118 protein-coding genes, 1 tRNA gene, 1 pseudogene and 1 riboswitch (1 of these 121 running past the window's edge) are annotated in these 115,343 nt (G+C 40.0%); of the genes and pseudogenes, 74 read left to right on the forward strand and 46 right to left on the reverse strand.

The genetic code is table 11. From position 1 onward, the window contains the following. Positions 1-64 precede the first annotated feature (64 nt). The 7 genes from ACPEH5_RS13405 to ACPEH5_RS13435 all read right to left on the reverse strand — a co-directional run bounded on the left by ACPEH5_RS13405 (position 65) and on the right by ACPEH5_RS13435 (position 5,321). A complete protein-coding gene (locus ACPEH5_RS13405; protein ID WP_423727044.1) occupies positions 65-250 on the reverse strand; it encodes a hypothetical protein in 186 nt (61 codons plus the stop codon). 60 nt (positions 251-310) lie between these two features. Beyond that, positions 311-1,105 carry a DNA adenine methylase gene (locus tag ACPEH5_RS13410; protein WP_272578683.1) on the reverse strand — a complete coding sequence of 265 codons (795 nt, stop codon included), beginning with the start codon at positions 1,103-1,105 and terminating at the stop codon, positions 311-313. Then, the gene (locus ACPEH5_RS13415; protein ID WP_061063961.1) at positions 1,102-1,371 is read right to left on the reverse strand and encodes a hypothetical protein; all 270 of its coding nucleotides are present in this window, start codon (positions 1,369-1,371) and stop codon (positions 1,102-1,104) included. Before ACPEH5_RS13415 ends, ACPEH5_RS13410 begins: the two co-directional genes overlap by 4 nt. 39 nt (positions 1,372-1,410) lie before the next feature. Further along, complete coding sequence (locus ACPEH5_RS13420) at positions 1,411-2,472, reverse strand: RecT family recombinase (protein ID WP_272578684.1); 1,062 nt, start codon at positions 2,470-2,472, stop codon at positions 1,411-1,413. A 55-nt stretch (positions 2,473-2,527) separates the two neighbouring features. Further along, positions 2,528-4,255 (reverse strand): PD-(D/E)XK nuclease-like domain-containing protein, encoded by a 1,728-nt coding sequence (locus tag ACPEH5_RS13425; protein WP_281111134.1) that lies wholly within the window; start codon positions 4,253-4,255, stop codon positions 2,528-2,530. Continuing rightward, complete coding sequence (locus ACPEH5_RS13430) at positions 4,227-4,391, reverse strand: hypothetical protein (RefSeq protein WP_172767124.1); 165 nt, start codon at positions 4,389-4,391, stop codon at positions 4,227-4,229. Before ACPEH5_RS13430 ends, ACPEH5_RS13425 begins: the two co-directional genes overlap by 29 nt. A 330-nt stretch (positions 4,392-4,721) precedes the next feature. Next, positions 4,722-5,321, reverse strand: a complete 600-nt coding sequence (locus ACPEH5_RS13435) for a helix-turn-helix domain-containing protein (protein ID WP_061063964.1) — start codon at positions 5,319-5,321, stop codon at positions 4,722-4,724. A gap of 144 nt (positions 5,322-5,465) precedes the next feature. On the opposite strand from ACPEH5_RS13435, the gene ACPEH5_RS13440 reads away from it, so the two are divergent. The 13 genes from ACPEH5_RS13440 (at position 5,466) to ACPEH5_RS13500 (ending at position 11,081) form a co-directional block, all read left to right on the forward strand. Next, positions 5,466-5,687 (forward strand): hypothetical protein, encoded by a 222-nt coding sequence (locus ACPEH5_RS13440; protein WP_281111135.1) that lies wholly within the window; start codon positions 5,466-5,468, stop codon positions 5,685-5,687. Between the two features lie 125 nt (positions 5,688-5,812). Continuing rightward, a complete protein-coding gene (locus ACPEH5_RS13445) occupies positions 5,813-6,016 on the forward strand; it encodes a hypothetical protein (RefSeq protein ID WP_061063966.1) in 204 nt (67 codons plus the stop codon). After that, positions 6,013-6,780 carry an HNH endonuclease gene (locus ACPEH5_RS13450; RefSeq protein ID WP_210786840.1) on the forward strand — a complete coding sequence of 256 codons (768 nt, stop codon included), beginning with the start codon at positions 6,013-6,015 and terminating at the stop codon, positions 6,778-6,780. The genes ACPEH5_RS13445 and ACPEH5_RS13450 overlap by 4 nt, the downstream gene beginning before the upstream one ends. Before the next feature lies 1 nt (position 6,781). Beyond that, positions 6,782-7,717, forward strand: a complete 936-nt coding sequence (locus ACPEH5_RS13455) for a DnaT-like ssDNA-binding domain-containing protein (protein ID WP_281111136.1) — start codon at positions 6,782-6,784, stop codon at positions 7,715-7,717. After that, positions 7,686-8,159, forward strand: a complete 474-nt coding sequence (locus ACPEH5_RS13460; RefSeq protein WP_281111137.1) for a replication protein P — start codon at positions 7,686-7,688, stop codon at positions 8,157-8,159. Before ACPEH5_RS13455 ends, ACPEH5_RS13460 begins: the two co-directional genes overlap by 32 nt. A 221-nt stretch (positions 8,160-8,380) precedes the next feature. Continuing rightward, entirely contained in the window at positions 8,381-8,809 is a 429-nt protein-coding gene (locus ACPEH5_RS13465) for a hypothetical protein (protein WP_423727045.1), read from the forward strand. After that, positions 8,806-9,165 carry a RusA family crossover junction endodeoxyribonuclease gene (locus ACPEH5_RS13470; RefSeq protein WP_281111139.1) on the forward strand — a complete coding sequence of 120 codons (360 nt, stop codon included), beginning with the start codon at positions 8,806-8,808 and terminating at the stop codon, positions 9,163-9,165. Before ACPEH5_RS13465 ends, ACPEH5_RS13470 begins: the two co-directional genes overlap by 4 nt. 83 nt (positions 9,166-9,248) lie before the next feature. Then, complete coding sequence (locus ACPEH5_RS13475; protein WP_281111140.1) at positions 9,249-9,506, forward strand: hypothetical protein; 258 nt, start codon at positions 9,249-9,251, stop codon at positions 9,504-9,506. 10 nt (positions 9,507-9,516) lie between these two features. Beyond that, positions 9,517-9,924: a DUF7446 family protein gene (locus tag ACPEH5_RS13480; RefSeq protein ID WP_281111141.1), complete on the forward strand. Its 408-nt coding sequence runs from the start codon at positions 9,517-9,519 to the stop codon at positions 9,922-9,924. A 3-nt stretch (positions 9,925-9,927) separates the two neighbouring features. After that, on the forward strand, positions 9,928-10,167 hold the full coding sequence (locus ACPEH5_RS13485; protein WP_281111142.1) for a hypothetical protein: 240 nt from the start codon (positions 9,928-9,930) through the stop codon (positions 10,165-10,167). 2 nt (positions 10,168-10,169) lie between these two features. Then, a complete protein-coding gene (locus ACPEH5_RS13490; protein WP_281111143.1) occupies positions 10,170-10,436 on the forward strand; it encodes a hypothetical protein in 267 nt (88 codons plus the stop codon). A gap of 25 nt (positions 10,437-10,461) precedes the next feature. Next, positions 10,462-10,686: a hypothetical protein gene (locus ACPEH5_RS13495; protein ID WP_281111144.1), complete on the forward strand. Its 225-nt coding sequence runs from the start codon at positions 10,462-10,464 to the stop codon at positions 10,684-10,686. Positions 10,687-10,748: 62 nt separating this feature from the next. After that, positions 10,749-11,081, forward strand: coding sequence for a hypothetical protein (locus ACPEH5_RS13500; RefSeq protein WP_281111145.1), 333 nt, complete (start codon positions 10,749-10,751; stop codon positions 11,079-11,081). 50 nt (positions 11,082-11,131) lie between these two features. Here the strand turns inward: ACPEH5_RS13500 and ACPEH5_RS13505 are convergent, their stop codons facing one another. Further along, positions 11,132-12,124: a GTP pyrophosphokinase gene (locus tag ACPEH5_RS13505; protein WP_281111146.1), complete on the reverse strand. Its 993-nt coding sequence runs from the start codon at positions 12,122-12,124 to the stop codon at positions 11,132-11,134. Between the two features lie 140 nt (positions 12,125-12,264). On the opposite strand from ACPEH5_RS13505, the gene ACPEH5_RS13510 reads away from it, so the two are divergent. The 16 genes from ACPEH5_RS13510 to ACPEH5_RS13585 all read left to right on the forward strand — a co-directional run bounded on the left by ACPEH5_RS13510 (position 12,265) and on the right by ACPEH5_RS13585 (position 30,564). Beyond that, positions 12,265-12,831, forward strand: coding sequence for a terminase small subunit (locus ACPEH5_RS13510; protein ID WP_281111147.1), 567 nt, complete (start codon positions 12,265-12,267; stop codon positions 12,829-12,831). Then, complete coding sequence (locus ACPEH5_RS13515) at positions 12,828-14,309, forward strand: terminase (RefSeq protein ID WP_281111148.1); 1,482 nt, start codon at positions 12,828-12,830, stop codon at positions 14,307-14,309. The genes ACPEH5_RS13510 and ACPEH5_RS13515 overlap by 4 nt, the downstream gene beginning before the upstream one ends. A gap of 186 nt (positions 14,310-14,495) precedes the next feature. Then, positions 14,496-14,711: a hypothetical protein gene (locus ACPEH5_RS13520; RefSeq protein WP_004253720.1), complete on the forward strand. Its 216-nt coding sequence runs from the start codon at positions 14,496-14,498 to the stop codon at positions 14,709-14,711. 15 nt (positions 14,712-14,726) lie between these two features. Further along, on the forward strand, positions 14,727-16,379 hold the full coding sequence (locus tag ACPEH5_RS13525; RefSeq protein WP_281111149.1) for a portal protein: 1,653 nt from the start codon (positions 14,727-14,729) through the stop codon (positions 16,377-16,379). Then, positions 16,376-16,699, forward strand: coding sequence for a hypothetical protein (locus tag ACPEH5_RS13530; protein ID WP_117162258.1), 324 nt, complete (start codon positions 16,376-16,378; stop codon positions 16,697-16,699). Before ACPEH5_RS13525 ends, ACPEH5_RS13530 begins: the two co-directional genes overlap by 4 nt. Beyond that, positions 16,696-17,367: a peptidase gene (locus ACPEH5_RS13535; RefSeq protein WP_117162257.1), complete on the forward strand. Its 672-nt coding sequence runs from the start codon at positions 16,696-16,698 to the stop codon at positions 17,365-17,367. The genes ACPEH5_RS13530 and ACPEH5_RS13535 overlap by 4 nt, the downstream gene beginning before the upstream one ends. Positions 17,368-17,383: 16 nt before the next feature. Next, positions 17,384-18,373 (forward strand): major capsid protein, encoded by a 990-nt coding sequence (locus tag ACPEH5_RS13540; protein WP_004253737.1) that lies wholly within the window; start codon positions 17,384-17,386, stop codon positions 18,371-18,373. Positions 18,374-18,437: 64 nt separating this feature from the next. Further along, complete coding sequence (locus ACPEH5_RS13545) at positions 18,438-18,869, forward strand: Bbp16 family capsid cement protein (RefSeq protein ID WP_210786806.1); 432 nt, start codon at positions 18,438-18,440, stop codon at positions 18,867-18,869. A gap of 8 nt (positions 18,870-18,877) precedes the next feature. After that, complete coding sequence (locus ACPEH5_RS13550) at positions 18,878-19,219, forward strand: hypothetical protein (RefSeq protein ID WP_281111150.1); 342 nt, start codon at positions 18,878-18,880, stop codon at positions 19,217-19,219. Positions 19,220-19,269: 50 nt separating this feature from the next. Then, positions 19,270-19,875 carry a hypothetical protein gene (locus ACPEH5_RS13555; RefSeq protein ID WP_281111151.1) on the forward strand — a complete coding sequence of 202 codons (606 nt, stop codon included), beginning with the start codon at positions 19,270-19,272 and terminating at the stop codon, positions 19,873-19,875. Then, the gene (locus ACPEH5_RS13560) at positions 19,875-22,331 is read left to right on the forward strand and encodes a hypothetical protein (RefSeq protein WP_281111152.1); all 2,457 of its coding nucleotides are present in this window, start codon (positions 19,875-19,877) and stop codon (positions 22,329-22,331) included. The genes ACPEH5_RS13555 and ACPEH5_RS13560 overlap by 1 nt, the downstream gene beginning before the upstream one ends. Next, a complete protein-coding gene (locus tag ACPEH5_RS13565) occupies positions 22,315-22,809 on the forward strand; it encodes a hypothetical protein (protein ID WP_281111153.1) in 495 nt (164 codons plus the stop codon). Before ACPEH5_RS13560 ends, ACPEH5_RS13565 begins: the two co-directional genes overlap by 17 nt. Then, positions 22,809-23,378 carry a hypothetical protein gene (locus ACPEH5_RS13570; protein WP_281111154.1) on the forward strand — a complete coding sequence of 190 codons (570 nt, stop codon included), beginning with the start codon at positions 22,809-22,811 and terminating at the stop codon, positions 23,376-23,378. The genes ACPEH5_RS13565 and ACPEH5_RS13570 overlap by 1 nt, the downstream gene beginning before the upstream one ends. Positions 23,379-23,389: 11 nt before the next feature. Next, complete coding sequence (locus ACPEH5_RS13575) at positions 23,390-26,314, forward strand: hypothetical protein (RefSeq protein ID WP_281111155.1); 2,925 nt, start codon at positions 23,390-23,392, stop codon at positions 26,312-26,314. An 8-nt stretch (positions 26,315-26,322) separates the two neighbouring features. Beyond that, a complete protein-coding gene (locus ACPEH5_RS13580) occupies positions 26,323-29,724 on the forward strand; it encodes a hypothetical protein (RefSeq protein WP_281111156.1) in 3,402 nt (1,133 codons plus the stop codon). Between the two features lie 24 nt (positions 29,725-29,748). Then, the gene (locus ACPEH5_RS13585) at positions 29,749-30,564 is read left to right on the forward strand and encodes a hypothetical protein (RefSeq protein WP_115113517.1); all 816 of its coding nucleotides are present in this window, start codon (positions 29,749-29,751) and stop codon (positions 30,562-30,564) included. A gap of 222 nt (positions 30,565-30,786) precedes the next feature. On the opposite strand, the gene ACPEH5_RS13590 is transcribed toward ACPEH5_RS13585, so the two are convergent. The 6 genes from ACPEH5_RS13590 to ACPEH5_RS13615 all read right to left on the reverse strand — a co-directional run bounded on the left by ACPEH5_RS13590 (position 30,787) and on the right by ACPEH5_RS13615 (position 34,189). After that, positions 30,787-31,221 (reverse strand): type II toxin-antitoxin system YafO family toxin, encoded by a 435-nt coding sequence (locus ACPEH5_RS13590; protein WP_281111173.1) that lies wholly within the window; start codon positions 31,219-31,221, stop codon positions 30,787-30,789. Between the two features lie 340 nt (positions 31,222-31,561). Beyond that, on the reverse strand, positions 31,562-32,302 hold the full coding sequence (locus ACPEH5_RS13595) for an ORF6N domain-containing protein (protein WP_281111157.1): 741 nt from the start codon (positions 32,300-32,302) through the stop codon (positions 31,562-31,564). Continuing rightward, positions 32,299-32,565 carry an ash family protein gene (locus tag ACPEH5_RS13600; protein ID WP_348638186.1) on the reverse strand — a complete coding sequence of 89 codons (267 nt, stop codon included), beginning with the start codon at positions 32,563-32,565 and terminating at the stop codon, positions 32,299-32,301. Before ACPEH5_RS13600 ends, ACPEH5_RS13595 begins: the two co-directional genes overlap by 4 nt. 104 nt (positions 32,566-32,669) lie before the next feature. Further along, positions 32,670-33,260, reverse strand: coding sequence for a type II toxin-antitoxin system YafO family toxin (locus ACPEH5_RS13605; protein ID WP_206275993.1), 591 nt, complete (start codon positions 33,258-33,260; stop codon positions 32,670-32,672). Continuing rightward, positions 33,241-33,753 (reverse strand): hypothetical protein, encoded by a 513-nt coding sequence (locus tag ACPEH5_RS13610; RefSeq protein ID WP_206275994.1) that lies wholly within the window; start codon positions 33,751-33,753, stop codon positions 33,241-33,243. Before ACPEH5_RS13610 ends, ACPEH5_RS13605 begins: the two co-directional genes overlap by 20 nt. Positions 33,754-33,937: 184 nt before the next feature. Next, positions 33,938-34,189 (reverse strand): hypothetical protein, encoded by a 252-nt coding sequence (locus ACPEH5_RS13615; RefSeq protein WP_281111159.1) that lies wholly within the window; start codon positions 34,187-34,189, stop codon positions 33,938-33,940. A gap of 147 nt (positions 34,190-34,336) precedes the next feature. Here ACPEH5_RS13615 and ACPEH5_RS13620 point away from each other — a divergent pair, with 147 nt between their 5' ends. From ACPEH5_RS13620 to ACPEH5_RS13645, 6 genes and pseudogenes are all read left to right on the forward strand, one after another. Next, positions 34,337-37,156 carry a hypothetical protein gene (locus tag ACPEH5_RS13620; RefSeq protein ID WP_423727046.1) on the forward strand — a complete coding sequence of 940 codons (2,820 nt, stop codon included), beginning with the start codon at positions 34,337-34,339 and terminating at the stop codon, positions 37,154-37,156. Positions 37,157-37,250: 94 nt separating this feature from the next. Further along, positions 37,251-37,631 carry a putative holin gene (locus ACPEH5_RS13625; protein ID WP_281111161.1) on the forward strand — a complete coding sequence of 127 codons (381 nt, stop codon included), beginning with the start codon at positions 37,251-37,253 and terminating at the stop codon, positions 37,629-37,631. Beyond that, on the forward strand, positions 37,618-37,896 hold the full coding sequence (locus ACPEH5_RS13630) for a phage holin family protein (protein WP_281111162.1): 279 nt from the start codon (positions 37,618-37,620) through the stop codon (positions 37,894-37,896). The genes ACPEH5_RS13625 and ACPEH5_RS13630 overlap by 14 nt, the downstream gene beginning before the upstream one ends. A gap of 5 nt (positions 37,897-37,901) precedes the next feature. Further along, positions 37,902-38,234: a M15 family metallopeptidase gene (locus ACPEH5_RS13635; protein ID WP_036953350.1), complete on the forward strand. Its 333-nt coding sequence runs from the start codon at positions 37,902-37,904 to the stop codon at positions 38,232-38,234. Beyond that, entirely contained in the window at positions 38,234-38,728 is a 495-nt protein-coding gene (locus ACPEH5_RS13640; protein ID WP_281111163.1) for a hypothetical protein, read from the forward strand. Before ACPEH5_RS13635 ends, ACPEH5_RS13640 begins: the two co-directional genes overlap by 1 nt. A 307-nt stretch (positions 38,729-39,035) precedes the next feature. Beyond that, positions 39,036-39,302: pseudogene (locus ACPEH5_RS13645) on the forward strand (tyrosine-type recombinase/integrase); the annotation flags it as partial. A 206-nt stretch (positions 39,303-39,508) separates the two neighbouring features. On the opposite strand, the gene ACPEH5_RS13650 reads toward ACPEH5_RS13645, so the two are convergent. Beyond that, a complete protein-coding gene (locus ACPEH5_RS13650) occupies positions 39,509-40,360 on the reverse strand; it encodes a universal stress protein (RefSeq protein ID WP_129465975.1) in 852 nt (283 codons plus the stop codon). A 10-nt stretch (positions 40,361-40,370) separates the two neighbouring features. Beyond that, positions 40,371-41,858 carry a SulP family inorganic anion transporter gene (locus tag ACPEH5_RS13655; RefSeq protein WP_042843572.1) on the reverse strand — a complete coding sequence of 496 codons (1,488 nt, stop codon included), beginning with the start codon at positions 41,856-41,858 and terminating at the stop codon, positions 40,371-40,373. 573 nt (positions 41,859-42,431) lie between these two features. On the opposite strand from ACPEH5_RS13655, the gene ACPEH5_RS13660 reads away from it, so the two are divergent. After that, on the forward strand, positions 42,432-43,301 hold the full coding sequence (locus tag ACPEH5_RS13660; RefSeq protein ID WP_071548137.1) for an SDR family oxidoreductase: 870 nt from the start codon (positions 42,432-42,434) through the stop codon (positions 43,299-43,301). A 55-nt stretch (positions 43,302-43,356) separates the two neighbouring features. Here the strand turns inward: ACPEH5_RS13660 and ACPEH5_RS13665 are convergent, their stop codons facing one another. Genes ACPEH5_RS13665 through ACPEH5_RS13675 form a run of 3 tightly spaced genes read right to left on the reverse strand, consistent with a single transcriptional unit; the run spans position 43,357 to position 45,275 of the window. Then, a complete protein-coding gene (locus tag ACPEH5_RS13665; RefSeq protein ID WP_042843574.1) occupies positions 43,357-43,674 on the reverse strand; it encodes a DUF1634 domain-containing protein in 318 nt (105 codons plus the stop codon). Continuing rightward, a complete protein-coding gene (locus ACPEH5_RS13670; RefSeq protein ID WP_166685053.1) occupies positions 43,671-44,522 on the reverse strand; it encodes a sulfite exporter TauE/SafE family protein in 852 nt (283 codons plus the stop codon). Before ACPEH5_RS13670 ends, ACPEH5_RS13665 begins: the two co-directional genes overlap by 4 nt. Positions 44,523-44,525: 3 nt before the next feature. Further along, positions 44,526-45,275 (reverse strand): GntR family transcriptional regulator, encoded by a 750-nt coding sequence (locus ACPEH5_RS13675; protein ID WP_281111164.1) that lies wholly within the window; start codon positions 45,273-45,275, stop codon positions 44,526-44,528. Positions 45,276-45,682: 407 nt separating this feature from the next. Here ACPEH5_RS13675 and alr (ACPEH5_RS13680) point away from each other — a divergent pair, with 407 nt between their 5' ends. The 3 genes from alr (ACPEH5_RS13680) (at position 45,683) to rlmA (ending at position 48,990) form a co-directional block, all read left to right on the forward strand. Beyond that, positions 45,683-46,915 carry an alanine racemase gene (gene alr / locus ACPEH5_RS13680; RefSeq protein WP_129465970.1) on the forward strand — a complete coding sequence of 411 codons (1,233 nt, stop codon included), beginning with the start codon at positions 45,683-45,685 and terminating at the stop codon, positions 46,913-46,915. Between the two features lie 224 nt (positions 46,916-47,139). Then, positions 47,140-47,877 (forward strand): phosphatase, encoded by a 738-nt coding sequence (locus tag ACPEH5_RS13685; RefSeq protein WP_166687279.1) that lies wholly within the window; start codon positions 47,140-47,142, stop codon positions 47,875-47,877. Between the two features lie 288 nt (positions 47,878-48,165). Further along, positions 48,166-48,990 carry a 23S rRNA (guanine(745)-N(1))-methyltransferase gene (gene rlmA / locus ACPEH5_RS13690; protein WP_048607338.1) on the forward strand — a complete coding sequence of 275 codons (825 nt, stop codon included), beginning with the start codon at positions 48,166-48,168 and terminating at the stop codon, positions 48,988-48,990. A 43-nt stretch (positions 48,991-49,033) separates the two neighbouring features. On the opposite strand, the gene mntP is transcribed toward rlmA, so the two are convergent. The 8 genes from mntP to pabB form a co-directional block, all read right to left on the reverse strand. After that, positions 49,034-49,615 carry a manganese efflux pump MntP gene (mntP, locus tag ACPEH5_RS13695; RefSeq protein ID WP_129466346.1) on the reverse strand — a complete coding sequence of 194 codons (582 nt, stop codon included), beginning with the start codon at positions 49,613-49,615 and terminating at the stop codon, positions 49,034-49,036. A 47-nt stretch (positions 49,616-49,662) separates the two neighbouring features. Then, positions 49,663-49,805: riboswitch (yybP-ykoY riboswitch) on the reverse strand. Between the two features lie 151 nt (positions 49,806-49,956). Next, positions 49,957-50,415 carry a DUF986 family protein gene (locus tag ACPEH5_RS13700; protein ID WP_048607316.1) on the reverse strand — a complete coding sequence of 153 codons (459 nt, stop codon included), beginning with the start codon at positions 50,413-50,415 and terminating at the stop codon, positions 49,957-49,959. An 89-nt stretch (positions 50,416-50,504) separates the two neighbouring features. After that, the gene (locus ACPEH5_RS13705) at positions 50,505-51,356 is read right to left on the reverse strand and encodes a PTS mannose transporter subunit IID (RefSeq protein WP_042843581.1); all 852 of its coding nucleotides are present in this window, start codon (positions 51,354-51,356) and stop codon (positions 50,505-50,507) included. A 13-nt stretch (positions 51,357-51,369) separates the two neighbouring features. Then, positions 51,370-52,170: a PTS mannose/fructose/sorbose transporter subunit IIC gene (locus ACPEH5_RS13710; RefSeq protein ID WP_042843583.1), complete on the reverse strand. Its 801-nt coding sequence runs from the start codon at positions 52,168-52,170 to the stop codon at positions 51,370-51,372. A gap of 82 nt (positions 52,171-52,252) precedes the next feature. Beyond that, the gene (manX, locus tag ACPEH5_RS13715) at positions 52,253-53,215 is read right to left on the reverse strand and encodes a PTS mannose transporter subunit IIAB (RefSeq protein WP_206074965.1); all 963 of its coding nucleotides are present in this window, start codon (positions 53,213-53,215) and stop codon (positions 52,253-52,255) included. Between the two features lie 670 nt (positions 53,216-53,885). After that, positions 53,886-55,250: an L-serine ammonia-lyase gene (locus ACPEH5_RS13720; RefSeq protein ID WP_131680768.1), complete on the reverse strand. Its 1,365-nt coding sequence runs from the start codon at positions 55,248-55,250 to the stop codon at positions 53,886-53,888. A gap of 279 nt (positions 55,251-55,529) precedes the next feature. Then, a complete protein-coding gene (locus tag ACPEH5_RS13725) occupies positions 55,530-56,090 on the reverse strand; it encodes a CoA pyrophosphatase (RefSeq protein WP_042843585.1) in 561 nt (186 codons plus the stop codon). Then, positions 56,083-57,453: an aminodeoxychorismate synthase component 1 gene (gene pabB, locus ACPEH5_RS13730; protein ID WP_042843586.1), complete on the reverse strand. Its 1,371-nt coding sequence runs from the start codon at positions 57,451-57,453 to the stop codon at positions 56,083-56,085. Before pabB ends, ACPEH5_RS13725 begins: the two co-directional genes overlap by 8 nt. A 127-nt stretch (positions 57,454-57,580) precedes the next feature. On the opposite strand from pabB, the gene ACPEH5_RS13735 reads away from it, so the two are divergent. Both ACPEH5_RS13735 and yebF read left to right on the forward strand, forming a co-directional pair. Next, the gene (locus ACPEH5_RS13735; RefSeq protein WP_210787288.1) at positions 57,581-57,760 is read left to right on the forward strand and encodes a YoaH family protein; all 180 of its coding nucleotides are present in this window, start codon (positions 57,581-57,583) and stop codon (positions 57,758-57,760) included. Between the two features lie 191 nt (positions 57,761-57,951). Next, positions 57,952-58,317 carry a protein YebF gene (gene yebF / locus ACPEH5_RS13740; protein ID WP_048607312.1) on the forward strand — a complete coding sequence of 122 codons (366 nt, stop codon included), beginning with the start codon at positions 57,952-57,954 and terminating at the stop codon, positions 58,315-58,317. 153 nt (positions 58,318-58,470) lie between these two features. Here yebF and ACPEH5_RS13745 read toward each other — a convergent pair whose 3' ends face one another. Further along, the gene (locus tag ACPEH5_RS13745; RefSeq protein ID WP_042843589.1) at positions 58,471-58,701 is read right to left on the reverse strand and encodes a DNA polymerase III subunit theta; all 231 of its coding nucleotides are present in this window, start codon (positions 58,699-58,701) and stop codon (positions 58,471-58,473) included. Between the two features lie 289 nt (positions 58,702-58,990). On the opposite strand from ACPEH5_RS13745, the gene ftnA reads away from it, so the two are divergent. From ftnA to ACPEH5_RS13765, 4 genes are all read left to right on the forward strand, one after another. Then, positions 58,991-59,494 (forward strand): non-heme ferritin, encoded by a 504-nt coding sequence (gene ftnA / locus ACPEH5_RS13750; RefSeq protein WP_042843590.1) that lies wholly within the window; start codon positions 58,991-58,993, stop codon positions 59,492-59,494. Between the two features lie 233 nt (positions 59,495-59,727). Then, positions 59,728-60,114, forward strand: coding sequence for a copper homeostasis periplasmic binding protein CopC (copC, locus tag ACPEH5_RS13755; protein WP_131680769.1), 387 nt, complete (start codon positions 59,728-59,730; stop codon positions 60,112-60,114). Position 60,115: 1 nt separating this feature from the next. Further along, entirely contained in the window at positions 60,116-61,012 is an 897-nt protein-coding gene (copD, locus tag ACPEH5_RS13760) for a copper homeostasis membrane protein CopD (RefSeq protein ID WP_129465968.1), read from the forward strand. 64 nt (positions 61,013-61,076) lie between these two features. Next, complete coding sequence (locus ACPEH5_RS13765) at positions 61,077-61,424, forward strand: YebY family protein (RefSeq protein ID WP_042843595.1); 348 nt, start codon at positions 61,077-61,079, stop codon at positions 61,422-61,424. A gap of 426 nt (positions 61,425-61,850) precedes the next feature. Here ACPEH5_RS13765 and ACPEH5_RS13770 read toward each other — a convergent pair whose 3' ends face one another. The 3 genes from ACPEH5_RS13770 to yebS form a co-directional block, all read right to left on the reverse strand. After that, a complete protein-coding gene (locus ACPEH5_RS13770; RefSeq protein WP_042843596.1) occupies positions 61,851-62,084 on the reverse strand; it encodes a DUF1480 family protein in 234 nt (77 codons plus the stop codon). A 146-nt stretch (positions 62,085-62,230) separates the two neighbouring features. After that, on the reverse strand, positions 62,231-64,570 hold the full coding sequence (locus ACPEH5_RS13775) for a PqiB family protein (protein ID WP_210787169.1): 2,340 nt from the start codon (positions 64,568-64,570) through the stop codon (positions 62,231-62,233). Further along, positions 64,545-65,771 (reverse strand): membrane integrity lipid transport subunit YebS, encoded by a 1,227-nt coding sequence (gene yebS / locus ACPEH5_RS13780; RefSeq protein ID WP_042843598.1) that lies wholly within the window; start codon positions 65,769-65,771, stop codon positions 64,545-64,547. Before yebS ends, ACPEH5_RS13775 begins: the two co-directional genes overlap by 26 nt. Positions 65,772-65,903: 132 nt before the next feature. On the opposite strand from yebS, the gene ACPEH5_RS13785 reads away from it, so the two are divergent. The 7 genes from ACPEH5_RS13785 to ACPEH5_RS13815 all read left to right on the forward strand — a co-directional run bounded on the left by ACPEH5_RS13785 (position 65,904) and on the right by ACPEH5_RS13815 (position 73,631). Further along, entirely contained in the window at positions 65,904-66,386 is a 483-nt protein-coding gene (locus tag ACPEH5_RS13785) for a GAF domain-containing protein (RefSeq protein ID WP_042843599.1), read from the forward strand. Between the two features lie 110 nt (positions 66,387-66,496). Then, on the forward strand, positions 66,497-67,186 hold the full coding sequence (gene proQ / locus ACPEH5_RS13790; protein ID WP_042843600.1) for an RNA chaperone ProQ: 690 nt from the start codon (positions 66,497-66,499) through the stop codon (positions 67,184-67,186). A 19-nt stretch (positions 67,187-67,205) separates the two neighbouring features. Next, on the forward strand, positions 67,206-69,251 hold the full coding sequence (gene prc, locus ACPEH5_RS13795) for a carboxy terminal-processing peptidase (protein WP_281111165.1): 2,046 nt from the start codon (positions 67,206-67,208) through the stop codon (positions 69,249-69,251). A gap of 232 nt (positions 69,252-69,483) precedes the next feature. Beyond that, positions 69,484-70,110, forward strand: a complete 627-nt coding sequence (locus ACPEH5_RS13800) for a cell envelope biogenesis protein TolA (RefSeq protein ID WP_423727047.1) — start codon at positions 69,484-69,486, stop codon at positions 70,108-70,110. Between the two features lie 431 nt (positions 70,111-70,541). Then, entirely contained in the window at positions 70,542-71,423 is an 882-nt protein-coding gene (gene htpX, locus ACPEH5_RS13805) for a protease HtpX (RefSeq protein ID WP_042843603.1), read from the forward strand. A 329-nt stretch (positions 71,424-71,752) separates the two neighbouring features. Beyond that, the gene (locus ACPEH5_RS13810; protein WP_042843604.1) at positions 71,753-73,135 is read left to right on the forward strand and encodes an alanine/glycine:cation symporter family protein; all 1,383 of its coding nucleotides are present in this window, start codon (positions 71,753-71,755) and stop codon (positions 73,133-73,135) included. A gap of 217 nt (positions 73,136-73,352) precedes the next feature. Further along, positions 73,353-73,631, forward strand: coding sequence for a hypothetical protein (locus ACPEH5_RS13815; protein WP_042843605.1), 279 nt, complete (start codon positions 73,353-73,355; stop codon positions 73,629-73,631). Positions 73,632-73,820: 189 nt separating this feature from the next. Here ACPEH5_RS13815 and ACPEH5_RS13820 read toward each other — a convergent pair whose 3' ends face one another. After that, positions 73,821-74,042 carry a DUF2594 family protein gene (locus tag ACPEH5_RS13820; RefSeq protein WP_042843606.1) on the reverse strand — a complete coding sequence of 74 codons (222 nt, stop codon included), beginning with the start codon at positions 74,040-74,042 and terminating at the stop codon, positions 73,821-73,823. Positions 74,043-74,396: 354 nt separating this feature from the next. Between ACPEH5_RS13820 and ACPEH5_RS13825 the strand changes: the two genes are divergently transcribed. The 4 genes from ACPEH5_RS13825 to ACPEH5_RS13840 all read left to right on the forward strand — a co-directional run bounded on the left by ACPEH5_RS13825 (position 74,397) and on the right by ACPEH5_RS13840 (position 78,999). Next, a complete protein-coding gene (locus ACPEH5_RS13825; RefSeq protein WP_370661192.1) occupies positions 74,397-75,596 on the forward strand; it encodes a sugar transporter in 1,200 nt (399 codons plus the stop codon). Positions 75,597-75,736: 140 nt separating this feature from the next. Then, positions 75,737-76,069 carry a DMT family transporter gene (locus ACPEH5_RS13830; protein WP_042843608.1) on the forward strand — a complete coding sequence of 111 codons (333 nt, stop codon included), beginning with the start codon at positions 75,737-75,739 and terminating at the stop codon, positions 76,067-76,069. A 48-nt stretch (positions 76,070-76,117) separates the two neighbouring features. Next, positions 76,118-76,423 carry a DUF333 domain-containing protein gene (locus ACPEH5_RS13835; RefSeq protein ID WP_042843609.1) on the forward strand — a complete coding sequence of 102 codons (306 nt, stop codon included), beginning with the start codon at positions 76,118-76,120 and terminating at the stop codon, positions 76,421-76,423. 293 nt (positions 76,424-76,716) lie between these two features. Continuing rightward, positions 76,717-78,999, forward strand: coding sequence for an FdhF/YdeP family oxidoreductase (locus tag ACPEH5_RS13840; protein WP_281111167.1), 2,283 nt, complete (start codon positions 76,717-76,719; stop codon positions 78,997-78,999). Positions 79,000-79,091: 92 nt separating this feature from the next. Here ACPEH5_RS13840 and dsbB read toward each other — a convergent pair whose 3' ends face one another. Both dsbB and nhaB read right to left on the reverse strand, forming a co-directional pair. Further along, the gene (gene dsbB, locus ACPEH5_RS13845; protein ID WP_048607298.1) at positions 79,092-79,607 is read right to left on the reverse strand and encodes a disulfide bond formation protein DsbB; all 516 of its coding nucleotides are present in this window, start codon (positions 79,605-79,607) and stop codon (positions 79,092-79,094) included. Between the two features lie 152 nt (positions 79,608-79,759). Next, entirely contained in the window at positions 79,760-81,310 is a 1,551-nt protein-coding gene (gene nhaB, locus ACPEH5_RS13850) for a sodium/proton antiporter NhaB (protein WP_042843612.1), read from the reverse strand. Between the two features lie 221 nt (positions 81,311-81,531). Between nhaB and fadR the strand changes: the two genes are divergently transcribed. After that, on the forward strand, positions 81,532-82,248 hold the full coding sequence (gene fadR, locus ACPEH5_RS13855; RefSeq protein WP_131680771.1) for a fatty acid metabolism transcriptional regulator FadR: 717 nt from the start codon (positions 81,532-81,534) through the stop codon (positions 82,246-82,248). Positions 82,249-82,350: 102 nt separating this feature from the next. Here the strand turns inward: fadR and ACPEH5_RS13860 are convergent, their stop codons facing one another. Then, on the reverse strand, positions 82,351-82,704 hold the full coding sequence (locus tag ACPEH5_RS13860; RefSeq protein WP_272572604.1) for a hypothetical protein: 354 nt from the start codon (positions 82,702-82,704) through the stop codon (positions 82,351-82,353). A gap of 389 nt (positions 82,705-83,093) precedes the next feature. Between ACPEH5_RS13860 and ACPEH5_RS13865 the strand changes: the two genes are divergently transcribed. The 3 genes from ACPEH5_RS13865 to ACPEH5_RS13875 all read left to right on the forward strand — a co-directional run bounded on the left by ACPEH5_RS13865 (position 83,094) and on the right by ACPEH5_RS13875 (position 86,425). Then, the gene (locus ACPEH5_RS13865) at positions 83,094-84,395 is read left to right on the forward strand and encodes a D-amino acid dehydrogenase (protein WP_048607295.1); all 1,302 of its coding nucleotides are present in this window, start codon (positions 83,094-83,096) and stop codon (positions 84,393-84,395) included. A gap of 68 nt (positions 84,396-84,463) precedes the next feature. Beyond that, positions 84,464-85,543 (forward strand): alanine racemase, encoded by a 1,080-nt coding sequence (gene alr, locus ACPEH5_RS13870; RefSeq protein ID WP_042843617.1) that lies wholly within the window; start codon positions 84,464-84,466, stop codon positions 85,541-85,543. A gap of 129 nt (positions 85,544-85,672) precedes the next feature. Then, positions 85,673-86,425: a MipA/OmpV family protein gene (locus ACPEH5_RS13875; protein ID WP_129465961.1), complete on the forward strand. Its 753-nt coding sequence runs from the start codon at positions 85,673-85,675 to the stop codon at positions 86,423-86,425. Between the two features lie 84 nt (positions 86,426-86,509). Here the strand turns inward: ACPEH5_RS13875 and ACPEH5_RS13880 are convergent, their stop codons facing one another. Next, positions 86,510-87,391 (reverse strand): D-hexose-6-phosphate mutarotase, encoded by an 882-nt coding sequence (locus ACPEH5_RS13880; RefSeq protein WP_042843620.1) that lies wholly within the window; start codon positions 87,389-87,391, stop codon positions 86,510-86,512. A gap of 341 nt (positions 87,392-87,732) precedes the next feature. Continuing rightward, positions 87,733-88,728: a glyceraldehyde-3-phosphate dehydrogenase gene (gene gapA, locus ACPEH5_RS13885; RefSeq protein ID WP_004911198.1), complete on the reverse strand. Its 996-nt coding sequence runs from the start codon at positions 88,726-88,728 to the stop codon at positions 87,733-87,735. 355 nt (positions 88,729-89,083) lie between these two features. Here gapA and msrB point away from each other — a divergent pair, with 355 nt between their 5' ends. Then, positions 89,084-89,497, forward strand: coding sequence for a peptide-methionine (R)-S-oxide reductase MsrB (gene msrB, locus ACPEH5_RS13890; RefSeq protein WP_042843621.1), 414 nt, complete (start codon positions 89,084-89,086; stop codon positions 89,495-89,497). A gap of 114 nt (positions 89,498-89,611) precedes the next feature. Continuing rightward, entirely contained in the window at positions 89,612-89,917 is a 306-nt protein-coding gene (locus ACPEH5_RS13895; RefSeq protein ID WP_042843623.1) for a YeaC family protein, read from the forward strand. Between the two features lie 131 nt (positions 89,918-90,048). Here the strand turns inward: ACPEH5_RS13895 and pncA are convergent, their stop codons facing one another. From pncA to sppA, 3 genes are all read right to left on the reverse strand, one after another. Further along, positions 90,049-90,675 carry a bifunctional nicotinamidase/pyrazinamidase gene (pncA, locus tag ACPEH5_RS13900; protein WP_042843624.1) on the reverse strand — a complete coding sequence of 209 codons (627 nt, stop codon included), beginning with the start codon at positions 90,673-90,675 and terminating at the stop codon, positions 90,049-90,051. 14 nt (positions 90,676-90,689) lie between these two features. Next, entirely contained in the window at positions 90,690-91,709 is a 1,020-nt protein-coding gene (gene ansA, locus ACPEH5_RS13905; RefSeq protein ID WP_042843625.1) for an asparaginase, read from the reverse strand. 170 nt (positions 91,710-91,879) lie between these two features. Continuing rightward, a complete protein-coding gene (sppA, locus tag ACPEH5_RS13910) occupies positions 91,880-93,736 on the reverse strand; it encodes a signal peptide peptidase SppA (RefSeq protein WP_042843626.1) in 1,857 nt (618 codons plus the stop codon). Positions 93,737-94,196: 460 nt separating this feature from the next. Here sppA and ACPEH5_RS13915 point away from each other — a divergent pair, with 460 nt between their 5' ends. From ACPEH5_RS13915 to ACPEH5_RS13925, 3 genes are read left to right on the forward strand one after another with little or no spacing between them, the layout of a single operon-like run. Next, positions 94,197-94,748 carry an NAD(P)H nitroreductase gene (locus ACPEH5_RS13915; RefSeq protein ID WP_042843627.1) on the forward strand — a complete coding sequence of 184 codons (552 nt, stop codon included), beginning with the start codon at positions 94,197-94,199 and terminating at the stop codon, positions 94,746-94,748. Positions 94,749-94,759: 11 nt separating this feature from the next. Further along, positions 94,760-95,803 (forward strand): selenide, water dikinase SelD, encoded by a 1,044-nt coding sequence (selD, locus tag ACPEH5_RS13920; RefSeq protein WP_206227462.1) that lies wholly within the window; start codon positions 94,760-94,762, stop codon positions 95,801-95,803. Between the two features lie 3 nt (positions 95,804-95,806). Further along, positions 95,807-97,732, forward strand: a complete 1,926-nt coding sequence (locus tag ACPEH5_RS13925) for a DNA topoisomerase III (RefSeq protein WP_042843630.1) — start codon at positions 95,807-95,809, stop codon at positions 97,730-97,732. A 59-nt stretch (positions 97,733-97,791) separates the two neighbouring features. On the opposite strand, the gene xthA is transcribed toward ACPEH5_RS13925, so the two are convergent. After that, positions 97,792-98,604: an exodeoxyribonuclease III gene (gene xthA, locus ACPEH5_RS13930; protein WP_042843631.1), complete on the reverse strand. Its 813-nt coding sequence runs from the start codon at positions 98,602-98,604 to the stop codon at positions 97,792-97,794. A gap of 546 nt (positions 98,605-99,150) precedes the next feature. Here xthA and ACPEH5_RS13935 point away from each other — a divergent pair. Further along, entirely contained in the window at positions 99,151-100,026 is an 876-nt protein-coding gene (locus tag ACPEH5_RS13935; protein WP_042843632.1) for a LysR family transcriptional regulator, read from the forward strand. Position 100,027: 1 nt separating this feature from the next. On the opposite strand, the gene ACPEH5_RS13940 is transcribed toward ACPEH5_RS13935, so the two are convergent. The 3 genes from ACPEH5_RS13940 to ACPEH5_RS13950 form a co-directional block, all read right to left on the reverse strand. Then, positions 100,028-100,112, reverse strand: a tRNA-Tyr gene (locus tag ACPEH5_RS13940). A 158-nt stretch (positions 100,113-100,270) separates the two neighbouring features. After that, the gene (gene purU / locus ACPEH5_RS13945; RefSeq protein WP_042843633.1) at positions 100,271-101,119 is read right to left on the reverse strand and encodes a formyltetrahydrofolate deformylase; all 849 of its coding nucleotides are present in this window, start codon (positions 101,117-101,119) and stop codon (positions 100,271-100,273) included. A 99-nt stretch (positions 101,120-101,218) separates the two neighbouring features. Continuing rightward, positions 101,219-101,698, reverse strand: a complete 480-nt coding sequence (locus ACPEH5_RS13950; RefSeq protein WP_129465960.1) for a YchJ family protein — start codon at positions 101,696-101,698, stop codon at positions 101,219-101,221. Between the two features lie 125 nt (positions 101,699-101,823). On the opposite strand from ACPEH5_RS13950, the gene rssB reads away from it, so the two are divergent. Together rssB and galU are read left to right on the forward strand one after the other, a co-directional pair. Then, complete coding sequence (gene rssB / locus ACPEH5_RS13955) at positions 101,824-102,825, forward strand: two-component system response regulator RssB (protein WP_042843635.1); 1,002 nt, start codon at positions 101,824-101,826, stop codon at positions 102,823-102,825. Positions 102,826-102,991: 166 nt separating this feature from the next. Next, positions 102,992-103,912: a UTP--glucose-1-phosphate uridylyltransferase GalU gene (gene galU / locus ACPEH5_RS13960; protein ID WP_042843637.1), complete on the forward strand. Its 921-nt coding sequence runs from the start codon at positions 102,992-102,994 to the stop codon at positions 103,910-103,912. Positions 103,913-104,339: 427 nt separating this feature from the next. Here the strand turns inward: galU and hns are convergent, their stop codons facing one another. Next, positions 104,340-104,750, reverse strand: coding sequence for a histone-like nucleoid-structuring protein H-NS (gene hns, locus ACPEH5_RS13965; protein ID WP_042843638.1), 411 nt, complete (start codon positions 104,748-104,750; stop codon positions 104,340-104,342). A gap of 530 nt (positions 104,751-105,280) precedes the next feature. Here hns and ACPEH5_RS13970 point away from each other — a divergent pair. Further along, positions 105,281-105,910, forward strand: a complete 630-nt coding sequence (locus ACPEH5_RS13970) for a thymidine kinase (RefSeq protein ID WP_048607277.1) — start codon at positions 105,281-105,283, stop codon at positions 105,908-105,910. A 199-nt stretch (positions 105,911-106,109) separates the two neighbouring features. Here the strand turns inward: ACPEH5_RS13970 and adhE are convergent, their stop codons facing one another. After that, complete coding sequence (gene adhE, locus ACPEH5_RS13975) at positions 106,110-108,800, reverse strand: bifunctional acetaldehyde-CoA/alcohol dehydrogenase (protein WP_042843639.1); 2,691 nt, start codon at positions 108,798-108,800, stop codon at positions 106,110-106,112. 465 nt (positions 108,801-109,265) lie between these two features. Between adhE and ACPEH5_RS13980 the strand changes: the two genes are divergently transcribed. The 5 genes from ACPEH5_RS13980 to oppC all read left to right on the forward strand — a co-directional run. After that, positions 109,266-109,910 carry a YchE family NAAT transporter gene (locus tag ACPEH5_RS13980; protein ID WP_281111169.1) on the forward strand — a complete coding sequence of 215 codons (645 nt, stop codon included), beginning with the start codon at positions 109,266-109,268 and terminating at the stop codon, positions 109,908-109,910. 558 nt (positions 109,911-110,468) lie between these two features. Next, positions 110,469-112,082: an ABC transporter substrate-binding protein gene (locus ACPEH5_RS13985; RefSeq protein WP_042843641.1), complete on the forward strand. Its 1,614-nt coding sequence runs from the start codon at positions 110,469-110,471 to the stop codon at positions 112,080-112,082. A gap of 99 nt (positions 112,083-112,181) precedes the next feature. Then, positions 112,182-113,822 (forward strand): oligopeptide ABC transporter substrate-binding protein OppA, encoded by a 1,641-nt coding sequence (oppA, locus tag ACPEH5_RS13990; RefSeq protein WP_281111170.1) that lies wholly within the window; start codon positions 112,182-112,184, stop codon positions 113,820-113,822. A gap of 72 nt (positions 113,823-113,894) precedes the next feature. Continuing rightward, positions 113,895-114,815 (forward strand): oligopeptide ABC transporter permease OppB, encoded by a 921-nt coding sequence (gene oppB, locus ACPEH5_RS13995; protein WP_042843644.1) that lies wholly within the window; start codon positions 113,895-113,897, stop codon positions 114,813-114,815. 14 nt (positions 114,816-114,829) lie between these two features. Next, on the forward strand, positions 114,830-115,343 hold the 5' portion of the coding sequence (gene oppC, locus ACPEH5_RS14000; RefSeq protein ID WP_042843645.1) for an oligopeptide ABC transporter permease OppC. Its footprint extends 395 nt past the window's final position; the window shows 514 of its 909 coding nt (coding positions 1-514); it begins with the start codon at positions 114,830-114,832; its stop codon lies beyond the right edge, outside the window.

Consider the following 115,343-nt stretch of genomic DNA (forward strand, 5'->3'; position numbering starts at 1 on the left):
AGCTGCTTGTATAAAAATATCGTTACTCATATTCATTCCTCTTATTGCATCCCTGCGAGTTAAATTAATCTGCAAATTTAGGCAGCTTTCTGCCAGTCAGTTCCTCTGCATCCTTCATAAAGTCAGTGGCTTGATCTTCCATTCCAACGCCGAAATCATATTTATGAACTGCTTTAAGCATTACGAATGCCCCAGCAAAAAGAGCAGCTTTTAGTTTTATGTTTTCTTCTTGTAACTGTTCAATAGTCATATCTATCTCCTGTTTGCATCCTTGCAAATATATCCTTTGGTTAAATCACATAGGGAATGGTTAGTAATTCATCCATAGGCATTCTGTTCTGGTTCCTGTACCACGACCTGCGGAAATACGGGATTGTTTTGTTACCTTTTGCCAGCTTGATAATTCATCGTTGTACATCTCTGATTCATAGCCACTGATAGCAACCATGCCAGATACTGATTTAAGTACCTGCAGTAATTCATGATGTTGTTCAGCAGTGAGTTCAAAATTGTAATAGCGATTACGCATTACTCTGGTGGATGGAACATAGGGGGGATCTACATAAAATAGGGTATCAGTGCTGTCATGCTGCTTGATTAATTCAGTTGCTGGTTTGTTCTCTATGATCACACCTTGCAACCGACTGCATACAGCGGCTAGGTTTTCAGGGTATTTAGCCCAAAGGTGTGAAGCCGTTGCATACTTGCGCTTACTATCAGAACGAAAACCTGATGTTCCGCCTGATGAAGCTGCGGAACCAAAACCCATACAGGCACGAACAACCATTCGCCTAGCACGCTCAATAGGGTCATTGATATTAACTCTGGCCAGTTCGAATTCGTCACGTGAATAGGGAGTTAAGTAACAAGCATGTTGTAGCTGTTCATTCATTGCTTTATCACGTAACACCTGAAATAAATTAACTACCTCACTATCTAAATCGTTATATACCTCAGCGTAGCTAGGTTCTTTCTGCATTAGAACACCAGCCGCGCCCCCGAATGGTTCGACATAGCAACGGTGATCAGGAAAGTGACTAATCACCCATTTAGCTAAGCGAAACTTGCTACCATGGTAACGTATCACTGGATGTTTGATAGTCATTGCTTAGCCTTTTTAGCCTCAAGAGCTTTTCTAGCTTTATCAGCAGAGGATTCGCCTTTTGCCTTTGTTGGGTTATTCATGCAAGAGGTGACATAAGCATTAACCTGATCAAGCCTGTAAACATATTTTCGGTCGCTAAAGTAAATCTTTGTTAATACGCCTTCTGCGTTTAACTTATCCAATACAGTGCGACCAAGGCCTGTTATTTTTTGCACTTGTGAAGATGAAATAACTTTTCCCAATGCGCCTAATTCTTCTAAATTCATAATTTCCCCTAAGGTGGGGCGAACCCCACCACAAGTTTATTATTGGTATTCGTCTTTCATGTCGTTCAGCGTCAAGCTGAATGAATCGAACAGCTCATCGCCAAGCTTGCGTTTGTTGGCGTTAAGGAATTGAAAAACCTTTTCGAAAGCTGCTTTAGCTTCTGGTGAGCCGCCAGCAGGCAGGCTGTTAATTTGTGCTTCAAGGTTGTTATTTGCATCGATGCGGTGATGTGCTTGAACGCATTTGTTTTTTAGCTCGGTATACAACGAGGTGCCCATAACTGATTTAAGCTCTTCAATCTTGCTACGGATAGCGCTGAACTGTTCCAATGTATCAGCGCTACTGATTGCTTGGCGTACTTCATCAGGGTTAAATCCATCATCAACAATTTCACCTGTGATTACATCGTTGTCGCCGCTGGTGGCTTCGTGATGCTGCTCAGGCTCATTTTGCTGGGTTATTTCATTAAGGCTTACACGCTCTTTTGGTGGAGTAACATCTTTGATGGTGCGCTCTTCAAGCTCATCTGGCGTATAAACCCCCATGATCACCTCAGGGCAATAGAGGCGAGACCAGTATTTAACAGCCAAGTAAGCAATTTGTTGCTTAGGCATGGTTTTCCATAGTGGTGAGTTACGCGTTTGAACATCGGCTAAGTAAACTGGCTCACCGTACGTAATTTCCTTTTCACCTCTGAGGACTGCACCAACACGAATATATAAACCTGATTCGTCACGATTTTCTTTTTTGCCTACAATCTTTTCCCAATCACCACCGTATTCGTAATGGAAACGACCTGTAACAACGTTTGAGCTGGTGATCACCGCATTGACCAACTGAGCTTCATAGCCTAGCGTGCCGTTAATTAAGTGTGTTTTTTGACCTACTACAAACGGGTCCATTCCCCAGCGTGATGCTTGCATTGTGATAGCCAAGCAATCGGCAGGTTTACCCTGTAAATGTTTAGGCACCGTCGCGGTACCAGATGCCATTAAATCAGCAACACGAATAACGCAATTCATTGCTTCCGTATTAAAAAGGAGTGACATGTTATTCATGACACTGGTTTGCGGTTGATTACTTAAAGCGACTTCTGACATGATGATTACCTCTAAATTGATAAGCGCCACGCAGTAAGCAGGGCGCTAGAATTGATTAAGCTTCTTCTAATTGAAGCTCTTCTAACTTGCGTGTTTCAAAGTCAGTAAGATTAATGGTGAGTGTTTCGGTAACTGGGGCAGGCCATATGCCAGTATTCATTGAGTTATTGATATCGCGCAGCGTCTTTTTATACTCCAAGCGGCCTAACTCTAATAACTCTGGTGAGGCTTCGACGATTGCAACCCAGTGGTAATGAGGATCAGAGTTAACAAATATCCAATAAAACTGGTCAAGTTGTGCGATATCGGAATACATACCTGCACTGATGTGATAATCGCGATTAAGTATTTCTTTACGGATCATCAATGTAATTGCATCTTGCTTAAATCGACCAAGAGAGACGGATTTCAGGTCAAAACCAATTCGATGGTTATCATTCAGTTGAATTTCAATATCTGGCCTAACTCTTGTTTCAAGCCCTGTATCATCATCAACACCGTAATAACTAACTTCTGATACTCGGTTTGGATGATTGATTAATGCGCTAGCTTCTGGATGATTCATTACAGCATCACGCATGTCTTTAGCGGTTTGAAAATCAATTGTTTCAACTTGAATTTTCGTTTCGTCACTTCGCCATGCGCTGATTAAATCATCTTCAAATACTGCATCTGGATTAATCGCTTTAATTGATGCTGCAATTTCTTCTTTTTTGCCTGATTTTTTAAGAGGTTCAGGTTTACTGGTTTCCTCGCCCCATAAATCAGGGTTAATTGAGTAAATTTGATTGAGTAAAAAATCACGGCTACCAGATGTTTTTAATGGCTCTGGTAGTGTTGCGTTAAACTCTTTAATACATGCTTTCATTGCGGCAGCTGTGTGCTTATCTGATTTAGGTATCTTTCTGAATTCATCAGGTAAATCAGCATATAACCCGCCAATTTCCTCTACTGAACCAGATAGCGGCAATGGTGCTGGTAGTGTTGCGTTATGAGCTTCAATTATTGCTTTTAGCTCATCAGTGCTACGTGGTTGAGGTAAACCAGCATTGTAATCATCAATCCATTTCGTCATGGAGTCAGTGTTTGTAAATGCTCCCTCTGGAATTTCAGGACGAACACTGAATTCAGTGCTGAACTTTTCAGGCTCCATCGTCAATGTATGAAACGCGCTACCTAAATCAAAACAGCGTTTATTTTCACGAAGAATGATTTTGCTTACGTGTCTGAGGTTGTAATACATCAGGCTTATACGAGCATCTTTCAACATTGAACTACTGATACCGTTTGAGCTGTGATAAACATCATTAGGGATATCAGGGTAACGCCCAGGTTCAAAGTAAGGTGGTTCATTTACGGGGCATTCTTCAATAATTTCTGGTTCTACATTACCAGTTTGTTTATCTTCACTGGCGTGAGTAATTACATCAGGCTTAGCTGGTTCGGTAACTTCTTCTTTGTCAGGTGAAACTAAAGATTGGAAATATTTCTTGCGGTCAACATTAGAACGGAATTTATCAGGGTTCTTAATGACATGAATGTAAGCGTTGATAATGTCGTTATCATGCAGAAACATCAGCTTTGGTGTTGATGTAGTGGTAATGCTTAACTCAAAAGCTACCTTTTCGAACTGCTCAAACTCTTCGCTGGTGGCTGTTTTGTTTAAGTGATTAGTTAGCTTATCAATATTTTCAGGTGTGTTAATGTCATTAGCCATTAAGATTGCGCTAACAATATTACTTAACTTGCGTTGTTCAAATTGCTCTTGTTCTTGATTGCTCATTAGATAATTCCTTGTCGGTTTGAATTGCTATCCAAGTGACGAAAGCCCACTCGATACCATCTTTAAAGTTTATGAACTCTTGTCTTTTTCCACGTACGATAAACACATGAAAACCATTTTCGATAAAAAACATCATTTCAATCACCTTTTAATAAACATATTGTTTATGTTTGTGGCGTGAAAAAAATCCAGCTAAAACAGCTAGATTGATTAATATTGTCACTGTCCAAATCTTGCATTCCGAATCTACGGGTTAGCTAAGACATTCTGCGGCTCACAGAATTTAGGAGTGTGATAGCCATTCTGTATTGTTAAAGAGCGTTAACCTTGTGGGTTAATATGAGATAAAGAATAAACCATAAAAGACAGTTGTCAACTGTTAAAAACAAATAAATAACCAATATGTTTATCTTTTCTGTAAATAAAAAAGCCAGCTCGAGACTGGCTATAAATGTAACGCTTTGTTTTATTTTTCGTTTTTGCTAATTATGAACTCAATAAAGTCTTGTATCTTTTCTTTTTCGTTATCGGGCAATGCCGCAAATTTTTTATGATCGTAGTGCAGGACATCTGAATCATCTTTAGACATGAGTAATTCGTATGGCTTACGGCCTAAGGCTTCTGCAATTGCAGCAACGCTATCAACAGTAGCGCTGGACTCATTCTTGATGATGCGGTTTACAGTCGCTTGGCCTAAACCGGATTTAACTGATAGCTGGGCCTGTGATTTAAAACCATCAATTAGCATGAATGTTGTGATGTTATCACCAAGTATGCGCCCAATGTCGGTAGGCTGGCGTGCTAACTCATCCGCAATTTGTTCAGCAGGTACATTCAAGTGATCCTTATCCATGTAATACTTAGGTAGTTTGGTAAGGTGCTCAATCTTTCTGGCAATAGGATCGCTAAGCGAACGATGGCTTTTCATGTCAGAGGACATTAAATAACGAGAAATAACATTAGGAGCACAACCAAGCGCTGCCGCTAGGCTCTTCTGTTTCCCTTCGTAATGCTTTTCTATCACAAAGACAAGGTTGTCTCTTCTGATATCCTGAATGCTTTTCACTGTATTTTTCCCTTGCGTTTATTTTGTTCGATATTGTTTATTCTGTTTATCTATTAAATATCAAATTAACCTTTGAGGTAAATTCCCAATTTGTTTATCATTATTTCAAATCTTGATTGATGTTTATCTTTTTGGGTGGTTAATATGGCATTTACAGACTTCAAAACATTCTGGAATGGTCTATCTAAACGTGAGCGCCAGCAATTTGCAGACAGCGCAAACCTGACCGTTCAGTATATTTCTATTCATCTACGCTATTGCAGCCGTAGCGTATCATTACAGACAGCAAAGAGATTGCAGAAGGCTCTTAATACATTCGGAATAGAGCTAACGTTAGACCAAATAGCAGACAAATTTATGAAGTAAATCACACCAGGCCGCGAAAGCGGTCTTTTTTTGATTAGTGTGATAAACAATAGATCTTTTATGGTTGATTTATTTTTTGATAATGTATAATCTTACTGCACACATAACTGTAATAGAGGTTTTCAATGAAAGTTATTAGTAGAAAAGAAGCAGCAACTAATGGACTGTCTCGCTTTTATACGGGTAAAGCCTGTGTGCATGGTCATGTTGCGGAGCGATTTGTAAGTAATGGTGTTTGTGTTGAATGTGCTGCTAAGCATGCTGCAAATTACCGTGAAAGTGTTAATAGCATTCTCAAGCAGGCAAGAGAAATGAGGGCGTGTCAATGAGTAAAAAACGAATTGGCCTAACAAAGAAAATACGCTTTGAGGTTTTTAAACGTGATGGGTTTACCTGTCAATACTGTGGTGATTCTGCTCCAAAGGTAGTGCTCAATGTTGATCATATTATTCCAGTCAGTGCTGGTGGTGATAACAACATGATGAATTTGATAACTTCCTGCTTTGATTGCAACCAAGGAAAAAGAGACAGATTAATAAGTGATGATTCAGTCATTACTAAACAATTGTCGCAAGTAAAAGAAGTTAGTGATAAGCGAGAACAGCTACTAATGATGCTTGCGTGGCGTGATGAGTTAATCAAATTTACGGAAGAGCAGGAATTAATTGTTATCCAAAAAATTGAAGAACTGATACCCGGTAAAGCAATAACCGACAGTGGAAAGAAAACTGTTAAGAAGTGGCTATCAAAGTATACCGCAGAAGAAATTATAACCGCAGCAGATTTATCAGCGGAGCAAAAGTTAGATGTTGAAATTACAGCGGAAAGCGCTAGTGAGTTTTTCTCTTACATACCAAGAATAGCATCGATGAGAAGAAACCCTCCTGAATATGCAAGGCTTTATTACGTAAGAGGAATATTAAGAAATCGCGTACATGTAAATGAAAATGTAGTTATGGGGCTACTAAAGGATTGGGTTGATAGTGGGCTTGAAATTGATGACCTGGAAGAGCTAGCTAAAACAGTTCGTTCATGGACTCAATTTAGAGAAACTGTAGAGACTTTTACACATGAAAACAGTTCAGGGGGTTGATATGGCTCGCATAAGAACCATTAAGCCGACTTTTTGGACTGATGAGGACATGGCTGACATTTCAGAGGCGGCATGTTTACTGGCGATTGGTTTATTAAATTATGCAGATGATGAAGGGTATTTCAATGCTAATCCAAAACTCATTAAAGCCGCTGTTTTTCCTATACGGGAGACCTCCAGTAGTATTCCGGTACTACTACAGGAGCTTTCCAACTGTGGTTATATTAGCTTATTTTCTGCTCAAGATGGTAAGCGTTATGGACTGATAAATAATTTCACAAAACATCAGGTCGTTAATAAGAAAACTCCCAGTAAAATCAAAGAACTAAACCTACTACCGGAAAACTACGGTAGTGATACCGGAGGACTACCTTTAGGAAAGGAAGGGAAAGGAAATATAAAACCTCTCTCTAATGCGCGGGAAGATAATTTTCAATCTAATCCGAATGCTAATAATTCTATCTTGAACGGTCGTGTTCCTGCTGGTGGTTTTGGTGTGAATGATAAATTTGTGATGTATCACGGTTGGGAGCCTGATCAAGACTTCACCCAAAAGGCTGCGTACTGGGGAACGATACTCAAAGAGCCGTTACAGCCTCATGAGCTAGCCGAGTTTATAACCTACTGGGGGGCAGAGGGAAAAGCCAAAACACACGAGCAATGGGAGCTAGCCCTTGCTACAGGCCTGAAACGCAGTCGATTGAAAAATGAAAAGGTGGTGAAAAATGGGGCAGGTCAGAGAACTAAGATCGATAGCCAATTTGCAGGAAAGCCAAAAGCGATGCAGGAATTCTTACAGCACGTCCTCGATGAATACGGGCAAGACGCTGTTGACGCTTTGGTTGAAGATGATCGAAATCTACGGCGACAAATGGAAAAACAAGAATGGCACGGAACCGTCATTGATGTGGAAGCAAGCGCTAAGCGCATTGAGTGATCAGCAACTGGACGGACTGTTTAAATTCTGTATCGACCGCTGCATGAATGGTAACCCATGGCCACCAGAGTTATCAGACGTGATTGTCGCGTTATCTGGTGAAGCGGCTAAGCATAATCCCTTTGGGCTTGATCCTGACGAACAGCTTAGAGATTTTTTAACCTACTGCGCTAAGCGCAATAACTACCAGAGCGCTGAAATGTACCCATTCAAACACCCAGTTCAGTACTGGATGTTTACAGACCTCAGAACCCAAATGCTTGAACATCGATTGACTGATATCGAATGCGAGAGACGATTAGCTAAAATGCTTGCCAAGTGGACTGAGCGAGTTCACAAGGGGGAAACTGTACCGAGACCAACGCTAAAGGTTGAGGATAAAACTAGACCACCGCCAGCGTGGATGGAATTACTAGAAAAAAGTAAACAACGGAGACAATAAGATTCAAAGGTTATCAAAATCGTAAGCAGGATTAACATACAGGAGTTTTTGATATGCAGGATGATAAATCCATAGATTGAATGTGAAAATCAAATGTAGAGCGTTACAGAGCGTTTTAAAGGGTGGTAAGAAAATCAATTCTTACTGATTTTTTATGGTTGAAAAGATAAACAAATTGTTTATATTAACCGTATGGGTTAATCGAGTTCGAGGTAATGGTTATGTTATTTCAGGATAGAGTGATTGAAGTCCTTAAATTAGGCGAGAGCATGTCGATTAAAGGCTTGAGAGCACACTTTGAAAGCAATGGCGTTAAGGCTTCGTACAACACAGTTAAGTTCGCATTAGGGCAACTTGAATACTTTGATGTTATTTCGTTGGTAACCGTTGAAGAGAATGGAGTTAGAGCGTTTGGCTACAAGCTGAATGATAACTACGAGGCTGGATTAGCTAAACAGGCAAACAGCGGTCAACGGCACAAGGTGAGAACTAGCAAACCAAGCAAGCCTAAAAAAGCCAAAGCCCCCGTAGTGGTGCCTGAATATGGCCCATGGTGCCAAACAGGAGAGCCAGCGCGATTACAGGTCATGTTTAATGAATTACTGGCGAAGCCTAGGGCGAAGCGTATCAAGCGAGGCTTGGATGTATGAAAATCCTTGAATACCCAATCGTTCCAGTGCCTAAACCGCGTATGACACAGCGTGATAAGTGGCAGAAGCGACCTGCGGTAATGCGTTATAGGGCGTTCTGTGACGAAGTGAGAGCAAGGGGTATTAACCTGCCTGAGAGCGATTATCACGTAATTTTTGTTATGCCTATGCCGAAGTCATGGAGCAAGAAAAAACAAGCTGAAATGGACGGTAGACCCCACCAGCAAAAGCCAGACAAGGACAACTTAGAGAAAGCCTTGCTAGACGCCATCTTTGACGATGATTCGCGTATATGGGATGGGCGAGTTTCTAAGGTTTGGGGAGCAACTGGAATGATAACGGTAAGGTTACCGTAATAATCGACAAATCATGAACTTGTTACCAGTGGGTAAGTTTGTGAGTGAATTAACGAATCGTTGAATGAATGAGGTAAGTCCTTATGAGTCCAGAAGATTTTATTAGAAAGAACATCATTCAAAAGCTTCAGGAGCTTGATTATCAGGGGGGGGCATTACAGCTTGCTGCTGATGAAGGCATCGCACATTACCGTAGATGCTCACAAGCTAGTAAGCGCGGCGCCATGTTTGATGATTGCTTTCACGTAGCAAAAGTTTGGATGGATAAGTACGGCGGTAACACAAAGGCTAAGCCTAAGCGCCGTGGGAAAACGGTAGTTAAACAAGTTTCGTTATTTTGAGGGTAACTCAATGAGCAATAGAACAGTAACTAGGCGTGTATGGTGCGCACCAATCACCAATAAGATTTTTTACGGAAGTGTATGTAATGAAACTGGCAAGGTGGTAGGCGTCAAGAAAGACATTACAGGTGATGCGTTGCGTGCAGTCGCAGAGCATTTATTTAATCAACCCCGTGTGCTTTCGTTCGTTTTGAATAGCGGTCGGATCTTGTCGGTTAAGGCATGCGTTACTGATAGCGAAGCGTCTGATAATTCAGTAGAGAATGCGGCTCATGACTTACTTTATGCGATGCAGCGTATGGTAAATCAATTCTATGCGGCTGGTATTGAGTCAAAAGAAGAGTCGTTAAACCCTATGGAAGAGGCGCTGTATCAGGCTGAGCAGGCAATCGCTAAAGCAACTGGAACAAAGGGGTAAGTCATGAGCGAAGATTCAAAAAATAAAACATATGAACTTCCTGAAAGCTTCAAACGCAATCATCAGTTTATGCCAATAACAGACCGTCCGATTAGCTTGCGTGACCAGTTCGCAATGGCTGCAATGCAGGGCATTTTATCAAACGAAGCCATGATTGCGGTTGTGATTGAAGAGTCAGCAGCGTGGGTATCGCGTGAGGCTTACATAATGGCAGATGCAATGCTGAAAGCTAGGGATAAATAACCATGGCAACTATCGACGGAATTTATCTAGCTTACCGTGTGCTTGATGGTGATGAAATGAAAGACTCATTCACTTATGAGGAAATGCACGCAGTTTGTTGCTACCTAGACCGTGTAGTGCTTGAAAACCTCGCATTAGTCCAACAAAAGCCTGTGGCATTCATGGATAGTGAAGGTGAGGTAATTAGTGCGGTTAAGAAAGAGTTTGAACAGCTAACGGGCGGTAATCACGTTGGCTTCGATATTCCGTTAATTCAACTAAACAAATAATCGTGACATGTCACGCGAGGTAAATATGAAAGAAACCAATCCAACAGACTTTGAAAAGTGGTGCGCTAAAGAGATGGGGCATACGGTTGAGTATATGATCATGCAGCGAAATAAAAACATGTTTGGCGGAACTGTGTACAAGCATGAAGAAATTGATAAGCGATATCGCGCATGGAGTGCTGCTACGTCGTTTATCAGGAAAAACTTAATATTCAGAAAACCAATGTCAGAGGTGGATAACCATGATTAAACGTTACTTGGTATTTGCTGCTTTCTGGTGCGTGTTCGCCGTAGCTGTGGGGATGTTATTCAATGGCTAAATCACCAGCAGAGCGCAAAGCAGCTCAACGTAAACGCCAGCGGGATGCTGGCCTTGTTACTCCTCAGTGGCAGGTTGAAGCCGAAGAGCACGAAATGATTAAGCGTAATTGTGCATTGCGTAGACCAGGGCGCGAACCGTACGACGAATCGGAATACATTCAAATGCTCATTCGTAACGATGATGCACGGCTAAAGCGTGAGATTGCGGAGTTATCAAATCGGTGCTGTGGTAAGTGTGGTGAACAGTTACCCGTTTCTGAGTGTTGCCTTGATGGTGATTCAGAGTGCTGGGTAACCAGGGGGTGGCATGAGATTAAATTGTAAAATGGGAACATAAAATTAGATGGATGCAATTCTTGACTTATACATATAAGTTATCTCGTGTAGTTAATCTTATCCATGTATTTTTTGTACATTTTATACATATCATCAACGATTGGAGAATTAGTGTTTTCTAGCTTACTTAATTCCTCTGGAGCGGTGATATTTAGAATTATTCTACAGATACCTTCCGCAGTCCATATGGGGGAGGAAAGACCAACTAATAAAGACAATTCGTGTTCAATTGATTCAAGGTATGGGCTGCATTTTGAGATTCTATCCTCAAATTCATCAACAAGTGAATCATATTTCTTTATATCAAGCAGAAGTGAAGGTATATAACTTTCAGTGACTTCTCTTGATGGAAAGTGATTATTTATTAACATCATAAGCGTGTCAGAGTTTAATTCTAGCTTTTTGAATCCGGTGCTCTCAGTTTTATTCTCATGAATGTACTCATCTTTCATCTTTTTTATTCTCGAGAATTGCTCGTCTGCGAGTTCTATCAGGGCGCTGAGTTGGCTAAACGTTCTTCTCATATGCCTTGGAGCATCAGATTCATTTTTATAGAGGGTCTTATGGCTTATGGCTGCCCATGTATGCATTAGCATAGTTCTTATTTGTATTTCAAACTTTAAATCACCTAGATTGTTATAAATGGGATTTTGCAACCAATTATCTTTAAATATAGCGATGAAGTGACTTGATGAATACCCAAATTTATCAACTTCAGATTCCTCTTTTTTGTCGGAGGATGATAAGACCTTAAAGTTTTCATTAATTAATTTTCTAAGTTTTTGTAGGTCTGATTCGTAATAACAAATAACTCTCAGTCCACAAATATCTTCTATATCACTTAAGGTTTTGTAGTCTGACTTTCTTTGTAGTTTTTCTTTGAATGAGTTTTCGTCCTTTAATCTTGCTTCAATTGAAAATATTTCAATGTCTTCATTCCGTAATAATGACTCTATAGAATGCTTCGCTTGTATTAACAAGCCTTGATATAAATGTTTATTTTCTTTGTATTCTTCTATTAAGCTACCCATGCAATAAACTCCAGTATTCATTTTAAATACTATTATATTTATATATAAATTAATTGAAATATAGTTATATTCACATGTGATAATGTTAATTTTGTGGTTTGATGTTTATCTTTTAGTCGGTCATAATAACCGTAGAGGTGATGATTATGACCACAAAGAAACCACGCAAGCCACCAGCCAGAAAACCTACACCGCTTAACGCTCAAATGGAGCGCTTCTGTCAGGAATATATCAAAGCACCTGATAACCAAACCAATGCAGCGCTAGCAGCAGGCTATGCCGAAGTTAGCGCCTGTAAGCGCGCATCTCAGCTTATGAAAGACCAGCGTGTAATTGACCGTATCGCGCAGCTCATGCAGCAGCGTAACAAGCGCAAGAAGCTAGACGCTGACAGCGTGTTAGAGCGATTGGTTAATATGCTTGATGCTGATATCGCCGACATACTCACTAATACGGGTGATATTAAGCCTATTAGTGAATGGTCACCTATTTGGCGCAAGAGCGTTGCAGCGTTCGATATCATTGACATTGACGGCGACACGCGAATCAAGAAAGTTAAACTACTCGACAAAGTGAAAATATTAGAGCTTGTCGGCAAGCACGTTGATGTTAACGCCTTCCGTGAGCGTTATCAGGTCGATGTAACTATTTCCCTTGCTGATAAGCTGGCAGCAGCCCGTAAGCGTGCCGCTGGTGGTGAGCAATGATTGATACCATGTCACCAGAAGAACAACTGATTAACGATATCGGCATGTTTACGCATGACCCGTTAAGCTATGCACTATACGCATTTCCTTGGGGTGAGGCTGGTACCGAACTTGAAAATGCTAGTGGGCCTCGTCAATGGCAAGCTGACACATTGAATGATATAGGGGCACATCTACGCAATCCTGAAACACGATTTCAACCACTATTGATATCTGTAGCATCAGGTCACGGTATTGGGAAGAGTGCCTGTATATCAATGCTTATCAAGTGGGGTATGGACACCTGCGAAGATTGCAAGGTGGTCGTTACTGCCAACACCGAAAACCAGCTACGCACTAAAACATGGCCAGAGATTGCCAAGTGGCAGCGCCTATCTATCACCAAGGACTGGTTTACCTGCACCAAAACAGCTATCTATTCCAACGACCCTAATCACGCTAATGCATGGCGTGCCGATGCTGTTCCGTGGTCAGAGAACAACACAGAAGCATTCGCAGGGCTGCACAACCAGGGCAAGCGCATCATTCTAATTTTCGATGAGGCTTCTAACATTGCGGATCTGGTATGGGAAGTAGCAGAGGGTGCTTTGACGGATGAAAACACAGAAATCATCTGGATAGCGTTTGGTAACCCGACACGTAACACAGGGCGTTTCCGTGAGTGTTTCCGTAAGTTTAAGCACCGCTGGAAAACTAAGCAGATTGACAGCCGCACGGTTGAAGGTACCAACAAAGAACAGATTGAAAAGTGGATTCAAGACTACGGGGTTGATGATGACTTTGTTAAGGTGCGTGTTCGCGGTATTTTCCCATCTACATCTGAAAAACAATTCATACCTACTGGCTTAACTGATGCGGCAATGAAGCGCACAGTAACACAGGCCGAAGTATCACATGCACCAATTATCATAGGTGTTGACCCTGCGTATTCTGGTGATGATGATGCAGTTATTTATCTGCGCCAAGGGCTACATAGCAAATGCCTGTGGACGGGCAACAAAACTACTGACGATATCGTTATGGCTAAGCGTATTGCTGACTATGAGGATCAGTATCAGGCTGATGCTGTGCATATCGACTTTGGTTTTGGTACTGGGATTTATTCCGTTGCTATGGGGTGGGGACGAGATTGGCAATTAGTTCGTTTTGCTGGCGCATCAACAGATCCTCAGATGCTAAATAAACGTGGTGAAATGTACAATAACCTTAAGTCGTGGTTAAAGATTGGTGGTGCGCTTGACGACCAAGAAACAGCAGATGATTTATCCGTTGCTGAGTATAAGGTTAGGCTAGACGGTAAAATTGTCCTAGAGCCAAAAGAAGAGATTAAAAAGCGTATCGGGCGCTCACCGGGTAAAGGTGATGCGCTAGCGTTAACATTTGCTTACCCAGTCACCAAAAAAGAACGTAATAACATTTCTATATCTAGTCAGGGCAGTCACGTTGTTAGTGATGCTGATTACGACCCGTACGCCTAACTAACAGGCAAAAAAAAGCCCTCACAGTGAGGGCAAATGTAAGCAAAGGAAAGTCACTTGATAACGGGCAAAGGAATATCTGAATAACAACCGATAACCAAAATGTATATCTTGGTTTTATATTTGTCAAATAAGATATACAATAAAACATAAAGTATATTATTGTTTATTTTATCGGGGTGTTATATGTGCGGAAATATCCTAGGTGGTACCCCAAAGATTAAAACCCCTCCACCAGTTCAGGCAGCGCCACAAGAACAGGACGAGGCTGTAGTAGGTTCGCGTGATGAAGAGCTACGCCGCCGCCGCGCTGCCGCTGGTCGTAAGTCAACATTGCTAACTGGTGCGCAGGGTACAACCAATGCAGCATCAACCAGCGGTAAAACGCTACTTGGTCAGTAACCTAACGGGGGCGGTATGAGTTTAAAGCAGGATTTATTAAAACAACTCTCACAGCTTAAGAATGAGCGCCAATCATTTGAGCCGCACTGGAAAGAGCTTGCAGAGTATACGCGCCCTCGAAGCACTCGTTTTAACACATCAGAAGTTAATCGCGGTGATAGACGTAATACGAAAATCATCGACCAAGAGGCGGCTAAATCTGAACGAACTTTATCAAGTGGCATGATGTCAGGGATAACTAGCCCTGCCCGTAAATGGTTTCGTTTGGCTACGCCAGACCCTGACATGATGAATTATAGCCCTGTCAAAATGTGGCTTGAAGTCGTTGAGCAGCGAATGAATGAAGTGTTCAACCGCTCAAACATTTATCAATCACTACCGCAAACTTATTCTGATATCGGAACCTTTGCCACCAGCGCATTAGCTGTGCTGGAAGATAACGAGCGAGTTATTCGCACTGTACCTTTTCCAGTAGGTAGCTATTACATTGCCAATGGGCCTGACCTGACAGTTGATACCTGTTTCCGTGAATTCAGTATGACAGTGCGTCAACTGGTTATGGAGTTCGGGTTAGACAAAGTGAGTGAGCAGGTTAAAAGCCTATGGGACTCTGGCAGCTACAGCCAGTGGATTACTGTTATTCATTCAGTCTACCCAAATTTGAACCGCATCAGCGGCAAGCTGGACGCTAAGAACAAACTGTTTAAATCCGTTTATTTTGAAATGGGTGGTGATAGCGACCGCGTTCTACGCGAATCTGGCTTTGATGAATTCCCTATCATGGCGCCACGTTGGGAAGTGAACGGAGAGGACGTCTACGGCTCATCGTGCCCCGGTATGATTGCGTTAGGTAGCGTGAAAGCATTACAGCTATTACAGCGCCGCAAAGCACAGCAGATTGATAAAGTGACCAATCCACCTATGCAAGCGCCTGCATCGATTAAGAATCAGCGCATTTCACTTGTGCCTGGTGGAATAACTTATCTTCCAATGGCTGGTGCTGACCAAATGATTAAGCCGATATTCCAAGTACAGGCTGACATTAACGGCTTGATTGCTGATATTAGCGATACTCGCAATCAAATCAAAGAAGCCTATTTCTCTGACCTTTTCATGATGATGCAGTCTGTAAACACACGCTCAATGCCCGTCGAGGCAGTAATTGAAATGCGTGAAGAAAAGCTACTCATGTTAGGGCCTGTCTTGCAGCGCTTAGATTCTGAACTACTCGATAAGTTAATTAATCGTACGTTCGCAATCATGGCGCGTAAAAACCTATTACCAGTGCCACCAGAAGAAATGCAGGGTATGCAGCTTAAGGTTGAATACATTTCTGTTATGGCACAGGCGCAGAAATCGGTTGGCGTTAACAGCGTTGAGCGTTTCGTTGGCTTTGTTGGTGGTCTGGCGCGGATGAAACCAGAAGCACTCGACAAACTGAACACTGACGAAATGATTGATAACTACGCTGAGTCAATCGGTGTTTCCCCAACTATCGTTTCATCCAATGACCAAGTAGCCGCTATTCGCCAGCAACGTGCAGAGCAACAACAGCAGATGCAACAAATGCAAATGGCGCAAGAGGCTATTTCTGGTGCTCAGGCGCTTGGCAATACACCTATGGATGATAACAGCGCCTTAGCTGCGCTTGCTGGTGGTGGTCAATGACACAGTTTAATGATTACACCGAAGAAGAAAAGGCAGCGATTCAGGCTGATTTAGAGCTTAAAGACAAGCTTAGAAAAGAACGTGAAGATGATGATTTAAAACAGGTTATGAGTACTGAATGTGGTCGTCGTTTTATCTGGAAAACCCTATCTGCTAGTGGAGTTTTTGAAGTTTCATTTACGCCTGATCCCTATATAACTTCATTCAATGAAGGTAGACGCAATAAGGGGTTGGAGCTGTTTAACGATGTAATGAGTGTTTGCCCTGATCTCTATCTGGTCATGGCAGAAGAAGCCAAAGAACGGGAGAACAATCAATGAATTTATTTCAACGCTTACTGTTTCGTCGCCTTTGTAATGAGGTTCCAGTTGATGGTGGTGAAGGTGGCAGTGGAGCGCCAGCGCAAGAGCCAGCACCAGCAAAACAAGATACGCCAGCAAATGGTGATAATCCAGCGCCTGCAGGTACAGAGCCTAGTAAGACTGATGATAAGGCCAATGCTGGGCCAAAAGGTGATGACAAGAAGCCTGTAAGCACCGCACCTGAAAAGTATGAGTTTACGGCTGGTGAAGGTCAGGAGCTGGATAAAGAAGCGGTAGCGGCGTTTGAACCTATCGCCCGTGAGCTTGGTTTAAGCAACGAGCAGGCGCAAAAGATTGTTGATGTCTACGGCTCTACAATCATTCCGCAAATTGCCAAGCAGCAAGAGGCCGCATGGCAAAAGCAAGTAACCGAATGGGCAGAAACGGTAAAAGCAGATAAAGAACTGGGTTCTGTTGAGTCAATCGGTAATGCACAAAAAGCTATGGATCAGTTCGGTACGCCAGAGCTTAAGCAATATTTAAATGATTCAGGACTTGGTAATCATCCTGAGTTATTCCGTATTTTTTCAAGAATTGGCAAGGCCATGTCTGAGGACGGTTTTGTTAGTGGCAGCAGTGAAAACGCTCGCAGTGCTGCGGATGTTCTTTTTGGTGATAGCAAATAAGGTATAGGAGAAAATTATGCCTCAAGCTCTAACATTGGCTGACTGGGCTAAGCGTCAAGACCCAAACAGCAAGCAAGCGAAGATCGTTGAACTGCTCAATCAGTCTAACGAAATTCTTGATGATATGGTGTTTGTTGAAGGTAACTTGCCTACAGGCCACCGTACAACTGTCCGCACAGGTTTACCATCTGCAACTTGGCGTTTGTTGAACTACGGTGTACCACCAAGCAAATCAACTACTGCTCAGGTTACAGACTCTACAGGTATGCTGGAAACTTACTCAGAAGTTGATAAAGAACTTGCTGATATTAATGGTAATACAAGTGAGTTTTTATTGTCAGAAGCACAGGCCTTCATTGAATCCATGAACCAGCAAATGGCTGAAACATTGTTTTATGGTGACACTACTGTACATGCACAGCGCTTCACTGGGTTATCTGCGCGCTTCAATGATTTAAGCGCTAAGAATGGTGTAAACATCATTGATGCTGGTGGCACTGGCAGCAATTTAACCTCTATTTGGTTAGTAGTGTGGGGGCAGAATACCGTTCATGGCATCTACCCTAAAGGTTCTAAGGCTGGTCTTGAACAGAAACACTTAGGCGAAGTTACATTAGAAGATAAAGACGGTGGTAAATATCAAGGTTACCGCACTCATTTCCAATGGAAAAATGGCTTAACTATGCGCGACTGGCGTTATGTGGTTCGTATCGCTAACGTTGACCTATCTAAGTTAACCAAAGATCCAGAAGCAGCAGGTGCTATCGACTTGCCTGATTTACTGATTCAGGCGATTGAGAAAATCCCTAATCTGTCTATGGGTAAACCTGTTTTCTATTGCAATCAGCAGGTTCGTAGCTGGATGCGCCGCCAGATTAAAAACTCAAAGAACGTCAATATTTCTATGCAAGAAGTTGCAGGGAAGAAAGTTGTTTCTTTTGATGAAATCCCTGTGCGCCGTACCGATGCAATTCTCACAACTGAGGATCAGGTGGTCGCTAAGTAAGGCAGGCCTATTGTGCGGTGCCTGAATGGGTGCCGCTAACTTAATTTTGTTGGGAGTTCGCAACATGATTTTAGATAAAGAAACCCTATTTTCTCTCGACCAAGCAGTAACCGCATCAGCGACTGCGACCAGTATCATTGACCTAACGCCAGTTAAAGGTGATTTCCGTGATATCGGTATCGGTGAGCCGCTGCAACTGTTTGCACAGGTTACTGAGCAGGCAACGGCTGCAGGTGACGCAAAAGTACAAATCGTACTGGAAACATCAAAAGATAAAGCGTTTACAACGCCTGTTGCTTTGTTTCAATCCGTTGAAATGCCTATTGCTGATTTAAATACAGGTAAGCGCATTATCGGTACTGTTCCGCATGGTGTTATTAAGTATCTGCGCCTACGTTACGTTGTCACAGATGGTCCATTAACTGCAGGTAAATTTACAGCGGGTATCGTACTTAACACTGATGCTCATCCTATCTACAACGCCGTAACTAATTAAGGTGTGACATGTCACGATATAAAGTTTTGAAAAAATCATTTATCGCTGGTCGTCTGCTTGAAGTTGGTGAGGAGGTTGAATACAGCGGTATTGCTGGCAGCAACTTAAAGTTGATTGGTGGTGATGATGCTAAACCTGATACTGGCGCTTTGGTTGATGGGGCTAGTGGTGATAATGGTGAGGTTGTAACCAATATTGCTATCAGTGGGTCAGGCGACACGGTTGATTCTAGCCTTGAAGCTTTGCGCGAACAGTATACGCAACTATTTGGTAAAGCACCTCATCACAACATGGGCGCAGATAAAATGCGTACCGCGATAGATGAAAGACGTAAAGAATTAGCGATTTAACTTTCGCGTTAAAGGGGGCGAAAGCCCCTTTTTCTTTTGGAGTAACTCTAATGGCCTCAGAAATCGAAATCTGTAACTTGGCACTTAGTCGCATCGGTAACAGCCGATTCATTAATAGTCTCAGCGAAAAGAGCAAAGAAGCCGAGCAATGCAATCTACACTTCAACCATTGCCGCGATACTACGCTCTCTGATTTTCCGTGGAACTTTGCCAGTAAGCGCGTTGCTTTGGCTGATACCAATAACCCTCCGCCAGACTGGAAATTTGCCTATAGCTACCCAACCGATTGTTTAAAGGCAATAGCGATTATTCAATCTGGACAGAAATATCCTCAACCGCACAATGCGATTAATTTTCTGGTGGGTTCGGATGCTGACGGCACTGGAAAACTGATTTACTGCGACCAACCGCAAGCGTGGCTTCAATACACTGCGTCAGTCACCGATGTGAATATGTTTGATTCATTATTCATAGATGCGCTGGCATGGCGTTTAGCTGGCGAACTAGCACGCCCATTGGCTTCTAACGCTGGTATCGGTAGTGAAGCATTTCAGATGTACACAATGATGATTGCTAACGCTGGTGCTCATTCCCTTGATGAATCATCAGAGCCTAGCGACTACATGGACCCATTCACCGAAGCGAGGTTATCGTAATGGCTTATAGCATAATTCAACCGAGTTTTTCTGGTGGTGAAATCGCACCTAGCCTTTATGGGCGTATTGACCTAGCAAAATACTCTACCGCTTTACGTAAGTGTGAAAACTTTCTTGTACGTCAATATGGTGGCATTGAAAATAGACCGGGCACCAAGTTTATTGCGGCGGCAAAATACCCTAACAAGAAATGCCGCTTGATCCCGTTCCAGTTCAGCACAGTGCAAACTTACGCCCTTGAAATGGGTGATAAGTACATGCGTGTGATTAAAGACGGTGGGCAGGTGCTTTATGCCGATGGTGAGCACAAAGGCGAAATATTCGAACTGGCAACGCCATATAAAGAAGTTGACCTATTCAATTTAAAATTTACACAGTCAGCAGATGTAATGACCATCGTACACGCTGATTATCCACCGATGGAACTACAGCGTTATGATCATGACGATTGGAAGCTGGTACCTGTTGAAACACGCAATGGGCCATTCGAAGATATCAACACGGATAAAGAGCGTAAGTTATACGTTAGCGCCAGTACAGGTGATGTAACGCTGACTGCAACGCATAATATCTTTGGTGCTGAATTGGTCGGCAAGCAAATCTATATTGAACAGCAAGCTATTGATGCTGTACCAGTATGGGAAACAGACAAGACGACTAGCATTAATGATCAACGCCGTGCTGGTGCGAATTACTACCGTGCTAATACTGCAGGTAAAAGTGGCACGTTAAGGCCGTCACACACAGAGGGTATGAGCTGGGATGGTTGGGGCGGTGACGCGGGGATCCAGTGGGAGTACCTTCATAGTGGTTTCGGTATCGTTAAAATCAATTCTGTTAGTACTGATGGCTTAACAGCAACGGGTAAGGTTGTTTCATACATTCCATCAAATGCTGTAGGTGAAGAAAACGCTACGTACAAATGGGCTAGGTCGGTTTGGAATGATGTTGACGGCTACCCAAGCACTGTTATGTATTATCAGCAGCGTTTATTTTTTGCTGGCTCTCGTGCTTATCCCCAAACGATTTGGGCTAGTCGTAGTGGGGACTATAAAGACTTTGGCAAGAATAACCCTATTCAAGATGATGACCGTATCATCTATACCTATGCAGGACGCCAAGTTAATGAAATTCGTCACTTAATTGATGTGGGTTCGCTGGTGGCCTTAACGTCTGGCGGTGAGTATCAAATCACTGGGGATCAGAACAAAGTATTAACGCCAAGCAGTTTCTCTTTTTCCTCGCAAGGTGCCAATGGCTGTAGTGATGTTCCTCCTATTGCCGTTGCCAATATTGCTTTGTACATCCAAGAAAAAGGTAGCGCAGTGCGTGACCTCGCGTATTCATTCGACGTTGACGGGTACCAAGGAACCGATTTAACCATCATGGCAAATCACCTATTTCAGCGCCACCAGATTATTGATTGGGCGTTTTCTATTGTTCCTTATTCAATAGCTTGGTGTATTCGTGATGATGGTAAATTGCTTTCATTAACGTACCTCAGAGAGCAGCAAGTATTTGCTTGGGCACCACAAGAGACGGACGGGCAATTTGAATCAACCTGCAGCGTCAGTGAAGGTAATGAAGATGCGGTTTACTTTATTGTGTGCCGTAAAATTGGTGGCGGTACTGTGCGTTATATAGAGCGTTTAAGTAGTCGCTTATTTACTAAGACAGAGGACGCTTTCTTTGTTGATTCAGGCCTAAGTTATGACGGTAGAAATAAAGATGAAGCTAGCACCGTACACCTAACCACAGTCGATAACTGGACGTACGAAGGTGATATTGCCTTAACCGCCAGCAATGCCATTTTTAAAGATAGTGATATCGGTAACGCTATTCACTTGCCTTACTTTGAAGATGAAGAAAACAAAACGTTACGTTGTGAAATTACCGAGTTTATTAATACCCATACGGTGAGAGTAACGCCTAATCGTGATGTACCTGAATTGCTACAGGATAAGCCATTAAGCGAATGGGGCTTTGCGCGTTTTCGTTTTGAAGGGCTACAGCATATCGAAGGTAAAACCACCAGCATTCTAGCCGATGCAAACGTATTACCTCAGCAAAAGGTATCTGGCGGCGCTGTGTCATTAGAAGAGCCAGCCGTAGTGGTTCATATTGGCCTACCGTACGTTAGCGACATGGAAACCCTAGATATTCATATCAACGGGCAAGAAACGCTACTCGACAAAAAGAAACTGGTTAAGGTTGCAAGCCTTATTGTTAATTCAAGTCGTGGTATATGGGCCGGTACCGAAAAAGACCGGTTATATGAATATGCTCAGCGTGAATTCGAGTTTTACGATAACCCGGTTAATGATGCTACTGGTGTGGTAGAAATTAACCTTGATGCTCAATGGAGCAAAAACGGCCGTGTGTATGTCAGGCAATCTGATCCGTTACCTTTGTCAATCCTCGCAGCAATACCGCGCTTAGATGTGGGAGGCTTCTAATATGGCAAAGAGTATTGTTCAAATCGTACCAGCAACATTAGAGCACGCTAAAGCGTTGGTACCACATGTTAGGCAAGCTGATATTGATGAATTCTATGCATTGAACCTATCAACGCCTGAGGAGGTTTTAGCCTCAGGTATTAACCTATCTACAAAATCATGGGCCGCTATTTTCAATGGTGAGGTAGCGGCTATCTTTGGCGTGTCTCCTGCGTCCATTATCGGTGGTGTTGGCATTCCTTGGTTAGTTGGCTCTGATATTTTAGAGATGCACCAGAAAGCCTTTCTACGCCGCTGTAAGCCATTCGTTGGCCTGATGCTACAAATCTACCCTGAACTGCTTAATTACGTTGACGAGCGCAATTACGTTGCAAAGGCGTGGCTGCATTGGCTAGGGTTCAAACTAGAAGATGCACAGCCAATTGGTGCGCTTAACTATCCATTTCATAAATTCACGATGAATGCGAGGGCGAAATAATGTGTGGTCCAGCCATTTTAGCAGGAGGCATCCTAGCCTCGGCAGGTATGCAGGCATATAGCCAATATCAATCAGGTAAGTTTAATGCTGATGTAGCCAATCAAAATGCGCGCCAGAACGAACAGGCGGCTAATGATTCAATTAATCGTGGTAATGCAGAGGCAGAAAAACAGCGTTCACGCACACGACAACTAGCAGGCTCACAGGCGGCGGCAATGTCAGCGAGTGGACTTGATTTAAGTTCAGCAGGTGCCCTTGATATGTTCGGCGATACCGCTGCAATGGGTACTCTGGATTCATTGACGTTGGTTAATAACTCCCAGCGAGAGGCTTATGGTCTGCGTATGCAGGCTGCTAGCGATAGGCTGAATGCGAAAATGTCACGCCGTGAGGGTAACTTTGGGGCAATGACAACGCTATTGACTGCGCCAATTAAAGCCTACGGTGCATATCAATTGGCTGGTGGTACATGGGATCCGTTCTCTGGTGGAACAAGTGCAACCGCTGCAGGTGGAAGCTCAACTAATAACATGTTTGATATCGCCAAGAGAAAAGGCATTTTATTCTAAAGGGGTGACGTATGCCAATAGTACCAACATATAAAGAACAACAGGTTAGCTCTTCACCTCTACCAAATAATGGCCTTAATGTTCAATCCAGCCCTGAACATTTTGGCGCTGGTTTGGGGCAAGCTGCGGAGCAATACGCTGGCGTGTTTGCCGAAATGAAACAGCGTGCTGATGTAGCCCTATCGCAAGATGGTTTATTGCAACTGCAGGAATATTCAGACGACTTGATGAATAACCCTAAAACAGGCTTATACACAAAGCTTGGTCGTAATGCTATGGGGCAGTCCGATGAAACGCTTAATAACATAAATATCAGGGCGAATGAAATATATGCAACATTACCAGAAGGCAAGGCAAGAGAGGATTTCCTAAAACAAAGTAATGTACTTGGGCGCCAGTATCACAATCAGGCGAAAATGTTTGAACTCAGAGAAATTCAATCATTTGAATCAAGTACCAATAAAGGCATGCAAGAAAGCAACCTTAAAAAAGCACATGAGAGCTATGGAAACCCTCAAGCTTTTAATAGCTATGTTGCATTACTTGAACACAATTACGTTGAGTACAGCCGTTCACGTGGCGTTAGCGAAGAAGAAATAGCCGCCAATGTTGATAACCTGAGGAATAACGCAGCATGGGGCGCAGCTCAAAACTATATGGCCAGTGCGCCTGTTCAGGCTCTTAGCGCTATAGGTGAACCCTCAGACGTTGGCGGCTCTATGCGTGTGCCCGGCAACATAAAAGATAGTCGCGGTGGTCGAAATAATAACCCCGGTAACCTGAGAATATCGGATAACATTTGGGATGGTCAAATAGGTGATGATGGTGAGTTTGTTCAATTTGCATCACCTGAGCACGGTGTTAGAGCACTTGGTAAAAACCTGATTACGTATAGAAACAAAGGGTTTGTAACGATAAATCAAATCATCAACCGCTGGGCGCCAAAGAAAGATGGTAATAACACTGAGGGGTATATAGCCTTCGTTTCTCAACGCATGGGTGTTGATCCTAACGTTCCTATCGATGTAACCAATATTGACACACTAAAAAGCATCACAACCGCAATCATGGCGCAAGAAGGAAAGCACAGTGTTACTGATGATCAGGTCAATACTGGACTTCAAGCAGCGCTTGGCTTAACTAGATTGCCTGATGTAGATAAATCATTATATCAACCTGAAATACGCAAGGCTCAAGGCGGCGGTTTCCCTTGGTGGCCTATGCTTACACCAGTTCAGCAATACCAACTTATTAAGCAGGGTAATGCAGCACAGAAAGAGCAACAGAGAGAACGTAAGGCAATCACAGATGATGATTTTGATAACGCTATTGCAGCATATGAGCGCGGTGAGGATGCGCCTAATGCTCCGAGTCGTGATCGTTTAATTGATGCTAATGGCGAATATGAAGGGCAAAAGAAATATGTAGAGTTACAAGACGCTAAAAGGTATGCGGAACTCATGGCTTTCGCTAAAGATATTTCACCAGACGCACAGTATGACTTAGTACAGAAAAGTAAACCTAGCGTAGATGACCCTGATTATAAACTCAAAATTCAGCGCTGGGATAAATTTAATAAGTGGGTAAATGCCAATATCATTGAGCAAGATAAAATCAGAGCTACTAATGAAGTTGCGGCAGCTAGACGTAATAAATTCCCATTAGACCCTAATAATAAAAATATACAAGAAGCCGTTAATACTGCTTTTGACCGTGAGATATTTCCGTCATTTAGTATTACAAACCAAGATAGTTTAAATGAAACAGCCAAGTTTATGAGCGATACTGGAATGATACCTGATCGTGTTGGCTCCTATTTTTCTGCTGCTTCAATGTCTAAAGACTCATCTATTGTAGTTCCAATGGCTAAAATGTATGGGCAAGTTTTTGACTCTAATCCTGCCGCTTTAGCTAACATGGATAGTAAATCTGGTGGATATTTTAAAACTATTTATGATTTAACATCTGCAGGTATGAAAGAAGATGAAGCGGTAAGCTTTGCTTATTCACAAGTATATGAGCAATCAGAGGAAAAGAAAAAACTAATCAGGGATGTAACTACAACAAAGGACTATGGCTCTAAGGTTGATAAGTACGCACAAAAGACAATTAATTCAATGTCTCCATCTTGGTATTTTGGTATACCAAGCACAGCAGATACTAATAACCCAATGTGGGGTTATATCGCGGATTATAGAACTGCATATCAAGCAAACTTTATTAATGTTGGTGGGAATGAAGAAGTAGCAAAATCAATCACTGATGTACAAATAAAGAAAAAATGGGGAGTTACCGAATTAAACGGTAAAGAAGAATTAATGAGATACGCACCAGAAGCGGTGTATGGCATTAATTCTAGCAATGCTGGTAACTGGGTTCTATCTCAGTGGCAGGACGAAAAAGAAACATTAAAGCCGTTAGTAACTGGTGGTATGGCTGATGGTGATGATTTTATTTTATTCGCAGATGCTACAACAGCAAAAGACTTTAGTTACGGAATTATGCTTAAGCGAACATCAAAAGAAGGTGTGGTTAAGCCTGAACTAATGCATGGAGTAAATGGTTTGCCACTGCGCTTTAAGCCTGATCAGCAAAGCTCATCTATGTATCTAGATTTAATTGCAGAAAATAAAGCTAAAGCCGCTAGGGCGGATGGTGTTAGAGCAAACTATCAGTCCGACAGAAAATATTATGAAGGCTTAGCAAATGAGTTAATGGATCAGAACATCCCAGATAATGAGGCGACCCAAAAAGAAATAGCTGAAAGAACAGCTAAAAACATTGAACAAAGTAAAGCAGATAAAAAACTCCGAGAGGAAGAGGCGAAACAAAGACGAATCAAGCTCAATGAGCAAGTGGAATATGAAAGAAAGAATAATCCTTCGTTCTCTTCAATTGAGAAGACTGTAAACGATATGTTAAAAAATAATAAGTGAGGTCTCTTATGCCAATTTATGAATACAGCGATAATGATGATTCTTTTTTCTCTGCTGAAACTAACAATATTCCACAGCCTGAGCCTAAATTTGGTGATGAAAAATTGCCTGATTGGTATGAAGCATTCAATCCATTTAGTGATAATAAATTGTTATCAGAGGCGAGGGGGGCTTCTTTTCGCGTAGATAACTCTGTTGGTAGCCTTCTGGCATTCACACCATTTAATCACTTTGAGGAGGTTGAAGGATACAATCCATTTGAAAATGAATCTGAATTAGCAGGCTATGAAAATTATGTAGACCGCTTTATTTATTCAGGTTCACCACAGGAAACCATGGCTATAAAAGAACTTATTAATAGGGAAGTAAACGATAGACAGATTAGGGACGAGGCTGGTGCTGCTGGGGCAATAACCAGTGGGATTATGAACCTATTAGACCCTGTAAACTGGGTGACTATGGCAACATCTTTTGGAACAGTAGTGAAAGGAGGATCTCTACTTCAAACTGCAGGTAAATTTGCTGCTGCAAATGCAGCGGCAGGAACAATAACGGAAGTCGCTCTATCTGCTACACAAAAAACACGAACATTTGAAGAAAGCCTATTTAATATTGGTACTGATGCTTTGGTCGGCGGTCTTCTTGGTTCTGCGGCTCAATTGGTAAAAAATAGAGGTCAATTAGTTAGCAAAGTTAAAAATGACATACTTGGTGAACCACAAGTTGAACCACAAAATATTCCAAATAATATTGCTGAAAATACTAGCGTGGGTGCTATGGAAGTTCCTACCACCACATTAGATCAAGAGGCAATGAAGGGGCCTTCTTTTATCAATAAAACTACCAGTGTTAGTCCTGTTGGTAGTGTGGCTCAATCGCCGTCTAAAGTTGCTCGTGAAATGAACCAACAGCTTACAGAAAGTAATTTTAGGTTCAAAAAGAATGATGATGGGATAGCAACACCTGTTGCGGTTGAAACAAAAGTCCGTGGTTATGAAGCCTTAATCTACAAACAAGTTGAATCAACTAAAGATAGCTTTGTTCGATTTAAAAAAGCTGGTGGCACATTTAATGATAAAAAGCTTAGTTTTACTGAATTTAGTGAACAGGTTGGTGATGCTATGCGAAATGGCGATCGTCACGCTATACCTGAAATTGCGGAAGCTGCAAGATCTGTAAGGCCAATAGTAGAAGCAACAAAAGATAGGATGATTGAATTAGGCATATTAGATAAAGATGTGAAGGTATCTACAGCGGAAAGCTACTTTCCACGTATTTATAAGTTCGACAAGATAATGAGCGATAGGCTTGGGTTTCGTTCAGAAATATCTAATTGGCTTATGGAAGTTAATCAGTCGGCAGTGAACAAGGCTGAGGCTAGTTTAGCTAAGGCAGATGCTGGTATAGAACGAGCTAGAACATCTGCACCACAAGCAGAAAAGTTAAACGCTGAAATAAAGGAAGCCGAACGCTGGTCCGGTAAAAAACAACTTTTAATGGATGAGGTAGAGAAAAACAGAAAGCTGATAGCTGAAAAAAATACCACCACATCAGAGTTAAATAAATTAAAAAATTTAGACAATCAAAATAAGACACAAGCTAAAAAGCAGGCACAATTAGAGAGAAAGTTAAGTCGCATTAATGAAGCTGAGAAAAAATTACCGACATTACAACGAAGTGTGGATATTTTAGATAAGCCGCGTCAGTTCAGAAACCAGCATAGAACACTGACTCGTTATGCTAATTCTCTTGTTAGGTTTGATCGGCGCAGACAGGCAGCTTTAAAGAGAATGGAGCCAATGGCGAGAGAGGAGGCGGACGCAGCAGCGGATGATATCATCAATAAAATTATCGGCTCGCCGGGCGGTATTGTTTCGTCAGACTTAATTCCTGATGGTTTGGTATCTAGGGCTGGATTTACAAAGAAAAGAACATTAAACATACCCGATCATCGAATCAAGGATTACTTAGAATCGGACGTAAACTATGTGATGGAAAATTACATACGGCAAGTGGCACCTGAAATAGAGCTTACATCTAAATTTGGTAGTGTGGATATGAAAGCTCAGTTTCAGGCTTTAGATGAAGATTATGCAGCATTAATTTCTAATGCTAAAACTGCTAAAGAAAGGGCTAAATTAGAAAAGAGAAGGGTGTCAGATATAAGGAACTTGGTTGCTATGCGTGATCGCTTGCGTGGCACTTATAAAGCACCATCAGACCCTAATTCATTTTTTATCCGTGCTGGCAGGGTTGCTAGGGATCTTAACTTTGTTCGTTTACTCGGTGGTATGACTTTATCGTCATTGCCCGATTTAGTTAGGCCTATCATGCAGCATGGCTTACGTAGTGCGTTAAAGCCGCTTGGTAAAATGATGACAGATATTAATGCAATGAAGATTGCTAAGGCTGATTTGCGTGAAATGGGGGTAGGTCTTGATACTGTTCTATCTAGTCGCACAAAAGTTATGGCTGATTTAAATGATCCTGTTAATCGTCGTAGTGCCCTAGAAAATGGCTTGAAATTATTGTCTCAAAAATTTGGTAATTTCACACTCATGAATCAATGGACTGATTATATGAAAATGTGGTCAGGCACAGTCACCCAGTCAAAGATACTTAGGGCTGCTCAAGATGTTGCCAATGGTAAAACGTTAAGCAAAAAGGAATTAACTAAGCTAGCTCATATTGGCATTGATGAAAGTATGTTAGGCCGTATTCACCAGCAGTTTGCTAAACATGGTGAAAATATCGATGGGTTACATATTGGCAATAGTAGCATGTGGGATGATCGCGTAGTTCGTGAGGCTTTCAATGGTGCGATATTAAAAGATGTAAGGACAACCGTTACAACTCCTGGTATTGGTGATACACCTCTATTTATGAGCAGTGAAGTGGGTAAGATTGTGATGCAGTTTAAAACTTTCTTTTTTGCTGCGCATAATAGGTCTTTAGTGTCTGGTATTCAGGCGGGGGATCTATCATTCTATTATGGTGCATTGTTGCAAATATCATTAGGTTCACTTGTATATATTCTTAAGGCTAAACTAGCTGGTAGGGATATTGATACCTCACCTGCAAATCTAATTAAAGAAGGTATAGACTGGTCTGGGATCATGGGTTGGCTTAATGAACCCAATAATATGATTGAAAATTTAAGCGGTGGTACTTATGGGATGAGTGCATTGTTTGGTGGACCTCCATCATCACGTTACCAAAGTCGTAATAGTATTGGTGCTTTATTGGGGCCTACCTTTGATATGGGGGGCGACATAAAAAATATCGTATCAGGTGTCTTAAATGGTGAATTCGATGAGAATAGGGCGCGTTCAATAAGGCGTTTGTTCCCATTACAGAACTTACCGTATGTAGCGCCGTTGCTTAATCAAGTCGAAGAACAACTGAAATAATTAATTTAACTTTAAGAGATAGTTATGAAATATTTACTGACGTTTTTTTTGCTTTCGATTAGTGGCTTTGCTTATTCAAAATGTGATAGCAATAATTTCGATCGATGCAAAACATGTGAGCAGTTAGACAAGGCTATTGTACTTTCAGAGCCTGATAAAGGTGATTATTACAGAGGTGCATTCTGGAATGGGTTGTATGCATCTTACGTGCTAAATTGCCAAGGAGTAGCGAAGAAACTATTAGATAATGGTGCGACTCCATCACTTGGAGGTTCTAATTATGCACTGCCAGTTGTTGTTTCTCGAAAATGGCCTCATGAAAATAAGTCCATTAACGAAGAATGGAAAAATCTTCTCTTAAAATACAATGTTAAGTTAGACTTAATACCTGATGGGGAAAAATCTCCATTTGAAGTTTTTTTTAATAATCCTAGCCATATTGAATATATAGATATATGGGCTTATTTTGTTGCTGAGAGTAACCCTAAACCTGTAGATCTCGCTAGAAATGTAGATAGATGTGCATCTGATGATTATGTAGAAGCCGTTAAATTAGTACTATCCTCTTGTATTTATGATGGAATAGACAATTTAGATGATGGTATATCTACTGCTTCTGATATAGCTGATGGGATAATTCATTCATGTGAAACAAATTTAAGAAACATGTCAGATGCGATTACATGTAAGATTATTGTTGATGAAAATATAACAGATTTTAAGTTACAAGAATCTACATTTAATATTCTTAAAAAAGGGACATTTGATAATGTTATTAAATATCAAAGAGATGATTTAATAACAAGAGTACTCGATAATAGGAACAAAAAAAGAAAATGAACCAGATTGTTTTCATCGTGATACTGTCAGCGTTATTTCTGATTTACTCATATTTTTTTGATAAGAAAGGATCTGGCATGGAGCCTCAATTGCGGGCCATGGCGTGGTTTGGGCTTATTATATTCGGGCTAGTACTGATTGTGAGGGTTATTTAATCAAGTGATACGCTTCGTTTGTAGCTTATTCAATCAAAAAAGCCCCTCGCAAGGGGCTTTACATGAGTTAAATATTTTCCAGCCTAAATTCTTTTGCCATTTCAACCCATTTTAAAACTTGCTCTTTGTCTTCTATGATTGTGTGAGCTTGGTCAAACACTAAGTCTATAACATAAAAATGATGATCATTGTCTTTATCTTTGAAGTAAGAATAAACAATAAAAGAATCACTTGTGCTATTCCATTGCACAAAAGTGCCTTCGTTATCGTCTTCCCAGTTAGAACCATCTTGCCATAAATGAACATGATGAAGTTCTTCATGCAATGCGATTCTAGGTCTCTCCATGCGCTTATCCCTACCAATGGTTTCGATATGTGCTGGATGTGCAAGTTGGACATGATGTGGCGGGATTGGAGTATCACCGAATTCTACGCACAATTTTTTATACTCTTCGAAGTCGGTGATAAATGATTCAGCGATAGGACCAATTGTATTTATCATGTGAGACAACACAGTACTTACATGCAGACTGCGTGTTACTTTAAATCCCATTTAATTATCTCAATTTATCCATTTCACGAGCTGCCATCTTGAAAGCCTCAGACATAGCTTTCTTATACTCGTCAGAACGTCTAATAGTTTTACGTTCTTTTCTTTCAGGTGTTTGATTTTTCATGATATGTACCCCTATTTGTAAGGCGGTAATCCATATTTGATATAATTAGTTAACCTCTTTGGTTAACGTCATTATGCACCTATTTTAAAAATATAGCTATACAGATTGGTAAATTATTGCCTGATACATAAACAATAAAGCCCCAGTTAAGGGGCTTTGTCACATCTACAGCAACTTACTAACAGTTGAATCAATATACTGCGCATGGGTTTGAATAGTATTAATAGCTTTAGCCATATCCATCATGCAATCACGAATGTGCATTAACACACGTTCGGCATCTTCCATGTTATGACCATCTTTCTTTAGCCACGCTACAAGCTGGTGGAGCACATCTTCTTTTGGGTTGTTGATAAAGTCCTCAAGAATGCGAGAGCGTGGCTTACGGGTTTTAGGGAAGCTGTATTCTGGTAGGGCATGGCCTGCAGGAATAAACTCACCTTCATGAATAACTTTCTGTAACTCGTCCACCAGCGCGATCAGTTCTGCGGTGCTAGCATTGTGTGGAATGCCTTTAGCTAATTGCTTTGTATCTCTGTACTTGGTGAAATAGTTATCTTCCAGAATTTCAAAAACATCCCAAGCGCGATCGGTATCTAACATCTTTGCATGACGAGCCGCACCGCGCTCAGTCCATAGCATTAACGAGCGAACATTACGCGCTATTTTCACAGAAGGTCTTAAAGACATGCTGTGCTTAAACTCTCTAAGCTCAGTGCCTTCAAGTAAGAAAAAGTGTTTTCCAGAAATAAATCTACCTGAATTACGGTTAAAGTTTTTACGAATATAATCTGATGCGGTGCCATATAAATTAGCTAATGATTCAGTAGTAACTACAGGTCGATCGCTATATACGATAGATGGGAGATGTGAAACATGAGAAATGGAAATATCTAAATTTGTCATAGTGTTTTACCTTCATCTGTTAGGTTAACACCACCGCTGACGCCAATCAGTTGGGTGGTGAACTGTACAGGGTTGGCGTAACCGGACACCATGACGCATAAACCGGCGCATCTTTCGATGCCCCCGCACAGCCCACCATTGAGAAGGTGTAGCAATGCTTTGCACATAAAAAAACCGCAAGCGCGGTCACGCGACATGGTGATGTTATTCAGGACGCCAATCCCGACACCAGAATTTGCTGGTGTATATTCACTATGGCGCAAAATTTAGAAGATGTAAATTACCTAATTGTTTATGTTATGGCAATTTTTTATTTGAGTGGATAAACGAAAAGATAAACAAAACGAAGGGTGAAAAGAAGAGGGAACTAGGTTCCCGTTTGCTGAATTTGTTGGTTACTCAGTAGCCATTTATCATCAAAACGATGCTCATCAGTTGGCATCGGGATGAAGTCAAGCCTAGTATAAAACTGATACGCTATATTTTCATACTTATCTAAGGTGCTTTGTTTGTCTATTTCATTGTGAGCAAAATCACCAATAAATTCTACAACATACGCGCATCTCTCTGATGATACAAAATATATGAGAAAAGCATCACTTGTTGGTGAGCTGTATTTATATCGTTTTCTATTCCATTGGTCGTGATTACAGAGTGCACAAAAATCACCCCACTTGTCCCACTTGCTTTTTTTTCCATTAACATTAACTCTTGATGATTCTTTTATATAATTTCCAGAATCATAATGCACATGTCGAAAATGACTTTTACTAACTTCTTTTGTTCTAACAAATAACTCATCATGACCAAAAGATTTTCTGTATCCAGTTAACCAATATCTTTCAAATTCACGATAAATAAATTCCACATCAGAATCTAAGTCACATAATAGCTTAAAAGCTTTTGTCCTTTTTACTGCGCCAATATAAAGAGTATTATTAATCGTCTGCGATATCATAATAATCGTCGCTATTCCTTGCATTGTGAAAATAAGATGTGAATTGTTTTAATTTTTCTTTTGAGAATTTTGGTGCATTCTCTGAGCTTCGGTCATAAACAAGCCTTGCCGTTTTTTCATTAGCCATCATTTGATTGATACGATGAGTAAGGTTTAAAGCTGGAACAACATGTTGCCATTTCTCGTAATGGCTTGCATAAGGATGTTGCAATGGAACCGAGGTAAATGTCCTCAAACTAGACAATGCTGCGTAGATTTCACGGATTATTGACAAATCAGATTCACAATCATTTATTTTGCCATAACCCATATACTTCTGCCCAAAAAACGTTGTTTGTTCCTCGTTCGAGTGGTTTGATAGGCAGCTATAGTAATGGCGAAAGTAATCTTCGCACTCTTGAGTGTAATCAGAAGCGGTAGACTTAAATACATCAGAGTGATGATTTTTTATCTTAGTTTTATGCCTGCGAGTTGACATTTTATTGTGTGGCATATGTATATCCTCTTGCACTATTTGCTCAAAGTACGGAGAGGTAAACTCCATTTTATTTAAAATATAGATTAACCATGTAGGTTAATTGTACATGATAAATAGTAGAATGGTAAATATTTAGCATTAAAAGTAAGCAATATAAAAAAGCACCTCCGTATAGGTGCTTTAATTCACTCTTAAACGATTACTTGTTTAACTCGCTGACGATATATTCAATATGCGTCTTGATGTTCTCTTTAATCTTCAAACTAAGATTTATATAATTCATCATTGCTGTAATTTCAATGAGTGTCGCGCTCACGTCACATCCTTCACTGTCCAGTTTTCTTAGTAGTTCTTCTACATTCGACTTACTCATCAACTCCTTTATTCCAGTTTCGGTATTAACTTTTTCTGCATAGTTATCGGGTGCTGGGAAATTAATTACATCTTTCATATTAACTACCTATGTGATTTAAGGAGCTTATACAGTAACTGAAAAATCATTATCAATGTTTATCTTTTTATATTTAAAAGTAAACAATATTCCTTTAATGAATTTTAATGGCTATCATACACCAACGTAACCGAGTGGAGAATAGCCATGACTGTTTCAACTGAAATCAGCAGTAATGAATATACAGGAAACGGTGTAACAACCGATTTTGATTATAAGTTCAGGATTTTTAAAGCAAACCAATTGAGTGTTATCACGTCAGATGCTGACGGGGATAATGTTGTAACGTTGCGATTAGGCACTGACTACACCGTAACAGGCGCTAACAAGTCGGCTGGTGGAAAGGTAATCTTAACTAAACCGCTTGCCAACGGGCACAAAATTAGCATTGCCCGTGACATTCCAATCACACAAGAAACCTCACTCCGTAATCAAAGTAAGTTCTTTGCTGAAACGCATGAGGATGCATTTGATTACCTAACAATGCTTATGCAGCGCCTATGGGGAAGCTTGTCATTATTTCTAAAGCGCCCAAGCATTTTAGCTAACTGGTTCGATGCCAAAGGCTATAGAATTTCGAACTTGGGAAAACCTAAGAAAGATAGTGATGCCGTTGATTTAGGTACGTTGAATGATGAAATAAACGGTGTTAATAGCACGATATTGAAACGTGAAAAGCGCTTATTACGTGTTGATGATATGGATATTGCAGTATTGCCAAAGGCTAGTGACCGCGCTGGTAATGTGCTTACGTTTGATAAAGATGGAAAACCTGTTGTTGTTGCCCCTGCCAGTGGTAGTGCGGTAGATGTTTTGAATCAGTTAAATAAATCTACTGGTCATTCATTGATTGGTTCTTTTGGCTCAATTAGCGAGCTCAGACAATACAATGCATTATCACTAAACACTGGCGCTCGAGTGCTTGTTGATTCGTATATTGAATGCAAAGGCTATGGCGGCGGCTTCTTTCGCTATGACTCTGAAAATACAGATACTGATGACGGAGTGATGATTATAGCGCCAGTTGGTGGCGGTCGATTTGTCAGAGAAGTACTGGATAACCAACTGTATATTTCTTATGAAATCGCTGGCGCAGACATCACGGGTGTAGAGCCGTCAGAGGATGCAATAGTACGTGCTCATTCAGTAGCCAACCGTCTTGGAGTACAGTTAAAACAAAATCGCGGTAAGTTTCGTATATCTAAACCCGTTGAAGTCAGCGTAAAAACGGATGTTGATTTGAAGGGCTCAGAGTTCGTTTTCGATGATAGCTTAAATATTAACAAGATGTTCAACGTCAAGCCGACTGTGAATCTTATCGAAGCGAATGTTAATAACCAAAATTTTGTCAATGGGAATACTGTTGTTCCAGAATTAGCTATTTACGAAAACGCTGTCGTATCAATTAACTCGAAAGATGTTGATATTTACAGAAATGGAGATAGAAACTCACCCGTTTATAAGCGCGATATTGTCGAAGTCAGGAAAGGGGGCACACTAAGTCATCCACTAATCTATACAATGACAACACAAGTTTCAGTTGTTGTTAATCATCTTGAAAAAAGCAAGTTAATATTTAATGCGCCATCTATCACCATCGGAAACTCACTGATTGCATCATTTATTTACTCAACGCGCAATGATGTAACTGTTAACGCAAGCGGAGTCAAAAGAACAGACAGTAGCACTGTTAATCGCATTGTTACTTACTTTGAGCCACACAATTGTAGAGACAATGTCTTAGATGCAATTGCAGTAGACAATAGTAATCACTTCGAAACAGCAAGTGCATACGGGATTTCTGGCGGCTCAGTGATACGACAAGGAGCTAGGAACTATCACGGGGCGGGAGATTGGGGGCTAATGGACGGTAATACGATTCGTGATGGTTTTGCTACTGACATTACATGCGCTCGCGTGGGAGTTCATGCACAAGCTTTTAACTTTACAGCAGAGCGTTGCACTCTTAAAGAAAAAGCCATTCAAATTTCAGGCAGAGGCACATTAATAGCGAGAGATTGTAAAAAGTTTTGCGTCGGTATCGGTGGTGCTGCGGGATACGTGAACGCATTAATTGATTTACGAGCGGATTACGGCTCGGAGTGGGTTGGCGATATCATTATTGACAATCCTGAACTCAATTGCGGAAACTTAGCACTGACCGATGCGGAAACGGGCATTGTTCGCTTGCACGCAGATAATATCGATTTTGGTAGGGAAGTCTTTTACCCACGAAGAATTATCATCAATGGAGGGTCACTAACAGCTTCTGCGAACAATAATGCTGCACCAACGGTGAATATTGTTGAGTTATTCAGATATCCAACGAGTCAAACGACATTCAGTCGAAAGCTGCCTCAGTTCATTAAAATTGTCGATTTAAATGTCAGAATACCAGCGGGCTCTGGCGTTGTAAGAATTAACCCCGTCCGCTTACCTGGTCAAGCTACGACAGGATTTTACGGGGATATGTCTGTTGAAGTCACTGGAAACATCTTCCCATCCTCAATCCCATCTGCGGTTATTGCAAGAACGGGTATTACACTAAACGTTGATATTGCAGATATATATCAAGCAACAACGGGGTATACGGCTAACTTCACTTTTAATAATTCAATAGTTGATGCAGTATTTGTTAGTCCCGCAAGCTTTAGTTTAACACTAAATAGCTGTGATACTTTGAATGTTGATGGATTTGCAGGTGAAGGAAGAAACGGAAAAGGAATAGTGTGTCACAACGCATCAAGGATACGCGCAGGGAGATACTCAGGCGGCGGTGTTACTCACATGTATCTCAATTCTTTATTTAAAGCTGGCGCTGGAAACATTGAGTTGTCTGGAGGAATAGCAAGAGCGTCAGGGAATTCAATAGAAAAAAATGCACAGATAAGCTTCGCGGTAGGAGATACAGAAGAGCGTTTGGTTTACGGTTACTACAACGGAAGTAAGTTTGAACCGACGGCTTGACAAACTTTGAGTAGGATTGGTTGTTCTTAATTGGTTTTTTGTTTATCTTTTTATGCTGTAGTATCATGGTTATTTCTCAACCATGGTGCTACACATGAATGAAAATGAGGCAGCAGTTACAGGCTTAGGCCTTACATCATTTCTAAGCTATTTTTCAGGCTTGCCCCCAGAGGTTGTAATGGGGGCTATCCTTGGCGCTATTTACTTCACTACAGCAGCAACAGAATTCTCTTTAGCAACTCGCTCAGTATTAGCATTACTCAGCTTAGCGGCTGGCTTATTATTCTTTAGTCCATTCGCTACCATCTTCGTTTCAATGACCGGGTTAATCGGTGTTAAACCTGACGCTTATAACATTGATAGCCTTGACGCTCTTGGGGCATTCGTAGCCTCGCTTCTCTCTGTAAAACTCAGTATCAAACTGTACAAGAAAGCTGATATTCCGAAAGGAGGTAACGGCCATGACGTACGATAAATTCATGCTTATCACTAATGCATTTGTTTGTTTAGTTATGTTCTTGCGTGGTCTTTACTTTGTGAGAGACGGTAAAGGCTACAGCAAGCTTGGTGGTTGGCTGGCTTATGCATTTCTAGGGTACTCAATATCGGTACCAGTCTATTCCTATCTCGATCCTGGCTATCAGGCAGGAATTCAAAACTTAATTCCTAATATTTTCCTTTGCGCTGCGCTGTTTGCTAAGCGCGGCAATGTCATGCAGTTAATTAAAAAAGTGGGGTGATCCTAATGTCCATGGTAGATAAACAAAATAGATTTACTGGAATGGTGGCTAAGTTAATTATCTTTGCTCAGGCGAATGGCTACCAGTTAACTTTTGGTGAAGCATTTCGCACGAAAGAACAGGCAGCATTAAATGAAAAGGCGGGTAAAGGAATTAGTAAAAGCCTGCATACAGAGCGCCTAGCAGTTGATTTTAATTTATTTAAAGACGGTAAGTGGCTAACAGCTTCCAGCGATCACAAGCCACTTGGTGAATACTGGGAATCAATTGGCGGTAGCTGGGGCGGTCGTTTTAATGACGGAAACCACTACTCATTAGAGCACAACGGGGTTCGCTAATGAAACAAGTAGCCATTGCATTAATTGCGCTGGCTATCTCATTTGCCGCTGGTTTTATGACTAGCGGCATTTTTTCTGATAACCAGCAAATGACAAAACAGATTGCCGGGCAGCAGGAAGATGAGAAAGACCTAGCGTTTAACGTCGACCAACGAAAGCAGGCAGACGAAGAACAACAAAATAGGGTGGTGATATACAATGAACAGAAAGAACGTGCTACGATGCGCACAGACGATTTGCTTAAGCGTGTTCTTAATCACTTTGACAGCGTGCAGTTCGAAACCAGTGCCACGGAAACAAAAACTGATGGTACCGATAACGCCAATACCTGCCGAACTGAGAGAGCAAAGGCCAGTGAACTTTCTCGACAACTACGAAACACACTTGAAGTCTATGGGCGTGAGTCTAATCGTGCCGATGAAAACACAAGGGCCCTTAATTTATGCATTACCGACCTAGCAGCAAAAGAAAAATTACTCGAATCGTATCGATAGATTGCTGTATAAATATTGTTCACTTTTCATTATGACGGTATTGGTGACGGTATCATAACCCACTGGGTTAATTATGTTTTATATAAATCAATAGGTTGCGCTTTGTGTAAATAATTGAGTGGGAATAATCCTGCAATAAGAATTAGCTGGCACTGACTAGCAAAATAACGATTTAAGCCCATGTAAAAGTGGGCTTTTTTGTTTTTATAGCTTGCCGTATCTGGCACTGATTAGCAGCGTCAAGCACAAGTTGAATGGGGTATCAAAGTTGGTATTATCGCATGCAGATGCCACTAATGGCAGATAAGAGTCGTTCACCTTTGGTCGCTATAGCGTTGGGGGTATCACTATGGCAAAAGCCCGTGAGTGACTTGGTGAAGCCAAGTAGATGGTCGCCGATGGAAAGTCGCCAGCGAAGGAGAAGGCCCGCAACGGAGACTTATTGCGCTTGAGATTGTACTCCAGATATACCGGTAGGCTACTGAGCGAGGCCAGAAGGTTGAGAACCTAGCAGAGTTGGTAAGGCCAGTAAGTATTGCTAGGTTTGAGCAGAGATCGAACTCTGACGCCTGAATAAATTAGGGTCATGTACCACTAGGCTGAAACTGGCCGAACGATGCCGGAGGACTTTAAGCAAGCCTTGGACATCATTCGGTATGCGATACCGAGCTAATTGCTACGAAGAAAGACGGTCACGGACCGCCTATAATCTACAGAGGGCTAATCAATCTCTCCAATTACAAAGTTAAAAAATACACATTTTTGCAAAGTAGAACAAAGTTAGCGCAAAACAATCATAGGTATTTCTGTTTGCTCAATCATTTCCATTGTATTACTACCTAAAAATATACTTGCTAATTTAGAGTGAGAAAAAGCACCCATCACAAGCATATTAACACCACTGCTTTCTTTGTACTTCATTAAAGCATCAAAAATTTTCCCTTCTAATAAACTAGCTTTCACCTCAAAGCCGCTATTAGTTAATAACTCTTTCGTTTGCTGGAATTTTTTTTCTATGTTTGGTGCGCTATTTTTTACAGTGACTAAATGGCAGGTCAAATCATGTAACAGCCCACCTTCAATAATACGTTGCACGGCTTGGTCCGCAGTTTCTCTGCCATCATAAGCAAGCATAAAGCTTCTAGGTGTTTTAAATGACTGATTCGCAATTAGTATTGGTGTGTGGACTCTACGAATAATTTGTTCAATATGAGAGCCAAGTGTCTTGAAATCTCCAGCATGTTGTTGACCAGACTTCCCAATAATAATGAGTCTTGCATCATTTTCAAGAGCACAAATGGCTTCAACAATACCACTGTGACGCTGTGTTTTTTCAACATCATGGCAACCGTTGGCAACCAAAAGAGCCTTGGAGTGTGCCAAGATTTCCTTACCAAGGGATAAAGCAACTTTACTGCGTTGTTCGTCTAAAGCGGCCATTTCATTGAGAAGTGAAGAGCGGGCGCCAAGGCCAATGGCTCCACTTAAATCTTCTGTAGCTGGTGAGTGATTTTTTTCAATAGCATGCAGTAGCAAAACAGGTTTATTCAACTGTTTAGCAGACCAACAAGCGGCTGCACATACCTGATCAGAAACCACAGAGCCATCAATACAGGTAATTATCTTATTCATAAGTTTCTCCTTAGTGGCCTGCCATTAATTTTTCAACTTCCTTTGGATCGTTATGGACGCCAAATTTATCAACAATAGTTTCTGTCGCCTCACTCATTCCAATAATTTCAACTGTCGCACCTTCCCGCCTAAACTTAATAACGACTTTGTCTAAAGACGACACGGCAGTAATATCCCAAAAATGCGCTTGGGTTAAGTCAATGGTTACCTTATCAACCGCTTTTTTAAAATCAAAGGAATCAATGAACTGTTCAGATGAGGCAAAGAAAATCTGACCAACCACACGATAAGTACGTGAAGCATCATCAGTTTGCGCTGTTTTAACTACCATGAAGCGACCAATTTTGTTTGCAAAGAATAACGTTGCCAATAAAACACCAACGAAGACACCAATCGCTAGGTTATGTGTTGCCACCACAACAATAACGGTCGTGATCATGACGATATTGGTTGATAATGGATGCTTTTTTAAGTCTTTAATTGATGACCATGAGAAGGTTCCGATTGAAACCATGATCATAACGGCCACCAGCGCCGCCATCGGGATCTGTTTTATCCATTCATCCAAGAATACAACAAGGATAAGTAAAAATAGGCCCGCACTAAAGGTAGATAGTCGCCCACGACCGCCAGATTTTACGTTGATAATAGACTGCCCTATCATGGCACAACCAGCCATACCACCGAGTAATCCAGAGCCAATGTTGGCAATACCTTGACCTTTACATTCACGGTTTCGGTCACTTTGAGTATCCGTCAAATCATCAACAATCGTGGCTGTCATCATTGACTCTAATAAACCTACAATGGCAAGACCTAAGGAATAAGGAAGGATAATCATCAACGTGTCGAAATTTAGTGGCACATCAGGCCATAGAAAAATAGGAAGCGTGTCCGGTAATTCCCCCATGTCACCAACGGTTCGGATATCCAAACCTACGATCATCGCAAATGCGGTGAGAACAACAATACATACTAAGGGTGAAGGGAGAGCTTTGCCGATAATCGGGATATATGGAAATAAATAGATGATAGCTAAACCTATCGCCGTCATAGCATACACATGCCAAGTGACATTGGTAAGCTCAGGCAATTGAGCCATAAAAATTAAAATAGCAAGCGCATTAACAAAACCTGTTACGACAGAACGAGATACAAAACGCATTAGGCTCCCTAACTTAAGGTAGCCAGCAACTATTTGGATCAAACCGGTGAGCAATGTTGCAGCAAGCAAATACTCAAGACCATGCTCTTTTACCAACGTAACCATGAGTAATGCCATTGCGCCTGTTGCAGCGGAGATCATACCCGGGCGACCACCCACAAACGCTATAACAACTGCAATACAAAATGAAGCGTAAAGACCCACTTTGGGGTCAACACCTGCGATGATGGAAAATGCAATCGCTTCAGGTATTAGCGCTAAGGCAACAACAGTACCTGCTAAGAGGTCTCCCTTGATGTTGGAAAACCATTCAAGTTTCATTTTTTCGAGCATAGATAGCCTTATAAACTGAGAGACAATGCAGGCATACAAAATTAAATCGCAACAACGATTAACTTCATGCGCAGATTGTCATATTTTTTACTAGGGGTGAATTTGTTCGACCAAAGACCTGCCATTGGTGGATACGGCATAAAGTGAGTCACGTTGATAAATGTGACTTTAGAGGAGAGTCTGGCGCCTAGGGTGGCGTAATATGCAAAACGAGTTCCTTTCTATAAGAGTTCAGATTATAAAGAATTTAGATTATAAAAATAACTATTCATGATACCGTAGATAATCTGTAGTGGCAACTTAAGGGGACCCTATACACATAATCAGGCCACTACCAGTTGAGTTTCTGGGGAGCTTAGTAAGAGAAAGCCAACGGAGTATCCCACCGGTTCGCTAAGCGCTCCAGATAGCCATAACGATTTCTTTATTTTTATCGTTTTTAATTACGAGTAATAGTAGATAATTTTGACGGTATTATTGACGGTATCACAGAGCATAGAGTAGGGTTAATTTTGAAAGACGATAATGTCAGTATTCAATTAACTTAATTTGTGGCTACCCTAAGGTTTAAATGTGAAAAAAGTTTTAGTTGCAGGTGCTACAGGCTATTTGGGGCAATATCTCGTTGCAGAATTAAAAAAACAAGGTTATTGGGTCAGAGCGCTTGTCAGGAGACAAAACCAACAAGGGTTGGTGGCTAGTGCCGATCATATCTATGTTGGGGAAGTGACGGAACCGAACACACTGCATGGTGTTACTGAGGGAATAGACGTCGTTATTAGTGCGGTTGGAATAACCCGACAAAAAGATGGTTTGACCTATATGGATGTTGATTATCAAGGTAATATCAACCTATTAGATGAAGCAATAGCTGATGAGGTAAAGCAATTTGTTTATGTTTCAGCTATCGATGGCGATAAAAACCGACACTTAAAGATATTTGAAGCAAAAGAACGTTTTGCGGATGAACTCAAACAATCTTCTCTTTCTTCTATTATCGTTCGTCCCAACGGCTACTTTAGTGATATGGGTGATTTTTTGAAGATGGCAGCTTCTGGGCGAGTTTATTTGTTCGGTGATGGTCATGTGCAAATTAACCCAATTTCGGGTAAAGATTTGGCTGAATTTATCGTTAAGGCCCTTAATCAGGGGCAAGCAAGGCAGGAACTATCTGTGGGAGGGCCTGAAGTGCTTTCTCTAAATGATATTGCCAATTGTGCAGCCCAAGCCTTAGGACAAGATATCAAAATTAGCTATCTCCCTGACTGGGTTCGTAGGGGAAGTATTTTTGCAGTTCGGCATTTCACGCCGCAAAAGTTTTATGGCCCAATTGAATTTTTTCTGACATTTATGGGGGAAAGCCACTTAGGTGAACCTGTAGGAGGTGATCGACTCGAAGATTTTTATCGTAACGAAGTTAACATGCTGAAAAAAAGTAGATAACTGACTTGAAATATCTAGTTCGCTGGGTCAATAGGGAAATAAGCAGGGATCAATATTACAGTTCAATAATAACGCCTGCGGCGATAAAGACGAGTACAAGAGTCGTAATCGCGACATAAACATAATCTCGGTCACGTATAAAAAAGGCTAGCATTAAAATAACGCGTAATACAGGCAAAAGAATAAACAATGCAATGCCCGCACTCACAATGTCAGAGCCATGTAGTGGAAGTAGGGATGTGCCCCAAAATGGTTTTAAAGCGGTTAAGGCTACACCAATGGCAATCAAGGTTGTCGCTAACCATGTTCCGTAGCGAAGTAACAGAGCGATGACTTGGTCCCGTAATTCTAAATACCCTTTCTCAGACTTCATAGTGTCCCAGCAAAAATGTGTATATCAAAAGCGCTCATAAGCATTTGAAATGCTAAAAACGCCAGAATGATGACAAAAAAGATACGCAATTTATCGGCAGGTAGCCCTATAAGTAAGCGTGCTCCGATAATTGAGCCAATAACTGAACCTAAGGCGATAGGGCCAGCAACATTAATGTCAATATCCCCTCGAACAAAATAAGCCCCTGCACTGGCTGCTGCTGTCACCCCAATCATGAAATTGGATGTAGCGCTTGAAACTTTAATGGGAAGACGCAAGGCGCTATCCATGGCAGGTATTTTGAGTACACCAGAGCCAATTCCTAATAATGCCGAAATCAACCCCGCCCCGTACATGAATATCATCCCAAGAGGAACACGACTGACGTAATAGGGGACTTCCTGCCTAGATTGGCTTTCTGGAAAACTGGAATGTAAGCGTAAGGTTGTAGCCCAGCGAGTTTGATTGATTGGAGTAGCAGCAATGACTTCATATCGGCGAGTTAACATCTGTTTAGCTGAAATTGTGAGGATCATGGCAAAGAGGCCATACAGTACAGGGGGGGATATGAGCCCAATTAACAACACCCCTGTCAAGGCACCAAATGTAGTGGCTGTTTCAAGTACAATGGCTAGACGGGTATTGGTTAGGCGATTTTTGAGAAACTGACCTGCACTACCACATGAACACGCTATGACGGAGACCAGGCTTGCTCCAATGGCGGCGTGGATTTCTACACCAAAAATTTGCGTGAGAATTGGCACAATAAAAATGCCACTTGCCATCCCCAGTATTCCACCAAGCGCACTTGCTGCACAAGCCGCGATAAACAGTAATAGAGCGTCCATTATTTAGGCTTTCTGTGAGGTGCGTGGACGACGTGTTAAACGCGTGGCGAAGCTAATCAGATCACCGCGATAGTAGAGCTTTTCATAATCAATGGGCTGGTGGTCTGTGGTATAGGATGTTCGTTCGATTAAAAAGATCGCACTACCTGTATCAATATTGAGAGCAAGAGCGACATTAGAAGGGGCTGTAATAGCTGCAAGGCGATATTCTGCCTCAGTTAATGGGATAGCGTATTTATCTTCGAGTAGAGAAAAGATGGGTTCAGCATCTAAATCGTGTGTGATAATTTTTTCTCCAATTTCTTGAGGGAGATAGGTTTCATCGAAAGACATGGCGATGCCATCGGCAAGGCGGACACGCTGGAGCCGCATTACGGCACTTCCAGGTAAGATGCCAAGTTGCTCAGCTACATGTGTATCGGCAGATACGATTTGCTTGTCTAATAGGCGAGCCGTTGGGATACGACCAAGGGCTTGCATATCCTCAACAAACCCAGTCAACTCAGTGAGTTCTTGGTTGATTTTAGGCATGGTCACAAAGGTCCCTTTACCACGCCGGATTTCAATTTGTTCGCGCAATACAAGGTTCTCAATCGCCTTGCGTACTGTTGTGCGGCTTACATTAAACCTTTCTATTAGGCGATCTTCGGGAGGCAATTGGCTGCCTGGGGGGTATATACCATTGGAAATATCAGCCGCGAGAGCTGATTCGATTTTTGCGTAAAGCGGTAAATGTTCAGGATTAATATTCATATCATCATCATGACATCATGATGTCACTATGTCAATGTTGTCTATGAGGTGACGAATGTAATTAAAAATAGCCCTATAGAGCCCCAATAATGGGCGAATATGATATGCAAGATAGCCATGTGGTAAGCATTAAATAAGCTGCTATCAAGCCATCAAGAAATAAGCCAAATGGAAGGTAACAGTGTAATAAATATAAGTAATGGGTTGGGGAGGATTAGGTGCGATAAGAAACATTGATTATGTTTATGCGTACAACGTGACTTTTTATGCATTAAAAGTGAATTATTACTTGTTCAAATTATTCAAATTGATATTATCACGGTGAAATGTATTTATGCAGGTCAACGTCCCCAAAATGAGAACAACAACGGATTGGGGTGAATATCACTATAGTTAAGGAATAATTTGTGGCTTTTCGTTTAAAATATCTTGCATTACTACCGCTATTTGTTGCTACGACAGCATGCCAACAACCGTTTAATACTAATGCTAATGATGTAGCAACACCTGTAGTACAAACCCAATCCGTAGTGGTTAATAACTCATGGATTGAAATCTCACGAGGCGCATTAGAATTTAATGTGCAAAAAGTTCAAGCTCTATTAGGCGATAAATCCTCTCTTTGCGCGGTATTGAAAGGGGATGCTTACGGTCATGACCTTTCATTAGTTACCCCCATTATGATTGAAAACAATGTTCAATGTATTGGCGTAACAAACAACCAAGAATTAAAAACAGTGAGAGACTTAGGTTTTAAAGGCCGTTTAATGCGAGTGAGAAATGCGACTGAGCAGGAAATGGCACAAGCGACACAATATGACACGGAAGAACTCATTGGTAATTTAGCAATGGCGCAACGTTTGAATGCGATTGCAAAACAACAAAATAAAATCATTCCTATTCATTTAGCGCTAAATTCGGCAGGGATGTCCCGTAATGGACTCGAAGTAAGCCATGCCGCTGGTTTGAATGAAGCGAAGCAGATTTCAGAATTACCGCAATTAAAAATCGTGGGAATTATGTCTCACTATCCAGAGGAAGATGAAGCTCAAATCCGTAAAGATCTTGCAAAATTCAAGAAAGGATCACAACAAGTCTTGGCGGTAACTGGAATAAAGCGTGAAGATGTGATGCTGCATGTGGCGAATACTTATGCAACTATTACTGTCCCCGAGTCGTGGCTAGATATGGTGCGTGTAGGAGGGATCTTTTATGGTGACACCGTTGCAACGAACGACTATAAACGTGTAATGACGCTTAAATCAAATATTGCTGCGGTGAATCATTACCCTAAAGGAAATACTGTGGGTTATGACAGAACTTATACTTTGAAACGAGATTCTGTTTTGGCCAATATTCCTGTTGGTTATGCTGATGGCTACCGTCGAGTATTTAGTAATACTGGTCATGCATTGATCAATGGCCAAACTGTTCCTGTGTTAGGAAAAACATCAATGAATACCGTTATGGTGGATGTTACTGATTTAAAAAAAGTCAGCCCAGGTGATGAAGTCGTATTTTTTGGTAAACAAGGGAATGCCGAGATAACGGCTGAGGAAGTTGAAGATATCAGTGGCGCACTTTTTACAGAGATGTCGATCCTGTGGGGCGCAACAAATAAACGTGTTTTAGTCGACTAGTTTTAATCTCGAAATATTCAACTTGAACCCGCGATTATCGCGGGTTTTTGCATATTAAATACGATTCCAGATAAAGTGCAATGTATTGTTATAAGTTTATAAAGTATAGGTCTATAAAGTGCTGTTTAGCTTAATTAGTATCGAAACCTTAACCTTGATATGTTAGCTTGAATAAGTCGTTATAAGTGATAAAGCAAATAGAAGAATTAGAAGGATATTATATTATGTATCAAGTTGATTTACATGCGCACACCATTGCCAGCACCCATGCATATAGTACGGTGAGTGAATATTTTACGGAAGCGGCAAGCCGTGGTGTAAAGCTATTTGCGATCACAGACCATGGACCTGAAATGCAAGATGCCCCTCATGAATGGCATTTTGGTAATATGCCTATCTTACCTCGGATTGTTGATGGTGTTGGTTTACTGTATGGTATTGAAGCTAATATAAAAAATAAGCTGGGTGAGACAGACTGTAATGAAAAAATAGCACGTCATCTGGATATTATATTAGCGGGTTTTCATGAGCCGGTATTAGAGCCCCAAAGTTTAGCTGATAATACAGAAGCCATGATTGCAACGATCCGCAGTGGTAAAGTGCAAATTATTACGCACCCTGGAAACCCTAAGTACCCCATCGATATTAAAGCGGTTGCTCAAGCGGCGAAAGAAAGTAATGTTGCTTTAGAAATGAATAACTCATCATTTCTCCATTCCCGAGCGGGTAGTCAAAAGAACTGTTTAGAAATTGCAAAAGCGGTTAAAGACAGTGGAGGTTGGGTTTCGCTGGGGTCTGACTCTCACTTTTCAGGTTACTTAGGTCGTTTTGACCGTGTCATTGAAATGCTGGACTCTATTGATTTCCCACAATCTCAGATCCTGAATGTAACACCACGTCGTGTGCTTGATTTTCTTGAATCTCATGGGCGTAAACCAATCCCTGAATTTTCTGATTTCTAAGTATATTGCTTAGGATATTCTGCAATAAGAATGAAAGCCGCTCAGTCAGATATGAGTCCGGCTTTTATTTTTAGTTCTGCATTAGGTGAAGAATATAATATCAGTTTAATGATAATAAATTAAAAGCAGAGAAAAAAGAGAGCAAAGAAAAATCTGCGCAGGCGGGCAAGCCTGTAAAATAATTTAATGGAATGTCGTTAACGTCACGGTGTCATGGGAAATAATTCTATGGCGCTGCATGATGGCTGATATGGTATACTGCTCATTATTTTTAAATCAGTGATGTTTATGAACTATCAATGCCCCCTTTGTTTTAAACCCCTTCAAAAAGTACAAAATAGCTTTCGTTGTGAAGCTAACCACCAGTTTGATTGTGCAAAAGAAGGTTATGTTAATTTATTACCTGTGCAACATAAACGTTCAAAAGACCCCGGTGATAGCGCAGAGATGATGCAGGCTCGTAGGCAGTTTCTTGATGAGGGGCATTATCACCTGATGCGTGACAAAGTTTCAGAAAAAATAGCCCAATTTATTCCGTCATCAAATATGAGTTTGCTAGATATTGGTTGTGGGGAAGGGTATTACACTGATTATTTTGCACAAGAACTGAAAAAGCAAGACGAGCAAGCCACGGTCTTTGGGTTAGATGTGTCTAAAGCGGCAATCCGTTACGCGGCTAAGCGTTATAAATCAGTACATTTTTGTGTGGGGACTAGCCACCGATTACCTTTTGCGGATACAAGTTTCGGTAGTATTGTCCGAATTTATGCACCATGCAAAGGGGAAGAATTAAGCCGTATCTTAATATCTAAGGGGACTCTAATTACCGTCACTCCAGCAGCAGAACATCTGCAAGAATTAAAAGCATTGATTTATGATGAAGTGAAATTGCATCCTGTTAAAGAAGAAAATCTACCTAATTTTGTTCTATTAGACGAAACACGGTTAAATTATAAAATGTCACTGGCAGGCAGCGAAGCTTATGAATTGCTAGCAATGACGCCATTTGCTTGGCGTGCGTCTGAAGAAGTTAAGCAAGGTTTATTATTATCTGATGTGAAGAATTATACTGCTGATTTCTTGATCCGGGTTTACCAATATCAGGGTGAGTAGAACGCTTAAAATTGCCCCCTAAGATAATTAGGGGGCAACAAAATTATGAAGCGTACATAAATAATTCAAGGTGCTCGAATAAGATATTAAACCCGATACCAATTAATACTAATCCGCCCACAATTTCGGCTTTTTTCCCTAATAATGGGCCGACATAACGGCCGATCATCATCCCAACAGTCGCCATTATCATCGTCATTAAGCCAATAGTCATTGCAGTATGAACGATGTCTACTTGTAAAAAGGCTAAACCAAGACCGATTGCCATTGCATCAAGACTAGTGGCTATCGCTGAGAATATTAGGTTTGTTGAGCTATGACTTGACGGCTTTGAACAACATTCTTCATCTTTTGTTTTAATGCTCTGCCAAATCATACGAGCACCTAAAACAAATAATAAAGCAAATGCAATCCAATGATCCCAACGAATGACATATTGACTTGCAAGTATCCCAATACCCCAACCTATAATTGGGGTTATGGCTTCAATGAAGCCAAAAATAAATCCAGTGCGGAGAATTTCTCTGAAGCGAGGTTTATGCAAAACAGCACCTTTGCAAATGGCTACAGCAAAGGCATCCATGGATAGTGCAAGGGCTAAGATAAGGGTAGCGTAAAAGCTCATAACAAGAACCTCGGTTGGGTGTTTCCATATACACATAAATTACCCCCAACCAAAAGGCTTATTTATGTGTCTATGGTCTTGCCAACCGAATCTGGTGTCCGCACCACGTTTGAAACCAAACGAGTATGTTGATACGGACTTTCTGGTATATATATAATACCAGAACAGGCTACTCCCCAATGACGTTGAAAGAAAGATACCACATTTTATTTTAAAGGCAACAATTAATTAATTGTGGATATTAAACGTTAGTGAGAATTATTATCGACTAGGATATTAAGAAAAAAAAGGTTAATTATAAATTTAATTAACCTTAGTTTTATTATGAATATATATAATGATTATTTATGATTAATTAGAAACTCATAAATTCTTTGTAAATCATCAAGATGAGATACTTTTATGTAAATTTTCTTTTGTTCTAACCCTATTATTAATATGCCATCTTCAGATAAATTCATTGTTTTTATTCTTTCGTATAAAATAAAAGTATTGGCAAAATAAAACCCAGTTTGTTTAAAAAATAGCTTAGGTGTTCTTATAAATGCCAAGTAAATAGACATGAATATAGTAACCAATAATAAGTAAGTGGTTAATAAATTACCATGGCGAACAATATTTGTGTAAATAACAATACATATTAATACAATAAAAATGATGGCATCAATACGATGTTTTCGTTTTAAGTTGATCTTTAATAACGTTTTGCCTTTCAGTAAATGCTGAATAAATTCGTCATAAATTGCATACACAAGCATGAGCAAAATGATAATAGCGAGAATGGCATCATTGAAAGTCATTGGAGCGCCCTTGGATAAGTAAACATGTGCAGAGCTTAAAATTAAAAAAGGGAGGCTGCAACCTCCCAATTCAAATAATTACAAGAGAATTATGGTGCTAAGAATTTCAGCCAAGCACCTAAGATACCAAGACCGAAGAAACCGATAATAATCCATAATGCATTAACTTTATGGCGTAAGAGCCACATACATCCGAAGGTTAATAACAATGGCACTAAACCAGGCATTAATTGGTCTAGGATCATCTGTACAGTCGTAATATCTTCTACACCTGTAGTTTGGTTTTTGATGCGCGAAACCTCAAGTGGAATATTGACGTGTGTCCACTTGTTTACTAAGGCCCCCATAACAAACAAACCAAGTATTGAAGCTCCCTCTGTTAATTTTTGTAGGAAGCCGCCCCCCATATCTTGAACAATATCGATCCCTTTCTTATAACCATATGAAATTCCATAGTATAAGGTGAGTAACCGTACTAGGTTGAATAAAAAGAAAAAGAGTAATGGGCCGAGTAAACTACCTGTCATCGCGATCCCAGCACCGAGTGCCGCAAAGACAGGGCGTACTGTTCCCCAGAAAATTGGGTCACCGACACCAGCAAGAGGCCCCATGAGACCGACCTTGATACCGTTGATTGCCCCGTCATCAATGTCTGCACCATTAGCGCGTTGTTCTTCCATTGCCATCGTCACGCCAAGGACCGGCGCTGCAACGTATGGGTGCGTATTGAAAAATTCTAAATGGCGTTTAATCGCTTGTTTACGGTCGTCATTATTTTCTGGATAAAGGCGGCGAATAACAGGGATCATTGAATAGCAGAAGCCGAGAGCTTGCATACGTTCAAAGTTCCAAGAGCCTTGGAATAAATTGGAACGCAAAAAAACACCGCGAATATCGCTCTGAGTCAGTTTTTTCTCTGTAGATTGAGTTGTGTCAACCATGATTGCGTTCCTCCTAGTCTAATTCATTATCAAGATTGTTGTTACTATTCCCTTGGCTCACAACAACTTGAGATTTGTTGTATTTAGGGCTGAGTTGGATGTAAAGTACGGCCATGACAACACCAATGACACCCAGAGCAACGAGGTTGAAATCTGTAAAGGCTGCAGTGACAAAGCCTAGGTAGAAGAACGGCATCAGATAGCCTGCACGCATCATATTAATGACCATTGCATAACCAACAACAACAATCATACCTCCAGCGATATTTAAGCCACTTGTGACAACTTCAGGGATTGAACTTAGCAGTTGCTGAACCTCGGATGTCCCTACAGAAACAGCAACAATAAGCGCAGGAATAGCAACGCGCATAGCTTGCAAGACCAGTGCTGAAACGTGAACTACGCTTAGATAAGTCAAGTTACCAGTCGTTGTAGCCCTATCAGCTGCGTGTTGGAACGCAACAGTAATGGTACGTACGATAATGGTTAATACTTGCCCAGCAGCTGCAAGAGGAATGGCTAATGCGATACCAGCACCAATGCTTTGCCCACCGGCGATGACCAAAATGGTTGAAATAATTGAGGCGAGTGCAGCATCAGGTGCGACCGCGGCACCGATATTCATCCACCCCAAAGCTATCATTTCCAAAGTACCACCGATGATGATACCTGTTTTCATGTCTCCCAAAACGATACCAATAAGCGTACAGGCAACGAGAGGGCGGTGAAACTGGAATTCATCGAGGATTGACCCCATCCCCGCGATACATGCAACGATGAAGACCAGTACTATTTGAACAACGGTAAGTTCCATTGTTTAATCTCCTGTAACCAACAAGTTTTAAAATCTGTTTGAGTAATGGATAAAGAACTAAAATAAAAAATTGTATTAAGCATTATTTTTTGAGCTTGCTAATTAAGTCCATCATGTAGACTTTGTTGTCAGATGAAACTTTTCTGACTTCAAGCTCAATATTTTTGTCATTCAAATAATTAAATGCATCGATGTCTTCTTGGTTGATTGAAACCGCATTGGTTACCATGGTTTTACCATCATGGTAAGCCATACCACCAATATTAACGGACTTGATTTCAACACCTTCTTCGACAATACGTTTAACGTCTGTTGGGTTAGTAAACAGCAACATAACACGCTCACCTGCATATTTCGGGTTGTTATAAACGCGAATGCATTTAGCGACATCAACAACATGAGCGGTTACCCCAGGTGGAGCGACTTGTTTGAGTAATGTTGAACGGACTTGGTCTTTTGCTACCTCATCACTGACAACAATAATTCGCTTAACTTGCGTTTCTTTGGTCCAGCGAGTTGCCACTTGGCCATGAATTAGACGGTCATCAATACGGGCAAGGGCTATTACCATATGTTCACCCGGACCAGCTTTGATTGGCGCTGGAGCAGGAGTACTTGGTGCCGCTGCTGCGGGCGCTGTTTCAACTTCTTTGAACTTAAATGAACGAACGCCACCACGACCAGTTTCTAATGCTACAGTGATCAGTTCGCTCAAGGTGGGGTTATCATCACGACACATAAAGGTTTCAACTAGCATTGGAACATTTACGCCAGTGATGATGTCATAGTTTTCATGTTGATTAACGATACGACTTGCGGCATTAAATGGGCTACCTCCCCATGTATCAACTAAAAACAGTACGCCTTTTGAAGTATCTAAATCAGTTAGTTTTTGAGTGTATTTATCAAACAGGGTGTCTGCATTTTCCCCAGGGATAAAATCAATAAACGAAACATTGTCTTGTTCGCCTATTAACATCTCGGTTGTTCGAAGAAGCTGTTCTGCAGCGACTCCGTGTGTACCAATCATAATAGCTATACTCACTATTTTTCCCTCATAGATAGATAAAACGAAATATTATCTGTAGATAAAACGGATGCTAAAGTTAGACTCCTCTTTATCAATTTCCCCTGTATCATAATATTAGCTGAATAATTACAAATTACTCATGGTATCCATAAGCCAGCTACTTATCTTGTTAGTATCGAGTCCATATGTAGCATAACATTTTGTTTTAACCTAAAAACTTGTTTCGCGTCAGAAAAATAAGAATATACCTAAAATCACTTATTAATTTGCGATTATTATCTTTTTATTTGTTTTTTGTTGTGCTTTGTTTTTATCAATTTCTAATTAAGTAGATTATTATTGTGTTACAGGTAACGAAAAATTAAGCAAAAATAGGCTGCCATTGATTTTTTGGTTAAAAAATGGGCGGGTTGGCGGGGGGGGGTTGATTGTTGATAAATAATGTAAAGAAGCACTTTTAGCATAAAATAGCATAGCTTCCATTTTGATGCTGTTGATGAAATATATAATAAACAGTAAAAAACAAGGTTTTTTGTGGGGGAAATGATTAATTAAACTTGAAGGTTGTGGTAGGAAAAGACAGTGCTAACCGAATGAGCGCTTAATTGCAGATAAAAACGCCCTCAATGCTATCGACTTGATAATAGAATAAAGAGGGCGTTAACGTGTTTACCGTAGGTTAAAACTAATCACATTGCACCTTGATAGCTAAACCACCGCGGGAAGTTTCACGGTATTTGGCATTCATGTCCTTCCCTGTTTCGTACATAGTTTCAATCACTTTATCGAGAGAAACACGAGGTTCACTGGTTCTACGTAATGCCATTCTTGCTGCATTTATGGCTTTGACTGATGCGATTGCATTACGCTCAATGCAAGGCACTTGTACTTGCCCAGCAACAGGGTCACAGGTTAGTCCTAAGTTGTGTTCCATGCCAATTTCAGCGGCGATACAAACTTGCTCTGGGCTGCCTCCAAATAGCTCGGTAAGGCCTGCCGCAGCCATTGAACATGCGACACCGACCTCACCTTGACAGCCAACTTCAGCTCCTGAAATTGATGCGTTCATTTTATATAAAATGCCAATTGCGCCTGAAGCTAAGAAATAGCGCATATACAGCTCAGGGGTAACAGGCTCAATACAATGATTGTAATAAGCTAATACGGCGGGGACGATACCACATGCTCCATTGGTAGGGGCAGTGACAACGCGGCCTCCTGCGGCATTTTCCTCATTAACGGCTAAGGCATACATATTGATAAGGTCGATAACATTCATCGGGTCATTTGAAAGTTTACTTGATGATGTGACCAGTCGATTTAGTGCCGGTGCTCGACGAGGAACGCGTAGCGGGCCCGGTAAGACGCCTTCAGTATTTAAGCCACGCTCAATACAAGCTTGCATCGTGTGCCACACATCAGCGAAGTATTCTTCAATTTCTTGTTTAGTATGGAGATCTAGCTCATTTTTCATCATTAAACTAGAAATAGAAAGACCTGATTTTTTGCAATTCAATAATAATTCGTCAGCAGAATTGTATGGATACGACACAGGTTTGCTATCAAGGATGGATTGACCAAAATGTTCTTCATCGACGATAAAACCACCGCCGATAGAATAATAAGTTTTGGTATAAATTTCTTTATCACCATTAAATGCATGAATTGTCATGCCATTCTCATGTAAAGGCAGGTTATCTTGACGAAAATTCATGCCGCCTTCATTTGGAAAGTCAACAACCTGAGTTCCATTAGCTAGCGGGAGTTTCTCTGACTCTTCCACATTTTTGATAAAAGTTGGAATAGATTCAATGTCAACGGTGGCAGGCATATTACCTGCTAGCCCCATAATAATGGCGATATCAGTATGGTGCCCTTTTCCAGTAAGCGATAATGACCCGTAAACATCCACAGAAATACGAGTAACGTTAGGCAATATGCCTTTGCTTACCAAATCATCGACAAATTCTTTCCCAGCTTTCATCGGACCGACGGTATGAGAGCTTGAAGGGCCAATGCCCACTTTAAACATGTCGAAAACGCTTATCACGCAGGACTCCTTAAAAAAAAGATGAAAATATAGTGCTTTATTTTAAAAGGCGCTACTTTACTGTTATTTAGTAGTGTTAACCAGTAAGTTTAAAGTATTTTTTGAAATAAGGTAGTTGAGGAGTGTGAATTGAAGGTAAATAGCACAAAATGTCTGTGAATTGTCTAAAAAGTAGCCAGTATAAAGATGGATATTTTGTAAGATCTGACGCTATATAACGGCTATCTAAAAATATCACACTGTAATAACGGCGCTATATGGTGAATAGTTATGAAAGGCTCAATCTAGTTGTAAAGCTAATTGGTGGATTATTGAGGCAGTCAAACCCCAAACTAACCGCCCGTTATACCAGTAAAAAAAGATGCGACTGTGCCGCCCTGAACGCTTTATATCCACGAATTTATGGCGTTGAAGTGAAAGTGCATCAAACAATGGAACTTCAAAGATAGAAGCCACTTCGCTGGGGTTCGCTTGATATCGAATATTATTAGGTAAAAGCCCAACTATAGGGGTGACCTCGTAGCCACCATAACTTTGGAGTGGGGCGAGTTGGCCAAGTACTTTAACTTTTTCCGGAGGGATCGCCACTTCTTCGTAAGCTTCACGTAAGGCGGTGTTGATGGGTGAGCCATCCTCGGGGTCACTTGCCCCCCCAGGAAAAGCCACTTCTCCTGCATGAGAACGTAAGAAAGGGGAGCGTTGCGTAAGAAGTAACGTTGGGTGCGGTTTATTGATTATTGGCAAAAGAACCGCAGCCGATTTACCCGCCTTGAATACAGGCTGGCGGGTTGTCGGCAAAGTAAACTGAAAACGATTGATAAAGTTATTCAGTTCAGTCATCTTTATTTAGTGCTCCTAATACAGGTAAAATCAGGCTTAATTTATCAAATGTCTCTTGATATTCTCTGTCAGCTTGGCTATCAGCAACAATACCACCACCAGCCCAACAGTAAATTTGTTTTTTATAGGTCAATAAAGTACGAATAGTAATATTGCTATCCATATTTCCACAAAAGCTAATATAGCCTATTGCACCACAATATCCATGTCGACGATGCGGTTCTAATTCTTCAATGATTTCCATTGCTCGTATTTTAGGTGCTCCGGTGATTGACCCTCCAGGGAAGCACGCTCTTAATAAGTCAGCAGCACAATACTGAGCATCTAATTTTGCGCAGACCGTACTAACCAAATGGTGTACAGCAGGAAATGACTCCACTGCAAATAACTCAGGGACATTCACTGACCCTGGCTGGGCAACTCGGCCAATATCATTACGTAATAAATCGACAATCATGACGTTTTCTGCACGGTCTTTGGTTGAGTTTGCTAATTTTTCTACTTGAGCAAGGTCATCCTGTTCATTTTCTAGACGGGGAAGTGTTCCTTTAATTGGGCGAGTCTGAATATCGCCATCCTGTAAAAAAATAAACCGCTCAGGGGACATGCTAATGACTGCGTTTTCAGGTAAACGAATAAAGGAAGAGAAAGGGGCTTCATTACTTTCTAACAGAGCTAGAAATGCATTCCATTCGTCCCCTTTATACTTAGCTTTAAATCTTTGAGCTAAATTGATTTGATAGCAATCACCATTACGTAAATATTCATGAATATGCGCGATGTTTTGGTGATATGTCTCTTCTGACATGTTTGATTGCCAAGGGGACGTTAATTGGAATTTATTCTTACGTGGTTTTTTTTGTGCCTGTAACCAAGCTAACCTAGCTTCAATATCATCATAACTAATTAATGTAGTTGTTTTAGTGTGATGATCAATAATGAGTGCCCATAAATAGATCCCGATGGCCATATCAGGAAATTGTAATTCTGTTTTGGCGAGGTTAGGGAGTTTTTCAATGCGACGACCTAAATCGTAGCTCCAAAGGCCCAATGCACCACCATTAAAAGGTAAATCTATGCATTCATTATTGTTCGACCTGTATTTATTGAGCAATTGTTTTAGCAAATCAAAGGGGTCTGAACCCGAAGTCGTTGAAGGTTGACCTTGCTCTGTGATGGTTGTTTCGCTGTGGTAGGTAGTCAGTGTCGCAATAGGGTCAGCGACAATAATATCAAATCGATTATGTGAATGTTTTGCATTTCCTGAATGTAATAACATTGCCCATGGCAGATGTGCAATAGGCGCAAAATAGTCGATTGCCGCAGTTGGGCGATAAGGTAACTGTTTTTTATTGATAGTCATGTCGATAAATATAATATTCCGCAACAAGTGGATTTGAACAGGTTAACATATATTCTTATCTTAATAATCGAAGAGATGTTAAAATCTTAATTATTGATTTTAGTATTTTACTTATGAGGTTTAAACCATGCTTTCTGGAATACCAGCACTTAATCATGAAGAGCAACAAGAAGCGGTTGAAAGAATTCATCAGTTGATGGCGCAAGGGATGAGTAGTGGACAGGCCATTGCAATAGTAGCTCAAGAAATTAGGGAAAGCCACCAAGGTAAAGAGCAAATTCACGTATTATTCGATGATGAAAATTAATAATTAGTAAACATACTATTAACATTTATGCGCAGACCTGATAGATTAATATTAGTTAAGTCATTTTATTCATTGATACTAGTTAGAAAATGACCAGTAAGTAACTGGTAAATTTAACATATTCTAATAGGCTTAAATGGGCAGCTAAACTAATCAAAAATCTTTACCTTATATGGGTATCGGAGGGTGCTATGGAAGCAAATCATAAAATTGCTGTTGTTCTGGGGACATGTGCATTGGTTTTTAGTTCGTTTGCTTTAAGCGCAAACGATGAAGAAGGTAAAGCGGAACCCTTTGTCAGTTGTGGTACATTAACTGAACCACAGATTGCGGCTCAGGTTAAAAGTGATTTTATGCATAATAGGTTACCGCGTTGGGCAGAAGAGAAGGCCACGTTAGGTAAAAAGGCAGTTGCATGGGTCAATGATAGTGAAGTGACTAAAACTGAAACTGGCTATACTGTTCCATTGGTGGTGAGAGGGGCAAAATCTGACCTACGTTATTCTGTTTCGGTCGATTGCCAAAATAATACGGTTACCTATAACGCAACTAAATAGGCAGTTAATATTAGTTAACAAAGAAAAGACCCATTTTCTTTCGTATTAATGTAACTAAAGGGGAGCCGAAAAAGGCTCCCTTTTTTAGTGTATGGATAATAAATTTACTTCGTGACCAAATAAAAATATTGGGTAGTAAACCGAGTAATCAATTTAGCGATTTCTGGGTTCATAAGGCATACGCGCAAAATTTTGTGAAAGTTGGCGGTAATAAACCAACCTTTCTCTGAAATACTCCCTTAGGTGCTCGGGCTGTTCCCGTTCGACGGCTTCGGCGATGACGGCGACGTTATAGCGTTCTTTGAATGCAACACCGGAGGCTAAAAGGTCAACGTTGATCTTATCCATTTCATCTTTAGGTAATAAAGCAAGGTTGTAGTTCATTTTGGTTCTCAAAAGTTAATTCTCACTGATTTATTATAATGGGTTAATGAGAAAAAATCTCAATAGAATATTAAAAAATGATGTCGGAAAAATAAAGACGAATGATTGTTATCGTGATAATTAAAATATAAGCCAAGAAAAGATAATGAGATTGATTATTATTGTTTTTAACAAAAGTTATTAATAATCAGTAAATTGGATTTTTTTGTTTTAAGATTGTTTTAGGGTTTTAATTATTGTAATACTGTGCATAATATAAGAATGAACGATTAACTGATAAGGCATAAATATGTTAACTACAGACATGGTCAATAAACTAAATGAGCAATTAAATCTTGAATTTTATTCTGCTAATCTTTATTTGCAAATGAGTGCTTGGTGTAGCGATAAAGGCTACGAAGGTGCAGCTGCATTTCTAAAGTCGCACTCACAAGAAGAAATGGAGCACATGCAGCGTTTATTTGATTACCTTAGCGATACAGGTGCATTACCTTTATTAGGGCAAATTGCAGCGCCTCCTGTTGCTTTCAAATCGATTGCAGATGTTTTCACCCAAACATATGAGCACGAACAATTAATCACACGCGAAATTAACAAACTGGCTCATTTAGCCATGACAACCCAAGACTATTCAACATTTAACTTCTTACAATGGTATGTTGCTGAGCAACACGAAGAAGAAAAACTATTTAAATCAGTATTGGATAAACTTGATATGGTTGGTGAATCTGGCAAGGCGTTATTCTTGTTAGATAAAGACTTAAAAAGCTTATCTGCAGCAACACATATCTAATTTGAAGCACTATCGGTATTCATTAAGTTAATATATCTATTTGAAGTATAAAGACCTTATCAGGCTTGTGGCTATGAAAGTTTATTTCAATGACCACAAGCCTTTTTCTTTTCATTTTGTGTGAAAACTCACAGGATAGAGGGTCAAAACCTATTTTTAAGCGGTAAAACTGGTTTTTTTCCGTATAATGATTGGTAATAATTCTAAATTCACCTGCAAATTAAGGGGTTACTATGCCAATCCACCATATTAAATCTTCATGGCGTAAACTTAGCGCTATTGCCGTTTTGTTTTTAGGTATGTCTTTCCAACAAGCTTTTGCTCATGCTCATCTTAAAGACCAACTACCAGCTGAAGGTGCCGCGGTAGAGCAAGCACCTGAATCAATTACATTAAGCTTTTCTGAGGGGATTGAAGTTAATTTCACTAAAGTCAATATTGTTGGCCCTGAAAAAAATATTGTCAAAACAGGCAAGGCAGCATTAGACCCAAGTAATGACACTAAAGTTATTGTTCCTGTTGAGGATAAACTCGTTGCCGGTAAGTATGATGTTAATTGGAGTGTGGTCTCTGTGGATGGGCACAAAACAAAAGGGACTTATAGCTTTACAGTGAAATGATATGTCACTAGAAGCTTTTTATACGTTAATTCGTTTTATCCATTTTATCGCTGCAATATTGATGTGTGGTATGTCAATATTTGCAGTGCTTCTCAGTCGTGGGAAGTTTCGCTATTTATTAGTCCGTTACCTTAATAAAGGTATCTTCTTTTGCGCTATTATCACTTCATTAACAACCTTTGGTTGGTTGCTTGCTCAAGCTGGTTTGATGGGGGATGGTTGGGAAGATAGTATCGATTGGGCTATATGGCAGGGGGTGCTTGGCACGTCATTTGGTCAAATATGGCGCTGGCAACTGCTGTTTGCTGTTATCCTCTTGCTGGTTTTATGTATAAAATCCATAAAGCTACGTCTAAACCTAGTATTACTTCTTTCTATTGTCCTGCTTGGTCTCCATGCATTTATTGGGCATGCAGCCATGACCGATGGCGTTATTGGGGCTTTTCATCGTATTAATCAGTTCATTCATCTCATTAGTGCAGCCTATTGGTTTGGTGGTTTATGGCCATTCTTAATTTGTATTCAGTTTTTACGTCATAAACAAGAGCTGGTGCAGGGGATGGATAAACAAATAATCAGTACTATGCGGTTGTTTTCAAAAATTGGGCATGTTGCAGTTGTGCTTGTCATCTTAACCGGGGTTATTAGTGCAATAACGATTTTGCCAGAATGGCCTTTGGCATTTTCGGGCTCTGAGTACCAATCATTGCTTTGGTTTAAAATTATTTTAGTTCTAGGAATGGTAATGTTAGCTTTGATTAATCGCTACTATATCGTTCCAGGCCTAAAACACAGAGGGCGTTTGAACTATTTGATCATTAATAGTTGGGTTGAATTGTTATTGGGTACTATGGCAATTCTAGCCGTTGCTATTTTTGCTACTTATCAACCGATATAGCCAAATGTTCGTATTTATTTGATAATACAGTGAAGATATTTTTAATATTTACAAGGTCATTTTAATGAAATATAAACTCATTATTTGCTCATTATTACTTGTTGGAACAATGAGTGCAGCATACTCCGCACCATTGGCAACAGTCAGTAAAAAACAATTTGGTCAGGACTGGCCGTTTATTCGTGAGGAGGTGATGCTTGAGTGCCGTAACAATGGTGCATTGGTCGTCATTAACCCTGCAACATTGATGCAATATCCATTAAATGAGATAGCGACGGAATTAATGGAGAAAAAAGAGATTAAGGCTCAGCCGATTGATGTTTTATTAGCACCTATTGAAACAACTAAAAGTGTTAAAGAAAGAATACAGCCATTAAAAGAGGCCGCTGAAAAATTATGCCCCAGTAAGTAAGGTTACTGGAAATAGGGCTGGTTACGCAGAGGGAATGGTGTTTTCTATTATTTGTTTATATAAATCAGCACGATACAACATTGAAAGGTTTTGTTGATTACTGGTATAGGTATAACCTATTGAACAAATAGTTCAATATTAGAAAATCAAACAATAAATTGTGTTAATAATATGTGAAATAATTGATAATAAATGTGGTAAGAACGTGAGTTGAAAGCTAGTATTAGGGTGTACTTTGTTACGTCTCAATGGCAATTTTAGCGCACGGCTCTGCCAGAGCCATTTCCCAAGGCCCGGTAATCGGAATCTACCAGGCCTCTTTTTTTGCCTATCGGTTTGTTTGTTAACACACTAGTAATCACCTTTCTATTTGTTCTTACCCATTTATATACCCGAGCTAATAGGCTGTATAACATGATTAACCTACTATGCTAATTTCATGACCCAATGATGATTTTCTTTATCATAGTGATGACGATAGAGTAAAACAGGTTTTTCATCTAAGGTGGCAGGGATGCTGGTATGTTCGTCCCAACCATCTAATTGCATACAGAAATCGGTATCAGAATCACAAGGGATACTTACCGTATCACTTTTATGTGAAGCCATAACCGCATCATTAATTTCATAGGAAGATATTTTCAATTTCACAAAACACATAATAGCACCTCATTTATCGACGTTATCTATATATACTAAGCTCAACAGAATTAATCATAGTATAAATGGAATTGATTTCCAAAATAAATTTTCACCGATAAGCAAGAGAGGGTGCATTATGTTACTTATATGCACCCTTGTAGTGTTTATTTTTTAGGTATTGATGTACCCCAGTTTAAGTAATCACTAGGGGCTTCTAATTTTAGAATGAAATGCTGTTCCGGCTTGGCTTTCGGCGCTAAAGGCACTGTTGGCGGGGTGGCGAGAGTGATACCACCTCGGACAAACTGCTTGAATGTACCGCTTTTCATAACTCCACCAGCCAAACCAAAGGAGAAATTAAAGCCGGATGATTGCCAAAATTCAGTGTTATCACGTACTAAATATTGATACTCCTTGCCAATACGTGTGGCAACATAAACGCGGTCGGAAAGCTCTCCCAAATATAAGCCTGTCACCACACCGACTTCCAGCCCTCTAAATAAAATCGGCGTCCCCACCTGAACAGAACCAACATCAGTGGCATCAAGGTAAATGGTTAAACCATCTAAATAACGAGAGTCAGTTATATTGGCAGCTTGTAGTTCAAATTGATAACGGTTTTTATTACTACGTCCAGGCTCTGCACTAATATAAGGTTGTAATATACTGTCAAGGTTATTTAAGCCCGCGGGTGATAACTCAGGGGTTACAACAGCAAAGCGGCTCCCTAGTTTTGTGAATGTGCTGACATACTCTGGATAGAGAATAGCTCTCGCTTGTACCTCTCTTTTATCAGAGGACAGTTTTAACGACTCTATCTGACCAATGTTTATGCCTAAATAACGGATAGGCATGCCTTCAGAAAGTTTGGAGGCATCAAATGTTGTTAAGGTAACTACACTACCAATAGCCTTAGCTGATGTTTCATTAGGGTAAAGCATGTGTTGGCGTGCAGTATTCGCTGTGCCATTACCTATGTTGTCAAAGCTTATTGCTCCACTGATCGCACGGCTCAATGGGGCAGCTTGGACTGTTAAACCATTACTATTTAACTGAACTTTTGCTCCACCTTCAGCCCAAAAAACACTGTTATCAGTCAGTAAATGCCGATATTCACTTGAAATATATACATCAATGGAAAAACCGGATGTAGTGGGTTTAATGGTGGTAATTTTGCCTACTGCAAATTGACGATAAAGTACAACCGACCCGGCTTGTATATCTGGTAAAGTCGCTGTATTAAGAGTAATTGTAGTTGGTGGAGATGACCCTAAAATACCGGCTTTCGCATTGTCATCACTGCGGTATAAAGGGAATTTCTCTGGTAATTTCCCTTGGCTTTGCCCCGCAATTAAGTGTATGCCGCCATCTAACCATTCTTGCGGTGTCGCGCCTTGGAACTGTAGTCCACCAAGCCCCAATTGGACATCAACACGGCTATTGGCGACAAATTTACTGTCTTCACGAATGAGGTGCTTAAACTCATCATATATGGCTATTTTAAAATTGACATTATCGGCGGATAGGTGACGTTGTAACACTTCACCGATTTGAATACCTTTATAAACAACAGGTTGCCCTTTGCTTACGCCATAGGTGTCATTGGCCCATAAGGCAAGAGTTAAAGGGGATTTACCTTCTTGTTCAGCAGCTTTGACAACGGCACGGCTAGATTGTAACACAAAACGTTGGCCTTCTTCCGCTTGGGGGCTGCCTTGCGGTGAGTCAAAAGTAATAGCGCCATTTATGACAGCAGAAAGGCTTTCCATTTTGATATTAGCACCGGATTTAAGGTCAAAACTACCTTGTAAGCCAGATACATTCCAAAATTGGCTGTCTTTACGAACGAGTTTGGCATAGTGTTTTTTGACCACCGCAGATATAGATACCCCTTGGTTATCCGGTAAAATGGTATAATCCGAGATATAACCCACGGGGACTTTTCGGTAATAAATGGGTGAGTTTTCGTTTAATGAACCTAAATCAGGTGCGGTTAAGTGGATTAGAAGTTCACCTTCGTCAATATTTAGTTGTGGTGGCGTGTCTTGTGCCACAAACGAGAATTGCTCTGTCCCAGTGCTTGGCAGCATTCCAATATAGTTACCGCCAACCAATGCATCAAGGCCGGAAACGCCCGCCAATGAGGCTTTAGGTGTAACTAACCAAAATTTTGTGCCTGAAGTTAACGCAGAGCGCATGTCTTTGTTAACACTGGCAGTAACAATAATGGATTTCATATTTTTGCTAATAGCAATTGATTGAACTAATCCAACCTCAACGCCTTGGTAGCGAATAGGTGTTCGATTTGCGACGACACCTGGGGCAGAAGAGAACTCAATCGTAATATTAGTTCCACGCTCAACCCAATGTTGGAAAAGAAGCCAACCAGCTATAAAAATCGCTACCAGCGGTAATAACCAGAAAGGGGAGATACGCCCTCGTTTGCGTAGTGTGGCTTCTGTAGCTTCTTCAGAAGGCTCATTTTGCAGGTTTTGATTTTCCATATGAATCCCATATTAAGCGGCTATCTAACCATTCAACAGCCATGATTGTTAGAATAACTGCTGTACCAAAGTAAAATGCGGCAGGGCCCATAGTAAAAGACATTAATTGATCACGGTTAACTAATGTCATCATTAAGGCAATGACGAATAAATCTAACATTGACCAGCGGCCTATCCATGAAACAAATTTTAGTAGTTTCATACGAAGAACAGGGTCGGTATTGCTTTTTAACTGTATAGAAAATAGTAATAATATCATGATGATAATCTTGATGAAGGGCACTAATATGCTGGCAATGAAGACAATAATGGCAATAGGCCAGTTACCCGAGTCAATTAAGGCTACAACACCAGAATAAATTGTGTCCTCCAAACGCTGCCCATTCAGATAAAAAACTGAAATGGGTAGCAGGTTAGCGGGAAACAATAACACCATGGCGGCAATTAGCGCAGCCCATGTTTTTTGTAAACTATAGGGGTTGCGAGATTGTAATGGCCGATGACAGCGCTGACACTTCCCTTGGGCGTTAGAAGGCCCTGTAAAGTGGCAAGCGGTGCAGGCCAACGCATGTGGTTGTTCCCCTTGGTCATCAATAGGGTAAAACCGACGCCATAGTTCGTCTAAATTCATGTGGATGAGGATCAATAAACTTAAAATAGCCATCGTGATAAAAGCAACTAAACCATTACCGATAAACACGCTGGCGTAATCTTGCATTTTAATTGCCGCTATACCGAGAGCGATTAAGTAAACATCTAACATAACCCATTCTTTGATGTGTTTCAGAACCAGTAAAATAGGGCGAAGGTTTAAATTTATTCGCTGACCAATAAGTAACATTAATATTAATATTGGCAATAATAGTGGAGCAGCTATCGCACAAAAAGCCACAATACTTGCTGTGAGCGGGTCACCTTGATGATTAATTAAGCGAACACCTTCTATTACATTGGCATTAATTTGACTTCCCAGCAGATGAATAGAAATTAGTGGTTGTAAAAAAGCGATCGGTGCTAGCATCAATAATGTGATAGACAATATGGATAACCGCTTGATTGACCATGACCGGCCATCATTGAGTTGACTAGAACAACGAGGGCAAATAACGACTTGTCGTAAGCTAAATCGCGGAGCGAGGATTTTTTGGTTGCAATGGCTACAACGCTGTAAAATCAAGTCAGTGTGGTTAATGTTGTTCATATTTACTCATTTTAGGGTTTCACTTAGATGTAATCTAGTGTAAAAAAATTTACCTCAAAGTGACAAATTGGTAACCTTAGAGTTACTCTTACAGATGTTTCATTAATTACTTGATTATTACTAAAAATAATTATGGATAAAAAGAAGTATTATCTTGAACTTTCAGATAATCTCTCTGCATTATTAGCAGGAGAATATGATTTAATTGCCACCTTAGCAAATACTTGTGCATTACTGTATGAGCGCTTAGAGGGGGTTAATTGGGCTGGATTTTACCTGAGTAATGGGCAAGAATTAGTATTAGGTCCGTTTCAAGGTAAAGTTGCATGTGTTCGAATACCCTTTGGTAAAGGGGTCTGTGGTACGGCTTTTAGTCACAACCAAATTCAGCGTATAGAAGATGTTCATGCATTCCCAGGTCATATCGCTTGTGATGCGGCAAGTAACGCTGAAATTGTGTTTCCTTTGGTGGTAAATGGGCAAATTATTGGGGTTTTAGATATCGACAGCCCAAATATTAGCCAATTCGACCAAGAGGATGAAAAAGGCTTAAAGCACCTTGTAAACCAGTTGTGTCAACATCTGGCAATGTGTTCTATGCCAAAATATTACTAAATATTGGTCAGTTAAATTAATAGTAACGTGGCAATTGTCAGCAACACGATTATAATGTCGGCTTGTTCATGCCCGTGAGGTTGGCAAAATCGTTGTTATCAGGAAATTTCATGGAAAATCAACCTAAGTTGAATAGTAGTAAAGAAGTTATCGCATTTCTAGCAGAGCGTTTTCCTCGCTGTTTTATCGCTGAAGGCGAAGCACGTCCGTTAAAAGTCGGAATTTTTCAAGATATCGTAGGGTGTTTAACTGAAGAAGACGGTATTAGCAAAACGCAATTACGTTCTGCGTTGCGTATGTATACCTCTAGCTGGCGTTATCTCTACGGTGTTAAAGAAGGCGCAAAACGCGTTGACCTAAATGGCGAAGACTGTGGTGAATTAGACGCAGAGCATATTGCTCATGCGCGTCAACAATTAGCTGAAGCTAAAGCTCGTGTTCAAGCGCAACGTGCTGAACAAAAAGCGCAAAAGCGCCCAGCAGCGAAAAAGCCGAGTGAAAAAAACACCCGTAGTCAAGATACCACTAAAGAGAAAGCGCCTCGCCGTCGCCCATCAGACAATAAAGAACGCTCGCAAACTACATCAGCTAAACCCCCCCGTCGTAATAACCCAGCCCCAGAACAGAATCTGAAATCAGTCACTGATATCAACACACTTCAAATTGGTCAATCATTGAAAGTGAAAGTGGGTACTAGTGTGATGGACGCCTCTGTGCTGGAAATTGCAAAAGACGGTGTTAGGGTTCAATTGCCAACTGGACTGGCAATGATTGTACGCGCGGAACATTTAAAGTTCTGATACGGAGGTCAATCAGGTCATGAACAAACTTCTTAAAATTGCACTTGTTGTCAGTTTGGCTACTTTCGGTAGTGCAATTGCTAATACTCAAGCAGTGGCTCCGGTCACTGTGGCTCAGTTACCTGTCTTAAAACAGAGCGCTCAGCACGGCACTGTGAGTGAAAGGGTCACATCAAGGTTCACTCGTTCACATTATCGTCAATTTGATTTAGACAAAGCGTTTTCTGGGAAAATATTTGACCGCTATCTCAATATGTTAGATTTCGGTCACAATGTTTTACTTCAATCCGACGTTGATCAGTATACCAAAGATAAAGGTAAAGTAGGTCAATGGCTTGAGGACGGCAAATTAGATACGTTTTATGACCTGTATAACCTATCGCAGGAACGGCGTTTTGAGCGTTTTAAATATGCATTAGCTCGCTTAGAACAACCTATTGATTTGAACGCGACGGATTCTATTGAAGTTGACCGCTCTAAGTCCCCTTGGCCTAAAGATAAACAAGAACTTGATCGTCTCTGGGACCAAAAAGTACGTTATGACTGGTTGAATTTAAAGCTTTCAGGTAAAGACGATAAAGAAATCAAAGAAAAACTGACCAAGCGATATAACTTTGCTTTGAGACGTCTAACGCAAGCACAAAGTGAAGACGTTTTCCAACTGATTATTAATTCATTTGCACGCGAAATTGATCCACATACGAGTTATCTTTCACCTCGTAATACTGAACAATTCAATTCTGAAATGAGTTTGTCATTGGAAGGAATTGGCGCGGTTTTACAGCAAGATGATGAAAATACGGTGATTAACTCCCTCGTGGCGGGTGGGCCTGCGGCGAAGAGCAAAGAGTTAAAAGTCGGTGATAAAATCATTGGTGTAGGGCAAACGGGCAAACCGATTGTGGATGTAGTTGGTTGGCGCCTTGATGACGTGGTTGCGTTAATTAAAGGGCCAAAAGGAAGTAAAGTTCGGTTAGAAGTTATTTCTGATACCAAAGGGGCGAAGCCTCATATCATCACCATCGTTCGGGAGCAAATCCGCCTTGAAGACCGTGCTGTAAAACTGACTATCAAACAGCAAGGCAAAGATAAAGTTGCTGTGTTAGATATTCCTGGTTTCTATGTTGGTTTAACTAATGATGTAAAAACACAACTGCAAAATATCGCGAAAGATAATGTTTCTGCGTTGGTCATTGATTTACGCGGAAATGGTGGTGGGGCATTAACTGAAGCTGTTGCTTTATCTGGTTTATTTATTCCAAAAGGCCCAGTGGTTCAAATTCGTGATAACAATGGTCAAGTTCGTCAAGATGTCGATGATGACGACGTTATTTACTATAAAGGCCCACTGGTTGTTTTAGTTGATCGTTTTAGTGCATCTGCATCTGAAATTTTTGCAGCAGCGATGCAGGATTATGGGCGTGCGTTAATCGTGGGCGAACCAACTTTTGGTAAAGGCACGGTACAACAACATCGTAGTTTAAGTCGTGTGTACGACCAAATGTTAAAGCCAGAATGGCCTTCATTGGGTTCAGTACAATATACCATCCAGAAGTTTTACCGTGTTAATGGTGGGAGTACACAGCGTAAGGGTGTGACACCTGATGTCGTGATGCCAACAGGTCAAGACCCTGCTGAAACAGGTGAAAGTTTTGAAGACAATGCATTGCCATGGGATAGCATTCCTCCAGCAAACTATGCACGTGTCGGTGATATTTCATCAGACTTATCGCCAATCAAAACTCAGCATCTAGCACGGATTAGCCAAGACCCTGAATTCAATTATATCGATGAAGATATTGCGCGCTATAAAGCGCATAAAGAGAGTAAGAATCTAATTTCGCTTAATTATGCTGAGCGTCAAAAAGAAGATAATGAAATCGAAGCAACTAAACTTAAACGTATAAATGAACGAAATGTACGTGAAGGTAAGCCATTACTAAAATCAATTGATGACTTACCAAAGGATTATGAAGGCCCTGATCCGTACTTAGATGAAACGGTTAAAATGGCGATTGACTTGGCAAGTCAAAATACCAAGATGCTATCAGGTAATAATCAATAACTAAGTAAAGTTAAAGCTCATTTTAAATAACAGACCCCATACTTATCTATGATTTGTATGGGGTTTTCTTTTATTTAAAGTCATCGATGATGACTTAATGTCTGAGAAAAAGTTAAAACAGATATTAGATAGTTTTTATCGCCTAAAATAATCGTGTCATTCTAGATTTCTTTACCTTTAATTAATTTATTCTAAACTTTTGATAAGGGTTCTTAATCAAAGAGGCAATACCATGGGTAAATTAGTTATAGGTTTAATCGCGGTTAGTATCATGATGGCTTCATCAATAAACACAGCAACAGCAAGAAACTACCCTTGTTCAGGGAGCAAAGGTGGGGTCGATCGCTGTGAAAGCGGTAAGTTCATTTGTAATGATGGCTCCACTAGCCGCTCAGAACAAGTGTGCACCACATCATTGAAAAATGATATTAACAGTAAAGCGGGTATTGCAGGAGCAACCATTGGCTCTGGTGTTACCAAGCAATCAAGTAAGCCCTCTATTTCTGATCCAGTAAAGGCAACGGGAGATAGAGCAAATAAAACGGTAAATGAAAAGGTGGCTAAAAAGAGTGATAAGGCATCAGATCCAGCAAAAGCGATAAAAGAAAAAGCAACTAAAGTCACCGATAAAGATTCGGCAAAAGCGATAAAAGAAAAAGCAACTAAAGCCACCGATAAAGATTCGGCAAAAGCGATAAAAGAAAAAGCAACTAAAGCCACCGATAAAGATTCGGCAAAAGCGATAAAAGAAAAAGCAACCAAAGCCACCGATAAAGATTCGGCAAAAGCAGCAAAAGAAAAAGCAACCAAAGCAGCAGATAAACAATCAGCGAAAACAACGAAAGAAAAATTAAATTAAACTGAAAGTGTATGCAACTAACTGTATAATAATGGGTTAGTTAAAAAACAAAGCCATCTTAAGGTGGCTTTGTTTTTCTGAAATAGGCTAATAAAGACTGATATTTATCGATTTAGCGAATAAAGTTGCTGGAAATATAATTAAATGCACGAATAAATTTCCATACGTATAATAACCAGCATTATCATTTTAACATTGGAACAATTTAATGTGAGCTGGTTATAAATTGAGCCTTTAAAAACAATTGGTTAAATTTAATCATTCTTTATTGTGATTGAATAGAGAAAATAGTAACCCGTTTTAGTGGTTTCAATGTAAAGTTATGTTGTTTTTTAATATTTTGATGTTAATTGACTTGAAATAGTGTGAAAAAACCTTATTTATAAAGTAAATTCTACGTGATATTAGTTTTTACCAAGGAATACAAAAAAATGATGAGAATTGCTTTATTCTTACTCACAAACTTAGCCGTTATGTTTGTGTTTGGAATAATCTTAAGCTTAACCGGTATTAGAGGTAGTAGTGTCCAAGGCTTGATGATCATGGCGGGGTTATTTGGTTTTGGTGGTGCATTTATCTCACTGCTGATGTCTAAATGGATGGCTTTGAAATCAGTTGGTGGTGAGGTAATTGAAACTCCTCGCAACCAAACAGAGCAATGGTTAATGTCAACGGTAGAGCGCCAAGCACAACAAGTTGGTATCCAAATGCCACAGGTGGCTATTTACCATGCGCCGGATATCAATGCGTTCGCTACGGGAGCCCGTCGTGATGCTTCGTTAGTCGCAGTAAGTACTGGTTTATTAGAAAATATGAGCCGTGACGAAGCGGAAGCGGTTATTGCTCACGAAATTAGCCATATTGCGAACGGTGACATGGTAACAATGACCTTATTACAAGGGGTTGTGAATACTTTTGTTATCTTTATTTCACGTATTATCGCACAACTCGCGGCAGGCTTTATGTCAAACAGCGATAATGAAAGTGAAAGTAGTAACGGTAACCCTATGGTGTATTTCGCCGTTTCCATGGTGTTGGAAATTGTTTTTGGTATTTTAGCCAGCATTATCACTATGTGGTTCTCTCGTTATCGTGAATTCCATGCAGATGCCGGGTCGGCAAAACTAGTCGGGCGCGAAAAAATGATCGCCGCATTACAACGACTGAAAACGAGTTATGAGCCGCAAGAAGAAGGGCGCTTAATGGCATTTTGTATCAATGGCCGAGGAAAAGCATTTAGTGAATTGTTTTTATCTCACCCACCATTAGATAAACGAATCGAAGCGCTGCGTTCAGGTGAGTATTTAAAATAGTCTAACTTAACTGTTTAGTCGAAATCTAAAAACTAAGCCCAGTAATCATTTTATTACTGGGCTTTTTTTATGGACAAAAGTCCTCTCACTTGTACCAAGAAAGCTGTTAATCAGTAAGAAATTTTAAGCTTAAGATTTATTCACAATTTAACTGTATCGGTAATTAAAATATATTAATCACAAGTGAGCTTTCTCACAATCTTGCATCGTAAGTGGTAATTTTTTAAATTTTTGTTCGCTTTTATTTCATTTTTAATCTTTATTAAATTGATGGTGATTTGTTTAATAAATGTTAATTAAAAAATAAGAGTGATTAACTTGGGGGTAAGATGGAGCTAATAACTACGTGGTTAAGTGAACTCAACGGGATAGTATGGGGCGTACCTATGCTAGTTGGGATTTTAGGCGTTGGTATATACATGCAAATTAGGCTCGCGTTCTTGCCAATAAGGAAAATAGGAACAGGTTTTAGATTATTATTTCAAAAAAACGAGTCACGCGGTGAAGGGCAAATATCGCCATTTAATGCTTTGATGACAGCATTGTCTGCAACAATTGGGACTGGGAATATTGCAGGGGTGGCAACTGCTGTTGTGATGGGAGGGCCTGGAGCACTCTTTTGGATGTGGATGACAGCGTTGGTTGGAATGGCAACTAAATACTCTGAAGCTGTACTTGCAGTTCGTTTTCGTGAAGTGGATAAATATGGGCAATATATTGGTGGCCCAATGTATTACATCAAAAATGGATTGGGGCCTAAATGGATTTGGTTAGGTACTCTATTTGCTTTTTTTGGTGCATGTGCAAGTTTTGGCATCGGTAATACGGTACAAGCTAACTCAGTGGCGGATGTACTAGAAAGTAACTTTGGAGTGCATAAGTGGTTAACAGCAGGGGTATTGGTTTTACTTGTTGGTGCAGTGTTGATTGGTGGATTACGCCGTATCTCTGATGTCGCTGGTAAGTTAGTACCATTTATGACTGTCGCTTATTTTGGTGCAGGGTTAATTGTACTTGGTATTTATTTTACGCAAATCCCTGCTGCAATTTCCTTAGTAGTGACGTCTGCGTTTAACCCTGTGGCGGCACAAGGTGGCTTTGCCGGTGCTGCTGTTTGGGCTGCGATTCGCTTTGGGGTTGCGAGAGGGGTTTTTTCCAATGAAGCAGGCTTAGGAAGTGCTCCTATTGCCCATGCTGCGGCGAAAACACAGAACCCTATTCGCCAAGGGCTAATTGCAATGCTTGGTACGTTTATTGATACTATTATTGTGTGTTCAGTCACTGGTTTGACGATCATTATCACTGGAGGGTGGTTGACTAGCCAGACAGGCGCAACGCTGACCGCTTTTTCATTTCAATCAGCAATACCGGGTGGGAATTATATTGTCGCTATTGCGTTAGCTGTTTTTGCATTTACCACCATTTTGGGGTGGAGTTTTTATGGTGAAAAATGTGTGCAGTATCTATTTGGATTAAGGGCTATCAAACCGTTTAGAGTGCTTTGGTTAATCGCTTTACCAATCGGTGCAACCCAATCACTTGATTTTGTCTGGTTATTGGCTGATACGCTAAATGCGATGATGGCAATCCCTAACTTAATTGCATTGTTGTTATTGAGCCCTGTAGTGTATCGATTAACTCGAGACCATATAAAAGATGTTAATGCGGATAGTATTGATATGGCTAAACAGTTATACGATAACAAATCATAAATACCCCCCGTAAAAAGCTTCACTTCGGTGAAGCTTCTTCATTAAATTAGTGTGTATCCTTACCCCTTTTTGGTTAATCATCTCTAAGTGCTTTCAATGGGTTTTATGTAAACCAAACTACGCAATAGGTTTAAATGCGCTATGCTAAGAATAGTTAATCAATTTTCACTTATGAAATATTATCTATTAACTTTTGACTTATTCACAAGGAGACCGAATGGATATTCTGGAAAAAACGTTGGTGTTTGGTAATGATTTTATGACAACGACAAATCCCGCTCGATTAGTTGCATTTAAATTTGAAATCTACCGTTCTGAACAAGGTTTTTATCATAGGATCTATAAAGAGGTTGGGATGTCAGGAGCCAATCTTGGTCAATTGTTCAAAGTATGGGCCTTTGAAGAACAAAAATGTTGGGAAAAACAAACTTCAACTACAACACTCGATGAGTACGTGCAGTACTGCCAAGATATTTATAAGCGGAATAATGTTTAATTAATAAACTGTGTTGGTAGATAAAAAAAGCCCCCTTCATAGGGTCTGAAGGGGGAGCTAAATGAATAAAGAATGGTTTAATTCGAGAACTAAGATAGTTGATTTAAAAATTCAAAACTTAGTTATTTGTGCAGTTTAAACCATTCAATAGAATATATATCCTTAAAATAGCATTTATCGCTAAATAATCTATTGGCGATAGGCCGTTTTTATTTGTTCTAACGTGTTTTTATAGGTTTCTGCTTGTTTTTCATCTTCTATGAGTGCGATTTCACGTTGCATTTTGATTAAAATTTTACCTGCATCAGCTTGACCAATAGCTTTAAGCATATGAGTGAGTAAATTTTTTAAACAAGTTATCTCATCAGCTAAAGTATTCACGTCAGGATCAGTAGGGAAATGGTTTTTCATTAACAAGGTCCTTTAAAAATAAAAAATAATCGTGAGATTGTAGCATAAAAAGGAATGATATGTGCTTTCAGATAAATGAGCGTAATAGTTATTTGCTAAACAAGGGGAACCTATATACGTTAAGGGGGGGATATAACAGGGAAACCTTCCTGTTTTTGTGCTCGCTGGCGGAAGCCTGACCTTTAAGCCCCACTGAAAGTTGTGATATAATTCACAAAAATGGGTTTTAGCTTAAATAAGAGCTGAATGGTTAATCAAACCCATATCGAATACTAATATCCTTTCGCGGCAACCTTCACAAGCTGTTAATCAGTTAGTGCATTTTACTTGTGGGAAATGAAGGCTAAGATGAATATGACTCAGGTTTCTAGAAGAACAGCGTGGATCCGCGTAGTCGCTCTTGCGGTTGCAGCGTTTGTTTTTAATACAACAGAATTTGTCCCAGTTGCACTACTTAGTGATATTGCACAAAGTTTTGACATGTCAGTCGCTCATACAGGGTTAATGATTACGATTTATGCTTGGGTCGTAGCATTGATGTCGTTACCCTTAATGTTATTAACCAGTAAAATTGAGCGTCGTAAATTATTAGCTTTTTTATTTGTCATTTTTATTGTTAGCCATATTATTTCAGGGTTTGCATGGAGCTTTGAAATACTAATTGGTGGGCGAATTGGCGTTGCTTTATCGCATGCGGTATTTTGGTCGATAACGGCTTCTTTAGCTATTCGTGTTGCACCTGCAGGCAAGAAGGCGCAAGCGTTGGGCTTATTAGCAACAGGTACCGCATTAGCAACTGTTTTAGGGCTACCAATTGGGCGTGTAATAGGGCAATTTTTAGGGTGGAGGGTCACCTTTTTATGTATTGGTGTTATTGCCTTATTTACCATGATAGTGTTAATACGTTTCCTACCTCGTTTACCGAGTGAACACTCCGGTTCGTTAAAAAGTGTCCCCGTCTTATTTAAACGTCCCGCACTGGTGGGGATGTTTGCGTTAACTGTTCTAGCTGTGACTGCTCATTTTACTGCTTACAGTTACATTGAACCTTTTGTCCGTGAAATCGCATTGCAAAGCCAAAATTTTGCGACATTATTGTTACTGATTTTTGGTGGGGCTGGCATTATCGGGAGTGTTATATTTAGTCGTTATAGTAGCAAGTTTTCGTTGTTTTTCTTACCAACAGCAATTGCCCTAATGACGGTGTGTTTATTATTGCTAATGCCTTTAGGCTCAGATGTCTGGTCGTTGATTATGCTATCCGTTTTCTGGGGTATCGCCATGATGTGTATCGGCTTAGGTCTACAGGTTAAAGTGATTGATTTATCTCCTGATGCAACTGACTTGGCAATGTCAATTTTCTCAGGGATTTTTAATATAGGTATTGGTGGCGGTGCGCTACTGGGGAACCTAGTTATTGTTCATATGGGGATGACTAATATTGGTTATATTGGCGGGTGTATTGGTATAATTACATTGATTTTGTGTATTTACTTATTTAAACGCTATAGTCAATCGCTGGAAGATAAAACTGCAGTTGCAACAAGCCATTAGTCAGTTTTGTAAGAAAATTTATAAAAATAACGCTCTGTCTTTCGTAAAGAAAGATGGGGCTTTTTATTGTTCATTATTTGTATGAATAAAAGGTATAGGGTAAATTTTACCGTTAATAATTTTAATAATAAGGAAAATGTATGAAAGGGCTGAGCTTTTTATTTATTTCTATTATCGCTGAGGTTATTGCTACGACAACGCTTAAGGCTTCAGATGGTTTTAGTCGTTTTTGGCCTTCTTTAGTGGTGGTGATTGGTTATGCGGTGTCTTTTTGGGGACTTTCGCAAGTAGTCAAAGTAATGCCATTAGGGATAGCTTATGCGATCTGGTCAGGGTTAGGGATTGTGTTAGTTTCTATTGCTGCAATTTATATTTACAACCAAAAGCTCGATTTACCTGCAATTATTGGTATGCTGTTTATTATAGTTGGTGTTTTAATCATCAATCTACTCTCAAAGAGTGGTACGCATTAATAAGTGCTACAAAATCATTATGTAGAGCGAGTGTTAGCGGAGAAAGAAATGAGACTTAGAATCAATTTGCGGTTACAAACGATAATGTCAATGGTTGCTGCTGGGGCATTCGTTTTCACTTTATCCGCCTGTAGCAGTTCTGGTGGAAATAAAACCGACCAAGCAGATACCGTAGCTGCAAATTATGCTCAACAAATTGTTAATTTGGGCCCAGGTGTACAAGAAGCTTGTGTTTCGGCTGGCGGTTTACCTGCACTTACTCTAGAGTTAAATGGAACTCAAACTGCGGTTTGTCAATTCGCCAATGGTAAACGTTGCGCTGCTGATATTATTCAATCCGGTGCTTGCATATAACTCATCTTTTTATGAAATGTATTAACCTCTTATTAATCGTTAATATGAGGTTGATTACTTATTAAATATTAAACATTAAATTCATAAAATAATTTTAATAATTATTTATTAGGTTTTATTTTTATTTTAAAACATTCATTTGTCCATCGTCTAATTGCGAGCATCTATTTAAGTCCTTAATTTAATTATTGATATTTAATTTTTTAATTACTAGTATTAAATTGTAAAAGCAATTTAGATAATTATAAAAACACAGATAAATACATGTTCTATTTATTAAAGAGTAATGACAAATGAAAAAGAAAATTGAAGAATACACTGGACCTGCCGCCGGTTGGGGGGCAGTTAAAGCTGTTGCAGAAGCATTGCGTGAACAAATGAAAGTGGGTCATGATATTATTGCAATGTTTGATATGAATAAGGTTGACGGCTTTGACTGTCCGGGGTGTGCGTGGCCAGATCCAGTACATACCGCTTCTTTCGATATCTGCGAAAATGGAGCCAAAGCCATTGCTTGGGAGGCCACATCAAAACGTACTACCCCCCATTTTTTTGAAAAACATACAGTAACTGAATTACTTGATTGGGATGATTTTCATTTAGAGAATGAAGGACGTTTAACGCACCCAATGAAATATAATTCATTAACAGATAAATATGAATCGGTCGAATGGGATGATGCATTTCAACAAATAGGAGAGCGTCTGCGGAGTTATTCTGATCCAAATACTGTTGAATTTTATACGTCAGGTAGAACTTCGAATGAAGCGGCATTTTTATATCAATTACTGGCCAGAGAATACGGAACAAATAATTTTCCTGACTGTTCAAATATGTGTCATGAGCCCACAAGTGTTGGGCTAGCTGCTTCGATAGGGGTTGGTAAAGCAACGGTATTATTAGAGGATTTTGATAAAGCGGATTTAATTATTTGTATCGGCCATAACCCTGGGACTAACCATCCACGAATGCTTAGTTCGTTACGTGAAGTTTCTAAACGGGGAGCTAAAATTATAGCGATTAATCCGTTAAGAGAACGTGGTCTTGAACGTTTTACATATCCGCAAGACGTAATAGAAATGCTGACATTAGAATCAACCCCACTTGCTGGTCATTATTATAAAGTGCGGATTGGGGGAGATACAGCTTTAATCAAAGGGGTCATGAAGCGGCTGATTGAGCGACATCAGGCGGCCATTGACTCAGGCGAAAAAGCGCTCCTAGATACCGAGTTTATATCAGCCCATACCGATGGGTATGAAACATTAAAAAATGATTTATTGACGACCAGTTGGGACGATATTTTAAGGGTATCAGGCTTATCGCATGAGTCTATTGATGAAATCGCAGACCTTTATATTGAAGCGAAAAGCACCATAATTTGCTATGGCATGGGGATAACTCAGCATCAGCATGGAACTAAAAACGTACAGCAATTAGTCAACTTATTGTTGCTGAAAGGTAATATTGGGCGAGAAGGCGCAGGGATTTGCCCACTAAGGGGGCACTCTAACGTACAGGGCGACCGTACGGTCGGGATCACAGAAAAACCATCTAAAAGTTTTCTTAATAAAATTGAACAGCGTTTTGGTTTTCGTCCTCCGAGTGAGTTCGGTCATGCTGCAGTTGCCAGTATGCAAGCGATTTATAATGGGAGTGCAAACGCATTAATCTGTATGGGGGGCAACTTGGCGGTTGCCATGCCTGATAAAGATGCCTGCTTTGAAGGCATGAAAAAGCTTGATTTGGCTGTGCATACTGCGACTAAACTTAACCGTTCTCATTTATTAACAGCCAAAAATACATTCATACTACCAGTGCTGGGGCGAAGTGAAATCGACAGGCAAAGTAGTGGAGTGCAATGCGTGACAGTGGAAGACTCAATGTCAATGGTACATGCCTCAAAGGGATTATTAAAACCTTGTAGCCCTTATTTGAAATCTGAATGTGCCATTGTTGCAGGGATTGCCAAAGCGACAATACCGAATAGTAAAGTTGAATGGGATGCTTTCATTGGTAATTACGACCTGATCCGTGATGCAATGGAAGCAGTATTACCCGGTTTTGATAACTTTAACGCCCGCATCAAAATACCGGGAGGCTTTCACCTTACAAATGCGGCTTCTGAGCGGCGTTGGTTAACTAAATCAGGTAAAGCTAATTTCATTCCAACCGTTGGGGTGATTGAAGACCCTAATTCAGCGGTAAATAGTGAGCTAGTTCTTGCGACATTGCGCAGCCATGACCAGTATAATACGACCATATACGGGTTAAATGACCGCTATCGTGGGGTATTTGGGCAAAGGGATGTCGTTTTTATTAGCGGTGCTGAGGCGCAAAAACAGAAATTAAAAGCGGGGGATAAAGTTAACTTAATTGCGTTAGATAGCAACCAAAAACCGACTAAGCGCCGTTTAGATAATTTAACGGTAGTTATCTATGATATGGCTGACCGTTGCGTTGCGACTTATTTCCCTGAAGCCAATAATTTAATTTCATTGGATAGTTATGACCCTGAATGTGGGATACCTGCCTATAAAAATATCCCAATCAAATTAGAACACGTAATACAGTAATTATGTGTATTTATATTTATCAATCAGATTAAATGTAAGATATCCCCCCAGTTTGAAATTAAAGCTAGGGGGATACAATAAGAAGGTTTAAATCATTTTTTAGCAGGGAAGAATTGGCTAATGGCAACAATAATGGCGATAACAAAATAAACAGCAAAAATACCAATCAACCATTGAGGCATATCGAGCCCTAAAAATGCCCACTGCCTAACCGCGCAGTCACCCGTCGCTTCAAATACTGCTGGAACCCAAGTTTGCAATGGTAGCCAATCAGGGAAGTTCACAAAGAAATCACAAGATGCGAATGGAGAAGGATAGAGCTGGAGCATGGTATGTTCCCAAGAAAGCTCTAAGCCACGCCAAGCAGAATAAACCCAAATAATGATAGCAACCCAACGAATGATAATATTACGTGGTGCAATTGCGCCTATTAAGCCGGCAGCCATAACACCAAGTAATGCAACGCGTTCATAGATACACATTACACAGGGTTGTAGTTTCATCACATGTTGAAAATATAGAGCAGCACACTCGAGCATGAAGGCAGTAAAGGCCATCAATAGCCATGCACCTCTTCCTTGTGAGCAGTAGTTAAAAAATCTGAACATACTTAATATCCTAATTGAGTGATGCGCACATTTTGCCCTTATCAGACGGATAAAAAAAGCACTTAAAGTGAAATAATGCAATTTTAGATAGGGTTTTACGCAAAATTACAAATGAGCCGTATTTGCATACGGCTCATAGTTTATCAGTATAGTTATTGTGCAAATGTAATCAAACCAATACTTTCCATCCAATAGGTTATTGGTACTAGCCATAACTCAACGCCTAATAAGCCGACAATTGTCATGACAATGGTATAAGGCAAAGCCATCCATACCATCCGGCCATATGATAAACGGATCAAAGGTGATAGCGCTGAAGTCAGCAAAAATAAGAAAGCAGCTTGACCATTAGGGGTGGCAACAGAAGGTAAGTTTGTCCCTGTATTAATTGCAACCGCTAGAAATTGGTATTGTTCCATTGATACTAAGCCGTCATTTGCTGCTTTTAGGGCTTCGGTAATATACACAGTCCCAACAAATACATTGTCTGAAACGGCAGATAATAGGCCATTGAACAGATAGAACAATGACAACTGCGACGATTCAGATGACTGTAATACAAATTGAATAAACGGAGTAAATAGCTGTTGGTCAATGATAACCGCTACAATACTAAAAAACACCGTAAGTAATGCGGTAAATGGTAGCGCCTCCTCGAAAGCTTTACCTAGAGCGTGTTCTTCTGTGATGCCGCAAAAAGCGGTTGCCATCACAATGACCGATAACCCAATTAAGCCAACTTCTGCTAAATGGAAAGCAAGAGCCACAATTAACCAGATACCGATTAAACCTTGAACAATCAGTTGTGCCAGCTCTTTTTTGGTGCGTTTTTCAGTTAGTTTTTTATCGTGCTCGGTTAATATTTGGCGCACGGAAGCAGGGAGTTCAGCTCCATAACCAAATAACTTAAACTTCTCGACAAGAAAGCACACTAATAACCCACAAATAAAGACAGGAATAGTGACGGGCGCCATACGGATATAAAAAGTGATAAAGTCCCAGTTAACATGTTTAGCGATGATCAGATTTTGTGGTTCCCCCACCATTGTCATCACCCCACCAAGGGCAGTACCAATACCCGCATGCATCATTATGCTGCGCAAAAAAGAACGGAACTGTTCAAGTGTTTGTTTTTTTTCTGTGCTATCAATAAAACCATCATTTTGTAAGTCGGTATCGCTGTGTTGGTTAGAAGCATATTGATGGTAAATAGAATAAAAACCAATTGAGACGCTAATGACTACGGCTATAACCGTTAAGGCATCTAAAAATGCAGATAAAAATGCACTCGCCATACAAAATGCAAGGGAAAGGATGCGTTTAGAACGCACGTTTATCAACAGTTTGGTAAAAACGAACAAGAGCAATTGCTTCATGAAGTAGATACCGGCGACCATAAAGATCAACAGTAAAATAACCTCAAGGTTATTGCTTATTTCATGTGAAATTTGTTTTGGTGTCGTCATGCCGATGATCACGGCTTCGATTGCTAATAACCCCCCAGGTTGCAATGGATAACACTTAAGTGCCATTGCTAAGGTGAATATAAATTCAATTACCAATAACCAGCCTGCCACAAAAGGGCTGATAAAATAGAAAACAACAGGGTTTATTATTAGAAATATGATAATTGCTAATTTGTACCAATCTGGTGAATTTCCAAGAAAATTTTTCAAAAAAGCACTTTTTAAACTAAAATCCATTATGGTTCGTTATCCTCTTTATACGGATGTCGTGTAACGTTCTATTACATACTACTCTGATCTTTTATCGATTATAAGCCCATTTGCTAATTGATAATGTATGAATTATATGGGAATTCTATGATTCGTCTCACTCTTTATTTTGAGTCTAACTATATCAGGAGACGACAATCTGGTATGATTTCCCCAATATCCGTCTAAATGTTTGGAATAATAAAAATATGGTTATTAAAGCTCAAAGTCCGGCAGGTTTCGCGGAAGAGTACATTATTGAGAGCATATGGAACAACCGTTTTCCACCAGGTTCAATACTACCCGCTGAGCGTGAACTCTCCGAGTTAATCGGTGTAACACGCACAACTCTTCGCGAGGTGTTGCAACGTCTAGCGCGTGACGGTTGGTTAACTATTCAACATGGTAAACCAACAAAAGTGAATAATTATTGGGAAACATCAGGCCTCAATATTTTGGAAACACTGGCCAGATTGGATCACGATAGAGTGCCTCAGCTAATTGATAATTTATTAGCTGTGCGGACTAATATTGCTGCAATTTTTATTCGTACTGCATTTCGTAATAACCCTGAAAAGTCGTTAGAAGTGTTAGCTGGCCGAGAAAAAGTTGATGATAATTCAGATGCATTTAGTGATTTGGATTATAACGTCTTCCGTGGGCTTGCATTCGCATCAGGTAACCCTATCTACGGTTTGATTATTAATGGCTTAAGAGGGCTATATACGCGTGTTGGGCGTTATTATTTCTCTAATCCTGAAGCAAGACGCCTTGCATTAAGTTTTTACCAACAATTGAGTAATCTTTGCCGTGAGCAAGCATACGATCGCATTATGGATTGTGTCCGAAATTACGGGAAGGAAAGTGGCTTAATTTGGCAGAGTATGCAGGGTAATATGCCTTCAGATTTAGCACACACTCGCTAAATTAGGTAATCGATAAGGCATAAAAGCCAGCCCGCATCTTATGTCGGCTGGCTTTTTTACAAGTGAATGATTGACTAGATTAGTAAATACAATATGTATTAACTAGAGTTTGCTAGGACATGTACAGTAGCGAGGGATAGCAATATCTTCGGAATAATCTACATCTTTATTTTCTAACCGAGTAATTATTTTGTTTAATTGCTCACTTTCGCTTAAAACCAAATGTTCACCCTTAGTTACACAATTGAATTGAACTGTAGTTTTAACATAAGAAACTGCCGTTGCTGGGGGGGTACATATAGGAAGGGGTCTTATAGAAAAGCATATATTTTTCCCTTTATTTTTTATCAAATTTCTTTTCATGGTGGGTTCGCAATACTCTTCTGCAATACTTGGGGCTATAGATAGAAAAATTACATTCAGGGCACAAATAATAGGGATGATCTTTTTAGTCATATACTTTCCTTTAACATTTTTAATCGTTTTTTTCATAATGGATTATTATTTGGATAAATAAACTAGGAAAGAATATATTTTTAGTATAAAAATTTAAGTCACGTAATTTGTAAACCCACCCATAAAAGACAGTATTCATTAAATTAAAGTATAAAATATCGAACTTGGTTTTTTTGAGATTAATTATTTTTATTTAAAATCAATTTGATATGTTCTTTTTTGTTTTTTGGCTCTAATTTCACTAGAACAATTAACTTTTTTGTAAATAAAAATCATCAAGTGTTGGTTTTATTATCTATTTTGTTAAAAGTGTTAATTCACCACATTGGCAAATAATTTCTAGAATATTATCCTAAATAATAATTGAATACTTTGCATCTGGGGTGCTTATGAAAGTTCTAGTGTTAGGGGCAGGAGTGATTGGTGTTACAACAGCATGGTATTTAGCTCAAGAAGGCCATGAAGTACTGGTTGTTGATAGGCAGCATGATGTAGCAGAAGAAACCAGCGCAGCTAATGCAGGGCAAATATCCCCTGGTTACGCAACGCCATGGGGGGCACCAGGCATACCACTAAAAGCAGTGAAGTGGATGTTTGAAAAACATGCTCCATTAGCTATTCGGCCTGATGGTACGTTATTTCAGTTGCGCTGGATGTGGCAGATGCTGAAAAACTGTGATATTCAACATTATGCGATGAATAAAAGCCGCATGGTAAGGATTGCGGAGTATAGCCGCGACTGTATTCGGCAACTTAGGGCTGATACGGGGATTGGCTATGAAGCCCGTCAAGGGGGCACATTACAGCTGTTCCGTACAGCTAAACAGTTTGATAATGCTGCTAATGATATTGCAGTGTTACAACAGGAAGGCGTGCCTTATGAGCTTTTAACATCCGACCAACTCATTAAAGCTGAACCTGCATTAGAATTTGTTAAACATAAGCTAACTGGTGGGTTGAGGTTGCCGAATGATGAAACCGGTGATTGCCAGCAATTTACTAAAAAACTCGCTAAAATGGCACAACTAGCTGGGGTTAAATTCCAATTTGGTCAACAGGTTGAACAAATTTTAACGGATGGTAAACGTATTAGTGGTATCCGTATTGATGGCCAAATCGTGCAAGCGGATCAGTATGTTGTTGCTATGGGGTCTTATTCAACATCAATACTACAGGGTCTTGTGCAAATTCCGGTTTATCCATTAAAAGGGTATTCATTAACAATGCCGATTATTGATGAGCAGCGTTCACCCGCTTCTACCATACTTGATGAAACTTATAAAATTGCTGTAACGCGTTTTGATGATCGCATTCGTGTCGGTGGAATGGCCGAAGTTGTCGGTTTTAATCTTGATGTCCTTAAAAAACGCTGCGAAACCTTAAAAATGGTGGTACAAGATTTATATCAAGGTGGTGGTGATATCGAAAAGGCTCAGTTTTGGACTGGGCTTCGGCCTATGACGCCAGATGGCACACCAATAGTCGGGCCAACGGCATACAATAATCTATATCTAAACACGGGGCATGGCACTTTAGGTTGGACAATGGCATGTGGTTCTGGAAAACTGCTGGCGGATTTAATTTCAGGTAACACGCCTGATATTGCTTCGGATGATTTGTCTGTATTTAGGTATCTTGATGGTTTTAATACCAAGCTTGTAAGCAGCGGTCATTTGACGCCAGTGCGTTAAATGGGAGTACATGAAGTTGCAATTACAGTCTATCGCTGATTAAAAAATAATGTATTTAAGGAATTAAGATGCCACGCCCAATTAGTGCGGTTATTCATCTACAAAATTTGCAACATAACTTATCTATAGTACGGCAGCACACAGAAAAGTGTAAAATTTGGTCAGTCATGAAGGCGGACGGTTATGGTCATGGTATAAAGCATATTTGGCCAGCATTAAAAGAAACCGATGGTTTTGCTGTGTTAGATCTTCATGAGGCAATTTTATTGCGTGATGAGGGGTGGAAAGGGCCAATTTTGTTATTAGAGGGCTTTTTTCAACCACAAGACTTACAGCTGATTGACCAATACAATTTGACGACCAGTGTCCATAGTGACTGGCAATTAGCGGCTATTGAAAATGCACAGTTTTCTGCGCCAATTTCAGTATATATCAAGTTGAATAGTGGTATGAACCGGCTAGGTTTTTCTCATACTGACTATGAAACTGTAGTCGAACGGTTAGCAGCTATCCCCCATGTAAAAAGCTTAACCTTAATGAGTCATTTCGCAAATTCAGATACAAAAACAGGTGTAACAGTACCTTTTCAACTTATTCAACAGTTTCAACATTTATCATTAGAAACCTGCATTGCTAACTCAGGGGCTGCATTATGGCACCAATACACGCAGTATGATTGGATCCGAACGGGTATTTTATTGTATGGCGCTTCACCTAGTGGCAAATCGGCAGATATTATAGGGTTAGGCCTGAAAGCTGCGATGAGTTTACAATCAGAAGTGATTGCAATCCATGAAATTGAAGCCGGGCAGTCGATTGGTTATGGAAGCAGGTTTACCTCGACTAAACCAATGCGTATTGCAACCGTTGCATGTGGTTATGCCGATGGCTATCCCCGCCATGCGCCTAATGGAACGCCAGTATGGTGCCAAGGAATGCGTTGTGCACTGCTTGGGGCTGTTTCTATGGACATGCTAACAATTGACGTGAGTGATTGCCGCAATTTGCAATTAGGGGATAAGGTTGAACTGTGGGGGCAAAATTTACCTGTTGATGATGTTGCTCATGCAGCGGGGACTATTGGGTATGAATTATTGTGTGCATTAGCAAAAAGAGTTCCTGTATCTTACCAAAACAGCGTAGAATGAATGTTAACCAATTTTGCTGTTTAATTCACATATTTAGCTTTAAATGTGATTTAGGTTATGAGTATTGGGAATAGTTTCGGATTGATATAATATATCAGTGATCCATTTCTCATTTTTTTAGGTTTTTATATGTCTAAAACGATTAAGTTAACCACACTTGCAGTTGCATTGAGTGTGTTATCAAGTACTGCACTTGCCGGTACATGGTCAGTAGGTGCTTCAGTATTGGCGCAATCGACACCTTATAAAGGGATTAAATCCCGTGATTATCTAACTCCAGTTCCTATCGTGAATTATGATAGTGAAAATTTTTACTTTCATACATTAGCTGCAGGTTACTATTTGTGGAATGATCAGCAAGACCAATTATCATTGGATGCATATTATTACCCACAATTTTTCAAGCCTAAAGAAAATGATAACGATGCCATGCGTGAGCTAAACCGCCGTCGTGATACTGTCATGGCGGGTTTAACCTATCGACATAAAGCGGATTGGGGGACATTAAGGTTTAATGGCTCCGGTGATATCTTAGGGATCAGTAATGGCTTACGCGCTGAAGCAGCTTATTTATATGGCTTTGAAGGTGACAAATGGTCTCTGACTCCAGGTGTAGGTATTAAGTGGGATAGTAAAAATCAAACACGTTATGAGTATGGGGTTTCTTCCAAAGAGTCTCGTAATAGTGGGTTAAAACGTTATAAACCAAGTGACAGCTGGTCACCGTACTTAGAGTTGTCAGGTAATTACCGTTTTGATGAAAATTGGACGGCTTTCGCTATGGGACGTGTAGACTTCATGTCGAGTGAAGTTAAAGACAGCCCAATGGTAAATAAAGATGTTTCTGCGATCTTATGGACAGGGGTAACTTATACTTTCTAATTTTACCTTATAAGATTGCTATGAATAAAAAATACCCTCTGAAAGGTAATTTCTATCAGGGGGTATTTTTTTGAAATTAGATTATTAATCTTGTGGTTTATTCTCACGAGTAATCATCACAAGGGATAAACGGGCAGGGTGTTGTGCATCACTTTTCATTGGCACATTGATACAGGCAGTTTCAACGCATACCATTTGTTTATACCCATTATTTGGCATGTCTTGCATGCTACATGATAATTCAGCCCAAGGATTCCAGCAGACAACATCACTGTTATGATAATGGTGAATCTCAATAGTACGAGCCCAGCCGTCATCACGTAATAAACTGTACTCTTCGGGTTCAGAGTAAATGCGGTCAATATGCTTATTGAATTTAAGCGCTTCATTTTCATATACTTCTTTATCCGCGACTTTATCAAAATAGTGACCACCTAACCCATAGACGGTAGCCTTTTGAATATCGCTAATATTGAAGTAGGTGTGAAGTGCCGCTGTAGTTTCGAAGTCCCCATAACTTTCTAATTCGAGCTCACAGGTTTCACCAAGCTTCATTCTCAGGATTAAGGTAAATTCATGAGGCCATAATTTACGGGTATAATCGGTATCTGTGAGTGTAAAGGTTAAAATTACACCATCTTCATGTTCATTATGTGCGGTGAACTGCCAAGGTAAGAGACGAGCAAAGCCGTGGCTAGGTGGGGAAACCGGACCAAACCATGGCCAACAAATGGGGATACCACCACGGATCGCGACACCTTCTTTGAAGGCACTTTCGGAACTTAACCAAAGGCATGGTTTTTGCCCAGCAGGTTGCCAATCAATGAGCTGAGCACCTTGTAAACTGACAGCGCCACAAACTTTAGGATGTGAAACGACAATTAGGGGGAGATCGCCAAGTTGGCGTTGTGTGATATAAGCAGACAGCTGCTTAATAACAGGTAGAGCAAAAATTTTGTCGTGCATGGTATTAGACCTGTGTTAGTGGAACAGAGTTAATACTCGCCATACTTCAAACTGCGGTATTGTTGACTACGCTCATTCACATCTAGTCATAAACGTGTGTATGCGCTTAGCGACTTATTTGTTGCTTTGCTGCAATTTAGATTATTTAGAGTATCTATTCGCATACTTCAAGCGTAGTGAATAACATTCATTTTAAAACAAGTCATATTGATAGCGTATCGAATAATGGTATTAACGATAAGCGAAGAAGGCAAAATTATGAAGCGTTAATTTTATATTCAATACAGATACAAAAGAGCCGCCATATTGGCGGCTCAATCAGACTTGTTGCTTAACAGTGCTTATTTAGAGATATGAGCAATTAAGTCTAATACTTTGTTAGAGTAACCAGTTTCGTTGTCATACCAAGAAACTAACTTAACAAAGTTATCATTCAGAGCGATACCTGCTTTAGCATCGAATACTGAAGTCAGTTTTTCACCGTTGAAGTCAGTTGATACAACATCGTCTTCTGTATAACCCAGAACGCCTTTTAACTCACCTGCTGCTGCTTCTTTGATAGCATCACAGATTTGAGTATAAGTTGCTGGTTTTTCTAAGCGTACAGTTAAATCAACAACAGATACGTTAGGAGTAGGGACACGGAAAGACATACCAGTCAGTTTGCCATTCAGTTCAGGGATAACTTTACCTACTGCTTTAGCAGCACCAGTTGAAGATGGGATGATGTTTTGAGCAGCACCACGACCACCACGCCAGTCTTTATGTGAAGGGCCATCAACGGTTTTTTGAGTTGCAGTTGTTGCGTGAACAGTTGTCATTAGACCTTCAACGATACCAAATTTATCGTTGATAACTTTAGCCAGTGGAGCCAAGCAGTTAGTTGTACAAGAAGCGTTAGAAACGATTTCTTGACCTGCGTATGCTTTGTGGTTAACGCCCATAACAAACATTGGGGTGTCATCTTTAGAAGGACCAGTTAGAACAACTTTTTTAGCGCCTGCTTGGATGTGTTTACGCGCTGTTTCGTCAGTCAGGAAGATACCTGTTGCTTCAGCGACTACATCAACACCGACTTCGTTCCATTTCAGATTTGCAGGATCTTTTTCTGCAGTCACACGGATTTTTTTGCCGTTTACAACTAGGTGACCATCTTTAACTTCAACAGTACCGTTGAAACGACCATGAGTTGAGTCGTATTTCAGCATGTAAGCCATGTATTCTGCATCAAGCAAGTCGTTGATAGCAACGATTTCAATGTCAGAACGCTCTTGTGCAGCACGGAAAACGATACGGCCAATACGACCAAAACCATTAATACCTACTTTGATAGTCATAGTATTTCCACCAGCTATTTATTCGTGAATTAAGTTGTAGTTAAAGTTACCAAAACCTTGCCAGCCGTCAAGCGGAATCGTGTCAATTATTGAAAAAAATCAATTCTGATACCACTAACTGCTTATTTGTCAGCCACTTTAGTGACAAATACAGCCGCACGTATTATCGGGATTGTGCAGCATAATGAAACCATCTATCAGTGATATATGTGATAGGGTTCACAAATCAAAACGGAAAGTAAGATGCTTCTTAGTTTAGAATAGTTTTACAGAAAATGTTGTTAATTTTTTGTTGATTGAAATTGATGTATGATAGTAATTAAACTCTCTATTTATTTAAATACATGGGTAAATTATGTCAAGTAAAGAAAGACAAGGCATTGATATTTCAGAGCTAAATGAAATGCAGCGTTATGTCACGCAACAGGCGGGCACCGAGCCCCCATTTAGTGGGCAATTATTGCATAACCGTAAAGATGGTGTGTATGAATGTCTGTGCTGTGGTTCACCTTTATTTATGTCTGAGACTAAATTTGACGCGGGCTGCGGGTGGCCAAGTTTCTACCAACCCATCAATGATGACGCCATTAAATACATTGAGGATTTTTCTCACGGGATGCACCGTATTGAGGTACGTTGTCAGAACTGTAATGCGCATTTGGGGCATGTATTTCCTGATGGTCCAGAGCCGACGGGTCAACGCTATTGTATTAATTCAGCATCATTAAGCTTTTTGGATGATGAGGGAGGCGAAAAGGTACGTGGTTAGTGAGCTGAAGCAAGCTGAAGTTGAAAAAAATACCATAGCAATAACGATTCAGCTATATGGGCAAAAATAATAATAACCAAATACGAATACATTATCTTTTTAAGGAGCATTACGGTGAGTGTTGAAGTAAACCCAGAACAACTTGAGCAACTACTAGCGGCGATGACCCCAGAGATTTATGAGCGTCTAGTGACAGCGGTTGAATTAGGTAAATGGCCTGATGGCGTTGCATTGACTCGCGAGCAAAAAGAGCACAGCTTGCAAATGGTATTATTGTGGCAATCACGGAATAACCATAACCCAGAGCATATGACTGTTGGGACTGATGGTGAAATTACGATGAAAAGCAAACAAGAACTGAAAGCCTTATTCCAAGGTGAAATGTTAGCAACATTGAAGCCACAAAATAATGATGAATAGGGTAGGTAAGAATTAGTCATCGAAAGAATAATAAAAATACCATTGCGCGAGTGACAGGGTCACAACAAGTTTTCTCAGCATTATCATTGTGATAAGTATTTGAGAAAACTTGTATATACACAAATATTGTCTTAATTTAGGTCGGCAAGGGTGATTAACTTCGCACCTTCCTTTTCCATACTTTGCAGTGCTTTTAAGCTATCATCAGCAGCTAAATTAACGCCTCGGCACCCATCGGTGAGGACATCAACCGTATAGCCTAATTTTAATGCATCTAATACTGTGAACTTCACACAATAGTCAGTGGCAATCCCCATGACTATTAGATGGGAAATATTCTGAGCCTGTAGCCACCCATGTAACTGGGTTTGGCTGACTCTATCGTTATCAAAAAAAGCACTGTAACTATCGACTTGCGGGTTTTCACCTTTGGTAAACACCTGTTCAATGGCTTGCTGGTTCAATCGTGGGTGAAAATTAGCGCCAAGCTCACCTTGCACACAATGTACTGGCCACCAAACTTGGTCAAGGCCATTGAGTTTGCCTATCTCACCGACTTTTGTTCCTGAATTAACAGCAAAGCTCAAGTGTGTGGCGGGGTGCCAATCTTGGCTGGCAATAATGGTGATGCGTTGTTGTGTACAGTGTGCAATGGCTTTATTAGCGACCTCAATGACATGTTCGCTTTCATTAACGGCTAATGCCCCGCCAGTACAAAAATCATTTTGTAAATCGACTAACAATAAAGCTGTTTTCATTGTGCCCCCAGTATTTAGTCATCAGCGTAACTCAGTTCACCGCGTAAGTTATTTTGCATTAATTCACGAATTAATGCAGGTGTGTAATTTTGGCTGAGTAAGTAATGCAATTTACTTAATGCTGCCTCAAATGTCATATCATAACCACTGATCACCCCGGCGTCTGCTAGTGCGTGACCTGTCGCATACCCTTCCATATTGACTCGGCCAGAAATACATTGTGTCAGGTTGACCACAATAATCCCTCTATTAGTTGCTTCGCGTAGTATTCGCAAGAGTTCGGGCTGTTGAGGGGCATTACCCACGCCATAAGAACGTAAAATAAGTGCTTTGACGGGTTGTTGAAGAATATTACGCACAATCTCAATGGATAAGCCAGGATAGAGAGTAACAACACCAATAGGTTGAGGGGTAATCCGGTGAGCTTTAAATTCGCCTATGCCAATGGGAGCTGGACATGTATTAAATGAGCGAATATTTATCCCTGCCTCCATTAAAGGGGAACAGTTTGGGGAACTAAAGGCATCAAAACCATCCGCATGTGCTTTGACGGTACGGTTACCACGATACAACTTATTATTAAAAAATAACCCAACTTCATTTATTGGATAATTTGCGGCGAGATATAGGGCGTTTAATAAGTTAGTTTGCCCATCTGAACGCAGTGCCTCTAAGGGTATTTGTGACCCTGTCACTATCACCGGTTTTTTCAAGTTTTCAAACATAAATGATAATGCAGAAGCCGTAAATGCCATGGTATCCGTACCATGCAAAATCACAAAGCCATCATATAGGGGGTAATTCTCGGAAATATCATCGGCGATAAGTTGCCAGTCCTCTGGTGTAATATCCGAGGAGTCTATCAGAGGTTGATGTTCGCGAATGGTAAATTCAGGCATCTCAAGGCGGTGAAACTCGGGCATTTGTGCCAATTGCGCTTGTAGGTGACCAGAAACAGGAATATAGCCTTGTGGCGAATGGCGCATGCCAATGGTTCCACCTGTGTAGACGACATAAATTGATTTTTTTTGCATCTTATTACCTAAATTATCACTGCGCAGTGAAGAAAAATGATTATTAGGATTTTGACGTATTTATTGGTGTATTACTATCGTTAAGTTGCTAATTGCTAGGTTTAAATTAGGTAGTTAACTAGATTGTGAGATAAATCCCCTTCAAACAAGTTGAAGGGGAAAAGGGGCGATTAGTTGATTTCAGCACAGTTAAGGCAAAATGCATAGCGATTTTGCGGGTCATTCATTTTTAGGAAAAATTGTGCTTGCTGGCGAATATCCGTCGCGACTGCGGGAGGTAGGAATACTTGTAGTACATCCGGCATTGCGGCTTGAACATTGGTGGTTAATTCAAGTAGCAGTTGATCCATAAAAGTCAGCTCAGGTTTCATCCAATCTAGCTTAACATCAGTGAGTTTAGCTAGTTCTGCGGCTTTATCAACGGCATTATCAAAATCACCGAGTTGGTCAACTAGGCCATTTTTGAGCGCATCCTGACCTATCCATACACGGCCTTGAGCAATCTTGTCTATTTCAGCAGGGGTTTTGTGACGTGATTTAGCGACCAAACCGATAAATGTATCATAACCATTTTCAATAGTAATTTGCATCATATCGGCAAATTGTGGGCTAATCCCTTTGGTTAGTGAAATATCTGCAAGGGGAGATGTGGATACCCCATCGGTATAGACGCCAATAGAATCTAATGATTTTTCAAACGTATTGATAACACCGAAAATACCAATTGAACCCGTTAAAGTACTAGGGCTAGCAATAATATAATCAGCAGGCGTCGATACCCAATAGCCCCCAGATGCGGCCATGCCCCCCATTGAGACTACAACAGGTTTCCCTGCCGCATGAGCAGAAGCGAGTTCGCTACGGATCAGGTCAGATGCACTAACACTACCACCAGGACTATTAACGCGTAATACAATGGCTTTAATATTATCATCTAGACGAGCATCACGAATTTGAGCTGCAATGGTGTCTCCACCTGCAATACCCGCAGTTTGAGGGCCGTCCATAATCGCACCTTGAACAACGATTACAGCAATATTCCCCCCTTGGCTTGCAGTTGTATCGGCTATTTTCGCTGAGTAATCGTAAATACTGATATTATTAAACTGCTTATCTTCTTTATTCCAACCGAAATGCTTAGAGAGCAAATCTTCAACTTGTTCATTTGTATATAGTTTATCCACTAACCGTTGTTTTAACGCATACTGAGCGTTATCGCCCTTAACAGCACGTAATTGCGATAATATCGCATCTGCACCCGGGAAAATTTGAGCACTGGTCATTTTGCGATTTGTGGCAAGTTCAGATAAATAGTTGTTCCATAAGGCATCTAACCACTGTTGATTGGCTAAGCGTGCCTCTGGTGACATATCGTCACGCATGAGTGGCTCAACAGCAGATTTGTAAGTCCCCACACGGAATATATGACTACTAACCTTAAGCCTTTCTAACAGCGACTTATAGTACATGCTGTTAGTCGCAAAGCCATAAAGCCCTACAGTGCCTTGTGGTGTTAAATAAATATCATCAGCAAAACTTGCGAGATAGTATTGTGACTGGTTATAACTGTTACCAACAGCATAGACAGATTTCCCAGCAGCTTTGAATTCGTTAATGGCTTTACCGATGTAAGCCAAAGAAGGCTGGTCAGCCCCCGTTAAGTTATCTAAACGTAATACCATCCCTGTAATGCGGTCATCGCTAGCTGCGGTACGAATGGTATCGACAATATCAAACAAGGAGTTTTCTTGCATACGGCTATTTGAGGTGCCTAATAACTCACGACTCATACGGCCGAATGGATCAGGAGCGGAGACTTGGTCAACAATCACACCCTGTAAATCGACATACAATGCCCCGAAATAGTTTTTCTCGGGTTGAGAATCTGATTGATAAAGGGCAATTGAGCCAATCACAACAAAAAACAACACTAGGAAAATAGCATTGAAAACAAATTCTCGGATAAAATTTAACGCTCGCCAGCTAATTTTAAAAATGGTAGCGATGATGTCCCATAATTGACGCATTTTCTCTCCTATCCTGCCTATTTTGCTCCCCAAGGTGACATTAATTCACTGACTGCCAGTTTGGAGGACAAACTATTTGGATACTATTAAAAATTGTATTTAGTATAAATAAGGTGTAAGCCCTTTGTTAGATGAACGAAAAGCTATGGCCTTAAAGCCAATCCGAAACCCGATCATCATTTCTCACTTTCAGTCGGTTAGTATTAATCAATACAATTACTTGGCACTGAAAGCGGTTTTTATGCATAACAAAATTGTGTTACACAAGGTACAATATCTCAATTATATTTTTCACCAGTGACAAATGATACAATTCAATGAATTTATAACGTAATTTACTCAATAATTAATGGTTATATAGTGTAGGCGATTTTCTCTTAGGCTTAAACTAAATATAGTATTGGTATAATTATCTAATTGAATGATTATCATATCAGTTTACTCTTAATCGGAGACAACCATGGATGCTTTAACCCTTTTGTTGAACCGCCGTTCAGCTTCTAGACTCAAAACGCCAGCCCCACAAGGTGAACAGCTTGATAATATACTTGCAGCAGGGATGAGAGCACCTGATCACGGCGCATTGAAACCATGGCATTTTGTGATCATGAAAGATGATGGCATTAAACGCTTCAGTGAACTGCTTGAGAAAGCGGCAATTGAAGGGCAGTTAGGCGAGGATGTTGAAGAAAAAGCTCGCAATGCACCTTTTAGAGCGCCATTAATTATTACTGTGATTGCAAAGCTAAAACAACATCCTAAAATTCCTGAGTGGGAACAATTAGTTGCAGCAAGTTGCACAGTACAAGCTATGCAAATGGCTGCAGTTGCACAGGGTTTTGGTGGAATTTGGCGTTCTGGTTCATGGACTGAAGATGCGGTCGTTCGTGCAGGTTTAGGTTGTGGCGAAAACGACCGAATTGTTGGTTTTCTTTATTTGGGGACACCTGAACTTAAAGCACCTGCAAAAGTACAAGCCCCTGATATGACAGGATTTGTAACTTATTTTTAAAGAGAACAATAATGACTGAGAAAATTAGACTAACACAATATAGCCATGGTGCAGGTTGCGGCTGCAAAATCGCACCAAAGGTTTTAGAACAAATTTTACATACAGAACAAGCTAAATTTCACGACCCCCATTTGTTAGTTGGTAATGAAACTAAAGATGACGCTGCTGTTTATGATTTAGGCAATGGCATTGGCATCATTAGTACCACTGACTTTTTTATGCCAATTGTTGATTCCCCGTTTGAATTTGGCCGTATTGCGGCGACTAATGCGATAAGTGATATTTTCGCTATGGGTGGTAAACCGATTATGGCGATTGCAATCTTAGGTTGGCCAATCGCTAAATTACCACCGGAAGTTGCACGTGAAGTTATCGAGGGGGGACGTGCCGCTTGTGCGGATGCTGGGATATCCCTGGCTGGAGGGCATTCAATTGATGCACCTGAACCTATCTTTGGTCTAGCAGTTACTGGCGTCGTTAATACCGAGTACGTGAAGAAAAATAGCGCAGCAATAGCAGGCTGTGAGCTATTTTTAACGAAACCTTTGGGGATTGGCGTATTAACTACTGCGGAGAAAAAAGGGGTTCTTGCTGAGGAGCACAAACATTTGGCAGCTGAAACTATGTGCCAGATGAATAAGCTGGGTGCTGAGATTGCTCCTCTTGATGGAGTAACCGCGATGACTGATGTGACGGGTTTTGGCTTGTTGGGGCATTTAAGTGAAATCTGTGAAGGTTCTGGTGTCCGCGCTGAGATTGCTTTTAACAAAGTACCTAAATTAACGGATGTTGAGAAATATATCGAGGCAGGTTGTGTTCCTGGTGGGACATCACGGAATTTTGATAGTTATGGGCATCTTATTGGCCCAATGAGTGATATGCAACGTAACTTACTGTGTGATCCTCAAACATCTGGCGGTTTACTTATTGCCGTCAAACCTTCAGAAGTCTCTAAAATTAAAGAGATTGCACAGCAACAAGGTGTTTTGTTACAGTCTATCGGGAAATTATTACCCCATCAGGACAATGTTCCTTTAGTTGAAGTGATAGATTAATTCATGCGTTTGTTTATTGCGGAAAAACCGAGCCTTGCAAGGGCTATTGCTGATGTACTGCCGAAACCACATAAGCGTGGTGATGGTTTTATTCAATGTGGTGATGGTCAAACTGTTACTTGGTGCATAGGGCACCTTTTGGAGCAGGCAGAACCCGATGCCTATGAACCTAGGTATGCGCGTTGGAATTTGCAAGATTTGCCGATTATCCCCGATAAGTGGCAATTAAAGCCGCGCTCCGCGGTAACCAAACAATTAAAAACGATTGAAGCGCTGCTTAAACAAGCAACTGTCGTTGTCCATGCAGGAGACCCCGATAGAGAAGGACAGTTGCTGGTTGATGAGGTACTCGACTTTTTAAAGCTTGATTCAGAAAAACGCAAAAGCGTAAAACGTTGCTTGATTAATGACCTTAATCCACAGGCTGTTGAGCGGGCCATTGACCGCTTAAGAGAAAATCGTGAGTTTATCCCTCTGTGTGTGTCAGCATTGGCACGAGCACGAGCTGATTGGCTCTACGGCATCAATATGACTCGAGCGTATACCTTATTGGGGCAACGGGGGGGCTATCAAGGTGTTCTCTCTGTTGGTCGGGTGCAAACACCAGTTTTAGGGCTGGTGGTCAGGCGCGATGAAGAAATAGAAAACTTTGTTCCGAAAGACTACTTTGAAGTTAAAGCACACATTGTGACTCCGCAAGATGAGCGTTTTGTTGCTGTATGGCAACCTAGTGAGTCGTGTGTCGATTTTCAGGATGAAGAAGGGCGCTTATTTCATCGGCCTTTAGCGGAGCATGTCGTTTCGCGTATTGAAGGTAAGCCGGCGATAGTCACACAGTACCAAGATAAACGTGAAACTGAGATTGCTCCTTTACCTTTCTCTTTGTCAGCTCTGCAAATTGAAGCAGCCAAAAAATATGCACTCAGTGCACAGGAAGTCTTGGATATTTGCCAACGTTTATATGAAACGCATAAATTAATTACCTACCCGCGTTCAGATAGTCGTTATCTACCTGATGAACATTTCGCTGGTCGCCATAGTGTATTAAATGCAATAGCAGTGCATCAGCCGTTACTCACTGAATTTGAACTCCCAGAGTTAGATAAAAAAAACCGTTGTTGGGATGATAAAAAAGTCGATGCTCACCATGCGATTATTCCTACAGCAAAAGCCACTGCGGTAAAACTTACAGAGAATGAAAGTAATATTTATCAACTGATTGCGCGGCAGTATATTATTCAATTTATGGCTGATGCAGTTTATCGTAAATGTACAATTGATTTAGAAATTGAAAAGGGTAAGTTTATCGCTAAAGCGCGTTTTTTAGCTGAAGCAGGCTGGCGAGTTGTCTTAGGAAATAAAGAGCGGGACGCTGAAAATGATGGTATGCCTTTACCCATCGTGAGTAAAAATGACGAACTTCTGTGTGAAAAAGGGGAGGTTGTCGAAAGGCAAACACAACCACCAAGGCCTTTTACTGATGCTACTTTATTGTCTGCTATGACAGGAATTGCTCGTTTTGTACAAGATAAAGCATTAAAAAAAGTATTGCGAGAAACTGATGGCCTTGGTACTGAAGCGACGCGTGCTGGAATTATTGACCTATTATTTAAACGGCAATTTTTATATAAAAAAGGGCGTTATATTCATTCATCGCCTGCTGGGAGAGCATTAATTCATGTGTTGCCAGATATGGCGACTTTACCGGATATGACCGCACATTGGGAGTCTGTTCTGACTCAAATCAGTGAAAAACAATCACGTTATGATGATTTCATGCAGCCACTAAGCCAAACGCTGGTGCAATTAATTCATCATGCTCGCCAATTTACGAATTTGCGTACATTTAGAGAGTTACCTCCACCGCCTTCAAAAAGCGGGAAGAAAGCAACGAAAACAAGCAAGAAAACTAAAAAGAAAGTCGAGTAACTAATACAGTAAAAGGTGCTATATAGCACCTTTTACTTGCCGTGTACGGTGTTAAAGAATTATTTGGTTAAGTTAAACTCAGACCATACAGGGGCGTGATCTGACGGTTTTTCCATTCCACGAATGTCATAATCAATCCCTGTTGCAATACAACGCTCAGCTAACTTGTTAGAGGCGAGTAATAAGTCTATCCGCAAGCCACGGTTATCATCGAAACCTTTTGAGCGGTAATCAAACCAGGAGTAGCAGTCATTGACATCCGGGTTCTTCGCGCGGTAAGTATCGACTAACCCCCAGCCCAGTAGGTTATCTAGCCATTCACGTTCTTCTGGTAAAAATGAACACTTACCTGTTTTTAACCAGCGCTTGCGATTAACATCTCCAATACCAATATCTAAATCGGTTGGACTGATGTTCATATCCCCCATAATTAATAATTGGGAGTCAGCTGTTTGTGTCGACGTTACATAGTGCTGTAAGTCTTGATAGAATTTTTCTTTGGCTGGGAATTTCGTTGGGTGGTCACGGCTCTCCCCTTGAGGGAAATAACCGTTAATTACCGTTAATGGCCCTCGCTCTGTGTGAATATCAGCCATAATAATACGGCGTTGGGCATCTTCATCATCAGTTGGAAAACCTTTTCGTACATCGATAGGTTCATTTTTAGTGAGTAGCGCAACACCGTAATGTGCTTTTTGACCGTGATAAAAAACATGATAGCCCAGTTGGCTCACTTCCTCATAAGGGAACATATCATCATGGACCTTGGTTTCTTGTAAACCAATGACTTCTGGTTGATGTTTTTCTATAATAGCGGCAAGTTGGTGAGGGCGAGCTCGTAGGCCATTAATGTTGAATGATATGAATTTCATGGTTTTTTTATCACCTATGCTTTAATGATTATTGCCTCAGATTCTAACAGATGATGACCACACTGTATAACCCTACATAGCGTACTTTAATTCAAAAATAAATTATGTAGACTACTGTAATAATAGCAGTAGGTAATACATTTGACTGATACTGTATATTATATAAATTAATATCAACAATTTTAATTATCTATTATTGTTAATTGGGTGAATTATGACTAATTTATTTTTTATTGAAAATTAAGGTATGTTAAATAATATCTTAATTAAGTATATTTAATTTCATTTAAAGTCAGTTGGTTATTTGTATTTTAATGTGATTTAATAGTCTAGCCATAAAAAATAATTAAGCTAAACAGTATAATATATTGCTTTGCTATGTTGGAAATTATAAAAATACCTTTATGAAATATTGTTACTCATTCAATAAAAAAATTAAGATTGTCTTTTTATTTGGTGAGTTGAATTATGGGCTAATCAACATTTTTTTACTTATATAATTACTCTTGTTGATTAACATTTTAATAATAGAATGGGGTCATAGATATGTTCTTTTCAAGAAAATTAGAGGCGTTTATGGCGGTTGTGGAAAATGGCTCGTTAAGCAAGGCTGCTAGGGTGATGAACCGTACGACACCTCCCATAGCGAAGTCAATCAAGGATTTCGAAACCAGTTTAGGTAAACGGCTTTTTAAGAGAGAAAAATTTGGAATGACATTAACTAAGGATGGCCAGGAACTTTATAATGATCTTAGGGATCTTTATTTACAGGAGAAAGAAATTACTAAAAAACATTTTTCAGGCTACATTGTTAATGAGGCTAATATTTATTATGACTGGGGAAAAGAAGGGCACTTAATCAATTTATATCAAGCAGCTCACCTCAATAATGTACAAGTTAATATATTGAGGTTTAATTATGATGAAGTGGATGAGATTGTTGATTATGATGGTAATACACTTATTCTTAGTTCTGAGGAAGTTGTTAGTGAGCGTTTCTCATTACAAAAAAAAATAGAGAACTCACCATTGGGTATATATTGTCGTAAAGAACTATATGAAAAATACCATTATAACCTTATTGAGCTATTACAAAAAAACACTTGGTTATGTGACCCTGCATTTTATAAAAGTTCGCTAATGAGTGGGTTATTAAAAAAAATTGAGACCACCGATAACAAGATTAGCGTAAGACAAATGGACAATATCGGTTGTTGTCAAAGTTTTATTCAAGATGGTGACTTTATTGGCATTACTGACCATTATCCTGAAGAAGAGTTAATTGATAAGTCATTGATATACGTATCAATAAATAATTTTCTAGGGCAAAGTGAATGTTATGTCTATAAGTCAAAATCACATTCTAGTGTGTTAAATCGCTTTATGGGCGTTGTTGATAAACTGGGAGGTGAGTATAACTGAATGGTGGTGGGAGAAGGATTCGAACCTTCGAAGTCTGTGACGGCAGATTTACAGTCTGCTCCCTTTGGCCGCTTGGGTATCCCACCTAATTTTGTATTGCTGTAATCGTTCACAGCGGGCGGCATCATATCAAATGACGCGCCGCTGTAAAGCATTAATTTACAATAAAATACTCGTTTGCTGTTTTTTTGTTCTTAACGCTTGTAATATCAACAATTTATTGTTGTTTAAGCCAGTTTTTGACTTATAAAATAATCGTTCGGTTACCATATACAAATACACGCTGAGCTAATACCCAATATAATGCATGGCTAAGTACATTTTTTTCAACATCTCGGCCAGCACGCATCATGTCATCAGCAGTGAATGTATGGTCTATATTAATCACGTTTTGTGTAATGATTGGTCCCTCATCAAGGTTATCATTTACAAAATGCGCTGTTGCCCCAATAATTTTTACCCCGCGCTCATAGGCTTGGTGGTAAGGTCTAGCACCAATAAACGCAGGTAAGAATGAGTGGTGAATATTGATAATTTGGTTTGGATAATGCTGAACAAATTCTGGTGTTAAAACACGCATATATTTGGCCAGAACCACATAATCAGGCTGATACTGGTCAATTTGAGCTGTCATTTTTTCATCATGTTGTTCACGGGTTAAACCTTCGTGACTAATATGGTGGAATGGAATGCCAAATTGCTCGACCAAGTTCTTCAAGGTGTCATGGTTACCTATAACAGCGGCAATCTCAACATCTAAGCCATCATAAGCACTCTTCATGAGTAAATCACCAAGGCAATGAGCTTCTTTGGTGACCATGATAACAATGCGACGACGCCCAGCTGCGTTTAATTCGCGTTTAGAACCCACAGGCAATGCATCGTCAAGGTCTGCTAATAGAGTTTCATCGTTAAAAATCCCTTCCAGTTCGGTCCTCATAAAGAAACGGCCTGTGCGGTGATCGACAAACTCATTATTCTGTACAATGTTGAGCTGGTGTTTATAGCAAATATTGGTGATTTTCGCGATAAGTCCTTTCGCGTCAGGGCAAATTGTCCTGAGAATTTTCTTTTGTACATTTTTGTGTTGCATGAAACTGTCTAATCCTTAACTAGCAAAGCTTATATAATAAAGCTAATGACAAACTGAGTGTTAAATTTGCGTTGATACAAGTAAATAAACGAGCGATAGCTAACTTGGATTACAGCACTTTTTATATTTTTTGCTAGAACCACAAGGGCATAAGTCATTACGACCCACTTTTGGTGTTATGCCATCTATATAATACCAACGCGAATTTATCCGAATAAAACGGGAACGTTCATGAATAAGTTGTTTATGATCAGCTTTTTCATCAATAAAGCAAGCCGAAAATTCGACATAGCCTTCATCAGGATTTTTAGCATAAGAAGAACTAATAACACAAAGTCCTAGCCATTGTGTCTGTATAAAACTATTGATTAGCTCTTCACGATATTCCTCGGCATGGCAATCGGGGTGCCATGTCTCAATAAGGTAATCAACATTGTGATGTACATAGGCGCTGTAACGTGAGCGCATGAGTTGCTCAGGTGTCTGAGGAATTGACAAGCCTCGCAAAAAAGGTGAGCAACAATGTTCAAATTGTGCTTCATTACCGCAGCAACATCTATCTTTTGCTTGTGATGGCATAACACTCTCGATAAAAATAAGTATAAGATTGAAAAATCACTATACTTAAATTGTGGGTGAAAAATAATTTTATAGTATGAATAATAGTATTGTTAATTAAACCAGGTCATTGCAGTAGGTATCTTATGAAAAATAGAAAAATACTGATAGTAGAAGACGAAATCACCTTCTGTACAATCTTAAAAAACTACCTTGAGACATTAGGGATAGAGATCTATACCGCAAAAAATGGTCAATTAGCAATAGAAATGATCACAATAAGCCATATAGAACCTGATATCATTCTTTGTGATTTAAATATGCCAGTTATGGATGGCGAAGCATTTATGCGGGAGTTAGTTGCTAGAAATATTAACATTCCGGTGATAGTCATTACAGCAACCACTGATTTTACGCAATTAGACAGAATGTTCCGTTTAGGGGCGACAGATGCGTTATTAAAACCGATAAAAAATTTAGATGAAGTTAAAGTTACCATCCTTTCAGCGTTGTATCCTGAGCAAGACGACTTATCCGAACAAATCGGCGATAATATTTCTGCATTGATGGAAAACAATCCGCAAGACATGCTTACCGTCTTGAAGCAATTGCAGCCGCCAGTACACCAAATAATTAATGGTTATAGAATTAATTATCGCCAACTTAATGAAGCTAATCGGTTTGGTCTGTTGTTAGACTTAGCGGCTATTTCAGATAGCCAAATTGGTTTTTACTGTATAGATACGGAGCGGTCTCATCAAGAAGGCGTCATGGCTGCTTTTTTAATCCGGGTTGTATTTAATGATTTATTGAAAAGCGCCGTTAGCTATCCAGATAAAAAACTACCAAATATTGATAGGATTATTAATCAGATAAATCATTTATTGGAAGATTCCGGTTTTAATGGGCAATTTCCTTTACTGTTGGGGTATTTTAACACGCAAAATAATTCGATCATTATGGCTAGTGCTGGGTTAGAAGCCGATATAACGACAGAAAACTCTCATTTTAAATTGGCAAGAAACCTGCCACTTGGGACACTCAAGTTTTATCAATCGAATCATTTGGAGATAAAAGGGGCTGTCTGGCAGTGTTTAATACGCAATAATAGCCAAAAAATAAAACTAATGTTTAATCCTGAAAATTAATTTACTCTTAAAAAGTGTTGATAACGCGTTTTAAATAGCCGCATTCGGACTCGTCACTATTTATTTGGGATAATTTCCTGATATACTTCCGCGCACTTGAAATGCATCGCTAACATATTTGAACTATGGGGCTAAGATGCGTAGATATTATCTGGAGTTATGACAAATGACACAACGCAAGGTGCGTAAAGCTGTAATACCTGTTGCGGGCTTAGGGACGCGGATGCTACCGGCAACAAAAGCTATTCCAAAAGAGATGCTACCGATTGTTGATAAGCCGCTCATTCAATATGTAGTCAATGAGTGTATTGCTGCTGGGATCAATGAGATAGTTTTGGTTACCCATTCATCAAAAAACTCAATTGAGAACCACTTTGATACTAGCTTCGAGTTAGAGGCCATATTGGAAGCGCGTGTTAAGCGCCAGTTATTGGATGAGGTGCAATCTATTTGCCCAAGTCATGTTACTATCATGCAAACACGTCAAGGGATTGCGAAAGGGTTAGGGCATGCTATTTTATGTGCAAAACCATTAGTGGGTGAAGAGCCATTTGCTGTCATTTTACCTGATGTGATTTTAGACCGTTATAGCACGGATTTAACAAAATTTAATCTACGTGAAATGCTAGAACAGTACGAATCTACGGGGGCGAGCCAGATTCTGGTTGAACCTGTGCCCGAGCAAGAAGTTTCCAATTACGGTATTGTTGATTGCAATGGCGCAGTTCTGCAACCGGGGGACAGCAAAAAAATTATTCGCATGGTAGAAAAACCAAGTCGTGAAGAAGCCCCCTCCAATTTGTCTATTGTTGGTCGTTACGTTTTATCTGAAAAAATATGGGACGCATTAGCAAAAACAGTCCCAGGTGCTGGTGATGAAATACAGCTAACTGATGCAATCGCATTAATGATGGAAAATAATGAACCTGTAGAGGCTTACCACTTATGTGGTAAAAGTCATGACTGTGGAAATAAACTAGGTTACATGAAAGCATTTGTTGAATATGGAATGCAACATGACACTTTAGGAGATGACTTTACCCAGTGGTTGACAGAATTGTCGGCTTCATTGAACGCGCCGAAATAGAAAACTTATTTCAGTAAATTAATTCAAGGCTAACTAGACAAGTTAGCCTTTTTTATAGATAGAGATGAACTATTAACTATAAAGACTAAGTATTAAGGAGTAGAAGCGGCTTTTCGACTCGTTGTTAATTTTACCTCCATGCAGTGCGATAAAAATAGCACTCAGTCACATTAAACAATTGCTTTTGAATTTAATAATGTCTAATTAAAATTACAAATCTTTACCTTGGCGTTTTTATTTAATTGTAAATATTTGATGATTAGTGCAATACCTATTAGAGGCTATAAATTAAGCAAGAATTGCAGGGGGAGCTAGTGGTTATAATGGTTAAGAGACTTTGTAGCTAGAGACTAATATAAAATAATATATAAAGGTACAAACAAAAACACCCTTTTAAAAAGGGTGTTTGGAATAAAAGATTAGGCGATTAGATCAAGAAATCATCTAATGATTTGCCTTGTTCTTCAATGGCAACTTTGATTACAGCTGGAGTACGGCCTTGGCCTGTCCACGTTTTAGTTTCACCATTTTCATCAACATATTTATATTTAGCTGGACGAGCTGCACGTTTAGCACGAGTGCTTGTGCCTTTACCTGAATCCATTGTTTGCAGAAGGTCATTTAAATCTACGCCTTGCTCAAGAATCATTTCACGAACTTTTTCCAGTTTACGGTTACGTTCTTCTAATTCTGCACGAGCTTGGTTTTCTTCATCACGACGTTCTTCAACAACGACGGTTAATTTTTCCAGCATTTCTTCTAACGATTCTAAAGTTACTTCGCGAGCTTGAGCACGAAGAGTACGGATGTTATTTAACGCTTTTAATGATTCGCTCATTTTCCTGGTCTCAAATTATTTGTTGGCATGTGTACAGTAATAATAGAATGCTATTTTAAATTCTGCAATAGCTAAATTACTTCTCTAGTTTAAAAGTTATCTTTTACGAATGCAATTTTTTTACAAAAGAAAAATAAAACTTTCGTAGATATATATACCGCTATTATCAATAACTGAACTAATGAAAAAAATAGCAATAAGAAAAAAACTTTGTGATTTAATATTTCGCAGTGCTTGTCGAAAGTCGCATTCTACTTTTACTCAGAATGAATTGAAGGGGGATACTAACTTAAATTTTCTTTTTTTGATGATGAATTTTAGCTTAACATGCTTTAGCTGATACGGTTTATAGTTAATATCAAATTGGTTTTTATTGTATATAAGGTAAGCTTTATTAGCGATAAGAAGCAAAATAATTGTAAAAAGGGTTAAATTTTCAATAAGTAAAGTGAGATAGTGTCATTTTGTTAATCTAACGATATGTTTTATGGTAAAATTATTGCGTATATTAATTGTGAGGAAACAGCCAGATGGCTCAGCTTTATTTTTATTATTCAGCAATGAATGCAGGCAAATCAACGTCGTTATTGCAATCATCGTATAACTATAATGAAAGAGGGATGCGTACTGTTATTTTCACAGCAGAGATAGATAATCGCTTTGCTCAGGGGAAAGTATCCTCGCGTATTGGTTTATCTGCTGAAGCGTTGGTTTATTCAACAACGACGGATATGGCAGAGGTTATTAAGCGCGAAAATCAGTTACAGAAAGTGCATTGTGTCCTTATTGATGAATGTCAGTTTTTAACAAAAAAACAAGTTGAAGAATTATGTGACATCGTTGATAACGAGGATATCCCTGTTTTGTGCTATGGACTTCGCACTGATTTTGCTGGGCAACTATTTGCAGGCAGTCAATATTTACTCGCATGGGCAGATAAATTGGTTGAGCTAAAAACCGTATGCTACTGTGGGCGTAAGGCTAATAAGGTATTACGTATAGGAAGTGATGGTATTGCTGTATATGAGGGTGCTCAGGTCGATATAGGCGGTAATGAAAAGTATATATCTGTTTGTCGTAAACACTATTCAGAAGCAATAAAACAAGCGCAAATGATGAATGAAGGGATAATTCCTAAAAAACCAATTCATTTTAGGTAGTTTTATATAGTTACGTGTATGGAAATAAAATAATTATTATAATCTCGTTATGCGAGTAGAAGGTGATATAAAACTAGCTATTAGGAAAAATCATATATATCAACGTTAATATTTAGTACGTCGCAACTCATTTTAAGTCCTCAAAAAAGGCACTGTTTCTATAACAGTGCCTTTGCTAATTTAATAATCTATAAATAAATTATTTTTTAGTGGTTTTCTTTTCAGCTGTTTTTTTCTGAGGAACTTTCTTTTCTATATGTTCGGTAACAGGTGCTGTTGAATGCTCAACAAAATCACGACCATAATAGGAATCCAATAATAATTGTTTAATTTCAGAGATTAATGGATACCTTGGGTTAGCACCAGTACATTGGTCATCAAATGCATCTTCAGACAGTTTATCTACGCGAGCTAAGAAGTCTGCTTCAGGTACCCCTGTCTCACGAATAGATTTTGGAATGCCTAAATCTGCTTTTATTTCATCAAGCCATGCTAATAATTTTTCAATTTTAGCGCCTGTACGATCCCCTGAATCAGTTAAACCGAGATGATCAGCAATTTCAGCATACTGTCGACGTGCGTGAGGACGGTCATATTGGCTAAAGGCTGTTTGCTTAGTTGGATTGTCATTCGCATTGAAACGGATGACATTACAAATCAATAGGGCATTGGCGAGGCCATGTGGAATATGGAACTCTGAACCTAGTTTATGTGCCATTGAGTGACATACCCCTAAGAACGCATTCGCAAATGCAATACCTGCAAGGGTAGCCCCATTATGTACACGCTCCCTAGCGACAGGGTTTTTAGCACCTTCGTGATAGCTGGCAGGTAAATAATCTTTTAATAAACTTAATGCTTTAAGCGCTTGGCCATCGGTAAATTCGTTAGCTAGCACTGAAACATAAGCTTCTAATGCATGGGTCACTGCATCTAGACCGCCAAAGGCAGTTAAAGATTTAGGCATATTCATGACTAAGTTTGCATCAACGATAGCCATGTTCGGGGTGAGTGCGTAATCCGCTAATGGATATTTTTGACCTGTTTTATCATCAGTCACAACCGCAAACGGCGTAACTTCAGAGCCAGTACCTGAAGTAGTTGTAATCGCAACTAGTTTCGCTTTAACGCCCATTTTAGGGAAGCGGTGAATACGTTTGCGAATATCCATAAAGCGTAGCGCGAGCTCTTCAAAGTGTGTTTCAGGATGTTCGTACATGACCCACATAATTTTCGCTGCATCCATCGGTGAACCACCACCTAATGCAATAATAACATCAGGGTTGAATGCTTGCATTTGGGCAGCGCCTTTACGTACAACTGTTAATGTTGGGTCTGCTTCAACTTCAAAGAATACGTCTGTTTCAATGTGGTGTTTTTTGAGTACATTGACTACTTCATCAACATAACCATTATTGAATAAATAACCATCAGTGACGATAAAGGCACGTTTCGCACCGTCAGTTGCAATCTCTTCAAGGGCGATAGGTAGGCAACCACGACGGAAGTAGATTGAATTTGGTAGTTTATGCCATAACATGTTTTCAGCTCTCTTCGCCACAGTTTTAGTGTTGATCAAGTGTTTTGGCCCGACGTTTTCGGAAATAGAGTTACCCCCCCAAGAGCCACAACCCAATGTGAGAGAAGGAGCTAGTTTGAAGTTGTATAAGTCACCAATACCACCTTGCGAGGCCGGCGTATTAATTAAAATACGTGCTGTTTTCATTTTTTGGCCGAAGTAGTTCACTCGTTCATGTTGATTGTCTTGGTCGGTGTATAAGCAAGAAGTATGGCCAATCCCTCCCATTTCGACTAATTGTTCAGCTTTGGAGACGGCATCTTCAAAGTTTTTACCACGATACATGGCTAAGAGCGGGGACAGTTTTTCATGGGCAAAGGGTTCTGAATCATCAATAACTTTAACTTCACCTATCAAGATTTTAGTCGTGATAGGGACAGTGATGCCTGCCATTTCGGCAATTTTAACAGCAGGTTGGCCCACAATGGCAGCATTTAAGTTACCATTTTTCAAAATGATTTCTTGAACCGCTTTAAGTTCTTTACCTTGCAGTAAATAGCCGCCATGGCTGGAAAAACGCTCACGAACTTGGTTGTAGATCTCATCCACAACAACAACGGATTGTTCTGAGGCGCAAATAACGCCGTTATCGAAGGTTTTTGACATGAGAATCGATGCAACAGCACGTTTGATATCTGCTGTTTCATCAATCACAACAGGGGTATTACCCGCGCCGACACCAATCGCTGGCTTACCAGAGCTATAGGCTGCTTTAACCATACCTGGTCCACCTGTCGCTAAAATCAGGTTAATATCAGCGTGGTGCATCAATGCATTGGATAATTCAACGGAAGGGGAATCAATCCAGCCAATAATATCTTTTGGTGCACCTGCAGCAATAGCGGCATTAAGTACTATTTCAGCTGCACGATTGGTTGCATTTTTCGCACGTGGATGTGGAGAGAAGATAATGGCATTACGTGTTTTTAGACTAATTAATGATTTAAAAATTGCAGTTGAGGTTGGGTTAGTGGTTGGCACAATGCCACAAATAATACCGATAGGCTCTGCAATCGTTATTGTCCCAAATGTTGGGTCTTCAGATAAAGTCCCACAGGTCTTTTCGTCTTTATAGGCATTATAGATATACTCAGAAGCAAAATGATTTTTTATCACTTTATCTTCAATAATACCCATTCCAGATTCTTCAACAGCGAGTTTTGCTAGGGGGATACGTGCATCAGCGGCAGCGAGAGCAGCAGCACGAAATATTTCGTCAACTTTTTCTTGTGAGAAAGTCGCGAATTCGCGTTGAGCTTTTTTGACACGAGCAACGAGTTCATTGAGTTCGGTAACGTTAGTTACAGACATATAGATTACTCCTGATAAATGTTAAACTTTTTAAGCCAATGAGCAATGTATCGACAAACTGGGCGAAAAAGACTGCCTAAAAGTGAAAGTATAGATAATTCTAATAATAACGCTGCTCATCATCGCCTATTGGCTTAAAAATCTTATTAATCCTGTCTATCAGTTAAGAATAGATTAACAAAATAGGAATTAAATAAAGTGATCTAAATCACGAAAATGCCAAGCTGACACCTTTCAGCAGGCTTATATTCATATACGTTATGTAAGTGTTATTGTTCTATGACTTAATTTAATATGACTAATACATTTGTGGGGAAAAATTCATTCATTACTCACTAAAATAACAAGGAAATTTAGTTTGTTATAGAAAAAATTATTTCGCGCAAGGAAATTAGCACCAGAGGTGATAAAATTAGAAAAGGTATCAATGCATCTCTTAAGAGAACTGTTTAAGGAAATGGCTGAGTGAGCATCGCATTACTCGATTTATCTGGTTACATTAAATTTTTTATTGGTCTTTTTGCACTTGTAAACCCAGTAGGCATTCTACCTGTGTTTATTAGTATGACTAACTATCAAAGTAATGCAGGGAGAAATAAAACTAATACTGTAGCGAATACTTCAGTCGCTATTATTTTATGTACTTCACTACTCATAGGTGACTCAATACTTCAGTTGTTTGGTATCTCCATCGATTCATTTCGCATCGCAGGGGGGATATTAATTGTGACAATCGCAATGTCGATGATTAGTGGAAAAATTGGTGAAGATAAACAGAATAAGCAAGAAAAAACAGAAACTGCAGTAAGAGATAGTATTGGTGTTGTCCCGTTAGCACTACCACTAATGGCCGGTCCGGGGGCAATTAGTTATTGTATTGTATGGTCATCTCGTTGGCACGGTTGGCAAAACTTTTTGGGTTTAGCGCTGACCAGCATTCTCTTTGCATTTTGTTGTTGGTTGCTATTTCGTTCAGCATCTTTACTTGTTCGTTACCTTGGCCAAACTGGGATTAACGTTGTAACTCGTATTATGGGGCTGTTGCTTATGTCGTTAGGGATTGAGTTTATCGTGACAGGGGTTAAGGCGTTATTTCCTGGGTTGTTATAATTTTTATTCTTTTGCCTATCTAGCTATCTTTGTTGGTTGCAGTGGTTTGTTGCAGCCAACATTCCCTCGAATTGTATTTTCTACTTCTGAATACTAACCATTCATATACAGACTACTTTTATTACCCTCAGATGTCCTCAAAATTAGAGTAATTAACAATTACGGATAACAAATATGTTAACTGTAATTATATGTCGCATTTTTTGCTAAAGCAGGGATAAAAAGTAAGAAATTGTGAGCTACGTAAATTTATTCACTATTCTAATTAGTGTTTGTTAATGATATGTTTGGAACCACAAAAAAGGCGATACTGCTTTTTGGGTGCGGTAATTTTTTTATCATAATGTTATTAAAGTATATTTTTTACTTTTGCATGATTATTTGAATATTCATATAAAGTTTTTATGCGCAAAAATGTTAAAAACTTGTTATTGATATTTGTTGGGGAGAGCGCTATTTACTTTAATAAACAGCAAACTTGATAGTTATAACAATCAACTAATTTTGTAGAGAAGGCTGCTAATGCAGTGATAGCGCCATCAATTAATCATGAGGGATATGATGATCAAATCAAAAATGGGTTTTGGTGCACTCTCGATATTATTTATTACGCTTCAGGCTAATGCGACAGATACGGCAATTAAGTCACCGCAGGTGATCACGATAAACAATGGCTCAGAAGTCACATCACTTGACCCTCATAAAGTGGAAGGGGTACCAGAAAGCAATATTATTTTAAACTTACTTGAAGGGTTAGTTTACAGCGATATCGACGGAAAAGTAGCGCCTGGGGTCGCGGAAAGTTGGACAAATGACAATTATATAACGTGGGTTTTCACTTTACGGCAAGGGGCTAAATGGAGTGATGGTACGCCAGTTACTGCTGAAGATTTCGTTTATAGCTGGCAGCGGTTATCGGACCCAAGTACAGGGTCTCCTTATTCGAGTTATTTACAAAATGCGTATATTTTAAATGCCGATGCTATTTTAGCCGGTAAATTACCTCCGACGGCGTTGGGTGTTAAAGCGCTTGATCCTCAGCATTTACAAGTGACACTTAGCCATCCAGTTCCCTATTTTGTCGATATGCTTTCTCATACATCATTGAAACCTGTTAATAAGAAGGCAATAGAGCAGCACGGTGAAAAATGGACTCAACCACAAAATTTTGTAGGCAATGGGGCTTATTTACTTGATAAGTGGGTCGTTAATGAACGTATTGTAGTAAAACGTAACCCATATTATTGGAACAATGACAGTAGCCGTATAGACCAAGCTACATTTTTAGCGATTACCTCAGAGGTCAGTGATATTAACCGTTACCGTAGTGGTGAGATAGATATCAGCAATTCTGCAATCCCGCCTGTTCTGTATAAAAAAATGCAGCAAGAAAAGCCGGATGAACTGTATGTTCGCCCTTATTTATGTACATTTTATTATGAAATAAATAACCAGAAACCGCCATTCAATGACCCACGAGTACGTGAGGCAATTAAGCTAGGGTTAGATAGAGAGACAATAACCAATAAAGTTATGGCGCAAGGGCAAGTCGCAGCTTATGGGTTTACACCAACTTTTATCAATAATGGGAATTTTACGTTACCTGAATGGGCCGATTTAACCCAAGAACAGCGTTATAAGAAGGCCAAAGAGTTACTTTTAGAAGCCGGTTATAATAAAGCAAACCCGTTAAAATTTTCATTACTCTATAACACTTCAGATCAGAATAAACAGCAAGCTATCGTCGCAGCCTCTATGTGGAAAAAAAATATAGGGGCGCAGGTGACTTTACAAAACCAAGAATGGAAGACGTCATTACAAAGCCGTCATGAAGGCCATTATGATGTCGCTAGAGCGACTTGGTGTGCAGATTATAATGAGCCTACTGCTTTTCTAAACATGATGTTGTCACAAAATAGTAATAATACTGCATTTTATAGTAATTCTGCTTTTGATGCGTTACTTGCACAGGCTTTAACTGCTCCTGATGACCAATCTCGTCATGATATATATCAGCAAGCTGAAGCCTTGTTGGACAAGGACTCGGCCATAGTTCCTGTTTATTATCGCGTTAGTGCGCGCATGATAAAACCTACGATTAATGGATTTAAAGGCAAAGACCCTCTTGATTATACGGATATTAAACGGTTATATATAAATGAACCTAATTAATAATATCTAAATAATTATAAAAAGTGTTCACTATTCTAGGTTTTAGTGAATATGAACAACACACAATCATAATAAATATGAACGGGAGTAACCGATAAGATGAGTAAATTAATCAATAAATCGATTATTGCACTTAGCGTGACCGCAGGGCTGGCTGTGGGGTCAATAGCGACGAGTTTTGCGGCAGTTGTTCCTGCGGGTGTGGAACTTGCAGAGAAGCAGGTGATGGTGCGTAATAATGGGTCGGAACCTCAATCGTTAGACCCGCATAAAATTGAAGGGGTACCTGAGTCAGCATTAGCGCGGGACCTTTTTGAGGGGATCACAATTGTCGGCCCTGACGGTGAGATTTTACCTGGCTCAGCAGTTAGCTGGGAAAATAAAGATTTTAAAGAGTGGACGTTTAAAATACGTGATGATGCAAAATGGTCCAATGGTGACCCTGTCACAGCAGAGGATTTTGTCTATAGTTGGCAACGTTTAGCAGACCCTGATACGGCATCACCTTACGCAAGTTACTTACAGTATGCACATATTCAAAATGTTGACGATATTATTGCAGGTAAGAAAAAGCCTCAAGAGCTTGGTGTTAAGGCTCTTGATGATAAAACATTAGTTATTTCACTTAGCGAAGCCGTACCTTATATTCCTAAGCTATTAGCTCACTCATCTATGTCGCCAGTGAATAAAAAAACCATCGAACAGCATGGCGCAAAATGGACTCAGCCACAAAATTTCGTGGGTAATGGCGCGTATAAATTAAAAGGTTGGACGGTGAATGAACGTATTGTGTTAGAGCGTAGCCCTAGTTATTGGGATAATGCGAATACTGTAATTGACCAAGTGACTTTCTTACCGATTTCTTCCGAAGTGACTGATGTTAACCGCTATCGTAGTGGTGAAATCGATATGACTTATAGTAATTTACCGATTGAGCAGTTTAAAAGCTTACAACAAAATATGCCAAATGAGTTAAAAGTGAGCCCATATCTGTGTACTTACTATTATGAAATCAATAATGAGAAACCACCGTTTAATGATCCGAAAGTCCGTGAAGCTCTAAAATTATCCATGGATAGAGATATCATTACTTATAAAGTGAAGGCGCAAGGAGATATCCCAGCGTATGGCTTTACTCCTCCATTTACCAGCGGAATGAAAGCTGAAAAGCCTGACTGGTATGCGAATATGACCCAAGAGCAACGCAATGAAAAAGCCAAACAGTTACTTGAAGAGGCCGGCTACAATAAAGGGAACCCATTAAAATTCAATTTACTGTACAACACTTCAGATTTACATAAACGTATCGCAATAGCCGCTTCTTCTATGTGGAAAAAGAATATAGGCGCGGAAGTTAAATTAGAAAACCAAGAATGGAAAACTTTTTTAGATAGCCGACATCAAGGTAATTATGATGTTGCTCGTGCTGGTTGGTGTGCTGATTATAATGAACCGTCATCTTTCCTCAATATGTTACTTTCCTACAGCAGTAATAATACCGTTCACTATAAAAATACAGATTTTGATGCCGTAATGAAAAAAACATTGCAAGTCAAAACAGTTGAAGAGCGGGCGGCGCTCTATCAGCAGGCTGAAGAATTACTCGATAAAGACTCAGGTGTTGTTCCTCTTTACTACTACGTTAATACGCGTTTGGTAAAACCTTATGTTGGTGGTTACAGTGGCAAAGACCCGTTAGATAACCTGCATACTAAAGACTTATATATTATCAAACACTAATAAACTTGTTCTGGCTCCATTTAGTGTGGAGCCAGATATTAGCCTAATAGGCAATAGATGTAGGAAAGAGCAATGTTTAAATTCATTTTGCGTCGGTTGCTAGAAGCGATCCCGACGTTACTGATCCTTATTACAATCTCATTTTTTATGATGCGCTTGGCGCCAGGAAGCCCTTTTACAGGGGAACGTAAACTCCCGCCTGAAGTTATGGCCAACATTGAAGCGAAATATCATCTCAATGACCCAATGTATAAACAGTATTTCAATTATTTGATTCAGTTATCCAAAGGGGATTTTGGCCCATCATTTAAATACAAAGATTATAGTGTTAATGACCTCGTTGCTAAGGCTTTCCCAGTGTCAGCAAAGTTAGGTGCAACGGCATTTATTATTGCGGTTCTTTTTGGTGTTTCAGCCGGGGTTATTGCGGCGCTAAACCAAAATACTAAATGGGATTTTACAGTCATGGGGTTTGCCATGACGGGGGTTGTCATCCCCAGCTTTGTTGTAGCACCACTATTGGTGCTGATTTTTGCCATTCATTTGAAATGGCTCCCTGGTGGTGGCTGGGATGGCGGTAACCTTAAACACATGGTTTTACCCATGGTTGCATTGTCATTAGCTTATATTGCTAGTATTTCCCGTATAACTCGCGGGTCGATGATCGAGATTATGCACTCAAATTTTATTCGTACTGCACGCGCGAAAGGGTTACCCCTAAGAACTATTATTCTACGTCACGCATTGAAACCGGCTTTGCTTCCTGTGCTTTCTTATATGGGGCCAGCATTCGTTGGGATCATTACGGGGTCAATGGTCATTGAGACAATTTTTGGCTTACCGGGCATTGGCCAGCTTTTTGTTAATGGAGCACTTAACCGTGACTATTCATTAGTACTAAGTTTAACAATTTTAGTGGGTGTATTAACCATTGCATTTAATGCAATTGTTGATGTGTTGTATGCCGTTATTGACCCTAAAATTCGTTACTAAGCCGGAGAAACGCTATGATATCGAATCAGCAAAATAGTGAAGCTCTGGAGCATTTTTCGGAGCAGTTAGATATTGAAGGGCGCAGTTTATGGCAGGATGCAAGGCGTCGCTTTATCCATAATCGAGCCGCAATCGTCAGTTTGTTTGTGTTATTTTTAATCACAATGTTTGTGATTTTTGCCCCTATGCTATCCCCATTTTTATATGATGATACCGATTGGGAAATGATGTCCATGCCACCAGATATGGCGACGGGGCACTATTTTGGCACTGATGCATCAGGTCGAGATTTACTCGTCAGAGTTGCGATTGGTGGGCGAATTTCCTTAATGGTTGGGGTTGCAGCTGCGTTAGTTGCAGTTATTGTTGGTACTTTGTATGGTTCATTGGCAGGTTATATTGGCGGGAAGGTTGATTCCCTGATGATGCGCTTGCTAGAAATTTTAAACTCATTTCCGTTTATGTTTTTCGTCATTTTATTAGTGACCTTATTTGGTGCAAATATTTTATTGATATTTGTGGCGATTG

The sequence above is a fragment of the Providencia sp. NPDC089933 genome (assembly GCF_049545585.1).
Classification (GTDB): Bacteria; Pseudomonadota; Gammaproteobacteria; order Enterobacterales; family Enterobacteriaceae; genus Providencia; species Providencia huashanensis.

Bases quoted from the DNA above. Each gene is read 5' to 3' on its own strand.
- ACPEH5_RS13470 (WP_281111139.1), top strand. From the start codon at position 8,806: ATGAAAATCCTTGAATACCCAATCGTTCCAGTGCCTAAACCGCGTATG.
- ACPEH5_RS13640 (WP_281111163.1), top strand. From the start codon at position 38,234: ATGAAACAAGTAGCCATTGCATTAATTGCGCTGGCTATCTCATTTGCC.
- ACPEH5_RS13535 (WP_117162257.1), top strand. From the start codon at position 16,696: ATGAATTTATTTCAACGCTTACTGTTTCGTCGCCTTTGTAATGAGGTT.
- ACPEH5_RS13425 (WP_281111134.1), bottom strand. From the start codon at position 4,255: ATGAGCAATCAAGAACAAGAGCAATTTGAACAACGCAAGTTAAGTAAT.
- ACPEH5_RS13495 (WP_281111144.1), top strand. From the start codon at position 10,462: ATGAAAGAAACCAATCCAACAGACTTTGAAAAGTGGTGCGCTAAAGAG.
- ACPEH5_RS13405 (WP_423727044.1), bottom strand. From the start codon at position 250: ATGACTATTGAACAGTTACAAGAAGAAAACATAAAACTAAAAGCTGCT.
- ACPEH5_RS13820 (WP_042843606.1), bottom strand. From the start codon at position 74,042: ATGAAAAACCATTTCCCTACTGATCCTGACGTGAATACTTTAGCTGAT.
- ftnA (WP_042843590.1), top strand. From the start codon at position 58,991: ATGTTAACTACAGACATGGTCAATAAACTAAATGAGCAATTAAATCTT.
- nhaB (WP_042843612.1), bottom strand. From the start codon at position 81,310: ATGGATTTTAGTTTAAAAAGTGCTTTTTTGAAAAATTTTCTTGGAAAT.
- rlmA (WP_048607338.1), top strand. From the start codon at position 48,166: ATGAACTATCAATGCCCCCTTTGTTTTAAACCCCTTCAAAAAGTACAA.
- ACPEH5_RS13455 (WP_281111136.1), top strand. From the start codon at position 6,782: ATGGCTCGCATAAGAACCATTAAGCCGACTTTTTGGACTGATGAGGAC.
- ACPEH5_RS13540 (WP_004253737.1), top strand. From the start codon at position 17,384: ATGCCTCAAGCTCTAACATTGGCTGACTGGGCTAAGCGTCAAGACCCA.
- rssB (WP_042843635.1), top strand. From the start codon at position 101,824: ATGAAAAATAGAAAAATACTGATAGTAGAAGACGAAATCACCTTCTGT.
- ACPEH5_RS13575 (WP_281111155.1), top strand. From the start codon at position 23,390: ATGCCAATAGTACCAACATATAAAGAACAACAGGTTAGCTCTTCACCT.
- mntP (WP_129466346.1), bottom strand. From the start codon at position 49,615: ATGAGCTTTTACGCTACCCTTATCTTAGCCCTTGCACTATCCATGGAT.
- ACPEH5_RS13925 (WP_042843630.1), top strand. From the start codon at position 95,807: ATGCGTTTGTTTATTGCGGAAAAACCGAGCCTTGCAAGGGCTATTGCT.
- ACPEH5_RS13515 (WP_281111148.1), top strand. From the start codon at position 12,828: ATGATTGATACCATGTCACCAGAAGAACAACTGATTAACGATATCGGC.
- fadR (WP_131680771.1), top strand. From the start codon at position 81,532: ATGGTTATTAAAGCTCAAAGTCCGGCAGGTTTCGCGGAAGAGTACATT.
- ACPEH5_RS13765 (WP_042843595.1), top strand. From the start codon at position 61,077: ATGAAATATAAACTCATTATTTGCTCATTATTACTTGTTGGAACAATG.
- ACPEH5_RS13615 (WP_281111159.1), bottom strand. From the start codon at position 34,189: ATGAAAGATGTAATTAATTTCCCAGCACCCGATAACTATGCAGAAAAA.
- ACPEH5_RS13860 (WP_272572604.1), bottom strand. From the start codon at position 82,704: ATGACTAAAAAGATCATCCCTATTATTTGTGCCCTGAATGTAATTTTT.
- ACPEH5_RS13685 (WP_166687279.1), top strand. From the start codon at position 47,140: ATGTATCAAGTTGATTTACATGCGCACACCATTGCCAGCACCCATGCA.
- purU (WP_042843633.1), bottom strand. From the start codon at position 101,119: ATGCAACACAAAAATGTACAAAAGAAAATTCTCAGGACAATTTGCCCT.
- ACPEH5_RS13915 (WP_042843627.1), top strand. From the start codon at position 94,197: ATGGATGCTTTAACCCTTTTGTTGAACCGCCGTTCAGCTTCTAGACTC.
- ACPEH5_RS13510 (WP_281111147.1), top strand. From the start codon at position 12,265: ATGATTATGACCACAAAGAAACCACGCAAGCCACCAGCCAGAAAACCT.
- ACPEH5_RS13650 (WP_129465975.1), bottom strand. From the start codon at position 40,360: ATGAATAAGATAATTACCTGTATTGATGGCTCTGTGGTTTCTGATCAG.
- ACPEH5_RS13630 (WP_281111162.1), top strand. From the start codon at position 37,618: ATGACGTACGATAAATTCATGCTTATCACTAATGCATTTGTTTGTTTA.
- ACPEH5_RS13560 (WP_281111152.1), top strand. From the start codon at position 19,875: ATGGCTTATAGCATAATTCAACCGAGTTTTTCTGGTGGTGAAATCGCA.
- ACPEH5_RS13710 (WP_042843583.1), bottom strand. From the start codon at position 52,170: ATGGAACTTACCGTTGTTCAAATAGTACTGGTCTTCATCGTTGCATGT.
- ACPEH5_RS13635 (WP_036953350.1), top strand. From the start codon at position 37,902: ATGTCCATGGTAGATAAACAAAATAGATTTACTGGAATGGTGGCTAAG.
- ACPEH5_RS13775 (WP_210787169.1), bottom strand. From the start codon at position 64,570: ATGGAAAATCAAAACCTGCAAAATGAGCCTTCTGAAGAAGCTACAGAA.
- ACPEH5_RS13705 (WP_042843581.1), bottom strand. From the start codon at position 51,356: ATGGTTGACACAACTCAATCTACAGAGAAAAAACTGACTCAGAGCGAT.
- adhE (WP_042843639.1), bottom strand. From the start codon at position 108,800: ATGTCTGTAACTAACGTTACCGAACTCAATGAACTCGTTGCTCGTGTC.
- ACPEH5_RS13810 (WP_042843604.1), top strand. From the start codon at position 71,753: ATGGAGCTAATAACTACGTGGTTAAGTGAACTCAACGGGATAGTATGG.
- ACPEH5_RS13605 (WP_206275993.1), bottom strand. From the start codon at position 33,260: ATGATATCGCAGACGATTAATAATACTCTTTATATTGGCGCAGTAAAA.
- pncA (WP_042843624.1), bottom strand. From the start codon at position 90,675: ATGAAAACAGCTTTATTGTTAGTCGATTTACAAAATGATTTTTGTACT.
- ACPEH5_RS13935 (WP_042843632.1), top strand. From the start codon at position 99,151: ATGTTCTTTTCAAGAAAATTAGAGGCGTTTATGGCGGTTGTGGAAAAT.
- ACPEH5_RS13815 (WP_042843605.1), top strand. From the start codon at position 73,353: ATGGATATTCTGGAAAAAACGTTGGTGTTTGGTAATGATTTTATGACA.
- yebS (WP_042843598.1), bottom strand. From the start codon at position 65,771: ATGAACAACATTAACCACACTGACTTGATTTTACAGCGTTGTAGCCAT.
- msrB (WP_042843621.1), top strand. From the start codon at position 89,084: ATGTCAAGTAAAGAAAGACAAGGCATTGATATTTCAGAGCTAAATGAA.
- ACPEH5_RS13415 (WP_061063961.1), bottom strand. From the start codon at position 1,371: ATGAATTTAGAAGAATTAGGCGCATTGGGAAAAGTTATTTCATCTTCA.
- ACPEH5_RS13490 (WP_281111143.1), top strand. From the start codon at position 10,170: ATGGCAACTATCGACGGAATTTATCTAGCTTACCGTGTGCTTGATGGT.
- ACPEH5_RS13670 (WP_166685053.1), bottom strand. From the start codon at position 44,522: ATGGACGCTCTATTACTGTTTATCGCGGCTTGTGCAGCAAGTGCGCTT.
- ACPEH5_RS13835 (WP_042843609.1), top strand. From the start codon at position 76,118: ATGAGACTTAGAATCAATTTGCGGTTACAAACGATAATGTCAATGGTT.
- ACPEH5_RS13970 (WP_048607277.1), top strand. From the start codon at position 105,281: ATGGCTCAGCTTTATTTTTATTATTCAGCAATGAATGCAGGCAAATCA.
- pabB (WP_042843586.1), bottom strand. From the start codon at position 57,453: ATGACTATCAATAAAAAACAGTTACCTTATCGCCCAACTGCGGCAATC.
- ACPEH5_RS13465 (WP_423727045.1), top strand. From the start codon at position 8,381: ATGTTATTTCAGGATAGAGTGATTGAAGTCCTTAAATTAGGCGAGAGC.
- htpX (WP_042843603.1), top strand. From the start codon at position 70,542: ATGATGAGAATTGCTTTATTCTTACTCACAAACTTAGCCGTTATGTTT.
- ACPEH5_RS13745 (WP_042843589.1), bottom strand. From the start codon at position 58,701: ATGAACTACAACCTTGCTTTATTACCTAAAGATGAAATGGATAAGATC.
- ACPEH5_RS13735 (WP_210787288.1), top strand. From the start codon at position 57,581: ATGCTTTCTGGAATACCAGCACTTAATCATGAAGAGCAACAAGAAGCG.
- ACPEH5_RS13700 (WP_048607316.1), bottom strand. From the start codon at position 50,415: ATGACTTTCAATGATGCCATTCTCGCTATTATCATTTTGCTCATGCTT.
- ACPEH5_RS13590 (WP_281111173.1), bottom strand. From the start codon at position 31,221: ATGATAAATACAATTGGTCCTATCGCTGAATCATTTATCACCGACTTC.
- ACPEH5_RS13450 (WP_210786840.1), top strand. From the start codon at position 6,013: ATGAGTAAAAAACGAATTGGCCTAACAAAGAAAATACGCTTTGAGGTT.
- ACPEH5_RS13410 (WP_272578683.1), bottom strand. From the start codon at position 1,105: ATGACTATCAAACATCCAGTGATACGTTACCATGGTAGCAAGTTTCGC.
- ACPEH5_RS13625 (WP_281111161.1), top strand. From the start codon at position 37,251: ATGAATGAAAATGAGGCAGCAGTTACAGGCTTAGGCCTTACATCATTT.
- ACPEH5_RS13840 (WP_281111167.1), top strand. From the start codon at position 76,717: ATGAAAAAGAAAATTGAAGAATACACTGGACCTGCCGCCGGTTGGGGG.
- hns (WP_042843638.1), bottom strand. From the start codon at position 104,750: ATGAGCGAATCATTAAAAGCGTTAAATAACATCCGTACTCTTCGTGCT.
- dsbB (WP_048607298.1), bottom strand. From the start codon at position 79,607: ATGTTCAGATTTTTTAACTACTGCTCACAAGGAAGAGGTGCATGGCTA.
- ACPEH5_RS13520 (WP_004253720.1), top strand. From the start codon at position 14,496: ATGTGCGGAAATATCCTAGGTGGTACCCCAAAGATTAAAACCCCTCCA.
- ACPEH5_RS13825 (WP_370661192.1), top strand. From the start codon at position 74,397: ATGACTCAGGTTTCTAGAAGAACAGCGTGGATCCGCGTAGTCGCTCTT.
- prc (WP_281111165.1), top strand. From the start codon at position 67,206: ATGAACAAACTTCTTAAAATTGCACTTGTTGTCAGTTTGGCTACTTTC.
- yebF (WP_048607312.1), top strand. From the start codon at position 57,952: ATGGAAGCAAATCATAAAATTGCTGTTGTTCTGGGGACATGTGCATTG.
- galU (WP_042843637.1), top strand. From the start codon at position 102,992: ATGACACAACGCAAGGTGCGTAAAGCTGTAATACCTGTTGCGGGCTTA.
- ACPEH5_RS13555 (WP_281111151.1), top strand. From the start codon at position 19,270: ATGGCCTCAGAAATCGAAATCTGTAACTTGGCACTTAGTCGCATCGGT.
- ACPEH5_RS13580 (WP_281111156.1), top strand. From the start codon at position 26,323: ATGCCAATTTATGAATACAGCGATAATGATGATTCTTTTTTCTCTGCT.
- ACPEH5_RS13585 (WP_115113517.1), top strand. From the start codon at position 29,749: ATGAAATATTTACTGACGTTTTTTTTGCTTTCGATTAGTGGCTTTGCT.
- ACPEH5_RS13785 (WP_042843599.1), top strand. From the start codon at position 65,904: ATGGATAAAAAGAAGTATTATCTTGAACTTTCAGATAATCTCTCTGCA.
- ACPEH5_RS13880 (WP_042843620.1), bottom strand. From the start codon at position 87,391: ATGCACGACAAAATTTTTGCTCTACCTGTTATTAAGCAGCTGTCTGCT.
- ACPEH5_RS13505 (WP_281111146.1), bottom strand. From the start codon at position 12,124: ATGGGTAGCTTAATAGAAGAATACAAAGAAAATAAACATTTATATCAA.
- ACPEH5_RS13595 (WP_281111157.1), bottom strand. From the start codon at position 32,302: ATGACAAATTTAGATATTTCCATTTCTCATGTTTCACATCTCCCATCT.
- ACPEH5_RS13565 (WP_281111153.1), top strand. From the start codon at position 22,315: ATGTGGGAGGCTTCTAATATGGCAAAGAGTATTGTTCAAATCGTACCA.
- ACPEH5_RS13475 (WP_281111140.1), top strand. From the start codon at position 9,249: ATGAGTCCAGAAGATTTTATTAGAAAGAACATCATTCAAAAGCTTCAG.
- ACPEH5_RS13800 (WP_423727047.1), top strand. From the start codon at position 69,484: ATGGGTAAATTAGTTATAGGTTTAATCGCGGTTAGTATCATGATGGCT.
- ACPEH5_RS13485 (WP_281111142.1), top strand. From the start codon at position 9,928: ATGAGCGAAGATTCAAAAAATAAAACATATGAACTTCCTGAAAGCTTC.
- xthA (WP_042843631.1), bottom strand. From the start codon at position 98,604: ATGAAATTCATATCATTCAACATTAATGGCCTACGAGCTCGCCCTCAC.
- ACPEH5_RS13830 (WP_042843608.1), top strand. From the start codon at position 75,737: ATGAAAGGGCTGAGCTTTTTATTTATTTCTATTATCGCTGAGGTTATT.
- oppA (WP_281111170.1), top strand. From the start codon at position 112,182: ATGAGTAAATTAATCAATAAATCGATTATTGCACTTAGCGTGACCGCA.
- ACPEH5_RS13480 (WP_281111141.1), top strand. From the start codon at position 9,517: ATGAGCAATAGAACAGTAACTAGGCGTGTATGGTGCGCACCAATCACC.
- ACPEH5_RS13665 (WP_042843574.1), bottom strand. From the start codon at position 43,674: ATGAAGTCTGAGAAAGGGTATTTAGAATTACGGGACCAAGTCATCGCT.
- copD (WP_129465968.1), top strand. From the start codon at position 60,116: ATGTCACTAGAAGCTTTTTATACGTTAATTCGTTTTATCCATTTTATC.
- ACPEH5_RS13545 (WP_210786806.1), top strand. From the start codon at position 18,438: ATGATTTTAGATAAAGAAACCCTATTTTCTCTCGACCAAGCAGTAACC.
- oppB (WP_042843644.1), top strand. From the start codon at position 113,895: ATGTTTAAATTCATTTTGCGTCGGTTGCTAGAAGCGATCCCGACGTTA.
- copC (WP_131680769.1), top strand. From the start codon at position 59,728: ATGCCAATCCACCATATTAAATCTTCATGGCGTAAACTTAGCGCTATT.
- proQ (WP_042843600.1), top strand. From the start codon at position 66,497: ATGGAAAATCAACCTAAGTTGAATAGTAGTAAAGAAGTTATCGCATTT.
- ACPEH5_RS13525 (WP_281111149.1), top strand. From the start codon at position 14,727: ATGAGTTTAAAGCAGGATTTATTAAAACAACTCTCACAGCTTAAGAAT.
- sppA (WP_042843626.1), bottom strand. From the start codon at position 93,736: ATGCGTCAATTATGGGACATCATCGCTACCATTTTTAAAATTAGCTGG.
- ACPEH5_RS13610 (WP_206275994.1), bottom strand. From the start codon at position 33,753: ATGCCACACAATAAAATGTCAACTCGCAGGCATAAAACTAAGATAAAA.
- ACPEH5_RS13725 (WP_042843585.1), bottom strand. From the start codon at position 56,090: ATGACTGAACTGAATAACTTTATCAATCGTTTTCAGTTTACTTTGCCG.
- ACPEH5_RS13675 (WP_281111164.1), bottom strand. From the start codon at position 45,275: ATGAATATTAATCCTGAACATTTACCGCTTTACGCAAAAATCGAATCA.
- ACPEH5_RS13655 (WP_042843572.1), bottom strand. From the start codon at position 41,858: ATGCTCGAAAAAATGAAACTTGAATGGTTTTCCAACATCAAGGGAGAC.
- ACPEH5_RS13430 (WP_172767124.1), bottom strand. From the start codon at position 4,391: ATGATGTTTTTTATCGAAAATGGTTTTCATGTGTTTATCGTACGTGGA.
- alr (WP_042843617.1), top strand. From the start codon at position 84,464: ATGCCACGCCCAATTAGTGCGGTTATTCATCTACAAAATTTGCAACAT.
- ACPEH5_RS13770 (WP_042843596.1), bottom strand. From the start codon at position 62,084: ATGTGTTTTGTGAAATTGAAAATATCTTCCTATGAAATTAATGATGCG.
- ACPEH5_RS13865 (WP_048607295.1), top strand. From the start codon at position 83,094: ATGAAAGTTCTAGTGTTAGGGGCAGGAGTGATTGGTGTTACAACAGCA.
- selD (WP_206227462.1), top strand. From the start codon at position 94,760: ATGACTGAGAAAATTAGACTAACACAATATAGCCATGGTGCAGGTTGC.
- ACPEH5_RS13500 (WP_281111145.1), top strand. From the start codon at position 10,749: ATGGCTAAATCACCAGCAGAGCGCAAAGCAGCTCAACGTAAACGCCAG.
- ACPEH5_RS13420 (WP_272578684.1), bottom strand. From the start codon at position 2,472: ATGTCAGAAGTCGCTTTAAGTAATCAACCGCAAACCAGTGTCATGAAT.
- ACPEH5_RS13550 (WP_281111150.1), top strand. From the start codon at position 18,878: ATGTCACGATATAAAGTTTTGAAAAAATCATTTATCGCTGGTCGTCTG.
- ACPEH5_RS13440 (WP_281111135.1), top strand. From the start codon at position 5,466: ATGGCATTTACAGACTTCAAAACATTCTGGAATGGTCTATCTAAACGT.
- ACPEH5_RS13950 (WP_129465960.1), bottom strand. From the start codon at position 101,698: ATGCCATCACAAGCAAAAGATAGATGTTGCTGCGGTAATGAAGCACAA.
- ACPEH5_RS13570 (WP_281111154.1), top strand. From the start codon at position 22,809: ATGTGTGGTCCAGCCATTTTAGCAGGAGGCATCCTAGCCTCGGCAGGT.
- gapA (WP_004911198.1), bottom strand. From the start codon at position 88,728: ATGACTATCAAAGTAGGTATTAATGGTTTTGGTCGTATTGGCCGTATC.
- ACPEH5_RS13445 (WP_061063966.1), top strand. From the start codon at position 5,813: ATGAAAGTTATTAGTAGAAAAGAAGCAGCAACTAATGGACTGTCTCGC.
- ansA (WP_042843625.1), bottom strand. From the start codon at position 91,709: ATGCAAAAAAAATCAATTTATGTCGTCTACACAGGTGGAACCATTGGC.
- ACPEH5_RS13620 (WP_423727046.1), top strand. From the start codon at position 34,337: ATGACTGTTTCAACTGAAATCAGCAGTAATGAATATACAGGAAACGGT.
- ACPEH5_RS13875 (WP_129465961.1), top strand. From the start codon at position 85,673: ATGTCTAAAACGATTAAGTTAACCACACTTGCAGTTGCATTGAGTGTG.
- ACPEH5_RS13985 (WP_042843641.1), top strand. From the start codon at position 110,469: ATGATGATCAAATCAAAAATGGGTTTTGGTGCACTCTCGATATTATTT.
- ACPEH5_RS13530 (WP_117162258.1), top strand. From the start codon at position 16,376: ATGACACAGTTTAATGATTACACCGAAGAAGAAAAGGCAGCGATTCAG.
- ACPEH5_RS13460 (WP_281111137.1), top strand. From the start codon at position 7,686: ATGTGGAAGCAAGCGCTAAGCGCATTGAGTGATCAGCAACTGGACGGA.